The sequence below is a fragment of the Pseudomonas sivasensis genome, from assembly GCF_021391435.1.
GTDB lineage: Bacteria > Pseudomonadota > Gammaproteobacteria > Pseudomonadales > Pseudomonadaceae > Aquipseudomonas > Aquipseudomonas sivasensis.
The window spans coordinates 3,246,204-3,360,551 of record NZ_CP090029.1 but is presented as its reverse complement, the minus strand read 5'-3'; the positions used below and the strand labels follow the sequence as shown (position 1 = coordinate 3,360,551).

General features: G+C 59.1%; 105 protein-coding genes and 2 pseudogenes (2 of these 107 running past the window's edge). 54 read left to right on the top strand and 53 right to left on the bottom strand.

Annotation, left to right across the window (positions count from 1 at the left end; genetic code table 11):
* The 10 genes from LRO94_RS15090 to LRO94_RS15045 all read right to left on the bottom strand — a co-directional run.
* Positions 1–1,444, bottom strand: partial view of an ABC-F family ATP-binding cassette domain-containing protein gene (locus LRO94_RS15090; protein WP_179178945.1) — the 5' portion only. It extends 179 nt beyond the left edge of the window; 1,444 of the gene's 1,623 nt are visible here — the first part of the coding sequence; it begins with the start codon at positions 1,442–1,444; its stop codon lies beyond the left edge, outside the window.
* 124 nt (positions 1,445–1,568) lie between these two features.
* Positions 1,569–2,597, bottom strand: a complete 1,029-nt coding sequence (locus tag LRO94_RS15085) for a DNA topoisomerase IB (RefSeq protein ID WP_032885714.1) — start codon at positions 2,595–2,597, stop codon at positions 1,569–1,571.
* Positions 2,598–2,669: 72 nt separating this feature from the next.
* Positions 2,670–3,749, bottom strand: coding sequence for a molybdenum ABC transporter ATP-binding protein (gene modC, locus LRO94_RS15080; protein ID WP_179178946.1), 1,080 nt, complete (start codon positions 3,747–3,749; stop codon positions 2,670–2,672).
* Between the two features lie 5 nt (positions 3,750–3,754).
* Positions 3,755–4,435 (bottom strand): molybdate ABC transporter permease subunit, encoded by a 681-nt coding sequence (gene modB / locus LRO94_RS15075; RefSeq protein WP_179178947.1) that lies wholly within the window; start codon positions 4,433–4,435, stop codon positions 3,755–3,757.
* Positions 4,436–5,194 carry a molybdate ABC transporter substrate-binding protein gene (gene modA / locus LRO94_RS15070; RefSeq protein ID WP_179178948.1) on the bottom strand — a complete coding sequence of 253 codons (759 nt, stop codon included), beginning with the start codon at positions 5,192–5,194 and terminating at the stop codon, positions 4,436–4,438. It abuts the gene before it with no gap.
* A gap of 117 nt (positions 5,195–5,311) precedes the next feature.
* Complete coding sequence (locus LRO94_RS15065) at positions 5,312–6,370, bottom strand: NAD(P)H-dependent flavin oxidoreductase (RefSeq protein ID WP_179178949.1); 1,059 nt, start codon at positions 6,368–6,370, stop codon at positions 5,312–5,314.
* A 106-nt stretch (positions 6,371–6,476) separates the two neighbouring features.
* A complete protein-coding gene (gene ada, locus LRO94_RS15060) occupies positions 6,477–7,523 on the bottom strand; it encodes a bifunctional DNA-binding transcriptional regulator/O6-methylguanine-DNA methyltransferase Ada (protein ID WP_122753419.1) in 1,047 nt (348 codons plus the stop codon).
* A 75-nt stretch (positions 7,524–7,598) separates the two neighbouring features.
* Positions 7,599–8,264 carry a DNA oxidative demethylase AlkB gene (gene alkB / locus LRO94_RS15055; protein WP_122765182.1) on the bottom strand — a complete coding sequence of 222 codons (666 nt, stop codon included), beginning with the start codon at positions 8,262–8,264 and terminating at the stop codon, positions 7,599–7,601.
* A gap of 4 nt (positions 8,265–8,268) precedes the next feature.
* Positions 8,269–8,433, bottom strand: a complete 165-nt coding sequence (locus LRO94_RS15050) for a hypothetical protein (RefSeq protein WP_095184721.1) — start codon at positions 8,431–8,433, stop codon at positions 8,269–8,271.
* Between the two features lie 25 nt (positions 8,434–8,458).
* On the bottom strand, positions 8,459–8,761 hold the full coding sequence (locus LRO94_RS15045; RefSeq protein ID WP_003173824.1) for a DUF1883 domain-containing protein: 303 nt from the start codon (positions 8,759–8,761) through the stop codon (positions 8,459–8,461).
* A gap of 213 nt (positions 8,762–8,974) precedes the next feature.
* Between LRO94_RS15045 and LRO94_RS15040 the strand changes: the two genes are divergently transcribed.
* A complete protein-coding gene (locus tag LRO94_RS15040) occupies positions 8,975–9,328 on the top strand; it encodes a hypothetical protein (RefSeq protein WP_032885707.1) in 354 nt (117 codons plus the stop codon).
* A gap of 22 nt (positions 9,329–9,350) precedes the next feature.
* Positions 9,351–9,581 carry a hypothetical protein gene (locus LRO94_RS15035; RefSeq protein WP_095184722.1) on the top strand — a complete coding sequence of 77 codons (231 nt, stop codon included), beginning with the start codon at positions 9,351–9,353 and terminating at the stop codon, positions 9,579–9,581.
* Between the two features lie 7 nt (positions 9,582–9,588).
* On the opposite strand, the gene LRO94_RS15030 is transcribed toward LRO94_RS15035, so the two are convergent.
* Both LRO94_RS15030 and LRO94_RS15025 read right to left on the bottom strand, forming a co-directional pair.
* Positions 9,589–9,870, bottom strand: a complete 282-nt coding sequence (locus LRO94_RS15030) for a hypothetical protein (protein WP_032885705.1) — start codon at positions 9,868–9,870, stop codon at positions 9,589–9,591.
* 143 nt (positions 9,871–10,013) lie between these two features.
* Positions 10,014–10,199, bottom strand: a complete 186-nt coding sequence (locus LRO94_RS15025) for a hypothetical protein (protein ID WP_003191311.1) — start codon at positions 10,197–10,199, stop codon at positions 10,014–10,016.
* 310 nt (positions 10,200–10,509) lie between these two features.
* Between LRO94_RS15025 and galU the strand changes: the two genes are divergently transcribed.
* Entirely contained in the window at positions 10,510–11,349 is an 840-nt protein-coding gene (gene galU / locus LRO94_RS15020; RefSeq protein ID WP_003212579.1) for a UTP--glucose-1-phosphate uridylyltransferase GalU, read from the top strand.
* A gap of 99 nt (positions 11,350–11,448) precedes the next feature.
* Positions 11,449–12,807: a glutathione-disulfide reductase gene (gene gorA, locus LRO94_RS15015; protein WP_179178950.1), complete on the top strand. Its 1,359-nt coding sequence runs from the start codon at positions 11,449–11,451 to the stop codon at positions 12,805–12,807.
* On the opposite strand, the gene LRO94_RS15010 is transcribed toward gorA, so the two are convergent.
* Positions 12,808–13,815 (bottom strand): DNA-binding protein, encoded by a 1,008-nt coding sequence (locus LRO94_RS15010; protein WP_179178951.1) that lies wholly within the window; start codon positions 13,813–13,815, stop codon positions 12,808–12,810. It lies immediately after the preceding gene.
* Between the two features lie 170 nt (positions 13,816–13,985).
* Here LRO94_RS15010 and LRO94_RS15005 point away from each other — a divergent pair, with 170 nt between their 5' ends.
* The 3 genes from LRO94_RS15005 (at position 13,986) to ahpF (ending at position 17,304) form a co-directional block, all read left to right on the top strand.
* Positions 13,986–14,918, top strand: coding sequence for a site-specific integrase (locus LRO94_RS15005; RefSeq protein ID WP_179178952.1), 933 nt, complete (start codon positions 13,986–13,988; stop codon positions 14,916–14,918).
* 133 nt (positions 14,919–15,051) lie between these two features.
* Positions 15,052–15,615: an alkyl hydroperoxide reductase subunit C gene (gene ahpC, locus LRO94_RS15000; RefSeq protein WP_032885701.1), complete on the top strand. Its 564-nt coding sequence runs from the start codon at positions 15,052–15,054 to the stop codon at positions 15,613–15,615.
* Positions 15,616–15,738: 123 nt separating this feature from the next.
* Entirely contained in the window at positions 15,739–17,304 is a 1,566-nt protein-coding gene (gene ahpF / locus LRO94_RS14995) for an alkyl hydroperoxide reductase subunit F (protein ID WP_032885700.1), read from the top strand.
* A 50-nt stretch (positions 17,305–17,354) separates the two neighbouring features.
* Here ahpF and gloA read toward each other — a convergent pair whose 3' ends face one another.
* Positions 17,355–17,876, bottom strand: coding sequence for a lactoylglutathione lyase (gene gloA, locus LRO94_RS14990; protein ID WP_032885699.1), 522 nt, complete (start codon positions 17,874–17,876; stop codon positions 17,355–17,357).
* Between the two features lie 198 nt (positions 17,877–18,074).
* On the opposite strand from gloA, the gene LRO94_RS14985 reads away from it, so the two are divergent.
* Positions 18,075–18,611: a DUF4946 domain-containing protein gene (locus LRO94_RS14985; protein WP_179178953.1), complete on the top strand. Its 537-nt coding sequence runs from the start codon at positions 18,075–18,077 to the stop codon at positions 18,609–18,611.
* A 111-nt stretch (positions 18,612–18,722) separates the two neighbouring features.
* Here the strand turns inward: LRO94_RS14985 and LRO94_RS14980 are convergent, their stop codons facing one another.
* From LRO94_RS14980 to LRO94_RS14970, 3 genes are all read right to left on the bottom strand, one after another.
* On the bottom strand, positions 18,723–19,088 hold the full coding sequence (locus tag LRO94_RS14980) for a histone-like nucleoid-structuring protein, MvaT/MvaU family (protein ID WP_095184729.1): 366 nt from the start codon (positions 19,086–19,088) through the stop codon (positions 18,723–18,725).
* 198 nt (positions 19,089–19,286) lie between these two features.
* Complete coding sequence (locus tag LRO94_RS14975; protein ID WP_179178954.1) at positions 19,287–20,828, bottom strand: EAL domain-containing protein; 1,542 nt, start codon at positions 20,826–20,828, stop codon at positions 19,287–19,289.
* 52 nt (positions 20,829–20,880) lie between these two features.
* A complete protein-coding gene (locus LRO94_RS14970) occupies positions 20,881–21,786 on the bottom strand; it encodes a LysR family transcriptional regulator (protein WP_032885695.1) in 906 nt (301 codons plus the stop codon).
* Positions 21,787–21,862: 76 nt separating this feature from the next.
* Between LRO94_RS14970 and LRO94_RS14965 the strand changes: the two genes are divergently transcribed.
* The 7 genes from LRO94_RS14965 to LRO94_RS14935 all read left to right on the top strand — a co-directional run bounded on the left by LRO94_RS14965 (position 21,863) and on the right by LRO94_RS14935 (position 30,385).
* Positions 21,863–22,786 carry a DMT family transporter gene (locus LRO94_RS14965; RefSeq protein WP_122753411.1) on the top strand — a complete coding sequence of 308 codons (924 nt, stop codon included), beginning with the start codon at positions 21,863–21,865 and terminating at the stop codon, positions 22,784–22,786.
* A gap of 247 nt (positions 22,787–23,033) precedes the next feature.
* Positions 23,034–24,110, top strand: a complete 1,077-nt coding sequence (gene hppD, locus LRO94_RS14960; protein WP_032885693.1) for a 4-hydroxyphenylpyruvate dioxygenase — start codon at positions 23,034–23,036, stop codon at positions 24,108–24,110.
* Positions 24,111–24,343: 233 nt separating this feature from the next.
* Positions 24,344–24,907, top strand: coding sequence for a fimbrial protein (locus LRO94_RS14955; RefSeq protein WP_032885692.1), 564 nt, complete (start codon positions 24,344–24,346; stop codon positions 24,905–24,907).
* 93 nt (positions 24,908–25,000) lie between these two features.
* Positions 25,001–25,792, top strand: coding sequence for a fimbrial biogenesis chaperone (locus LRO94_RS14950; RefSeq protein ID WP_233896805.1), 792 nt, complete (start codon positions 25,001–25,003; stop codon positions 25,790–25,792).
* A gap of 152 nt (positions 25,793–25,944) precedes the next feature.
* Complete coding sequence (locus tag LRO94_RS14945) at positions 25,945–28,545, top strand: fimbria/pilus outer membrane usher protein (protein WP_233896803.1); 2,601 nt, start codon at positions 25,945–25,947, stop codon at positions 28,543–28,545.
* 44 nt (positions 28,546–28,589) lie between these two features.
* Positions 28,590–29,639, top strand: a complete 1,050-nt coding sequence (locus LRO94_RS14940) for a fimbrial protein (RefSeq protein ID WP_122680968.1) — start codon at positions 28,590–28,592, stop codon at positions 29,637–29,639.
* Positions 29,636–30,385 carry a fimbrial biogenesis chaperone gene (locus LRO94_RS14935; protein WP_179178956.1) on the top strand — a complete coding sequence of 250 codons (750 nt, stop codon included), beginning with the start codon at positions 29,636–29,638 and terminating at the stop codon, positions 30,383–30,385. The genes LRO94_RS14940 and LRO94_RS14935 overlap by 4 nt, the downstream gene beginning before the upstream one ends.
* 7 nt (positions 30,386–30,392) lie before the next feature.
* Here the strand turns inward: LRO94_RS14935 and rarD are convergent, their stop codons facing one another.
* The 3 genes from rarD to LRO94_RS14920 form a co-directional block, all read right to left on the bottom strand.
* Complete coding sequence (gene rarD / locus LRO94_RS14930; RefSeq protein WP_032885747.1) at positions 30,393–31,274, bottom strand: EamA family transporter RarD; 882 nt, start codon at positions 31,272–31,274, stop codon at positions 30,393–30,395.
* A gap of 220 nt (positions 31,275–31,494) precedes the next feature.
* Complete coding sequence (locus tag LRO94_RS14925) at positions 31,495–32,505, bottom strand: aldo/keto reductase (protein ID WP_099602512.1); 1,011 nt, start codon at positions 32,503–32,505, stop codon at positions 31,495–31,497.
* A gap of 81 nt (positions 32,506–32,586) precedes the next feature.
* Positions 32,587–33,489, bottom strand: a complete 903-nt coding sequence (locus LRO94_RS14920; protein ID WP_179178957.1) for a LysR family transcriptional regulator — start codon at positions 33,487–33,489, stop codon at positions 32,587–32,589.
* Positions 33,490–33,590: 101 nt separating this feature from the next.
* On the opposite strand from LRO94_RS14920, the gene LRO94_RS14915 reads away from it, so the two are divergent.
* Positions 33,591–34,295, top strand: coding sequence for an SDR family oxidoreductase (locus LRO94_RS14915; protein WP_032885689.1), 705 nt, complete (start codon positions 33,591–33,593; stop codon positions 34,293–34,295).
* Positions 34,296–34,343: 48 nt separating this feature from the next.
* Here the strand turns inward: LRO94_RS14915 and LRO94_RS14910 are convergent, their stop codons facing one another.
* Positions 34,344–35,654 (bottom strand): MFS transporter, encoded by a 1,311-nt coding sequence (locus LRO94_RS14910; RefSeq protein ID WP_032885688.1) that lies wholly within the window; start codon positions 35,652–35,654, stop codon positions 34,344–34,346.
* 161 nt (positions 35,655–35,815) lie between these two features.
* Between LRO94_RS14910 and LRO94_RS14905 the strand changes: the two genes are divergently transcribed.
* The 4 genes from LRO94_RS14905 to LRO94_RS14890 all read left to right on the top strand — a co-directional run bounded on the left by LRO94_RS14905 (position 35,816) and on the right by LRO94_RS14890 (position 39,853).
* Positions 35,816–36,922, top strand: coding sequence for a sugar diacid recognition domain-containing protein (locus LRO94_RS14905; protein ID WP_032885687.1), 1,107 nt, complete (start codon positions 35,816–35,818; stop codon positions 36,920–36,922).
* Between the two features lie 91 nt (positions 36,923–37,013).
* Entirely contained in the window at positions 37,014–38,153 is a 1,140-nt protein-coding gene (locus tag LRO94_RS14900; protein ID WP_179178958.1) for a glycerate kinase, read from the top strand.
* A gap of 55 nt (positions 38,154–38,208) precedes the next feature.
* A complete protein-coding gene (locus LRO94_RS14895) occupies positions 38,209–39,279 on the top strand; it encodes a DUF1176 domain-containing protein (protein WP_179178959.1) in 1,071 nt (356 codons plus the stop codon).
* A gap of 61 nt (positions 39,280–39,340) precedes the next feature.
* Entirely contained in the window at positions 39,341–39,853 is a 513-nt protein-coding gene (locus LRO94_RS14890) for a GNAT family N-acetyltransferase (RefSeq protein ID WP_032885684.1), read from the top strand.
* Here LRO94_RS14890 and LRO94_RS14885 read toward each other — a convergent pair.
* Positions 39,850–40,539: an aspartate/glutamate racemase family protein gene (locus tag LRO94_RS14885; protein WP_179178960.1), complete on the bottom strand. Its 690-nt coding sequence runs from the start codon at positions 40,537–40,539 to the stop codon at positions 39,850–39,852. The two genes, LRO94_RS14890 and LRO94_RS14885, sit on opposite strands and share 4 nt — an antisense overlap.
* 163 nt (positions 40,540–40,702) lie before the next feature.
* On the opposite strand from LRO94_RS14885, the gene LRO94_RS14880 reads away from it, so the two are divergent.
* Positions 40,703–41,197: a hypothetical protein gene (locus LRO94_RS14880; protein ID WP_122757450.1), complete on the top strand. Its 495-nt coding sequence runs from the start codon at positions 40,703–40,705 to the stop codon at positions 41,195–41,197.
* A 122-nt stretch (positions 41,198–41,319) separates the two neighbouring features.
* Positions 41,320–41,991, top strand: a complete 672-nt coding sequence (locus tag LRO94_RS14875) for a DUF3313 domain-containing protein (protein WP_179178961.1) — start codon at positions 41,320–41,322, stop codon at positions 41,989–41,991.
* Here LRO94_RS14875 and LRO94_RS14870 read toward each other — a convergent pair.
* The 4 genes from LRO94_RS14870 to LRO94_RS14855 all read right to left on the bottom strand — a co-directional run bounded on the left by LRO94_RS14870 (position 41,988) and on the right by LRO94_RS14855 (position 46,620).
* Positions 41,988–42,971 (bottom strand): DUF3829 domain-containing protein, encoded by a 984-nt coding sequence (locus tag LRO94_RS14870; RefSeq protein ID WP_179178962.1) that lies wholly within the window; start codon positions 42,969–42,971, stop codon positions 41,988–41,990. The genes LRO94_RS14875 and LRO94_RS14870 overlap by 4 nt on opposite strands.
* Positions 42,968–44,518 (bottom strand): J domain-containing protein, encoded by a 1,551-nt coding sequence (locus LRO94_RS14865; protein ID WP_179178963.1) that lies wholly within the window; start codon positions 44,516–44,518, stop codon positions 42,968–42,970. Before LRO94_RS14865 ends, LRO94_RS14870 begins: the two co-directional genes overlap by 4 nt.
* A 116-nt stretch (positions 44,519–44,634) precedes the next feature.
* Positions 44,635–46,035: a DUF1254 domain-containing protein gene (locus tag LRO94_RS14860; protein WP_179178964.1), complete on the bottom strand. Its 1,401-nt coding sequence runs from the start codon at positions 46,033–46,035 to the stop codon at positions 44,635–44,637.
* A 219-nt stretch (positions 46,036–46,254) separates the two neighbouring features.
* Positions 46,255–46,620 (bottom strand): response regulator, encoded by a 366-nt coding sequence (locus tag LRO94_RS14855; protein WP_032885677.1) that lies wholly within the window; start codon positions 46,618–46,620, stop codon positions 46,255–46,257.
* Positions 46,621–46,859: 239 nt separating this feature from the next.
* On the opposite strand from LRO94_RS14855, the gene LRO94_RS14850 reads away from it, so the two are divergent.
* The 5 genes from LRO94_RS14850 to LRO94_RS14830 all read left to right on the top strand — a co-directional run bounded on the left by LRO94_RS14850 (position 46,860) and on the right by LRO94_RS14830 (position 53,427).
* Entirely contained in the window at positions 46,860–50,357 is a 3,498-nt protein-coding gene (locus tag LRO94_RS14850; RefSeq protein WP_095185024.1) for a response regulator, read from the top strand.
* Positions 50,358–51,188: a CheR family methyltransferase gene (locus tag LRO94_RS14845; RefSeq protein WP_179178965.1), complete on the top strand. Its 831-nt coding sequence runs from the start codon at positions 50,358–50,360 to the stop codon at positions 51,186–51,188.
* Positions 51,185–51,784: a chemotaxis protein CheB gene (locus tag LRO94_RS14840; RefSeq protein ID WP_032885676.1), complete on the top strand. Its 600-nt coding sequence runs from the start codon at positions 51,185–51,187 to the stop codon at positions 51,782–51,784. The genes LRO94_RS14845 and LRO94_RS14840 overlap by 4 nt, the downstream gene beginning before the upstream one ends.
* Entirely contained in the window at positions 51,778–52,971 is a 1,194-nt protein-coding gene (locus tag LRO94_RS14835; protein ID WP_095184745.1) for a hybrid sensor histidine kinase/response regulator, read from the top strand. Before LRO94_RS14840 ends, LRO94_RS14835 begins: the two co-directional genes overlap by 7 nt.
* A gap of 78 nt (positions 52,972–53,049) precedes the next feature.
* Positions 53,050–53,427, top strand: a complete 378-nt coding sequence (locus tag LRO94_RS14830) for a response regulator (protein ID WP_032885674.1) — start codon at positions 53,050–53,052, stop codon at positions 53,425–53,427.
* A gap of 34 nt (positions 53,428–53,461) precedes the next feature.
* Here LRO94_RS14830 and LRO94_RS14825 read toward each other — a convergent pair whose 3' ends face one another.
* The 5 genes from LRO94_RS14825 to LRO94_RS14805 all read right to left on the bottom strand — a co-directional run bounded on the left by LRO94_RS14825 (position 53,462) and on the right by LRO94_RS14805 (position 63,676).
* Entirely contained in the window at positions 53,462–58,180 is a 4,719-nt protein-coding gene (locus LRO94_RS14825; protein ID WP_233896801.1) for a hypothetical protein, read from the bottom strand.
* A gap of 151 nt (positions 58,181–58,331) precedes the next feature.
* Positions 58,332–60,002 carry an ATP-binding protein gene (locus tag LRO94_RS14820; RefSeq protein ID WP_179178968.1) on the bottom strand — a complete coding sequence of 557 codons (1,671 nt, stop codon included), beginning with the start codon at positions 60,000–60,002 and terminating at the stop codon, positions 58,332–58,334.
* On the bottom strand, positions 60,002–61,501 hold the full coding sequence (locus LRO94_RS14815; protein WP_032885743.1) for an ATPase domain-containing protein: 1,500 nt from the start codon (positions 61,499–61,501) through the stop codon (positions 60,002–60,004). Before LRO94_RS14815 ends, LRO94_RS14820 begins: the two co-directional genes overlap by 1 nt.
* A 145-nt stretch (positions 61,502–61,646) precedes the next feature.
* Positions 61,647–62,705 carry a tetratricopeptide repeat protein gene (locus LRO94_RS14810; RefSeq protein ID WP_095184748.1) on the bottom strand — a complete coding sequence of 353 codons (1,059 nt, stop codon included), beginning with the start codon at positions 62,703–62,705 and terminating at the stop codon, positions 61,647–61,649.
* 77 nt (positions 62,706–62,782) lie between these two features.
* Positions 62,783–63,676, bottom strand: coding sequence for a bestrophin family protein (locus LRO94_RS14805; RefSeq protein ID WP_032885671.1), 894 nt, complete (start codon positions 63,674–63,676; stop codon positions 62,783–62,785).
* A gap of 290 nt (positions 63,677–63,966) precedes the next feature.
* On the opposite strand from LRO94_RS14805, the gene LRO94_RS14800 reads away from it, so the two are divergent.
* From LRO94_RS14800 to LRO94_RS14785, 4 genes are read left to right on the top strand one after another with little or no spacing between them, the layout of a single operon-like run.
* On the top strand, positions 63,967–64,734 hold the full coding sequence (locus LRO94_RS14800; RefSeq protein ID WP_179178969.1) for an SDR family NAD(P)-dependent oxidoreductase: 768 nt from the start codon (positions 63,967–63,969) through the stop codon (positions 64,732–64,734).
* 12 nt (positions 64,735–64,746) lie between these two features.
* Positions 64,747–65,931, top strand: a complete 1,185-nt coding sequence (locus LRO94_RS14795; protein WP_179178970.1) for an acetyl-CoA C-acyltransferase — start codon at positions 64,747–64,749, stop codon at positions 65,929–65,931.
* 9 nt (positions 65,932–65,940) lie between these two features.
* A complete protein-coding gene (locus LRO94_RS14790; protein ID WP_179178971.1) occupies positions 65,941–67,068 on the top strand; it encodes an acyl-CoA dehydrogenase in 1,128 nt (375 codons plus the stop codon).
* An 11-nt stretch (positions 67,069–67,079) separates the two neighbouring features.
* Positions 67,080–67,853 (top strand): enoyl-CoA hydratase, encoded by a 774-nt coding sequence (locus LRO94_RS14785; RefSeq protein WP_032885667.1) that lies wholly within the window; start codon positions 67,080–67,082, stop codon positions 67,851–67,853.
* A gap of 73 nt (positions 67,854–67,926) precedes the next feature.
* On the opposite strand, the gene LRO94_RS14780 is transcribed toward LRO94_RS14785, so the two are convergent.
* The 12 genes from LRO94_RS14780 to arnC all read right to left on the bottom strand — a co-directional run bounded on the left by LRO94_RS14780 (position 67,927) and on the right by arnC (position 80,957).
* The gene (locus tag LRO94_RS14780; protein WP_032885666.1) at positions 67,927–69,078 is read right to left on the bottom strand and encodes an acyl-CoA dehydrogenase family protein; all 1,152 of its coding nucleotides are present in this window, start codon (positions 69,076–69,078) and stop codon (positions 67,927–67,929) included.
* A gap of 3 nt (positions 69,079–69,081) precedes the next feature.
* Positions 69,082–70,185, bottom strand: a complete 1,104-nt coding sequence (locus tag LRO94_RS14775) for an enoyl-CoA hydratase/isomerase family protein (RefSeq protein WP_095184751.1) — start codon at positions 70,183–70,185, stop codon at positions 69,082–69,084.
* A 142-nt stretch (positions 70,186–70,327) separates the two neighbouring features.
* Entirely contained in the window at positions 70,328–71,038 is a 711-nt protein-coding gene (locus LRO94_RS14770; protein WP_122765160.1) for an HPP family protein, read from the bottom strand.
* Between the two features lie 178 nt (positions 71,039–71,216).
* The gene (locus LRO94_RS14765; protein ID WP_122757432.1) at positions 71,217–71,456 is read right to left on the bottom strand and encodes a type VI secretion system contractile sheath small subunit; all 240 of its coding nucleotides are present in this window, start codon (positions 71,454–71,456) and stop codon (positions 71,217–71,219) included.
* A gap of 189 nt (positions 71,457–71,645) precedes the next feature.
* Complete coding sequence (locus LRO94_RS14760; protein ID WP_233896799.1) at positions 71,646–73,268, bottom strand: ArnT family glycosyltransferase; 1,623 nt, start codon at positions 73,266–73,268, stop codon at positions 71,646–71,648.
* A gap of 3 nt (positions 73,269–73,271) precedes the next feature.
* Positions 73,272–74,651: a UDP-glucose dehydrogenase family protein gene (locus tag LRO94_RS14755; RefSeq protein WP_032885662.1), complete on the bottom strand. Its 1,380-nt coding sequence runs from the start codon at positions 74,649–74,651 to the stop codon at positions 73,272–73,274.
* Entirely contained in the window at positions 74,648–75,061 is a 414-nt protein-coding gene (gene arnF, locus LRO94_RS14750) for a 4-amino-4-deoxy-L-arabinose-phosphoundecaprenol flippase subunit ArnF (RefSeq protein WP_032885661.1), read from the bottom strand. The genes LRO94_RS14755 and arnF overlap by 4 nt, the downstream gene beginning before the upstream one ends.
* Complete coding sequence (gene arnE / locus LRO94_RS14745; protein WP_032885660.1) at positions 75,058–75,405, bottom strand: 4-amino-4-deoxy-L-arabinose-phosphoundecaprenol flippase subunit ArnE; 348 nt, start codon at positions 75,403–75,405, stop codon at positions 75,058–75,060. Before arnE ends, arnF begins: the two co-directional genes overlap by 4 nt.
* The gene (gene arnT / locus LRO94_RS14740; RefSeq protein ID WP_122765156.1) at positions 75,402–77,057 is read right to left on the bottom strand and encodes a lipid IV(A) 4-amino-4-deoxy-L-arabinosyltransferase; all 1,656 of its coding nucleotides are present in this window, start codon (positions 77,055–77,057) and stop codon (positions 75,402–75,404) included. The genes arnE and arnT overlap by 4 nt, the downstream gene beginning before the upstream one ends.
* Entirely contained in the window at positions 77,054–77,938 is an 885-nt protein-coding gene (arnD, locus tag LRO94_RS14735) for a 4-deoxy-4-formamido-L-arabinose-phosphoundecaprenol deformylase (protein WP_179178972.1), read from the bottom strand. The genes arnT and arnD overlap by 4 nt, the downstream gene beginning before the upstream one ends.
* The gene (gene arnA / locus LRO94_RS14730; RefSeq protein WP_032885657.1) at positions 77,938–79,929 is read right to left on the bottom strand and encodes a bifunctional UDP-4-amino-4-deoxy-L-arabinose formyltransferase/UDP-glucuronic acid oxidase ArnA; all 1,992 of its coding nucleotides are present in this window, start codon (positions 79,927–79,929) and stop codon (positions 77,938–77,940) included. Before arnA ends, arnD begins: the two co-directional genes overlap by 1 nt.
* Entirely contained in the window at positions 79,926–80,957 is a 1,032-nt protein-coding gene (gene arnC, locus LRO94_RS14725; RefSeq protein ID WP_032885656.1) for an undecaprenyl-phosphate 4-deoxy-4-formamido-L-arabinose transferase, read from the bottom strand. The genes arnA and arnC overlap by 4 nt, the downstream gene beginning before the upstream one ends.
* A 412-nt stretch (positions 80,958–81,369) precedes the next feature.
* On the opposite strand from arnC, the gene LRO94_RS14720 reads away from it, so the two are divergent.
* Positions 81,370–82,182: a M949_RS01915 family surface polysaccharide biosynthesis protein gene (locus tag LRO94_RS14720; protein WP_095184759.1), complete on the top strand. Its 813-nt coding sequence runs from the start codon at positions 81,370–81,372 to the stop codon at positions 82,180–82,182.
* A gap of 108 nt (positions 82,183–82,290) precedes the next feature.
* Positions 82,291–83,205 carry a site-specific integrase gene (locus LRO94_RS14715; protein WP_032885654.1) on the top strand — a complete coding sequence of 305 codons (915 nt, stop codon included), beginning with the start codon at positions 82,291–82,293 and terminating at the stop codon, positions 83,203–83,205.
* A gap of 225 nt (positions 83,206–83,430) precedes the next feature.
* Here the strand turns inward: LRO94_RS14715 and LRO94_RS14710 are convergent, their stop codons facing one another.
* Together LRO94_RS14710 and LRO94_RS14705 are read right to left on the bottom strand one after the other, a co-directional pair.
* On the bottom strand, positions 83,431–84,288 hold the full coding sequence (locus tag LRO94_RS14710) for an SDR family oxidoreductase (RefSeq protein WP_032885742.1): 858 nt from the start codon (positions 84,286–84,288) through the stop codon (positions 83,431–83,433).
* Positions 84,289–84,407: 119 nt separating this feature from the next.
* Positions 84,408–85,616 (bottom strand): multidrug effflux MFS transporter, encoded by a 1,209-nt coding sequence (locus LRO94_RS14705; RefSeq protein WP_179178973.1) that lies wholly within the window; start codon positions 85,614–85,616, stop codon positions 84,408–84,410.
* 146 nt (positions 85,617–85,762) lie between these two features.
* Here LRO94_RS14705 and LRO94_RS28090 point away from each other — a divergent pair.
* From LRO94_RS28090 to LRO94_RS14665, 9 genes and pseudogenes are all read left to right on the top strand, one after another.
* Positions 85,763–86,518 (top strand): annotated as a pseudogene (locus LRO94_RS28090) (MCP four helix bundle domain-containing protein); the annotation flags it as partial.
* A complete protein-coding gene (locus LRO94_RS28085) occupies positions 86,513–87,376 on the top strand; it encodes a methyl-accepting chemotaxis protein (RefSeq protein ID WP_407692698.1) in 864 nt (287 codons plus the stop codon). The pseudogene LRO94_RS28090 and the gene LRO94_RS28085, both read left to right, overlap by 6 nt.
* Positions 87,377–89,203: 1,827 nt before the next feature.
* Positions 89,204–90,019: a DUF1206 domain-containing protein gene (locus tag LRO94_RS14695; RefSeq protein WP_032887308.1), complete on the top strand. Its 816-nt coding sequence runs from the start codon at positions 89,204–89,206 to the stop codon at positions 90,017–90,019.
* Between the two features lie 108 nt (positions 90,020–90,127).
* Positions 90,128–90,259 carry a DUF2256 domain-containing protein gene (locus LRO94_RS14690; protein WP_081797726.1) on the top strand — a complete coding sequence of 44 codons (132 nt, stop codon included), beginning with the start codon at positions 90,128–90,130 and terminating at the stop codon, positions 90,257–90,259.
* 243 nt (positions 90,260–90,502) lie between these two features.
* On the top strand, positions 90,503–90,967 hold the full coding sequence (locus tag LRO94_RS14685) for a thiol-disulfide oxidoreductase DCC family protein (protein ID WP_032887311.1): 465 nt from the start codon (positions 90,503–90,505) through the stop codon (positions 90,965–90,967).
* 159 nt (positions 90,968–91,126) lie between these two features.
* Positions 91,127–91,687 (top strand): GTP cyclohydrolase I FolE, encoded by a 561-nt coding sequence (folE, locus tag LRO94_RS14680; RefSeq protein WP_032887313.1) that lies wholly within the window; start codon positions 91,127–91,129, stop codon positions 91,685–91,687.
* A gap of 36 nt (positions 91,688–91,723) precedes the next feature.
* A pseudogene (locus LRO94_RS14675) lies at positions 91,724–92,434 on the top strand (SDR family NAD(P)-dependent oxidoreductase).
* 470 nt (positions 92,435–92,904) lie between these two features.
* Positions 92,905–93,423: an isochorismatase family protein gene (locus tag LRO94_RS14670; RefSeq protein WP_179178975.1), complete on the top strand. Its 519-nt coding sequence runs from the start codon at positions 92,905–92,907 to the stop codon at positions 93,421–93,423.
* Positions 93,424–93,523: 100 nt separating this feature from the next.
* Positions 93,524–94,246 (top strand): hypothetical protein, encoded by a 723-nt coding sequence (locus LRO94_RS14665; RefSeq protein WP_179178976.1) that lies wholly within the window; start codon positions 93,524–93,526, stop codon positions 94,244–94,246.
* A gap of 98 nt (positions 94,247–94,344) precedes the next feature.
* Here LRO94_RS14665 and LRO94_RS14660 read toward each other — a convergent pair whose 3' ends face one another.
* Entirely contained in the window at positions 94,345–94,887 is a 543-nt protein-coding gene (locus LRO94_RS14660; protein WP_179178977.1) for a cytochrome b, read from the bottom strand.
* Between the two features lie 201 nt (positions 94,888–95,088).
* Here LRO94_RS14660 and LRO94_RS14655 point away from each other — a divergent pair, with 201 nt between their 5' ends.
* Genes LRO94_RS14655 through LRO94_RS14625 form a run of 7 tightly spaced genes read left to right on the top strand, consistent with a single transcriptional unit; the run spans position 95,089 to position 101,383 of the window.
* Entirely contained in the window at positions 95,089–95,766 is a 678-nt protein-coding gene (locus tag LRO94_RS14655) for a thermostable hemolysin (RefSeq protein ID WP_032887326.1), read from the top strand.
* Positions 95,756–97,237 carry an AMP-binding protein gene (locus LRO94_RS14650; RefSeq protein WP_179178978.1) on the top strand — a complete coding sequence of 494 codons (1,482 nt, stop codon included), beginning with the start codon at positions 95,756–95,758 and terminating at the stop codon, positions 97,235–97,237. The genes LRO94_RS14655 and LRO94_RS14650 overlap by 11 nt, the downstream gene beginning before the upstream one ends.
* Positions 97,234–97,908 (top strand): TenA family transcriptional regulator, encoded by a 675-nt coding sequence (locus LRO94_RS14645; RefSeq protein ID WP_032887331.1) that lies wholly within the window; start codon positions 97,234–97,236, stop codon positions 97,906–97,908. Before LRO94_RS14650 ends, LRO94_RS14645 begins: the two co-directional genes overlap by 4 nt.
* On the top strand, positions 97,895–98,704 hold the full coding sequence (locus tag LRO94_RS14640) for an SDR family oxidoreductase (RefSeq protein ID WP_032887333.1): 810 nt from the start codon (positions 97,895–97,897) through the stop codon (positions 98,702–98,704). The genes LRO94_RS14645 and LRO94_RS14640 overlap by 14 nt, the downstream gene beginning before the upstream one ends.
* Complete coding sequence (locus LRO94_RS14635; protein WP_122765144.1) at positions 98,701–99,345, top strand: tetratricopeptide repeat protein; 645 nt, start codon at positions 98,701–98,703, stop codon at positions 99,343–99,345. Before LRO94_RS14640 ends, LRO94_RS14635 begins: the two co-directional genes overlap by 4 nt.
* Positions 99,346–99,356: 11 nt before the next feature.
* Complete coding sequence (locus tag LRO94_RS14630; RefSeq protein WP_032887337.1) at positions 99,357–100,019, top strand: response regulator; 663 nt, start codon at positions 99,357–99,359, stop codon at positions 100,017–100,019.
* Entirely contained in the window at positions 100,016–101,383 is a 1,368-nt protein-coding gene (locus tag LRO94_RS14625) for a sensor histidine kinase (protein ID WP_095184774.1), read from the top strand. Before LRO94_RS14630 ends, LRO94_RS14625 begins: the two co-directional genes overlap by 4 nt.
* Before the next feature lie 104 nt (positions 101,384–101,487).
* Here the strand turns inward: LRO94_RS14625 and LRO94_RS14620 are convergent, their stop codons facing one another.
* Genes LRO94_RS14620 through LRO94_RS14610 form a run of 3 tightly spaced genes read right to left on the bottom strand, consistent with a single transcriptional unit; the run spans position 101,488 to position 104,496 of the window.
* Positions 101,488–102,126, bottom strand: coding sequence for a dTMP kinase (locus LRO94_RS14620; RefSeq protein ID WP_179178979.1), 639 nt, complete (start codon positions 102,124–102,126; stop codon positions 101,488–101,490).
* A gap of 10 nt (positions 102,127–102,136) precedes the next feature.
* A complete protein-coding gene (locus tag LRO94_RS14615; protein ID WP_179178980.1) occupies positions 102,137–103,516 on the bottom strand; it encodes an LLM class flavin-dependent oxidoreductase in 1,380 nt (459 codons plus the stop codon).
* Between the two features lie 23 nt (positions 103,517–103,539).
* Complete coding sequence (locus LRO94_RS14610; RefSeq protein ID WP_179178981.1) at positions 103,540–104,496, bottom strand: ABC transporter substrate-binding protein; 957 nt, start codon at positions 104,494–104,496, stop codon at positions 103,540–103,542.
* A 299-nt stretch (positions 104,497–104,795) separates the two neighbouring features.
* On the opposite strand from LRO94_RS14610, the gene LRO94_RS14605 reads away from it, so the two are divergent.
* Positions 104,796–105,665 (top strand): isocitrate lyase/PEP mutase family protein, encoded by an 870-nt coding sequence (locus LRO94_RS14605; RefSeq protein ID WP_032887345.1) that lies wholly within the window; start codon positions 104,796–104,798, stop codon positions 105,663–105,665.
* A gap of 10 nt (positions 105,666–105,675) precedes the next feature.
* Here the strand turns inward: LRO94_RS14605 and LRO94_RS14600 are convergent, their stop codons facing one another.
* A complete protein-coding gene (locus tag LRO94_RS14600; RefSeq protein ID WP_179178982.1) occupies positions 105,676–106,779 on the bottom strand; it encodes an aryl-sulfate sulfotransferase in 1,104 nt (367 codons plus the stop codon).
* Between the two features lie 63 nt (positions 106,780–106,842).
* Positions 106,843–107,817 (bottom strand): ABC transporter substrate-binding protein, encoded by a 975-nt coding sequence (locus LRO94_RS14595; RefSeq protein WP_179178983.1) that lies wholly within the window; start codon positions 107,815–107,817, stop codon positions 106,843–106,845.
* 32 nt (positions 107,818–107,849) lie between these two features.
* Here LRO94_RS14595 and LRO94_RS14590 point away from each other — a divergent pair, with 32 nt between their 5' ends.
* Positions 107,850–108,959: a GlxA family transcriptional regulator gene (locus tag LRO94_RS14590; RefSeq protein ID WP_122757309.1), complete on the top strand. Its 1,110-nt coding sequence runs from the start codon at positions 107,850–107,852 to the stop codon at positions 108,957–108,959.
* A 184-nt stretch (positions 108,960–109,143) separates the two neighbouring features.
* On the opposite strand, the gene LRO94_RS27935 is transcribed toward LRO94_RS14590, so the two are convergent.
* Entirely contained in the window at positions 109,144–110,499 is a 1,356-nt protein-coding gene (locus tag LRO94_RS27935; protein WP_095184780.1) for a methyl-accepting chemotaxis protein, read from the bottom strand.
* A 179-nt stretch (positions 110,500–110,678) separates the two neighbouring features.
* Between LRO94_RS27935 and LRO94_RS14575 the strand changes: the two genes are divergently transcribed.
* Positions 110,679–111,059 carry a RidA family protein gene (locus LRO94_RS14575; protein ID WP_032887358.1) on the top strand — a complete coding sequence of 127 codons (381 nt, stop codon included), beginning with the start codon at positions 110,679–110,681 and terminating at the stop codon, positions 111,057–111,059.
* A 70-nt stretch (positions 111,060–111,129) separates the two neighbouring features.
* Positions 111,130–113,109 (top strand): peptidase U32 family protein, encoded by a 1,980-nt coding sequence (locus LRO94_RS14570; RefSeq protein WP_032887361.1) that lies wholly within the window; start codon positions 111,130–111,132, stop codon positions 113,107–113,109.
* On the opposite strand, the gene LRO94_RS14565 is transcribed toward LRO94_RS14570, so the two are convergent.
* On the bottom strand, positions 113,087–113,992 hold the full coding sequence (locus LRO94_RS14565) for a DMT family transporter (protein ID WP_179178984.1): 906 nt from the start codon (positions 113,990–113,992) through the stop codon (positions 113,087–113,089). The genes LRO94_RS14570 and LRO94_RS14565 overlap by 23 nt on opposite strands.
* A gap of 109 nt (positions 113,993–114,101) precedes the next feature.
* Between LRO94_RS14565 and LRO94_RS14560 the strand changes: the two genes are divergently transcribed.
* Positions 114,102–114,348 carry the 5' portion of an Lrp/AsnC family transcriptional regulator gene (locus tag LRO94_RS14560; RefSeq protein WP_179178985.1) on the top strand. Its footprint extends 188 nt past the window's final position, so only the first 247 of its 435 coding nucleotides appear in the window; its start codon is at positions 114,102–114,104; the stop codon falls past the right edge of the window.

Sequence of the window (114,348 nt, the reverse complement as noted above, 5' to 3'; positions counted from 1 at the left end):
GCAACAGTTGCGCGGGCACGTGGCGCCACAGGGCAATCGCCATGGCGGCTTTCAAACGTTCGCCGCCGCTGAGTTGTACCGCGGGTTGTGTCACGCGCAGGGCGTCCAGTTGCAGCAAGGCTAGGCGCGCACGCAACTCGGCTTCGGTCAGCGGCGTACCGAGCAGGTTGAGCTGTTCGATGATCGAGCGCTGGTTGTCCAGCAGGGTGAGATGCTGATCAATGTAGGCACTGGGCACGTGCACGCTGCATTGCCCCGTGACCGTTTGCCATTGGCCAGCCAACAGCTTGAGCAGCGTGGACTTGCCGCAACCGTTCGGCCCATGCACCGCGACACGTACCGGGCCTGTGAGGTGCATGTTGACGCACCTCGCGGGCAGCCACGGCAGTTGGGCATCGATTAAGGTCGCGACTGTGCGCCCGCTGGGCACCGTCGACGCCGGTAATGCGAGCAACGTTGTCGACTCATCCTGTACCCGCTCGTAAGCCTGGCGCACCTGGCTGTCCAGATCTTCTTTGCGGTGCCGATGGGCGCTGCGTACGGTGCTGACGATTTGTGTGGCCGCGCCTTTCCAGCGTGCCTTGGTGAATCGGTCAATGTTGGCGACTTGCGCCTGCTTGCGGGAGTGGGCTGCGTTGCGTTGCAGGCTGTCGTGGTCCTTTTGCAGGCGCTTGCGTTCGCGGCTGCGCTCCAGGCGTGCGTGCTCCAATGCGGCGACAGCGGCCTGCTGTTGGTTGTCTCGTTGCACGCGATAGGCATCGTAATTACCGCCATACACCCGCACGCCGAGGGGCGACAGCTCGATGATGCGCCCCAGGCTATTGAGCAACTGCCGATCATGGCTGACCACCACCAGGCCGCCACGCCAATCAGCCAGAACCCGCAGCAGCCACGTGCGGCCTGCGCTGTCGAGGTGGTTGGTGGGCTCATCAAGCACCAGCAACTGCGGCGCAGACAACAGCGCACCGATCACCACAACCCGCGCCAGTTGGCCACCGCTGAGTTGCTCGGCAGGCGTGCTGGCACTCAGCTGTGACAACCCCGCTGTATCCAAAGCGCTGCGTAAGCGGTCGGCGAGGTCCCAGCGTTCATTGATCAATGCCAGATCTTCCACGCTGGCGGTGCCTTGGGCCATGCGCTCCAACGCCGCCAAGGCGTCTGCGACCCCTGTGAGTTGGGCGACGGTATCCCCCGGTTCGACGACAACCGCCTGTGGCACATATGCCACGTTTGGCGGGCGATCCAGCGCGCCGGAGGAGGGTGAAAGCAACCCGGCGATCAGCTTGGCGAGAACACTTTTGCCCCGGCCATTGCGCCCCACAATCCCGGTGGGCGTATGGTCAATGGACAGCGTGAGGTCTTCCAGCAGGGTTTCGCCGTTGGCGAATTGGAAAGACAGGTGTTGCAGGGAAACCAACGCGGGCAGCCGGTTGACGTGAGTCATCAGCACCTCCAAAGCAATGTCGAACAGGCCAACAAGCACGCCAGGCGGCTCGTTGCAGGTACATTCTGGAAGGCTTAGTGGTTCACGTCGGCGGTCATCCCATAGGGCAGAAAGGAGGCAGAGCCTAACTCGCCTTGGCGAGCTGTTCAAGGAACATGGCCAGTGCGACTTCCTCAGCCTTAAGCCCTTTGCGCACCCGAGGCTTGGGCAAGGTGTGCAGTTCGCCCAGGCTGAAATGCTCCAGCACTGCTGGATGGATATAGCACTTGCGGCACACTGCCGGTGTATTCCCCAACTGCCGGGCCACGTCCTTGACCATGGCCACCACATGCCGTTTGGCGTCGGATTCCGGCTGCCATTCCAACTCACGCAACACGGCGAGCGCCATGGCGGTGCCGGCCCAGGTGCGATAGTCCTTGGCGGTGAAGTCGGCGCCGGTGAGGCTGTGCAGGTACGCATTTACATCATGGGAACTGACGGTGCGCCGCTCGCCGTCTTCGTCCAGATACTGAAACAGATCCTGCCCGGGCAATTCCATGCAGCGCTTGACCACGTTCGCCAAGCGTCGATCCTTGACGCTGACCTGATGCTCCACGCCGCTTTTGCCGCGAAACTGGAACTGAATCTCGCTGCCCTTGACGTCCACATGGCGGTTACGCAGCGTGGTCAAACCGTAGGATTTGTTGTCGCGTGCGTACTGGGTATTGCCGACTCGAATCAAGGTGGCGTCCAGCAGCATCACCACCGTGGCCAGCACTTTTTCTCGGGTGAAACCGGGTTCGGCCAGTTGCGCTTCCAGCTGCTTGCGCAGCTTGGGCAGTGCGCTACCGAACGCTTGCAGGCGTGAGTATTTGTCGGTGTCGCGCACTTCGCGCCAGCGTGGGTGGTAGCGGTATTGCTTGCGTCCACGGGCGTCGCGTCCGGTGGCTTGCAGATGGCCACGCGGGTCGGCGCAGATCCACACGTCGGTGTAGGCGGGCGGGACGGCGAGGGCGTTCAGACGTTTGATTTCGTCCTTGTCTGTGATGCGCTCAGCCTTGGCATTGAAATACTGGAACTTGCCGCGCACATGTTTGCGGCGAATGCCGGGCTGGGTGTCGTCAACGTAATGCAGGTCGCGGGGCAGGTCGGCGGGGATCGCGGAGTCAGGCATAGCGGGTTCCTTGGCAACAAATCAGGCCGGTATGTCTGATTGACCACAGCGTTTTGCGGTCGTGCCAAATGGTTACGCCAGTACCGCGACTGCCTTGATTTGTGCCCACAGCGTCTGGCCCGGATGCAGGTGCAACTGGTCGCGGGAGAAGCGGGTGATGCGCGCCAGCAGGGGCGTGCCCTCGGCTTCCAGGCGTACAAGTACGTGGGCGCTGTTGTCTGCGGGTATTTCCTGGATGACCGTTACCGGCAAGCGGTTGAGGATGCTGCTCGGTTCCGATCCTTGCAGGCTGAGGCTGACGTCTCGCGCCTGCACCTTGACCCGCAGCGCTTTGCCCACGGCCAGCGGTGCATGGGCCACGCGCATGGACAGGGCGCTGTCGGGCAGATGCAGCGTCAGCAACTGATAGTCCGCGTCATAGGCACTGACGGTGCCGTTGATCACCACGCCGGCATCGTCGCCCCGCGCCAACGGCAGGTCGAGCCGCGCCAGGGTTTCGCCGATCGGGCCGCTGGCCAACGCCTTGCCGTCACTGAGCAGGACGATGTGGTCCGCCAGGCGCGCGACTTCATCCTGGGCATGGCTGACGTACAGCACCGGGATGTCCAGTTCGTCGTGCAGGCGTTCCAGGTACGGCAGGATTTCATTTTTTCGCTGGCTGTCGAGGGCGGCCAACGGTTCATCCATCAACAGCAGTTTCGGGCTGGTGAGCAAGGCGCGGGCGATGCCGATGCGCTGGTGTTCACCGCCGGACAAGTGCTGGGGGGTTCGCTCAAGTAGGTGACCGATCCCCAACAGCTCCGTGGCCTGGGCCATGTCCACCCGGCGCTGCTGGCGGGGAATGCGTTTGAGACCGAACTCCAGGTTGGCCCGCACCGACAAATGCGGGAACAGGCTGGCCTCCTGAAACACATAACCCAGCGCGCGCTTATGAGGCGGTACGAACAACCCGCTGCGGCTGTCTTGCCAGACGTCATCGTTCACCTGGATAAAACCGTCGGCGGCGCGCTCCAGCCCGGCGATGCAGCGCAGACAGGTGGTCTTGCCGGAGCCGGAATGCCCGTACAGCGCGGTGACACCACGCCCTGGAAGATGGAGGTCCACCTCCAGGGCAAAGCCGGAATAGTTGAGTTGCAGGCGTACATCAATCATCGACATCAGCTCCAGCCCATCTTGGTTTTACGGCTGGAGTAGAGCGCCAGCAACACGAGGAACGCGAACACCACCATGGCGCCGGCCAACCAATGGGCCTGGGCGTATTCCATGGCTTCAACATGGTCGTAGATCTGCACCGAGACCACGCGGGTCTTGTCCGGGATATTGCCGCCGATCATCAGCACCACGCCAAACTCACCGACAGTGTGGGCGAATCCGAGGATCGAGGCAGTGATAAACCCCGGGCGCGCCAGGGGCAGGATGACCGTAAAGAATGTATCCCATGGATTGGCGCGTAAGGTCGCGGCCACTTCCAATGGGCGAGTGCCGATGGCGGAGAAGGCGTTTTGCAACGGCTGCACCACGAACGGCATGGAATAGATCACAGAACCAATGACGAGCCCGGCGAAACTGAAGGTGAGGGTGCCCAGGCCGAGCCATTGGGTGAGCTGCCCGAAGTAGCCATGGGGGCCCATGGTCAGCAGCAGGTAAAAGCCGATTACCGTGGGTGGCAACACCAGCGGCAGGGCCACTATCGCGCCGATGGGACCGCGCCACCAGGAGCGGGTGCGCGACAGCCACAGGGCAATTGGAGTGCCGATGACCAGCAGGATCACGGTGGTCAGTGACGCCAGTTTGATGGTCAACCAGATAGCGGAAAAATCGGCACTCGATAGGGGCATTTATTTGGCCAGCTCGTAACCGTAGGACTTAATGACGGCAGCGGCTTTCGGCCCTTTGAGGTACTCGACCAGCGCTTTGGCAGCGGCGCTGTCTTTGCCTTTGTTGAGGATCACCGCGTCTTGTTTGATCGGGTCGTGCATGGCTGCGGGGACAATCCACGCCGAACCGCTGGTGACTTTGCCGTCTTTATAGATCTGCGACAAGGCGACAAAACCCAGCTCTGCGTTGCCGGTGGACACGAACTGGAATGCCTGGGTGATGTTCTGGCCTTCGACGAGCTTGTCCTTGACCTTCTCGGTCAGGCCTTCTTTCGCCAGTACTTGGGTCGCGGCCAGGCCGTAAGGTGCGGCTTTCGGGTTGGCGATGGACAGGTGCTTGAAGTCGTTTTTCTTCAGGACTTCACCCTTGGCGTCCACATAGCCGTCTTTGGCCGACCACAGCGCGAGGGTGCCCACGGCGTAGGTGAAGCGCGTGCCTTTGACGGTGTCGCCTTCGCTTTCGAGTTTTTGCGGGGTGGTGTCGTCGGCGCTGAAGAACACTTCAAACGGGGCACCGTTCTTGATCTGGGTGTAGAGCTGCCCGGTCGCGCCGTAGGCAGCGACCAGCTTGTGGCCGGTGTCTTTTTCGAAGTCGGCGGCAATAGCCTGGATCGGCGCGGTGAAGTTGGCGGCGACGGCCACTTGCACCTCATCAGCGTGGGCGGAGCCGAAAGAGAATGCAGCGACCAGCAAGGCAAGGCGTGAGGCGTGAATCATCATGAAGCAGCTCCTTGGGATGTACGGCTTGTTCTAGGGAGAAGGGCTAACCGCTATGTATTGGAATATATAGCGGTTAGCCATCGCCGGTACAGCGCAAAGTTGCCACCTATTTCTGGGCTATTTAAGTTTGGCCAGCGTTTGTTCGGCCAGTTCGCGGGTCAGGTCGTAGGTCGTCATGTCTTTGCCAAGGCGCAGTGCCTGGCCTGACCACAGGTTGCTGAAACCCGCTTCATCCTTGGCCTTGAGGGGCATCAAAGCGCCGCCAGCACGCGGAAACGCGGGTGCTGCCGGGTTGATTGCACCCAGTTCACGCATCAGCCGGTTGACGATGCCTCGCGCCGGACGGCCGGTGAACAGGTTGGTCAGCGCAGTTTCGCTGGCCTGTGCGTGACGCAGTGCGCGGTGATGGGACGCGCTGACCGTCGCTTCAGGCGTGAATAAATACGCGGTGCCGATTTGTACCGCGCTCGCCCCCAAGGCAAACGCCGCGACAATACCCCGTGCATCGCCAACACCACCGGCGGCAATCACTGGCACCTTCACGGCGTCGACGATCTGGGGTAAGAGGGCGAACAGACCTATCTGCGTGTTGAGGTCATCACTGAGGAATAATCCTCTATGCCCGCCGGCCTCGCTGCCCATGGCGATAATTGCGTCGCAACCGTGCTGTTCAAGCCAAACGGCCTCTTCCACGGTGGTGGCCGACGACAACACCCGGGCGCCGGTGGCTTTTACCCGGTCCAACAAGGATGTTTCCGGCAGGCCGAAGTGGAAACTGACGACTTCGGGTCGGAATTCTTCCACTACCCGGCAGGCAGCGTCATTGAACGGGGCGCGGTCACTGACAGGGGTAGGCGCCTCAAAGTCAGCGCCCAATTCACGGTAGTAAGGCTCCAGCAACGCCTTCCAGCGGCGATCCCGCGCTTCATCTGCTTCGGGCGGCTGGTGGCAGAAGAAGTTGACGTTGATAGGGCGGGCGCTGGCGTGGCGAATAGTGATCAGCGCCTCGCGCAATTGCTCGATACTCAGTGTCGCCGCAGGCATTGAGCCGAGTGCACCGGCTTGGCAGGCCGCAATGACCATTGCAGCGGTAGTGGCACCGGCCATGGGCGCCTGAATGATGGGCAGGTCGATGCCCAATAGGTCGAGAATGCGCGTGTCTGGCCAGTTGCTCATGGGGTGCGTCTCCAGCGATCGTCGGACTTTTCGCTGTTTTAGCAGGGCATCCGCCGTGCGGCCAGTCCGTTTTATTCACTGGACGACGTTGCGTTTTCGTGCGGGTTTAGTGGTCGCGTTCACGGTCGAGCAATTGCTGCTTGCGCTCAACGCCCCAGCGATAGCCGGACAGATCACCATTGCTGCGTACCACGCGGTGACACGGAATCGCGACCGCCAAACAGTTAGCGCCGCAGGCCTGGGCTACAGCCCGGAACGACTTGGGCGCGCCAATGCGCTCGGCAATTTGCCCATAGCTCGCGGTGTCGCCTACCGGTATATCGCGCAACGCCTGCCAGACCCGTTGCTGGAATGCGGTGCCGCGCAGGTCCAACGGCAAATCCAGTCCGAGGGCGGGTGCCTCGATGAAACCTACGACGTGTGCGATCAGCTGTTCGAAGTTGTGGTCGGCTCCCACCAGGTCAGCGTTGGGAAACTGGTCTTGCAGGTCACGCACCAGTTGGTCCGGCTCATCCCCTAGCAGGATCGCGCACACCCCGCGGCTGCTCTGGGCCACCAGAATCGAACCCAGTGAACATTCTCCGACAGCAAACAGGATTGCACTGTTGGTGCCGCCGGCCTTGTAGTCACTGGGTTTCATCCCCAGCAACTGGTCGGCTGATTCATAAAAGCGGCTATTAGAGTTGAAGCCAGCGTCGTACAAGGCATCGGTCACCGTCTGTTTTGCCTTGAGTCCATTGCGCACTTTTTGTGAGCGATGTGCGCTGGCGTAGCCCTTCGGCGTCAAGCCGGTGACGGCTTTGAAGATCCGATGGAAATGGAAAGGGCTCAGCCCGGCGAGGGTGGCGAGGGTGTTGAGGTTGGGTGGGATTTCTGCCTGCTCGATATGGCGGCAGGCGTCGGCCACCCGTTGTGCGTCTTGCGCGGCCCGTTGAGTCTGATCACCGGCGGCGCGTTTGCTGGGACGATAACCGGCTGCTTCGGCCTGCGCGGGTGTGTCGAAGAATTCGATATTTTCCGGGCGCGGCAAGCGCGAGACGCTGCTGGGACGGCAATACACGCCGGTGGTTTTCACACCGTAGACGAACAGCGTGTCGGCCTTGGAATCACGGGCGAGTATCGCCGCCCAGCGCGGATCTTGTTCGGTAGTCATGTTCGGCACTCTTGACGGATCCCGGCCAGATTAGCCGTGCCGCGCCGGTCAGGCACTCCGAAGCTTGCGCTCAAATTAGCCAGCGGTGCGAAAAGTCAGGTTGATGCGTTGCGGGCCCATGATCGGGTGCACGCCTTCCTTGATCGGCATCACACCATGGAAACGCAGGCGGTCAACGCCGCCCCAGACAACCACGTCGCCATGGAACAGCGAGACCTTTTGGGTTTTGTCACTGCGCTGGTGTCCACCAAAAAGGAAAATCGCCGGTAACCCCAGCGAAACCGACACCACGGGCGCGCTGTACTGACGTTCATTCTTGTCTTGATGCAGCGACATTTTGGCGCCTGGTACGTAGCGGTTGATCAGGCAAGCGTCGGGCGCGAAGTCGATAAACCCCGCGTCTGCCGCCGCCAGGACGGCAAGTTGTCGCAAAACATCGGGCAGTGCCGGCCACGGTTGTTGACTGCGCGGATCCAGCGGGCTGTAGCGGTAACCGCTGGTGTCGGTGGTCCAACCCAGGGCGCCGCAACTGCTCAGCGCCGCGGACATGGTGAAACCACCAGGGGTGACCATTTGCCGAAACGGGGATTGAGCCAGCACGCGCCGCAACTCGGGCAGAAGCCGCTCAATCCACGGCAGGGCGAAGCCCCGTAATACGTAGGACTGTTCACCAATTTGCTCGCGCCCTGCGGGTTGTTGCAAGGCGTCATCGGCGAAAAGGTCGGCTGTGGGGCCGGGCATGTTCTTACAGCGCCTTGCTCACGTTGATGTCGGTGATCACATCACTGGCATCATGGATTTTCGCCAAAGCCTGCAAGGCCTCTTCCACGCTGTTGGTCGTCAGTTGGGCGAACTCAAAGCGGCGTTCGCCGTTGAGTTTGTACTTGATTACGTATTTGGTGGTGGTCACGGTGATTTCCTGTGGCGTGTTCGAATCAGCTCAGCTTGGTGCTGGTGCGACGTACAATGCGAATCTTGTGGGACAGCGCGGGTTTGCGCGTAACGCTGATGGCGCGGCGGGTCACTACATCCAGGGTAATGTTCCAGAATCCGGTGCTGGGAGCAGTGATCTTGGCGGGAAACTTGTCGAACGCGCCGCCGTGGTAAGTGTGACGGCCGCCATTTTTAAAGCTGCGAAAATTCGCATCGCTCATCAGGCGGATATTGCAAGTCTGCGAGCATTCGATGACGACGATATCTCCCTCATTGAGGTGCTCGCGCTGGTGAATGAATTTCATGAGGGTGTCTCCAGAAGGGCTTTTTCTGAAAAATCAGAACGATACGTAGGTTAAGATGGAGTTTATCAGCCCCAGCGCGTTTATTATCGGCCTGTCTTCAACGTCGTCGACAATTTAAAACAGTTATTTACCGAGTAATCAGGGATAAATCCTACGTGGGCGGGAGAAAATTACCATCCCGGCTGTCGTAGGGTCTTTAAGTGGAGATTTTGTATGAAGTGGAGTGTGTTGGTTCTGGCCTTGGCGATAGGTGGGTGTGCTTCGGTTGCAGATATCAAGCAGACCCCACCGACGCTGGCGGTCATTTCGGGGAAGAAACCCCAGGAATACGCCGCGTGTGTGGTTCGGAAACTATCTACTACCCGCCGGCCGCCCCAGATCGAGCCGCATAAGGACGGTGGCGTGCAGGTGATCGTTCCACAGAAGTTCTCGGCCGATCCTTCGGCGATTTTCGAAATTGACGAGCGTTCCAGTGGTAGCAGCATCAAGCTGTACGAGAGCATGTCCAACGTGCCGATCCGCCCGGGCGACGTAAAGAAGGCCGGGGAAGAATGCATTTCTGGCTGATGCCGTTGTGGAAAAATCAGATATGAAGCGTGAACACGTCCAAGCCCGGCAGGCCGAGGGGCAAATCTCGGCGACCCATGTCATCCAGAATCCTGCCGACCTTGGCGAATGGATCGTGTTCTTCAAGAAAAGCGGGGGGCGCAGTTATTTCCTGGTCGATGATCAGGATGAGGTCGAATCCTTTGCCAGCCTTGATGAGCTGACCGAGATCCTAAGGGAGCTGGGCATCAAGTTTGCCGAGATCCACTTGTAGCCTGCAGTTACTTGCAGACCACCACCACACTGCGGTTTTTAAAATTGCCGACGTCCTGGCCCAAGGTCTTGTCGCTTTCCTTCAAGGATGGCGTGCCCTCTGTGCCGACGATGCGATAGCCGGTGCCTGCGCAGGAGGCGTCGGCTTTTTCGTAGCAGCTGGCCCAAGAGTTGGCTTCGCCGGAGCAGTCGATGGTCAGGCCTTGCTCGCCGTTTTTTAGGTAGACATCGGAAGTGGTGGTGCAGCCGGCAAGCGCCAGTACCGCAGTCAGTGCCAGAAGTTTGTTCATGAGTGTTCGTCGTCGAGGGTGTGGGAAGGGCGCTGACACTGTCGTGGGGCGTTTTCGGCAGATTATAGCGAACTGCCATCTAGGTACAGATAAACACAAAAAAAGCCCCTTAAATCGGGGGCTTTTTGCGTAGGCCTGTAGGCTTACTTGGTCTTCGGTCGTTTGCTCGACGCGTGGCCCGCTTCATCCACAAACACTTCGGCTACGGCAATCGCCATGCTCTCGGTCTCGAAAACGCCCGCGACGCTGTCGCCGTGGAAGTTGATCAGGTGCCAGCCGTCTGCTCGCTTGGTGATCAGGTAGCCGTTCACGCCTTTGGGTTCTGACATCTATTAACAATCTCGTGGTCTGGTTCAAGGTCATCATGATAGCGCCAAATGCCGAGCAGCCGCGCAAGTTATTCCAAGGCAGTGTTCCGGCCTTGAAAGCGTGCTAAAAGGGTTTACGCTCTTTTAAACAGGGGCGCGGGGGCATTTTTTGCCGTGGCGGTGCAAACGTTCTTCGTAAGATAAGTGGAACTTACGCCGACATTTTTTCTCTATGTTGACATCGCAACGCCAGCAGGACCCATTGTAAGGTGACTGCGGCGTGATTAGACTGCGCCGAATTCCGTACGCACAGCCCTTTGTAAGGACTTATATGATCAAGAAATGCTTGTTCCCAGCAGCCGGTTACGGCACTCGCTTCTTGCCAGCGACCAAGGCCATGCCTAAAGAGATGCTGCCGGTGGTAAACAAGCCACTGATTCAGTACGGCGTCGAAGAGGCATTGGATGCCGGTCTGAACGAAATCTCCATCGTTACCGGTCGTGGTAAACGCGCCCTGGAAGACCACTTCGACATCAGCTACGAGCTGGAAAACCAAATCAAGGGCACCGACAAGGAAAAATACCTGGTCGGTATCCGCAAGCTGCTGGACGAGTGCTCGTTCTCCTACACCCGTCAGACCCAGATGAAAGGCCTTGGCCACGCCATCCTGACCGGTCGCCCGCTGATCGGTGACGAACCGTTCGCCGTGGTGCTCGCGGACGACCTGTGTGTGAACCTGGAAGGCGACGGCGTACTGACCCAAATGGTCAAGCTGTACCAGAAATACCGTTGCACCATCGTTGCGGTTCAAGAAGTTGATCCTCAAGAGACCAACAAGTACGGCGTGATCGCCGGTGACGACATTGGTGATGGCCTGATCCGCGTACGCGACATGGTTGAGAAGCCGGCGCCTGAAGATGCACCGTCGAATCTGGCGATCATCGGTCGTTACATCCTGACTCCGGACATCTTCAAGCTGATCGAAGAAACCGAGCCAGGCAAGGGTGGTGAAATCCAAATCACCGACGCCCTGTTGAAGCAGGCCAAAGACGGTTGCGTGATCGCGTACAAGTTCAAGGGTCGTCGTTTTGACTGCGGTGGCGCCGAAGGCTACATCGAAGCAACCAACTTCTGCTACGAGCACTTCTACAAGACTGGCAAGGCTTACTGATTCACGCTTGCCCGCTGCTAAAAAGCCACCTCCGGGTGGCTTTTTCGTTTTTCAGCCCCATGTAAGTCGGTATGCTGATGTCCTGCCGAGGAGAGTGAAATGGCCTACGATTTTGATCTGTATGTAATTGGCGCCGGTTCCGGCGGTGTTCGTGCGGCGCGCTTTGCTGCGGGCTTTGGCGCCAAGGTAGCCGTGGCGGAAAGCCGCTATTTGGGCGGCACCTGCGTTAACGTGGGCTGCGTACCTAAGAAGCTGTTGGTGTACGGCGCGCATTTTGCCGAAGACTTCGAGCAGGCCAGTGGCTTTGGCTGGTCCCTTGGGGAGGCGAATTTTGATTGGGCGACGCTGATCGCCAACAAGGATCGCGAGATCAACCGCCTCAATGGCATCTACCGCAACTTGCTGGTCAACAGTGGCGTGACCCTGCATGAAGGGCATGCGCGCTTGGTTGATCCGCATCAAGTGGAGATCAATGGCGAGCGTTTCACCGCCAAACACATCCTGATCGCAACTGGCGGCTGGCCGCAGATTCCGGATATTCCAGGGCGTGAGCACGCCATCGGCTCCAACGAGGCGTTCTTCCTTAAAGAGCTGCCCAAGCGCGTGCTGGTCGTGGGTGGTGGTTATATCGCCGTTGAGTTCGCGGGTATTTTCCATGGGCTGGGTGCTAAGACGTCGCTGCTGTATCGCGGCGATCTGTTCCTGCGTGGTTTTGATGGTGCGGTGCGCAAGCACCTGCAGGAAGAGCTGACCAAGCGTGGCCTGGACCTGCAATTCAATGCCGATATCGAACGCATTGAAAAACAAGCCGACGGTAGCCTTAAGGCCACCCTGAAGGATGGTCGTGTACTGGAAGCCGATTGCGTCTTCTACGCCACGGGCCGGCGTCCGATGCTGGATAACCTGGGGCTGGAAAACACAGACGTCACGTTGGATGAGCGCGGCTTTGTTCAGGTCAATGACCTGTACGAAACCACCGAAGCATCAATTCTGGCTATCGGTGATGTGATCGGTCGCGTGCAGTTGACGCCGGTGGCGCTGGCCGAAGGCATGGCTGTGGCGCGTCGCCTCTTCAAGCCTGAGCAATATCGCCCGGTGGATTACGCAATGATCCCGACGGCGGTATTCAGCTTGCCGAATATCGGCACTGTCGGCTTGACGGAAGAAGAGGCGAAAAAGAACGGCCATAAGGTGCAGATCTTCGAAAGCCGTTTCCGGCCAATGAAGTTGACCCTGACGGATTGCCAGGAGAAAACCCTGATGAAATTGGTGGTTGATGCCGACACCGACAAGGTGCTGGGTTGCCATATGGTCGGTCCGGACGCCGGTGAGATCGTCCAGGGCCTTGCGATTGCGCTCAAGGCCGGCGCCACCAAGCGTCACTTCGATGAAACCATCGGCGTGCACCCTACGGCGGCGGAAGAGTTTGTCACCATGCGCACGCCTGTGGCGGACTGATCAGGCTTTAGGCGTTGCCTCTGGCGCCGTTGCAACGACGGCCGCCAGTCGCAATGCCTCGATACTGGCCTGAGCCTTGATAAGGTCCAGTTCCAGGGTCTTGTTGGCGTGCTGGTGTTCGGTCAGCGCTTCCTGGCGTGACTGGCTTTCCAGTACGGCTACCCGCAGACGCTCTTGAAGCAGGGCGCGCTCGCTATCTATCTGGCTCATCTGTTCGCTCAGCTTCGCCTGCTGCGCTTGATCTTTGCGGGCTTGCTCCTGCAGCGTCGTCAATTCCTTCGCCGTCACCCGATGTTCGATCAGTAGGCGCTCGTTGTCGCGATGCAGTTGAGTGATCTCATCCTGGCGCACCATAGCGCTTTGTTGGGCCTGGCGCAGTTCCGCCTGTACCTGCTGCAGCTGGCCTTCATGGCGCCGCTGCTCCTGCTCGCGTTGCTCCTTGATCGCATTGCGGTAGTGCTCCAGCGCGTCGCGGGCGTGAAGGTGCTTTTCTTCCAGTGAGCGAATCTGTTCGTCCTTATCGCTAATCCTCAGCTCGTAATCACTGCACGCCTGGCTAAGCCCTGCATTACGGGTTTGCTCGGTCTGAAGGCTGGTACTGGCTGTTTGCAGCGCAGCGCTTTCTTCTGCCAGCGCCGCGGCCTGAATATCGAATTGCTGCTTGAATTGGCCGTGGGCCTCTTGAAGCGCGTCGAGCTCGGCAAGCAGGGCAGCTTTCTGCTGTTCGAACTGCGCCAAGGCCAGGTCAATCGGCTCTTGAGCCTTCTCTTTTAAGCGCTGAGCCAGTCGCGAAACCAGTTCACCCAGCTCGTCGTCAATCGGCGCTTCGGTGATGGTTAGGCGACTTTCGCTGTCGTCCAGCTCCTTCAGGTAGCGATGGATCGTGGTTTTCGAACCGGTATTGCCCATTTCGATGCGTACTGCGTCGATGCTTGGGTTCTCGCCGCGGGCAAGGATCGCCAGGCGTGCCGTTTGAACTACTGCTTTGTTTATGCCGCCGCGAGCCATGGGATCTCCGTCGATTTAGTATTGTGGTACATGGTATGTATATACGTACTATATCACGAATATAAAGTCCTTAAAAATCAAGCTTTCTCAGATGGGATATTGGAGTATTATCCCGCGTCATAAGCGCTTCACGCGCAGAAACGCATACCCGCAGTACGAATAGGCCTCCCATGAGCGATCTTGATCGTTATCTCAACGCTGCCACCCGCGACAACACACGCCGTAGCTACCGCGCGGCGATTGAGCACTTTGAAGTCAGCTGGGGCGGGTTTCTGCCGGCCACCAGTGACAGCGTGGCACGCTATCTGGCGGCCCATGCGGGCGTGCTTGCGGTTAACACGCTGAAGCTGAGGCTGTCGGCGCTTGCGCAATGGCACACCAGCCAGGGGTTCCCCGACCCGACCAAAGCCCCGGTGGTGCGCAAAGTGCTCAAGGGGATTCGCGCCGTGCACCCTGTGCAGGAGAAGCAGGCCGAGCCATTGCAGCTCAAGCATTTGGAGCAGGTGGTTGCATCGCTTGACGCTGAAGCGCAAGAGGCAGCCCACGCACACGATCAGCCGCGCTTGCTGCGTGCCAAGCGCGACACCGCGTTAATCCTGCTCGGCTTCTGGCGTGGCTTTCGTAGCGATGAGTTGTGTCGACTGAGCATTGAACATGTTCAGGCCACACCCGGAACCGGCATCAGCCTGTACCTTCCGCGTAGCAAAAGTGACCGCGACAACCTCGGCAAGACCTATCACACGCCTGCGCTGCTACGCCTGTGCCCCGTTCAGGCCTACAGCGAATGGCTCAGCGCAGCAGCGCTGGTGCGTGGTCCGGTATTCCGGGGCATCGACCGTTGGGGCAACCTGGGCGAGGAGGGCTTGCACCCCAACAGCGTGATCCCGTTGTTGCGTCAGGCGCTGGAGCGCGCAGGCATCGCCGCCGAGCAGTACACCAGCCATTCCTTGCGTCGGGGCTTTGCCACCTGGGCGCATCGCAGCGGCTGGGATTTAAAGTCGTTGATGAGTTACGTCGGCTGGAACGACATGAAATCCGCCATGCGCTATGTTGAAGCGACGCCCTTTCTTGGCATGACATTGGCCACTCAACCGCTGCTTTGAGATTTCTTCTATTAATACAGTCTCCTGATAGGGAAAACCAATCGTCAGCATCAGGTTTGCCAATGAGCCAGCGTCGGAAAGAGTGGGTAGGATTCACCCCATCAACTTCTTAACCCCTGACGGAGAGTCAACGATGCCTATCATCAACAGCCAAGTAAAACCGTTCAAAGCTACCGCGTTCAAAAACGGCAACTTCGTAGACGTGTCTGATGCTGACCTGAAAGGTAAGTGGTCGGTGTTCTTCTTCTACCCAGCCGACTTCACCTTCGTTTGCCCAACCGAGCTGGAAGACCTGGCTGACAACCACGCCGAATTCCAGAAACTGGGCGTCGAAATCTACAGCGTTTCCACCGACACCCATTTTGCCCACGCTGCCTGGCACAACACCTCGCCAGCCATCGGCAAGATCCAATACACCATGATCGGCGACCCAACCCTGACCATCTCCCGCAACTTCGACGTGCTGATCGAAGAAGCTGGCCTGGCAGATCGCGGTACGTTCGTGATCAACCCAGAAGGTCAGATCAAGATCGTTGAACTGAACGACGGCGGTGTTGGCCGTGACGCTTCCGAGCTGCTGCGCAAAATCAAAGCTGCCCAGTACGTCGCTGCCCACCCAGGCGAAGTGTGCCCAGCCAAGTGGAAAGAAGGCGAGGCCACCTTGGCTCCGTCCCTGGACCTGGTCGGCAAGATCTAAGTCTATGAAGCATCAAGGGCGGGTTTCCGCACCTACCAAGTAAGCTGCAACCGCCCTCAAAAACGCCCGGGCGAGATTCGCTCGGGCGTTTTTTTATACCCAGAATTAAAGGAAATCGCCCGTATGTTGGACGCCAATCTTAAAGCTCAGTTGAAGTCATACCTGGAACGGGTCACCCAGCCGATCGAGATCGTCGCCTCCCTCGATGACGGCGCGAAATCCCAGGAAATGCTTGCCCTTCTGCAGGACGTAACCAGCCTCACCACGCTGATCGCCCTGAAAACCGATGGCGATGACGCGCGCAAACCGTCGTTCTCCATCAACCGCCCAGGTGCCGATATCAGCCTGCGTTTCGCCGGCATCCCTATGGGCCATGAATTTACTTCGCTGGTGCTGGCCCTGCTGCAAGTCGGTGGCCACCCGTCGAAGGCCAGTGTCGAAGTGATTGAACAGATTCGCGCCCTTAAAGGTGAGTTCAGCTTCGAGACATACTTCTCGCTGTCGTGCCAGAACTGCCCGGACGTGGTCCAGGCGCTGAACCTGATGGCCGTTCTCAACCCGAACATCCGTCACGTCGCCATCGACGGTGCGCTGTTCCAGGCTGAAGTCGACGAGCGCCAGATCATGGCGGTGCCAAGTGTGTACCTCAATGGCGTGAACTTCGGCCAGGGCCGAATGGGCCTGGAAGAAATTCTCGCCAAGCTCGACACCAGCGGTATTGAAAAAGCCGCCGAAAAAATCAGCGCTAAAGACGCCTTTGACGTACTCGTCGTCGGCGGTGGTCCTGCCGGTTCAGCGGCCGCGATCTATGCTGCGCGTAAAGGCATCCGCACCGGTGTTGCCGCCGAGCGTTTTGGTGGTCAGGTGCTGGACACCATGTCCATCGAGAACTTCATCTCGGTACAGGAAACCGAGGGGCCGAAACTGGCCAGCGCACTGGAGGCTCATGTGCGTCAGTACGACGTGGATATCATGAATCTGCAACGTGCCAGCAGCCTGGTCCCGGCGAAAAACCCTGGTGACTTGCACGAGATTCGTTTTGAAAGCGGCGCGACGCTCAAGTCCAAGACCGTGATTTTGGCCACTGGCGCCCGCTGGCGTGAAATGGGCGTGCCAGGCGAGCAGGAATACAAAGCCAAAGGCGTATGCTTCTGCCCGCATTGCGATGGTCCGTTGTTCAAAGGCAAGCGTGTGGCGGTGATCGGCGGCGGTAACTCCGGCGTGGAAGCAGCGATCGACTTGGCGGGCATCGTAAGCCACGTAACCTTGCTGGAGTTCGATAGCAAGCTGCGCGCCGATGCGGTGTTGCAGCGCAAGCTGTACAGCCTGCCGAATGTTGACGTGATCACCAGTGCGCTGACCAGTGAAGTCAAAGGCGATGGCCAGAAAGTCACGGGCTTGGCATACAAGGATCGTGACAGCGGCGAGTTCAAGACCATCGACTTGGAAGGTATCTTCGTGCAGATCGGCCTGCTGCCTAATACCGACTGGCTCAAAGGCACCGTAGAGTTGACCCCGCGTGGCGAAATCATCGTTGATGCGCGTGGCGAAACTTCACTGCCCGGTGTGTTTGCCGCGGGTGACGTGACGACGGTGCCGTACAAGCAGATCGTGATTGCAGTAGGCGAGGGCGCCAAGGCTTCCCTGAGTGCTTTTGATCACCTGATCCGCACCTCCGCGCCAGCGTAACTACTCGGCTGGAAATGAAAAACCCCATGATCACTCATGGGGTTTTTTCGTTACAGCGGCGTGGGCTGGATAATCTCAACCCAGTACGCATCCGGGTCCTTGATGAACGCCAGGCTCTTCATGCGGCCATCGGTCAGGCGCTTCTGGAAATCGCAGCCCAGGGCTTCGAAGCGTTCACACGCCGCGACGATATCCGGCACCGCGATGCAGATATGGCCAAAACCACGCGGGTCGGTGTTGCCATTGTGGTAGGCGAAGTCGGCGTCGTTTTCGGTGCCGTGGTTGTGGGTCAGCTCCAGAATGCCAGGGATCGACTTCATCCACTGGGTGCGCGCGGCGGCGTCGGCCGGGATCTGGGATTTGTCCACCAGGGCCAGGAAATAGAGGCTGAATTCAGCCTCGGGGAAATCACGCTTTTCAACCAGCGAAAAACCCAGTACGCGGGTGTAGAAGTCCAGGGACTTGGTGATGTCCTTGACCCGCAACATGGTGTGGTTGAACACGAAGTTCGTGGTGGCGGTGTCAGGTTGGGCGGTGACGCCCGGGAAAGTGTTCAGTTCGTGCAGGCTCATGGGCCCTCCAGAAAAAAATGGGGCAAACGCGGCTCCAGGTGAGAGGAGCGTTCCCTTGGCTTGCGGCTGGCATCCGTGCAGCCGGGCCATGATACGCAAGGCCCGCCTGCTGCGCCAAATGAAAAAGGTCACGCGGGTCTTGCGATCAGCGGGTAGCGGGCCTCACACTTTGTCGCTTGAACCTTGGGTATCTTTCGCATGATCGAACGTCGTAAACCGCTGTTGAGTGCTGTGTGCCTGCTGTTGGCCAGTCCTTTCGTTTCGGCGGCGGATCCGGAAATCCACTGGCCCAGCGGCTGGCAAGTCGAAGAGGTGGTGCGTGATGGTGAAACGCCGGCAACGCCACAGCCGGTTTCGCGTCAGCGTGCAATCAAGAACGATGAAAACGGCATCACACTGATGGTGATGGAGTTGACGGCAACGCCGACTGAGGCGGGCCATAACGTTAATCTTCAGGGTGTATTGCTGGAAATGCGCAAGTCCATCCAGAAAGATTTTGCCCAGAGCGGTTACCAAAGTGTCTGCAGCAAAATGCACTCGACAACATTGAGTCGGCTTGAGGCCATGGAAACTACCTGTGTGATTACCGAGAATGGACGGCACGTGCTTTCACAAACATTGGTGGGAGCTGTTGATACCGATAAAGCGTATGTTTTCTCATACGCGGGTCAAGCCGATGCTTACGAGGCGAGTAAGGATGAAGTCCGTTCGGTGCGCGACAGCCTAAAACTTTAAGTGCGTGTTGCGCGTCGAATTTGAACAAAATGAAATGTTATTTAAGTTCGGTTTCGAACCCTTGAATAAAAAAGCCCCGCTCACGCGGGGCTCTTTATTAGTGCGGTGTAATCAGCCGCGAAGCCAGGAATCTACAGTGGCGGCGCCGTACTGTTCTTTCCATGCTTTGAGGCCGCGGTGGTTGCCGCCTTTGGTTTCGATAAGCTCGCCGGTGTGCGGGTTGTGGTAGACCTTGACCACGCGCGCACGGCGTTGTTTTGGTGCGTTGGCAGCAGCAGCGCTGGTCTTGCCCGGGTTTGGATCAAGGATCAGGATGATGTCACGCAGGCCTTTGCCGTAGGTTTTCATCAGCCCTTGAAGTTTTTCTTCGAATTCGATTTCTTTCTTCAGGCCAGCATCGTTCTTCAGGGATTCCAGCTGGGCAAGCTGCTCTTGAAGGGCTTTTTCTGCTGCGCGAAATTCGGCGAGTCTGGACAAAATCTGTACTCCAATAGTGTTGTTGGCTGATATCAACTGCAGACAAAGCTATTAGCCAATAGCGTTAAGGCGACTCAAAGAGGACGTCGTCCTGCGAGTTCTGCACAGGCAAGAAAAATTGTAGTAGTTAATCCGCTACGAGTAAATCATGTCTTTTGTCTTACTAACATTATTTCAACGCCGCTAATACGTGGCTATTCAATGGCTGGTCAGGTTTTTAATGAATTCATCGCTGGGTAGTGGCTTTCCAAACAGATAGCCTTGCAGGAAATCCACGCCCTGAGCAGCCAGGTATTCGCATTGTTCGGCCGTTTCCACACCTTCAGCAACGACGCCCAGATCCAGTTTGCCGGACAACTCTATGATGCTGTCAAGGATATGCCTCGACAGTGCGTCTGCACCGATCATGGCGACAAAACTCTGGTCGATCTTCAAGTAGTCCACATTGAAGTTGCGCAAGTAACCCAGGCTTGAGTGGCCGGTACCAAAGTCATCGATGGCAATCATGACGCCCAGTTGGTGCAAGGCGTCGAACAGGCGACGGGTGATATCGGTGGGCTCGATCAGCTCGCGCTCGGTCAACTCCAGCACCAAGGTCACCTGGCCCGGTATGAAGGCGGCGAGAAACTCACGGCAATCGTCCACCAGCGTCAGGTCGAGGCAATGGCGGGCGGTGATATTCACGCCGATGTGGAACCCCGGGCAAAACCGTGCCGCATGGGGAGCCAGTTGTACGGCGGTCTGGCGCAGCAGGGCGCGGGTCATCGGCACGATCAGGCCGGAATGTTCGGCCAGCGGGATAAATAGATCAGGCCGTACCAAGCCTTCCTTGGGATGCTGCCAGCGCATGAGCACTTCACAGCCGGCCCATTCGCGGGTTTCGCCGCGTACCACCGGCTGAAAATACGGAATGAACTCATCGGCGCCCAACGCCCGTCGCAGTTCATGGGTCGGTGCCGAGGAGCGTTTTTGCAGCCAATGCGCGAGTAGGCCTGCCATTGCGCCAAAGAACACCACTAGGCTGAACATCGCACGATAGCGCGCCTGCATGTAACGCCAGACCTCGCCGTCCGGCATGCCGGCGTCGACGCTGTAACCATAGCGTTGCGAGGCCAAGTGATGATGGGCTACGGCAAATTTCGGCACTTCCGTGGTATGAACACTGCCGTCGGCAGCCAGCCAGTTGGGCCCCACTTGCAGGACCAACTGTGCATAGCGGCTGATCAGGCGCAAGGCGTTGGTCAGGTGATAGCCGTCAATTGAAGCAAACGCGCCTTGGTTACCGTCGACCAGTCGGTACACCAGCAGCGCAGTGTCCGGCGTCACCGGGTTGCCATTCATCAACCAAAGCCGACCGTCCACATAGTCGTCGGGGTTTACGGGCGACTCATAGTTGCTGCCGAACAGTGAGCTGCAATAGATATTCTTCTGCCAGGACAACGTCGTGGCGCGCACGAACGGGCGCCTTGTGACCTGCTCGCGCAACGCCAATTGCGTGCCGTTATCGCAGGGCTGGCCTGCCAGCGGCAGCAGGGCCTGGGCGGCGAGGGCGGTGTTATCGAGCATCAGGTCGAACTGGCGCACCGCTTCCTCGGCGGTTTGCGCCGTGCTTTGCTCAAGGGTTCTTTCTGCTTGCCAATACAGGATGGCCAAGCCGAGCAGGATCGGCAGCAGACCGCAGAGGGCGCTGATCGAGTAGCGGACGATTGGCTCTCGCGGGCCTTTGACGGTGAGGGGCATGAGTTGTGCGGCCTGTTGCGGAGTAGGGGATGCGCCGGCAGGCCGGTCAGTATTATTTCGATAATAGATGGCTCGGTGGACAATTGCTTGCCCTACCACCGCGTTGCGCAATCTCGATGAACGCCAGCGTCGCGGGTGATGACTGGCGCCGATCAAGCACTGCCAAGCCAATCTGGCGCGGTACACGAGGGGATAGGGGGCGTTTCACATAGCGCGGGTCGTCCAGCGGTGGCAACGACGCCTCGGCCACGATGCTCAACCCGTCCCCGCGACTGACGGCTTCCAGAGTGCTCAGCAGTTGGGCGCAGCGATACCGCACCTTGGGCCGTAATTGGGCCGCACCGAACAGTCGGGACACCAGTTCCGACGATCCTGCCTCGGTGAGAATAAAAGGGTCGTCACACAGCTCCTGAAGAGTCAGGGCATCGCGAGCGGCCAGTGGGTGCTCCGTGGGCAACAACGCGACCATTTGGTCCTCAAACAAGGCGAAGGTGTCGAAGCGCTCCTGCTCCAAGACCACAAAACCTACATCGATCCGCCGCTCATCCAGCCACTGCAACACTTGCCGGTCAGGGCCTTCATCCACGTGGACCTCAATGCCCGGGTAGGCTGCACGAAACTGGCTGAGGATACCGGGCAGCAGGCGAATCGACGCAGTTGGCCCAAACGAGCCGACGCGCAGGGTGCCGCGCTTCATGCCACGGGCATCTGCTGCTTCCTGTTGCAGCGTATTGGCCAGGCCGAGCATGGCACGGGCGCGTCCAAGCAATTGCTGGCCGATCTCGCTCGGCTCCACCAGGTTTTGATGGCGCCGGAACAGCTCGACACCGAGCTCCTGCTCCAACGCTTTGATCGCATGGGACACCGCCGACTGGCTGATGCCGAGCCGGTGCGCTGCGCTGGTAAAGCCTTGTAGTTCGGCCACCAGTGAGAAAATTTCCAGTTGGGTCAAGGTCATGAGCGAATACTCATTTTACGATGATTGATCATTAGCAGAAGGATACTCCAGATCTTCTGTCACTTGAGCCAACCCAATGAGCCCCGCTTCGGATCGCCTGACCTATTGCAAACTCGCCGCCGTCACCATGATCTGGGGCGGCACCTTTATCGCTGGTCGTTACCTGGCCGATCAGCTCAATCCGCTGCTGGCCGCGAGCCTGCGTTTTATCCTGGCGAGCCTGGCGTTGTTGCTGTTCATGGCCTTCGCACGCATCCCACTGGCTCGCCCGAGTCTTCGGCAACTTGCGCAATTGGCGGCGCTGGGGTTCTTCGGGATTTTCATCTACAACCTGTGCTTCTTTTATGGGCTGCAGTACATCAATGCGTCGCGGGCGTCATTGATCGTGGCGTTGAACCCGGCGGTGATTGGCCTGGCGTCGTGGTTGTTGTTCAAAGAGCACCTGAATCGCACCAAGGTAATAGGGATTGCATTGTGCGTGGCTGGCGCAGTCGCTGTGATTGTCAGTCGCAACCCTCAGCTGATGCAGGCAGGCGCCCATAGTTGGCGGGGTGACTTGCTGATCCTTGGTTGTGTGGCGGCGTGGGGCGTTTATTCGCTGGCTTCCCGCGGGCTGAACGCAAGCCTGGGGCCATTGCAGACCGTGACGTGGTCGGTATTGCTGGGAACCCTGATGTTGACCGCAACCACAGCGCTCTCAGGAAACTTCACGGTCAAAGAGGTCGCAAGCCTTGGGCTTTCACAGCTGCTGAGCCTGTTGTATTTGGGTGTGCTCGGCTCGGCGCTGGCTTATATCGGTTACTACGACGGCATCCGGCGGATCGGCACGACACGTTCCGGTGTATTTATCGCGCTTAACCCGCTGACCGCAGTGATCTGCGGCGCCTTATTGCTGGGTGAAGCGTTGACCTTGCCCATGCTGATAGGCGGTGCCTTCATTTTGGCTGGCATTTACCTGTGTAACAAACCCCTTGCACGGGCAAGGGCAATAGGGATTTGATGAAGAGTACGGACAAACATCTTTACGCTGTGTAGAATCGATTTACGCATACAAGAATATGGACTTGCGCTCACGCAAGCCTCAGCCGTCAGAGACTGATGTAACCATGAAGCGACTCGGCTCCCCCCTCATCTTTGGTGACTTCCTCGCCCGCAGCGTGCGAGGCCTGTCCTGCGCGCCTCCCTCCCACCTCATCCTTGCTTGCAAATAACCCCTTGCTACCTACAAGAATGATGAGGCACCGACCATGACCGTCCAACACGAAAACCCAATGGGCCTGATGGGCTTTGAATTTATTGAATTCGCATCGCCGACCCCGGGCACCCTGGAGCCGATCTTCGAGATCATGGGCTTCAGCAAAGTCGCGACCCACCGCTCCAAGAACGTGCACCTGTACCGCCAGGGCGAGATCAATCTGATCCTCAACAACGAACCCAACAGCATCGCCTCGTATTTCGCGGCGGAGCATGGCCCGTCAGTCTGCGGCATGGCGTTCCGCGTCAAGGACTCGCAACAAGCCTATACCCGCGCACTGGAGTTGGGCGCTCAACCAATCCATATCGAAACCGGGCCGATGGAGCTGAATCTGCCGGCAATCAAAGGCATCGGCGGCGCGCCGTTGTACTTGATCGACCGGTTCGGTGAAGGCAGCTCGATCTATGACATCGACTTCGTCTACCTCGACGGCGTGGAGCGCAACCCACAAGGCGCAGGCCTGAAGGTCATCGACCATCTGACTCATAACGTCTATCGCGGGCGCATGGCTTACTGGGCGAACTTCTACGAGAAGCTGTTCAACTTCCGTGAGGCGCGTTACTTCGATATCAAGGGCGAATACACCGGCTTGACCTCCAAGGCCATGAGCGCGCCGGACGGCATGATCCGCATCCCGCTGAACGAGGAGTCGTCCAAGGGCGCCGGGCAGATCGAAGAGTTCCTGATGCAGTTCAACGGCGAAGGCATCCAGCACGTTGCGTTCCTCACCGACGACCTGGTCAAAACCTGGGACGCGCTGAAGAAGATCGGCATGCGCTTCATGACCGCGCCGCCGGACACCTACTATGAAATGCTCGAAGGCCGCCTGCCGAATCACGGTGAACCGGTGGATCAGTTGCAGGCTCGTGGCATCCTGCTGGACGGCTCATCCATCGAAGGTGACAAGCGCCTGCTGCTGCAAATCTTCTCGGAAACCCTGATGGGCCCGGTGTTTTTCGAGTTCATCCAGCGCAAAGGCGATGATGGGTTTGGCGAGGGCAACTTCAAGGCGTTGTTTGAGTCGATCGAGCGCGATCAAGTCCGCCGTGGCGTATTGACCGCCGACTAGCCATCCAAAGCCTGTCAGGCTTTTCGGGCAACTCAAGAACATGCTCCGTATCGAAAGGTACGGAGCTTTTTTTTTGCCTGCCAAACACGTCAGAAAGGTTTTGCAACAGACAACTCCTTGGGGCTGTGGAACAAAATTTTACGAGACTCCACCCATGGACGTCGCAAGAGCTGATCCTCTCCTGCGTCATAAGTGTGCGTTTCGCGACCCCTAATTTTAAGGAAAGACTGATTATGACAAAACACACTCTGGCGGCTGCAGTGCTGGCTTTGTGCGGCTTCGCTGCCAGCTCCGCTTATGCAGCAGACGGTACCATCACGATCACCGGCTCGGTCAGTGGCACTACCTGCACCATCAGCGGCGGCACCGGAGCCTCGCCAGGTTCAGGTGCCAACTTCCCGGTCGTTCTTGATCGCGTGCAAACCTCGGCCCTCAAGGCGGCAGGCGATACGGCCGGCAGCAAGCGCTACTTTGTCTATGTGGGCGGCTCGGGCGGATGCCCGAACGGTACCAAGGTCGCCGTACGTTACGAGCCGACCAGCCCTGGCATCAACCCGGCAACCGGCAACCTGCGTAATACCGCCACTGCAACACCCGCCTCGCGGGTGGAGGTACAAATTCTCGATGGCGCTTCCAACACGCCAATGGACTTGCGCGTAGGTAATAACTCAACCGTTGCCACCGTGACCAATGGTCTGGCGACCTTACCGTTCTACGCACGCTACATCGCCAACGGCGGAGCGGCAGGCGCGGGCAATGTCACCAGCAGCGTGCAGTACTCGGTCACCTTTCCTTGATGCAGCCGCGCTGATAACCATTGCGTTTGTTGCCTGAGATCCTCGCTCGACCTTGCGGTCGGGCGCAGGACAACTGTTTTCAAGGATTACCCGATGCAGGATTTAATGATGTTCTTAAGTCATCGCGTGGTGTCCGTCGCGCTGAGTCTGGCCTTGTGCATAGCCTCGCATGCGGCGCACGCGGGGGTAGTTATCGACGGTACGCGACAGATTTACCCCGAGCAGCGACGCGAGGTCACCATACGAGTGACCAATGATGACAAACACGCACCCCGTCTGGTCCAGGCTTGGCTGGACGCAGGTGATGCCGAGGCAGCGCCGACACTGAGCGATGTGCCTTTCGTGCTGTCTCCCCCGGTATTTCGCCTGGACGCCGGCAAAAGCCAGTTCATGCGTTTGTCCTACACCAAGGCACCGCTGCCTGCGGATAGAGAGTCGCTGTTCTGGTTGAACGTACTTGAAGTGCCGGGCGCCACCAATGAGTTTGATCCTACCCTCGAAGACAGCCAGCGGAATCACTTCAAGTTTGCGTTCCGTATCCGCACCAAGGTGTTTTTTCGCCCGGCGCAGTTATCTGGAACACCCGAGGAGGCGCCAGGGCTGTTGCGCTGGTCCCTGGAGCAGGTCGCCCAAGACACCGTGATACAGGTGCACAACCCTTCGGCTTATCACGTCACCTTCAACGACATTTACCTGCTTATGGGCTCCCATCCCGACGCGAAAAAATTGTCACTGCCCGAAGCGATGGTGGAACCGGGAGGCACGTTGAAGTTGCCGGTGCCGAACGCCGCGAAGGTAATACCCGCCGATGCGCGGGTGAATTTCACCTACATCAACGATTTCGGCAGCTTTTCATCGGCGCAGCCTGCTGTATTGCATCGCTGAACGCGTCCCCGGAACGTTGCTGATCGCAAGCAAACGTACATTTCTCAGCGTCCACTGAAGTCATAACTATGCCTAGTCACATCCAAGTACGGGTGCATCGTTGCGCCCCGATTTTGCCATTCCAGCATCGAAAGATGATGTTGGGCGGTTTGATGAGTGCGGCCGTAATCGCAAGCGATTCCGCGCTTGCGTCTGAGTTGAGCTTTGATCTGAACGCATTCTCCAGCGGCCTGGCATCGTCGGTTGACATGTCACGGTTCAATACCGGCAACCAGATGAGTCCTGGCCTATACCGCATAGATATCGTGGTCAACGGCCAGGCTTTGGGGCGCAGGGAGGTGGAGTTCGTCGCGGCCCACGCAAAGACCGGTGCGCAGCCGTGTTTGAGTCGCGAAGTATTGGAAAAAATCGGTATCGCGATGGATAAAGTCGATACCGATACCCGTGGGCGCGAGCTCGCGAACCCTGCCGCAGCCGGCCAGTATTGCGGCGATCTGGGGCAGTGGATTCCGATGGCGTCCAGCTCGTTCGATCCGGGCGCCCTCGAGTTAGCCGCCAGCGTGCCGCAGGCCTACATGAACCGGTCCATGCGCGGCTACATTGACCCCGAGTTGTTGGATGAGGGCATTACCGCCGGGCTGCTCAATTACAACTTCAGTACCAATGCGGTCACTGCTGGTGAAGGCGACGGTCGCACTTACCTGGGCCTCAATGCGGGGATTAATCTGGGCGCCTGGCGCTTGCGACACCAAGGTGCCCAAGCCTGGAGCAACCGCACAGGGTTTGAGACTTATCAGAACACGTCTACTTATGTGCAGCGCAGCATCATCCCCTGGCAATCACAACTCACTATTGGAGACACCTTCAGCAACGGACAGATTGTCGACGGGGTACGCGTGCGAGGCGTAAGCCTGGCAACCGACGACCGCATGCGTCCGCAGACGCAGCAAGGTTATGCACCTCAGGTACGCGGTGTCGCCGACAGTAATGCAACGGTCACCGTCAGCCAGAACGGGTACACCATTTATGAGACGACAGTCGCGCCTGGCCCTTTTGTCATCAGTGATTTGCATGCCACGGGTTATGGCGGTGATTTGATCGTCAGCGTGACGGAAGTCGACGGGCGTCGAAACACCTTCGTCGTGCCGTACTCGGTGGCCCCGGAATTACTGCGGGTCGACACGACAAAATACAGCGCCACCTTGGGTGAGGTGCAGCAAAAGGGCATCGATGCCAAGGGCGCAAACGTCTTTCAAGGCACTCTCCAACACGGCTTGACCGATGACTTGACGGTGTATGGCGGCGGCAGTCTTTCCAACGGTTATGAGCAGGGCAAGGTCGGTATTGCATTGAATACGTCCATCGGTGCTTTCTCGCTGGACGGCGCCACCTCGCATACCAAGGTAGCTGATCATGGACGCCTGTCCGGCCAAAGCCTGGGCGTGGGCTACAACAAAAGTCTGCCCGCCTCGGGTACGCATTTTGCGCTGGGTGCATACCGGTTCTCTACAGAGGGTTACCTGAACCTTCCGGATGCACTGAATGTGCGTGAAATCGCTCGCCAGTCCGGTGATGTCAACGGTTATGCCCGGCAAAAAAGTCGGCTCGACCTGACCATCAGCCAGCAGTTGGGCATAGGCACCTTGAGCCTGTACGGCAGCTCTGTCGACTATTGGGGCGGGCAGGAAGGGCGCCAGGTCTCATTCACCGCCAGTTACGGCTCGACCTGGAACAAGGTCAACTGGAACCTCTCGGCGCAGCGCTCAAGGGTCCAGGACACGCGACAACTGACTCAAAGCGAGCTCAGTGACGATGTGTTTTTCGGGCGTATCGGCCAACCCGGGCGCATCGATAACCGCTACATGCTGACGTTATCGATGCCGCTGGGGAGCGAGCCGAGGTCGCCGACCATCAATACTTCGCTGTCTCGGGACAGTGGCGATACACGGGGCAGCCAGCAGCAGGTGGGCATCAACGGCTTCCTGGGCGAGAACGCCGAGTTCGACTACGGTTTTTCCGCCAGCCGCGCGACCAGTGATCAATCGAGTTCCAGGCAACTTAACACCCACGCAGGGTACCGCACCGGTTCTGCCAGCGTGCGTGCAGGCTATGGTCAGAGCCGCGATAGATCCCAGCTTTCATTTGGCGCCGATGGCGGCATCGTCGCTCACGCTGGCGGCGTGACGTTTTCGCAAAGCCTGGGAGAGGCCTCTGCGCTGGTTCATGTGCCGGATGCCGAAGTCGCATTGTTGGGCCACGACGGTGTTACACGCATCAATAGCAGCGGGTATGCCGTGGTTCCGTCACTCAGGGCATTCCAAAACAATACGGTGAGTGTTGATCCACAAGGCATGTCCATGGACGTGGAGCTTCAAGAGTCGAGCCTGGATATCGTTCCAACCCTCGGTGCAGTGCAATTGGTGGAGTTCAAGACCGTCAGCGGGCGGGCGGTGATCGTCCAGGCCAAACAGCAGAATGGCACGCCGCTGCCATTTGCGGCTCAGGTTCTGGACCAGCAAGGCCGGGAAGTCGGCGTAGTGGGCCAAGCCAGCAAAGCTTTTGTGCGCGATATCCCGGCTGCCGGCACGTTGATCGTCAAATGGGGTGAAAAAATTTCTGAACGATGCGACGTCCACTACCAGATGGCTGCGCATGCCGCGAACAGCCGCCAGCAAGACGTCGACTATCTCCAAGGGTTGTGCGTACCCAGCTCGGTTCGCCAAGTAGCCGGCAGTATTGAACGGCACCCGTGAATATTCGGTGCCACATCTGTAGGGCACCAGCAGAGGACTTTTGTATGAACTTATCTTGGCTTGCTGCCTCGACGTTGGGCGGCTGGATGCTAGCGATGCAAGCGCATGCTTTTTCAGGTGGGGATTGTTATCCGCAAGGGGCAACGGCGATCAACATTGCCCCCATCATCCCCCCGACCAACCCTCAGGTCGGGCAAGTGATCGGTTTGGCGGGAGGCTATCCCTTTAATGCACCGGCAAGTGTCATGCAGTGCCGTTACGACTTCTGGAGCGATTTCCACTGGGTAACTGCGACGATCAACGCGGTCAACTCCAGCTCCACTGGCAGGACATTCAACGCCAACGGTGTGTCCATGCCAGTGTTCGCCACAGGCGTGCCCGGGGTTGGGTTTGCAATGATGGCCCGCGACCCGAATCATGGCTTCGCCGCTGTCGGTCAATCGGCAGCATCACTGCTCAGGGTGAAGTATCCCAAGCCAGTTGTCTGGGGCCTGCAGGGACGGCTTTACCTGGTGGCCACGGGAGGGGCGATTTCTCCTGGGACTGTGCCCACACGCACTGTCGCGCATTACAGGGTGCAAAATACCAATACCTCAGCCCCTGGGTATCATCCGGTCAATATGCAGGCGCTGGTCATTAGCCCACCGCTAAAGCCGACATGCCGGGTTTCGACGCCCTCCATTGCGATGTCTTTGGGAAGCGTACCGGTTACGGCGTTCCGTGGCGTCGGCAGTCATGCCGGCAGCGTAACCCGCAATATCACGCTCTTGTGCGAAGGCGGCACCGGGGGCACGCGTGATGTGTTTATCACCGTCACTGACCATACCACCCGCTCGAATCGCAGCGATGTGCTGTCCCTGACCGCAAGTTCCCAGGCCAAGGGCGTGGCCCTGCAGTTGGTACGCGGCGGCAATATTCTGGTTCGTTACGGTGCGGACTCCTCAAGCGTGGGCAACCCTAATCAATGGCTGGTGGGGACGACGGGCAATGGCACGGTGCAAATTCCGCTGACTGCGCGCTATATCCAGACACAACAGACGATTGCGCCAGGCAGCGCAAATGGCGTGGCAACGTTCACGATGAGTTACCGATGAGCCGGACGTTCCTGCGACGGCTCAACGTGATAGGGCTGCTGATGGCGCTGCAGGCACCTCTGGTCCAAGGCGAAATCGTCATCGACCGTACCCGTGTGATCTATCCGGCTCAAGCCCGCGAAGTAACGGTCAACCTTGCCAATGAAACGGATGGCCCGCGGCTGGTCCAGGTATGGATCGACGCCAACGATAGCGAGGCGTCACCTGAAAACAGTGATGTGCCGTTCACTGTCACTCAACCGATTTTCCGCATGGAGGCCGGCAGTGGACGAGCGCTGCGCGTGCTCTATCAATCGGCTTCACACACGAACGAGGACCGGGAATCAGTGTATTGGCTCAACGTGCTTGCGATCAGGCCGACAGGCGAGCCCGCTGTGCAAAATAACCAAGTGAATCTGGCATTTCGTACGCGGGTTAAATTGTTCTTGCGGCCGAACCAACTAGCGGGGACGGCGGCAAGCTCGATTAATGACTTGAAATGGCAACTAGTTACCGGGGATGAGTCGACGCTACACGTGAATAACCCCGGCGATTACCACGTCACGCTGTCCGGCATCGTTGTGACACGCGAGGGCGTTGAATACCACAGCGAAGACCCGCCGATGATCGCACCACGATCCACCGCCGTCGTGACGATGCCAAGGCTGCCGCACGGCGCGGCGGGGAGCGCAACAGTGCGCTTCACTACACTTGACGATCAAGGTGCAACCCAAACGCATTCGGCGCTGTTGGGCAATACCAAGTAAAGACGGTTCAAGCCCTGCGCTGGCGTACCAGGTGCTTGAACCCTTCGAACACCAGCACCATGACTGCGATCCAAATCGGGATATAGGTCAGCCATTCGCCCGCCTTGATGCCTTCACCCAGCAGCAAGGCTACGAACAGCAAGAGCACCGGCTCGACATAGCTGAGCAGCCCGAACAGGCTGAACGACAGTAATCGGCTGGCAATGATGTAGCTCACCAATGCAGAGGCGCTGATCAGACCCAGCATGGGAATCAATGCGTAAAGCTTTGGGTGCACATCCATCACTGCAAAACCTTGCTCGCCGCTTTGCACGAACCACCAAGCCACCGGCAGCATCAGCGCCATATCCAGCCAGAGCCCACCCAAGTTATCGGTCTTAAGGTATTTGCGCACGATGAAGTAAAGCGGATAGCCAATGATCACCACCAGCGTTGCCCACGAAAACCCACCGGCTTGGTACAACTCGTTGAGTACCCCAAGGCCGGCAAAGAACACTGCGATCTTTTGCAGATAGGACAGCTGCTCACCCCATACCAGCCGTCCGGTGAGCACCATGGTCAATGGCAGCAGAAAGTAACCCACCGAAACATCCAGGCTGCGCCCGTTCAGTGGTGCCCACATGAACAACCACAGCTGCACGCCCAGCAAGGCCGAAGACAACACGACGCCTGCGATCAATCGAGGCTTTGCCGCCAGAACCTGCAGCAATTCCCAAACACGCCGCCATTCGCCGCTGACGATCATGAACACCGTCATGCACGGCACAGTCAGCAGCATGCGCCAGCCGAAAATCTCCAGACCGCTCAACGGCGTGAGCAACGATGTGAAGTAATACATCACGGCAAACAACACCGAGGCCGAGACCGATAACACAACACCTTTAGACACGCTGTCCTCGCGAAAACCGATTTGTACAAGAGAGGCGGGCATTATGGTGCTTGCGGCGTGAAACGGCTGCTCTGTTTTGGGGCGATTGGTGGGAAATTTTCTCACGCCATAAAATTTCTCCTATCCCGGTGGCGAGCGGGCTTGCCCGTGTTGGGCTGAGATGCAGCCCCGCAACCTCTTTCGGTCAACACCCGCTGCCGCTCGCCCCAACAGCACTCGACTACGAGCGAGCGACGCGCCCCGAGACATAGTGGCTAACATCATTGAACCCTGGGGTGGACGAGTGCCCCGATGTCACCAATGAATCGATAAACGCTTCATCCTCAGCCGTGATCTTCACGTCCAGCGCGCCGGTGTAGGCATCCCACTGGGCCTCGGTACGCGGTCCGACAATCGCCGAACTCACCGCTGAGTTGTTCAATACCCAGGCGATGGCAAACTCGACGATCCCCACACCACGTCCCTGGGTATATTGCTGAATTTGCTGGGCAATGCGCAGCGACTCCACGCGCCATTCGGTTTCCAGGATCCGTTTATCCTGGCGTGCGGCGCGGCTGCCCGGTTCTGGCGTGACATCCGGCGCGTATTTACCGCTGAGCACGCCTCGGGCCAGCGGGCTGTAAGGCACCACGCCCAGGCCGTAGGCGGCAGCGGCGGTAATCTGCTCCGCTTCAGCCTGACGGTTGACGATGTTGTACAGCGGTTGGCTGATCACCGGTCTGTCCACGCCCAAACGCTCGGCCACGCGGATCACCTCGGCAATGCGCCAACCGCGGTAGTTGGATAAGCCCCAGTAGCGGATCTTGCCCTGGCGGATCAAGTCGCCAATCGCAGAAATCGTGACCTCCAGAGGGGTAGCGTGGTCTTCGCGGTGCAGGTAGTAGATGTCGAGGTAATCGGTGTCGAGTCGGGTCAGGCTGGCGTCGAGCGCATTGAAAATCCGTTTGCGACTCAAGCCACTGCGGTTGGGCAAACCGTCCGGTGGACCGAAACCGACTTTGCTCGCCACCACCCAATCCTGGCGGTGTCGGGCAATGGCTTCGCCGACGAGTTCCTCGGAGCGTCCGCCGGTGTATACGTCGGCCGTGTCGATAAAATTGATGCCCTGATCCCAGGCCTTATCGATGATGCGCAGCGAGTCCTCGGTATTGGTCTGCTCGCCAAACATCATGGTGCCCAGCGTCAAGGCGCTGACCTTCAAACCGGACTGGCCCAATGTGCGGTAAATCATGCAAAGCTCCTTGCGGCTGTGAGACGTCATCCATGCAATACCAGACTCAGAGGCTCTGGAACAAGCCCTGAGCGTGTTTCTTCATTCGCTCAGCAACGCATGGCAGCGCACTTGGAGAAACCGATGCAGCACTTTTACCCGCTCCGACACTTGCAGGCGGTGCGGGCACATCAGGTTGAATGGCGTCGGTTCGCCTTGCCAATCCGGCAACACGTGCACCAGGCGGCCGGCCTTCAGATCCCGGGCGATATCCAGGTTGGCTTTATAGGCGATGCCGTGACCGGCCAAGGCCCAGCGCCGCACAATTTCACCGTCGTCGCTCAGGTAATCGCCTGTCACGTTGACTTCCTGCAGCTCGCTGCCCTGGCGAAAGAACCACGTACTGTTGGCGCGCCCCTGGCGCATGTACCGCAGTGTGTTGTGTTGCGCCAACTGCGCGGGCGTCGTGGGTGTGCCCTGACGCGCGAGGTACTCGGGGCTGGCACATGCAATGCGCTGGTGACCGGGCACGACCGGCAGTGCCACCAGACTGGAGTCACGGGGTACGCCGAAGCGCAGGGCGATATCGACGGTGTCGCGGAAAAGGTCAGCATTGCTGTCGTTGAGCAGCAATTGCAGGCGGATATTCGGGTGTTCTGCCTTGAATTCGTCGAGCCAGCCCAAAACGACATTGCGTCCAAAATCCGACGGCGCGGCCAATTGCAGCAATCCGGTCAACCCCTGGCTGTGCTGCTTGAGGGCTTGTTCACCTTCGGCCAATGCGGCCAGGGCTTCGCGCACGCTGTCCAGGTAGCGCTTGCCTTCCTCGGTCAGGCGCATGCTGCGGGTAGAGCGCGCGAGCAGGCGAATGCCCAGCCGTGTTTCCAGACGCTTGAGGGCGATGCTGGCCGCAGCAGGGGTCAACCCCAGGCCGCGCGCGGCGGCGGACAAACTGCCCGTGTCGGCGGTGCGCACAAAAACTTCAAGGTCCAGGATTGAGCTCATTTGTAAAAATCCTTTAAAGATCTTGTCGTTTTACCGGGATTTTTCGTCGATTGCCAAGCTGGGAAGATGAACGCTCACTTTCTGACCCAGGACATCTCCCCATGGCATCTTCCCTCAACGGTAAAACGGTCGTCGTGATCGGCGGCAGCAGTGGCATTGGCGCGGCGGTGGCCAAGGCCGCCGCTGCACGCGGTGCTCAGGTGGTGTTGGCGGGGCGGCGCCTATCGTCGGGCCGCGACAACGGCCTACGCAGCGAGCCAGTGGATGTCACCGACCCCGACTCACTGCAACGTCTGTTCGAAAACGTTGGGCGTTTTGACCATCTGGTGTACACCTCCGGCCCTTCGGTACGCGCCAAGACCTTGATCGAAACCGATCTGGACGAGGCCCAGGACAACTTCAACGTGAAACTCTGGGGCGCGTTGCGGGCGATCCAGCAGGCGCTGCCTTTCCTAGATGAGCGCGGGAGTATCAGTCTGACCTCCGGGCAACTGGGCCGTAAGTTGGCGCCGGGCCAGTTCATCAAAGTTGGTATCAACGCGGCCACTGAAGCCCTGGGCAAGCAGTTGGCAAAGGAGTTGGCGCCGCGACGCGTCAACGTGGTGAGTCCCGGTGTGATTGATACCCCGGCGTATGCAGGGTTGGCCGAGGACCAGCGCCTGGCGATGTTTGCCAAGGCTGGTGGCGCGTTGCCGGTGGGGCGCGTGGGGCAGGCAGAGGAAGTGGCGGCGGCGTATGTGCTGGCCATGGAAAATGGCTACATGACCGGTGCTGTCATTGATATCGACGGCGGCGGGCTGCTGTAAACGCGGACGAGATGTGGGAGGGGCTTGCCCCCTCCCACATGGACGCCGTCAAGCCTTGAGGGTGCGCGTCATCCGCAACGCCAACACACTACCGGCCACAATCACCGCCGCCAGTAGGTACAACGCAATATCGGTGGACCCCGTCGCATCCTTTACAAAGCCCACGATGTACGGGCTGAGAAAGCCCGCCATCTGGCCCATGGAGTTGATCAACGCCAAACCACCCGCCGCCGCGCCCGCGCTGAGCATCGCAGTCGGCACTGGCCAGAACATCGGCAGACCGGTGAGGGCACCCATGGTGGCGATCGTCAGGCCCAGAATCGCAATCGCCGGGGTCGTGGCGAAGTTCACCGCAATCACCAGACCAATCGCGCCCATCAACATAGGCACCACCAAGTGCCAGCGACGCTCTTTGCGCAAGTCTGCGGAGCGGCCCACCAGCAGCATAAAGACCGCCGCCAGCAAATACGGGATCGCACTGAGCCAGCCGATCACCAAGTTATCGCTGAACCCCAGGTTCTTGATGATCGACGGCAGCCAGAAGTTGATCGCGTACACACCGCTCTGGATGCAAAAGTAGATCAGGCCGAATGCCCAGATCGCCGGGTTCTTGAACACTTCGGCGAGGGAATCGGTGGTGGTTTTCGGCTTGTTGGCCAGGTCCGTCGCCTGGTCGGCTTCCAGTACCGCACGCTCGTGGGGTTTGAGCCACTTGGCGTGGGCAAACGTGTCACTGAGCAGGAAGTAGGCGAGGGCGCCGAGGATTACGGTGGGGATGCCTTGCAGCAGAAACATCCACTGCCAACCCGCCAAACCGCCTTGGCCGGCGGCGAAGTGGTTGAGGATCCAGCCGGAGAACGGGCTGCCGAGTAAGCCGGACACCGGAATCGCCGACATGAACAGCGCCATGATCCGTCCACGTCGGAACGTTGGGAACCACTGCGACAGGTACAGCACCACACCAGGGAAGAAGCCGGCTTCGGCGGCGCCCGTGAACAGGCGCAAGGTGTAGAAATGCGTCGGCGTGGTGACGAACAGCAGGCACGTGGACAAGGTGCCCCACACGATCATCATCAACGCGATCCAGCGCCGTGGACCGAACTTGGTCAGCGCCAGGTTGCTCGGTACGCCGCACAGCACGTAGCCAATGAAGAAAATCCCGGCCCCCAGGCCGTACACGGTTTCACTGAATTTCAGCGCATCAAGCATCTGCAACTTGGCAAAGCCAACGTTGACCCGGTCAAGGTAGTTGAACAGATAGCAGATGAAAATGAAGGGGATCAGGCGCAGGGTAATGCGCTTGTAGATGGCGTTTTTATCGTCATCGGTGGCCAGTGTGGCAGCGGCGCTCTGTGACATGGCGTTCTCTCTTTATTATGATTTTTCGCGATGCGAGGGTAACGTTGATCGCTCAACGAGTCTCGGCCACGGGGCGGGGTGCTGTCTTTGTGCTCGCGCACAGTGATGGAAACTTTGCGCTGTGCCGATGAACAACCATGCTTTTTTAGGAATTTAGACTCATGTTCGAGTTGGATCATGACTTGGCACAGGACATCGTCGATCGGACCATGGCGATTTTGCCCTACAACGTCAATGTCATGGACAGCCAGGGCCTGATTCTCGGCAGTGGTGAGTCCGAGCGCATCAACACCCGCCATGAAGGTGCGCAACTGGTGCTGGCCAATGGTCGCGTGGTGGAAATCGACGGCCAGACCGCCAAACACCTCAAGGGCGTACAGCCGGGTATCAACCTGCCGCTGATGCACGATCAGCGTCTGATCGGCGTGCTGGGTATCACCGGCGAACCTGAACTGCTGCGCACCTACGCGGAACTTGTGCGTATGACCGCAGAAATGTTGGTCAGCCATCGCCATCAGCAAGCCGAGCAGCAATGGCGACGCCAGCGTTGCGACGATCTATTGGCGTTGCTCCTCGCCGAAACCGGTGATTCGCCGCGCCTGGTCGACGAAGCTCAGCAACTGGGACTCAAGCCGCAGCTGGCGCGCACGCCGTACCTTTTCGAACTGGGGCCGGGCCAGTCGGCGGAGGCATTAAGCGCGTGGCTGACGTCGCGCTATCCGGACAGTTGGTGCGTCAGCTCGGCGCAGTTCTCGTTGTTATGGTGCCGGCCCGCGGCGGTGCAAGTGGATAATCCGCGCCTGCTGGAAAAGCTCGAAGGCCAAGGTTGGAATGTGCTGCGCGTAGCCGTCGGCGGGCAAGCGGAAGGACTGGCCGGGCTGCGCCGTTGCTATCGGCGCGTGGGTGACTTACTGGCCTACGGTCGCGATGTACTGCCGCACTCACGGCTGCTGACCCTCAACCGTTATCGCCTGCCGGTGATGCTCTGGCGCCATCGCAACGACGACGCCCTCGATGAACTGCTCAACCCCCTGCGCAAAGTGCTCGCCAAGGACAACAACGGCCAATTGCTGGCCACGCTGCGCAGTTGGTGCGAGCACGATGGCCAAAGCCAGGCCTGCGCCGACGCGCTGGGTATCCACCGCAACAGTCTGCGTTACCGCATGGAGCGCATCGCTGAACTCAGTGGCGTCGACCCGCTGACCCTGGACGGCATGCTCGCCCTGTACCTGGGCGTCCAGCTGTTGCCCCAGGCTTTGTCGGAATGAACAACAAACCTCACCCGCACTTGTGCATCGGACCGGCGTCATTCCCGGTGCCAACTGGCAGCATGGGCGTCATAAAAACCGGAGAAAGCCCATGAAAATCATCATCGCCCCCGACTCGTTCAAGGACAGCCTGAGTGCCGAAGGCGTTGCCCAGGCCATTGCCCAAGGCTTGGCCGAGGTCTGGCCGGACGCGCAGTTGATCCAGTGCCCGATGGCGGACGGCGGTGAAGGAACGGTGGACTCGGTACTCGCAGCCTGCAACGGCGAGCTGCGCCGCCAGGCGGTTCGCGGACCGTTGGGCGCGACGGTTGACGCGCGCTGGGGCTGGTTGGCCGACAGCCACACGGCGATCATCGAAATGGCCGAAGCCAGCGGCTTGCAATTGGTCCCACCAGGACAGCGCGATGCGTGTATCAGCAGCACTTACGGTACCGGCGAGCTGATCCGCGCCGCCCTGGATGCCGGCGCACAGCGCATCATCCTGGCGATTGGCGGCAGTGCCACCAACGATGGAGGCGCGGGGGCGATGGAGGCGCTTGGCGTGCACTTGTTTGATGCCCACTCCCAAGTGCTGGCGCCGGGCGGTTTGGCCTTAGCTGGCATGGCCCATATCAGCCTTGAGCGGCTTGATCCGCGCCTGTCTGAGGTGCGCTTTGAAATCGCGGCCGACGTCAACAATCCCCTGTGTGGCCCCCACGGTGCCTCAGCCATTTTTGGCCCACAGAAAGGCGCCAACCCCGCACACGTCCAACAACTGGACGCGGCCCTCAGCCACTTCGCCGATCACTGCGCCAAGGTCTTGCCCAAGGACGTGCGCGACGAACCCGGCAGCGGCGCCGCCGGCGGCCTGGGCTTCGCCGCCAAGGCCTTTCTCGGTGCGCAGTTTCGAGCCGGTGTGGAAGTCGTCGCCGAATTGGTTGGCCTGGACGCCGTCGTACGCGACGCTGACCTGGTCATCACCGGCGAGGGCCGCTTCGACGCCCAGACCCTGCGCGGCAAAACCCCTTTTGGCGTCGCTCGTATCGCCCAGCAGCACGGCGTGCCCGTGATCGTCATCGCAGGCACCCTGGGCGACGGCTACGAGCAAATGTACGCCCACGGCGTCGACGCCGCCTTCGCCTTGCCGAACGGGCCGATGAGCCTGGAGCAGGCATGCAGTGAGGCCCCGCGCTTATTGCGTGAGCGGGCGGCGGACATTGCGCGGGTGTGGCGGGTGGCGGCCAAGCACTGACGCCACCTCCCGAACATGGGACAATCCGCGCCTTTTTTCGACACGGAGAGTCCCCATGTTGCGCCCCGCACTCCTGGCCTTGCTGTTGACCAGCACTGCCACCTTCGCTCAAACCAACACTGAAACCGTTCCCTTGCTCCGGGAAATCAAGAATTGGGTCACGGGTTGCGACAACCTGCGTAATTGCCATGCCCTCAGCGCACCCAGTGGCGTCGACGAGGAGGACTACAGCTCGCTGACTTTGCATATCTGGCATCAGGCCGGGCCTGAAGGTTACCTGCGTTTGCGCTTCGACCACCGCGGTGAGGCGCTCGACCTGTCGACCCTGCTGTTGGACGGTCAGCCGCTGGGGCTGGAGCTGACGCAGGGTCTTCACGTAGAACTGGACGATCAGGGCGGTGATCCCGAGGTGCAGTCCTATGGCGTGATCGAGGAGGCAGTGGCGCGGCGTTGGTTGCAGCGTTTGCGTAACGGCCAGCGCCTGCAATTGCCGGGGGATGAGCAGGCGCATGTGTTGCTGAGTGGGCTGAGCGCTTCACTGCTGTTGATGGATGCGGTGCAGGGGCGGGTGGATAACGTCACGGCCTTGGCCCGCCCAGGTAAGGGCGCGGCCAGCGCCGTGCCTGCACGTTTGCCCACACCGGTGCTGCGCAAATTCCCAGGAGCACCGATGTTGACTGCGCAGGAGCAGGCCGGCCTGATAGCGGCCGCGTTGCACACCGTCACGCCCGAGGACAACGGCACCGGCAGCGCACCCGAGGCGAACGCTGGTGCCCTCACGGTGCAGCAGGCGATTACCGTGGTGCGTTATGACTGCGCGGCCTACAACTGTGAATACGATGTGGTCAGCCGCCAGCGCCAGGCGCCGTATGCCGAAACCCCGATGCAGCTTGAGCCCTTGCCATTAGGGATCGAACCACTGCAAGGCTCTGTGGGATATGACGCAGCCAGTGGCACCTTGAGTTATTTCTACAAGCTCCGGGGAATTGGCGATTGTGGCGCGGGCGCCGTCTGGGTGTTCGACGGCAAGGGTTTCCAGCTCAGTGAATTGCTGTCCATGCCGCGCTGCACTGGGGTGGGTTACGGTGATTGGCCGGCGTTGTGGTCGACGGCGCCAGCGCCCTAGCCATCGGGCGGGCAGGGCCTCTACACTGGCTGGCCACGTGTCTTTCAAAGGATGAAACGCCATGCACACACCTGAACCCCATATCGTGATCCAGCGCTTTACCGAGGCCCATCTTGAGGGCGTCGCAGCGCTCTATAACGAACCGGCGGTGTGTCGACAGGTGCTGCAAATGCCTTACCAATCGGTGGAGGCCTGGCGCAACAAGCTGGTGATGGACAACGAGCGTCGGCTGCAACTGGTGGCGGTGCACGGCGGCGAGGTGATCGGCCAACTGGGCTTGGAACAGTACCTGCGCGTGCGCCAGGCCCATGTGGGTTCGTTCGGCATGGGCGTTGCGCCGGCCTGGCAGGGCAAGGGGGTGGGGTCGCGTCTGTTGAGCGCTGCGCTGGACGTGGCTGACAACTGGATGAATCTTCACCGCGTGGAGTTAACGGTGTACGCCGACAACGAAGCCGCGCAACACCTGTACCGTAAATTCGGTTTCGAGGTGGAAGGGCTGCTGCGCGATTACGCCCTGCGTGACGGTGTGTTTGTCGACACCGTCAGCATGGCCCGTCTGCGCCAGCGGGGTTAACCCAGAGCAAACGCCACCGCAGCCTGCGCATGCAGCTCGGTGGTGTCCAGCAGCGGCAGGTCGCTGTGTTCGGGCTTGATCAACAGGCCTATTTCCGTGCAACCAAGAATGATTGCCTGGGCGCCACGGGCGGCCAGGGATTTGATCACCCGTTGATAGATCTGCCGTGAAGTGTCGCTGATCACGCCCACACACAACTCTTCGTAGATGATGCGGTGCACGTCCTTACGTTCATCCGTGTCCGGCACCAACACCGTCAGGCCGTGATCGGTCAGGCGGGACGTGAGAAAGTCCTGCTCCATGGTGAATGCGGTGCCCAACAAACCGACCGTCAGCGTGCCGGCCTCCACTGCGGCCAAACCGGCAGCATCGGCGATGTGCAGGAACGGAATCGACACCGCCGCTTCGATGCGCGGCGCCACTTTATGCATGGTGTTGGTACACAGCACCACACACTCGGCGCCGCCAGCCTGCAGGCGGCGTGCAGCATCTTCGAGGATCTGCGCGGTGTCATCCCAACGCCCCGCATGCTGGGCCTGTTCCACCGGGCCGAAATCCACGCTGTACATCAACAGTTGCGCCGAGCGTAGCGGGCCCAGCTGGTCGCGCACGCGCTGGTTGATGATGCGGTAATACTCGGCGCTGGACTCCCAGCTCATGCCGCCGATAAGGCCGATGGTGCGCATGTGATGTTCCTGACAATGGATGTGACTTCACCTTACCCACTGGCCAACCAATAGTCATACGCAGTTGCCAGCCAAATGACCGGTGCAGTTTTAAGGCGTACGGCGAAGCGTCGCATCTGCCATGATCAGTCTTCGCAACCTGGCTCACCCAAGGAAATCCGCAATGGACGATGTACAACAACTGGGCGAGATGCTTCGTCATTACGCCGACAGCGAAGCCCACAAAAAACAGCAATTCGACGTGCAGTCAGCCCGCTGGGCGCAAAAGCTCGGCGAGTTGTTCGGGCAGATTGAGCTGTGGCTGGAACCGGTCAAAACCGTCGGGCTGCTGGAAGTCAATCGTGAAGCCTATGTGGCCAGCGGCCCGAGCATGCCGGTGGAGACGTCGACCTTCAAGACTGAGAAGCTCATTGTGCAGATCACCGGCAAAACCGTGGAGTTCGTGCCGGATGTGATGGGGGCGGGCGGTTCGATTTCCGTCGCGGTGATGGGCTTGACCGCAGCCCGCCACGGCAGCGTCTCGCTGGTGCTGGCGGCCGACAAGAACGACTGGCTGTGGAAGAAAACCAATGGCCTGAAAGACCCCGACACCTTCGGCTTCGACGCCAACTTCCTGGCTTCGCAATTACAAAGCCTGATCCCGCGCGATCGCGCTTGAGCCTTCAGCTTTGACGCCGATCCCAGGCCTGGCAAATGCCCGAGGCTAAATAGGGCGTATTCCCCAGGATTGGCTATACCTACAGCTCACTGTTTCGATGATGACCGCCAAGGAGTTCGATGATGAAACTAAGGCTAATGATCGGCGCGCTGTGTATCGCCACGCTGGGGATGACCGGTTGCGCCAGCAAGGTCACGCAACCGGATGAGTATTCGGGCTTTCTGTCCGACTACAGCCAACTCAAACAAACCCAGTCGCCGTCGGGCGCCGTGGTGATGCGCTGGGTCGATCCCAAGCTGGACCTGAGCCGCTACAACGCGGCGTACATCGAACCGACTCAGTTCTACCCCAAACCCCACGCCACCGCGAAAATCCCCGAGAGCACCCTCAACGGCATCAACGCCTACTACAACCAAGCGCTCAAGCGTGAGCTGGCCAAGTCACTGCCCCTGGCCAGCGCGCCCGGCCCTGGCGTGATCGTGGTGCGCGCGGCAATCACCGCCGTCAGCAGCAAGACCGAGGGCCTGAAACCCTATGAATTCGTCCCGGTGGCCCTGGTGGCAGCGGCGGTGAGTACCGGTACCGGCATCCGTGACCAGGAAACCACTTTGGGGACCGAAGCGCAGTTCCTCGACGGGGCCACTGGCAAGGTGATCGCCCAGGTGGTGCGCAAAGGCACCGGCAAGCCGTTGGACAACGCTGCCCAGGTAATGAAAGCCGATGACGTCAAAAGCGTGATCGATGGCTGGGCGTCGGACCTGCATCAATCCTATGTAAAGCTCAGAAACCACTAGAACGCATTTCTGGCCAGGCGGTTGTAATAGCTGAGCAGGGCGTCGTAGCGGCGGGTGACGCGGTAATAGTCGTCACTCAACTGCTGCGGCGCGGCGTGGTCCTGCCAGTGCTGGTGCAGGGTGGTCAACGCCTTGAGGTATTCATCGGCAGGCGCCTTGATGTTGTACCAGAGGTAAATCGCCTCATCGTCCAGCCTTCTGCTGGGCATGGCATTGAGAAAGACTCTGCTGTCCTCGGCGGCCTTGCGTACCCCCTCGGTCAAGTCAGCCACGCGCTGCGGGGTCAGGTTGGCGTCGCGCACGCCTTGCTCGATCTGGTTCACCGCCTGGCGCGCCGCGATCATGTAGTTGAGCAAGTGCCACTGCATGTCTCGGCCAAAGCGCGCTTCCAGCAACGCCAGTTGGGCGGGACGCACACTCAGGTCTTCATCCGCCAACTGTTGGCGCAGAGAAGTGGACGCTGCTAGGTATTTTTCGACGACCTGATCGTAGGCCAGCAGCAATTGCTTGCCAGCGGCCTCTGACGCTATTTCCTGCGTTGTCGGCGCCAGGCTGCGCGCCTGCACGCGAGTAACCCCATCGGCCAGTGCCGTGACGTTGTACAACGCTTGCGCGTAGGCACCGGCGGCGGCGAGCAAGCTGCTGTCGGGCGCCTGGCGTTCCAGTTTCACCGTGTACTGCTGCGAACATACCGACCGCTGGATAAGGTACGGCTCGGGCTCATTGCGGTCGCCATAGGTATCGAGGGTGGGCTTGTCGGGCTCCACTTCGGGAATGGGGTAATACGCGAGGCGCGTATCCCGGTCGACGCGGTTCACGCAATCAATGATCGGTGCCAGGGCACTGGCTCTGGCAGTGTAGGGACTGTCGCGCTGGTCCAGCCACAGTTGCACTTTTTGCAACGGTCTGGTGGCGCTGGCCACCCCGAGCAGGCCAAGGCCCAATGCGATGCTTATGGGTAACAACCATTTTGGATTCATGGCTTGCCCTCCTGGCCGTACCACTGCACTTGGGTGGCGGGCGCCTGGCACTCAACCACGCTACGTGGCATGCGGCTGCACAGGCGTTCGGTCCACTGCTGCAGACCTTGGTTGCGGGTAACCAGGTGCTGGTTGTCGAGCATCTTCAGCCCGGCATAGAGCGCGACCGCGCCAACAAGACAGAGCGCGCCGCCCAGGACGGCCCAGCGTGGATGCCGGGCGGTCCAAGGGGTGTGGTGATTCATGAACGGCCGCTTGATCAAACCCACCAGCGCCAGTGCGACCGCCAGGGTCAAACTGGCGAACGGGCTGAACACATAACCCAACGCTGCGGCCAGAATGAGACCCGGTACCAGGTCACGTATCGGCAGCAACGGCAAGTGGGTCGGGCTGAGCCAGCGGGGCAAGCGTTGGCTGAGCTGTTCATCCAGCACGCGGTAATGGTGGGCCAGCGGTCGCCAGGCCTGCCAGGCTATGCCCGCACACACCACGGCGCCGATCGACCACAGAATGCCCTGGCCCAGGGTCGGTATTACTTTGCCGTCCAAGGCTTCGGCGTTTACCAGCACACCCACCAGGCAACTGAGCACCAGCGCAACGATCCACGGCCAGGTGTCCATGGAAGCCTCCCAGCCCTGCCAGAAATACACCGTGCCACCGGGCATATCTTCGGCAACGCTGACGTGGTCGGCATAAATATCGGCACTCAACGTCTTGCAGGCCTTCCAGTCGTCTTCGTCGAAGCGCTGGGCAAAGGCACGGCGCTGGCCAAGGCTCATGGGTGCCAGTAGCAAGCGCGCGGCACGCTGTTGCGGGCTGTCGGGCGGTTGTGCGGCCAATGCACGTTGGTGCGCCATAAAAGCAGGACCTTCTTGGCGCTTCAACATCTGCGCCCAGTCTCCAGCGGGGCACCCATGATCTGCGCCGCCGTGCCAGTTTTGTCCGGCGCAAACCGCTTCGAATACAGTGCTCGACCAGTAATGATGGTTGGCAAGCAGTCTGGCCAACCATTCGTTGAACCACTCGGCATGGGGATGATTGTTCACCCAGGCATGCGCGTTGGGTGTAGCGGCGTAGGCCGCCAGGAACGCAGCGTCGTCTTGCTGGCCAAGGGCTTGGTGCAAGGGGTTCTGCAATTGGGTCCGTTGCTGGAACTCCAGGGTGCTGATTAACGCGCTGGGCAGCTCCAGGCGTTGCCAGGCAGTCAGCCAGTTGAAGGTTTCGAAGGCCCACCGGGTGTCTTCGGCATTCAGATCGCCTTCGATGCAGCGCTGCAACAGGTGGACTTCCAGCAACAGCGCGGTGCCATCGGCCATGGCCGCTTCGTAATGCTGAGCGAGGGTTTGGTCGGGCGTCTCGACCAGCACGTCATCAGCGACCTGCTCGTCCGGGTTCCACGCCAGTGCAGCCTCGTAGGCTTCGCGCAGGCGCTGAAAGCCTTGCGGGTCATCGTCCGGGCGGTTCTGTTTCAGCAAGGCGGCGTATTGGCGCTTGATCGTACGGCTATCGGCATCCGGCGTCAGGCCGAGGACATTCCAGCAAGTCATGTGCGGTACAGCTCCCTAGACAATCGCAGGCGCCATGCCTGTTTTACGGCGTGATATTCCAGCGGTATGGGGCAGGGCGCGCCCGGTCCAGCGCTGTTGCGACCGGGCGCGAGGTGTCACTTAAGCGGCGTCAGTGGCGGTAGCTTCCATTGACCGGAACCTACCTCAGGCTTGGGCAGGTAAATGCGCAGCACAGCGAAGAATGGGCCGGGTGGAGCCGGCAACCAGTTGCTCTGTTCGGCTTTCGGTGGCTCATGGTGCTGTAGCGCCAGGGTCACGCCGCCATCGGCGTCGCGCTTGAGATCAGGCAACATGTGCGAGTTGATCAGGTAGCGTTTCTTGTGGTTGGGCACCAGCAACTTGGTCTTTGCGTCGTACAGGGTCAGGGACCAGAACGCATCGGCCGGTGGCAGTTGGTCCTTGGCGAAATGCACGGTGTAACTGTGGCGCGCACCGTTGGCAGGCTTGCCTTCGCTGTCGACGACGTACTCGAGGTAAGCGGCCTCGTCGCTGGAGTTGCCGAAGATCCCCATGTCCGCACCGGCGTAGCGGTACAGATAGTTGTTTTGCAGATGGTCGCGACTGCCGAACAAATCACCGCTGGGCACTTGATGCGTGTCGATCCTGTCTTTTTTGAACGCTGCAAATTCAGCGCGGGCATCGCTGATGCCATCTTCCAGGGCTTTGCGCTGCTCGGCGGTCAATTGGTTGAGCGTGAAGGGTGCGCCGGGGGCGATGCCGATCCTGGCAAAACGCGCGAGCAGCTCTTTTTCACTGTCCTGAGGGGCGGCGAAGGAGAGCATGAAGTTCAGGTAGCGGAACAGCTGCGGGCCTTCGACCATGGTCGCCGTGGGCTTGGGCCATTCGACCTTCGGCGCTTTGGCCGGCGCGGCTTGTTTCACATAGCTGCTCAGGGACTGGACTTTGTAGCCGTTCTGGATCTGCTTGACCTTGTTCAGGTCTTTTTCATCGAACAGCTGCGTGCGGTACAGGGCGTAGGCGATGTTGCTTTCGCTGTACACCACGCGGTCAACGTCCACCGGCTGCTGACCTTTCCAGTCCGGGCCGGCAATCATGTAGTGGCCGCCGTTGTTGCCGGTGCTACGGGTGCCCAGGTAGGCGAAGTTCTGTGTGTAAAGATCGATCAACTGCACCGAGTAGTAACGGTTGTCTTCGATCTTCGGCAACGTCAGCACCAGCGGTTCGCTGCGCAGGTCCATCCATACAAACGAGTAGGCCGTGTCGGAGCTCGGGGTCAAGGACGCCGTGTCTTTGGGCGTAAACACCTGGGCGGTGTTGCCTATCCGGTTGAACGGCGCCTTGAAGTTGGCACCGCCTTTATCAACGGCCTGGGTGTAAAGCGTCTTGTACATCTGCACGACCGGGTAGCCATACAGATACGCTTCCTTGGCGATAGCCCGCGCTTCGCTCGGGGTCGCGGTGAAATCGGCCAAGGCGCCGGTACTCATGAGTATCGAGAGGCTCGCCAACAGCAGGCGCGTCGGTTGTTTGATCATGTTGTTGCGTCTCTTAATGAGCAGGGGTGATGTCTTCCAGTTTTCAGCTTTTATCGACGTTGGCCTCGGTCGGCGCATACAACCGTAAAAAGCTGAACCCGTGTTTGCCGGACGAAGTTTGCACCCAGTTGCGCTCGAAGTCTTTTGGCGCGTGCGTTGAGGGGCACGATCGCGCTAGCGTCCTATTGAATGAGTAACGGGGCAGGGCGGCGACGAGTGTCAAACGTGAGGCAGCATCGCTTTGACTTTGTCACGCAGTTGATCGATGGAAAACGGCTTGGCAATCACCTGCATGCCGTCAGGCACATCGATGTTTTCGGCATAGCCGCTGGCGAACAGGATGGGCAGGGAGGGGCGCAGCTCACGCACTTTGGTTGCCAGTTGCTTGCCGTCCATATCGGGCAAGCCAACGTCGGTCATCATCAGGTCAATCACCTGGTCAGTATCTTTAACCTGCTCCAAGGCCTTTTCAGCGTCGCCTGCTTCAAGCACCTTGAACTCCAACTCCTCAAGCACATCGACGATCAGCATGCGCACGATGGCGTCGTCTTCAACGACAAGGATGGTGGAGATGACTGTGGACATAATATGGAATTCCCAAAAAAGGCGAGGTTTACCGGCTGCCGTTCTGACAGGCCTCTTCCTTGAGTAAGCGCGGCCTGTAGACAAGTTCCCGCAAGCGGTAAAAACAATGCAATACAAAAGGCTAGGGAGAATAGCTTGTTCCGCTGTAGGAATCTGTACAAAACAGCTTTAGAAAAATGGTCTTGCCCGCCAGTTTGGGGCAAACTCCCGGTTTTTCCGTATTTGGCCAAGGCATGCCCATGACTCCTGCGTCGTCCGTCGATGAAAAGAGCTTTCGTAACCTCCTGAGCCGGAACGTGGCATTGCCCCTGGGTGTGGGTGTGCTGAGCGCCGTGTTTTTCGTCTGCCTGATTACCTATTTGCTAACGGTGATCAAGTGGGTTGAGCACACCGATCGGGTAATCAATAACCTTAACGAGTCGTCCAAGCTCACCGTGGACTTGGAAACCGGCATGCGTGGTTTCCTGATTACCGGCGACGAGCATTTCCTCGACCCATACGAAGTGGCGAAGCCGCGCATCATTGCCGACCTGCGCAATTTGCAGGAACTGGTGGCCGATAACCCGCAACAGGTCGACCGCCTCAAACGCCTTGAGGCCATGCAGGACGAGTGGAATAAATACGCCCAGTCGATGATCGATATGCAGCGCCAAAGCGGTGATTACCGCGGCGCGGTCAAGGCTGGCCGCGGCAAGCGCCTCACCGATGAGATTCGCAAGGAGTACGACGATGCGGTGGCGATGGAGCAACAGCTTCGCCTCACTCGCAATGAGGACGTGACGCGCACCACGGTGATCAGTGTCACCTTGTACCTGGTGTTCGTACTCGGTTTGAGTGGCTTTCTGGCGTATATCGGCCGGAAGAATTTACTTGCTCTATCACAGAGTTACGCCGCAACCCTCGCGTCTCAGCAGAAGATTGCACGGCGCCTCGAACAGCAGGCTTGGTTGCGCAACGGGCAAACCGAGCTGGCCGAACAAGTGCTGGGCCAACTGACCCTGAACATGCTGGGGCGCAATATCCTGCAATTTTTCGCCCAGTACATGGGCTCGGCGGTTGCGGCGCTGTATGTACGCGAAGAGCACGGCGGCCTCAAGCGGGTCGCCACTTATGGCTTCTCCCGTGACCAGGAGCAACTGGAACAATCGATCTACAGTGACGAAGGCATCGTTGGGCAGGCTGCCCAGCTGGATCGCCTGATTCGCCTGGACGATGTGCCGGTGGACTACTTTAAAGTCAGTTCCGGCCTCGGCGAAGGCGCCACCCGCAGCGTGCTTGTGATGCCGACCAGCGATGATGACCGCGTCAACGGGGTAGTCGAACTCGGCTTCCTGCGCCCGCTGGAGGACCGTGACGTTGAGTTGCTGGAACTCATCGGCGGCAACATCGGCACCTCCATCGAAGCCGCGCGTTATCGTCAGCGTTTGCAGGAAGTGCTGGCCGAAACCCAGCAGCTCAACGAAGAGCTGCAAGTGCAGCAGGAAGAGCTCAAGACCGCCAACGAAGAGTTGGAAGAGCAGTCACGCATCCTCAAGGAATCCCAGGCCCACCTGGAGACCCAACAAGCAGAGCTGGAGCAGACTAACGAACAATTGGCCGAGCAGGCCCAGACCCTGGCCGAACAGCGCGACGCCATGGACCGCAAGAACATCCAGCTCAATCAGGCTCAGGTAGAACTGGAAGACCGCGCCGAAGAGTTGCAGCGGTCCAGCAAGTACAAGTCCGAATTCCTCGCCAACATGTCCCACGAACTGCGCACGCCGCTGAACAGCTCGTTGATTCTGGCCAAATTGCTGGCGGAAAACCCCCAGGACAACCTCAGTGCCGAACAGGTCAAGTTCGCCGAATCGATCTATTCGGCCGGTAATGACCTGCTCAACCTGATCAACGACATCCTGGATATTTCCAAGGTGGAAGCCGGCAAACTGGAAGTGCGCCCGGAAAACTCCAGCGTGACGCGTCTTGTGGACGGTCTGCGCGGGATGTTCGAGCCGCTGGCCGCCGACCGCAAGTTGGGGTTCCAGGTGGAGATCCAGCCAGGTGCGCCGATCATGCTGTACACCGACCGCCAGCGCCTGGAGCAGATCCTCAAGAACCTGCTGTCTAACGCGGTCAAGTTCACTGAACAGGGCCAGGTCAGCCTGTCGGTATCAAGCGCATCGGAAGGGGGCATTGCCTTTACCGTGCGCGATTCCGGGATCGGCATTGCTCCGGACCAGCAGGAAAGCATCTTCGAAGCCTTCCGCCAGGCCGATGGCACCACCAACCGGCGTTACGGCGGCACCGGCCTGGGCCTGTCGATCTCCCGGGACCTGGCGGCCTTGCTGGGTGGCTACATCAGCGTAACCAGTGAACCGGGCAAGGGCAGCGTTTTCACGCTGGTATTGCCGGAGCAGTACGTGGAGCGCGCCGAAGACGCGCCGCCGATCGAGCAGCCGCGCCAGGCCGTCGTAGTGCCGGCACCAACGCCGATCAAAGTGTCGCCGTTACCGGTGACCGACACTAAACTCATCCCGCGCTTTGCCGACGACCGCGACAAGGCACCGTTCACCACGCGCTGCATCCTGGTGGTAGAGGACGAGCCTAACTTCGCGCGCATCCTGTTCGACCTGGCCCACGAGCTGGGCTACCAATGCCTGGTCGCCCACGGTGCGGATGAGGGTTATAGCCTAGCTGAGGAATACATCCCCGATGCAATCCTGCTGGACATGCGCCTGCCGGACCATTCCGGGTTGACCGTGTTGCAACGCCTCAAGGAGCACGCCAGTACCCGACATATCCCGGTGCATGTGATATCCGTCGAAGACCGAGTCGAAGCTGCCATGCACATGGGCGCCATCGGGTATGCGGTGAAACCCACCACCCGCGAGGAGCTCAAGGACGTATTTGCGCGTCTGGAAGCCAAGCTGACCCAAAAGGTCAAGCGCGTATTGCTGGTGGAAGACGACGACCTGCAACGCGATAGCATTGCCCGCCTGATCGGCGACGATGACATCGAAATTACCGATGTCGGTTACGCCCAGGCCGCGTTGGAGCTGCTGCGCACCAACGTCTACGACTGCATGATCATCGACCTCAAGCTGCCTGACATGCTCGGCAACGAGCTGCTCAAGCGCATGGCCACCGAGGACATTTGCTCGTTCCCGCCAGTGATTGTCTACACCGGGCGTAACCTCACCCGTGATGAAGAGGCCGAGCTGCGCAAGTACTCGCGCTCAATCATCATCAAGGGCGCCCGTTCGCCGGAGCGCCTGCTGGACGAAGTCACACTCTTTCTGCACAAAGTCGAATCCCAGCTGTCCCATGACCGCCAGAAGATGCTCAAGACTGCCCGCAGCCGCGACAAGGTATTCGAGGGGCGCAAAATCCTGTTGGTGGACGACGATGTGCGCAACATCTTCGCCCTCACCAGCGCCCTGGAGCATAAAGGTGCCGTGGTGGTGATCGGGCGTAACGGCCGTGAAGCCATCGAGAAACTCAATGAAGTCGACGATATCGACCTGGTGCTGATGGACGTGATGATGCCGGAGATGGACGGTTACGAAGCCACCGCCCTGATCCGCCAGGACCCGCGTTGGAAGAAGCTGCCGATTATTGCGGTGACGGCCAAGGCCATGAAGGACGATCAGGAGCGCTGCCTCGCGGCGGGTTCCAACGATTACTTGGCAAAGCCGATCGATCTGGACCGTCTGTTCTCACTGATTCGCGTATGGCTACCCAAGATGGAACGCATTTAAGTGGAGCACGTTTTTTTGGACAAGAGCAGCGACATTGAGCTGCGCCTGCTGATTGAGGCGATATACCTCAAGTACAGCTATGACTTTCGCGACTACTCGGGCGCGTCGGTCAAACGCCGTGTGGCTCACGCCCTGCGCCAGTTCGACTGCGCGACCATTTCGGCGTTGCAGGAACGGGTGCTGCATGATCCAGCGGCATTCATGCAATTGCTGCAATTTCTCACGATCCCGGTGAGCGAGATGTTTCGCGACCCGTCGCACTTCCTGGCGATCCGCCAGGAAGTCGTACCGCTGCTCAAAACCTATCCGTCGATCAAGATCTGGATCGCCGGCTGCAGCACAGGGGAGGAGGTGTACTCCATGGCGATCCTGCTGCGCGAAGAAGGGCTGCTGGAGCGCACGATCATCTATGCCACGGACATCAATCCCGCCTCGCTCGATAAAGCCAAGCAGGGCATCTTTTCCCTGGAGAACGTGCGCGCCTACACCGCCAACTATCAGCAGGCGGGTGGGCAGCGTTCATTTGCCGACTACTACACGGCGGCTTACGATTACGCGATCTTCGACAAGACGCTGCGCGAGAACGTGACCTTCGCTGATCACAGCCTGGCGACCGATAGCGTATTCTCAGAAACTCAATTAATTTCATGCCGTAACGTACTGATTTATTTCAATAAAAAGTTGCAAGACAGGGCGTTTGGGTTGTTTCATGACTCGCTGTGCCATCGCGGCTTCCTGGTGCTGGGCAGTAAGGAAACCCTGGATTTTTCTGCCTACAGCAAGCAGTTCGAAGCCTTGGTCAAGCAAGAGCGGATCTACCGGAAATCATGAACGACGCGCAAGCCAGCCCGATTCGCGGGATTGAAGCCATCGTCGTCGGCGCGTCTGCCGGCGGTGTGGAGGCGTTGCTGCATATTTTTGGCGAGCTGCCTGCGGGCTTTGGATTGCCGATCATTGCCGTGCTGCACCTGCCAGATGAGCGCCGCAGCCAGCTGGCCGAGGTATTTGCGCGGCGCTTGCGTATCCCGGTCCTTGAAGCTCGGGACAAAGAAATTATTGCAGCGGGCTCCCTGTATTTCGCCGGTCCCGGCTATCACCTGTCGGTGGAGCATGACCGCAGCCTGTCCCTGAGCCAGGAGGATCGCGTGCATCATTCCCGGCCCGCCATCGATTACCTGTTCGCGTCCGCCGCTGATGCCTATGGCAAAAACTTGCTGGCTATTCTGCTGACCGGCGCCAACCAGGACGGCGCGAAAGGGTTGGCCCATGTCAAGCGCTCGGGGGGGATCACCGTCGTGCAAGACCCCGCCGAGGCGCGTATTTCGGTGATGCCGCTAGCGGCCCTGGCCTTGCATACACCTGACCATATTCTCACGCTGAGCCAAATTGGCTCGTTGCTGGCTTTGCTGGAATCCTCCCCATGTTAAGTACCTTCCAGGCCAAACTGCTGATCGTCGACGATCTGCCGGAGAACCTGCTGGCTCTCGAAGCGCTGATCAAACGCGAGGATCGCCAGGTCTTCAAAGCGTTGAGCGCCGACGAGGCCTTGTCCCTGTTACTGGAACACGAATTCGCCATGGCGATTCTCGACGTGCAGATGCCCGGCATGAACGGTTTTGAATTGGCCGAACTGATGCGAGGCACCGAAAAAACCAAGAACATCCCGATCGTGTTCGTCAGTGCCGCCGGCCGCGAACTCAACTACGCCTTCAAGGGCTACGAGAGCGGCGCGGTGGACTTCCTGCATAAACCGCTGGATATCCACGCGGTGAAGAGCAAGGTCAATGTCTTCGTCGACTTGTACCGCCAAAGCAAGGCCATGAAGCAACAGGTTGAAGCGTTGGAGCGCAGCCGCCGCGAGCAGGAGCAGTTGCTGAACCGCCTGCAGGCCACCCAGGCCGAGTTGGAACAGGCTGTGCGCATGCGTGATGACTTTATGTCGATTGTCGCCCATGAGGTGCGTACGCCCCTTAACGGGCTGATCCTGGAGACACAGCTACGCAAGATGCACCTGGCCCGGGATAACGCCGCCGCGTTCACCCTGGACAAGATGCACGCGATGGTTGACCGCGATGAGCGGCAGATCAAAAGCTTGATTCGCCTGATTGAAGACATGCTTGATGTGTCGCGCATTCGCACCGGCAAACTGTCGATCCGCCCCGCAAGGTTTGACCTCGCGCAACTGGTCAGCAACCTGGTGGAGAACTTCGCGCCGCAAGTGGCAGCCGCCGACTCGTCGATGCAACTGGTTGTGCAAGGGCCCGTCGAAGGGAACTGGGATGAGTTCCGCATTGAGCAGGTAGTCACCAACCTGCTGACCAATGCCTTGCGCTACGGAGCCAAAAGCCCGGTGGAGGTGCAGGTGTACAGCGAGCATGGCGAAGCTCGGGTCGAAGTGCGCGACCACGGTATCGGCATCAGTGCAGAGAACCAGAAGCGTATTTTCCAGCAGTTCGAGCGCGTGTCTGCCAGCCAAGTGGCGGCGGGCCTGGGCCTTGGGCTGTTTATTTCCGAGCAGATCGTTGCGGCCCATGGCGGCACCATAGAGGTCGAAAGCCAGATAGGCGAGGGCGCGCTGTTTCGGGTGTGTCTGCCCCTTGAAACGTCAGCGTGAAATCAATCGTCACTTCGACGCAACCTCTGCGTGACCCCATGGTCGTACTTGCAGCAATTGACCGAACGAAGGCTTCCCATGAGTGAAGATGCACAAGATGTCGTACTGATCGTCGAGGACGACGAATCCATTATGTTTGTGCTGGGTGAATACCTGGCAGGCCTGGGTTATCGGGTCCTGAAGGCGATCGACGGCAAGCAAGCGTTCGAGATTCTGGCGACCAAGCCGCACTTGGACCTGATGGTCACCGACTACCGTCTGCCGGGCGGGATTTCCGGGGTACAGATCGCAGAACCGGCGATCCAGTTGCGACCGGAATTGAAGGTCATTTTTATCAGCGGTTACCCGCAGGAAATTCTCGAATGCAACAGCCCGATCACGCGCAATGCGCCGATCCTGGCCAAGCCGTTTGACCTGGATACCCTGCACGAGCATATCCAACGCTTGCTGGCGTGAAAAAGTGGCGCGTGGGCGCCACTCAATTCAATCGTTAACGTTTTAACCTTTGAACATTGGCGTTGAGCGTACTGGCTGGCGTGTACGCGAACTGCCAACCGCGTTTTCCGTCAATACCATTGAGGAAGGCCTGCAGACCTTTGTCGTTGCTCAGTGGATAGACCGTCATACCGCCGCTAATTACCGGGAGGTTGCCATTTTTGATCATGGCCATATCCAGATCCGGACTATTAGTGTTGAAAAGGTACAACTGATTATCTTTGGTTTTTTGGATGTAGACGGTGTGCGCGAACGCTTCGCCCTCATTGGTATGCTTGAAATTCAATAGCCCGGACTCTGTAATGTCAGCGCTGTTGAACACCGTTTGGAGGTTATCTTTTTTGATTCCCATCAGGTCCAGGTAATGCGGCGAATAGTTTGTGCCGCCGCTGCGGTCTGTAGCCTTTATGACAGCATCGTACACTTCAGATGACAGGCTTTTTTCAGCCTGCCCCACCCGCATAGACGCCTCGTAACAAACCAGGCCCTGATTACCCGGCGCTTTGTGCAGTATTTCCAAGTTCTGTCTCAACTGAGTGTTAGACAGTTTTTGGGGGCCGGACGGAGTGAGGGGGGCGCTGTACAAGCTGTTGACGTCCAGATTGAAAACGCTGTTTTTTTGCTGCCAGTCATCCGTGTGATCAAAGACCTTGAATTCCAACTTTGTTGGGTCGGTGCTATGGGTTTTATAGGGGGGCTGAAGTTTCTTGTCACGCGTCAGTTTTTCTAAGCCTTTTTGCATCGCCTCTGCGCTTGAGAAGTTGGCGAGACCATGGTTGGGATCATAAAAGTAATACGTTTTATACCCGCCATTGACTTTCACTCCCGCGGCCATCGCATGGCCTGGAGAGTCGATCATTAATGATTTCGAAACCGTCGAATTGGACAGCTCCCTGACCATGTCTTGAATGGAAACCTGACGGGTGGGCTGTCCTGCGTGGAAGGCACTTTGGCCACCCGTTTTGCTTTGGATTTTACTGAGCTTGGCGACGAAATCCCTGGAGGCCGGATCTAAAGCAAAGGCCGCGGCGGTGTACATATTCTTGATTAACACTTGCTCCTTGCCTTGCGCCATCGCCGTTGCCATGGCACGTGCGAGAGCCGCGCACTGACCATCAGACAATTGCCCTGTTTGGGTGAGGTAAATGATTTGGGGCATAGGCGTAACGTCGCCGAAGCGCGGCTCAATGTTGCCTATAAATCGCGCCGATGTGTTTTTACCGAACTGATAGGCCATGTCGTCATATTTTTTGACCAACATGCCGACCTGTTCTGATGTCAGGGTTTTACTGGCGCCAAGCTTCATTAAGTCAGCCAATGACATCTTATTGGAGTAGCCACTGATCTTCCGCGGGTCTCCGTAAATATAGCCGCGGTCAAACGCCTCTTTATCTGGCCCTTCTCGATGCGTTCTAACGGATTTCTTCCAGTCGCCGACCACCGCGCCACTTATTCTTTTTGCAGGGTCCGTTGCTGTCGCAAAACTTCCCAAATCATTGCTGTGTACCGAAGGCAGGAAGTCTTTTATGGCAGGGCCGTAGGGGTGCCCGGTTGCCGGGTTGAAGGCGTACCACTTTCCATCGAGAAGGGTTGCCGGTGCTTCAATGAACTCGTTGTTGACCTTGAATGTTCCCACCGAGGCCGCGTCGAAACGTTTACTGGCGGACACCAGGTCATAACTGCCAGCAGAATGAGTCAGTGTTCTAAAACCCTTTAGTACTGATGTGGAACCAGTTTTCGCGAGGTAAAAGGCCCCCTTGGCGAGGTCCGTTGCGCCGTCGAAGGGATTAAGACTTCCTATGGCTGTGCGCCCGACAATCTTAGCGCCGTGGAGCAGCTTGCTGAGTGCGGAAGCGCCGGACATCATTGCTTTGGCGCCCTTTGCCGCCGCACCGGCCCCGACGATAAAACCAAACACATCCAATGTCAGATCCAAAACGCCTTCAGCGTAATCACCGTTTTGAAAGTTGAAAATCGCCGACCTTAATGGGATCAGATTCAACATGAACTCACGCACCTTTTTGTGAAAAGGCTCCTCAGTGTCAAAGGTCGTTTGTTGTTGGGCCTCCATTGTGAGTGCTTTGATATTGATGTGTTTGATAAACGCATCGGCAATATAAGAGGTGCGTTCACTGTTAAAGCTATCGGGCATGGCGGTTGCGCCACTTTTTTCATCCGTGAAGCCTGACACGGACGGTGTATCGGGAATCACCTGGACAAGTTTTCTATCAGGATGGGTGTGACCGGTTGGGAATCTTCCAGGTCGAAAATCGCCCAGGTCGGTACGTTCGGTAATTTTTGCGTGTTTTAGATCTATCTCGTAGGTATGAATCTGACCCATGCGTTCAGTTTTGACCAACAGGTTGTGATCGTCACGCTCGCGTATTTTCGGCATGAGAGAGAAGGGTGAATAGTCAATGTATTGCTCTTTAACAATAGTTAATTTTCCGAGTTCAAGATTATTTCGCGTGGAAATGGGTTGTTGCGATATCAAGTGTTTGACTTGCGTGCCCTGGCTTTTTTCCATGCCTGAGCAGTACGCCGAAAACGCACTTTTGAAGGCCGAGGAAAGATGAGGGAGTTGCTTTATCGTTTTCAGAACCTCGCTGATATTGACGCCAGAGGCTGACGAAACAAACCTGCTGGGCGAGTAGGGGGATCCGTCGGTGAAGAGCGCTCTATAAAAAGCATCGGGTTGGGCGGTGGGTGCGCCATGTGCACTTCTTCCATCCATGTACAAATCCAGGACCGAATAAGGTCCGGGGAAATCCGCAACAGAAGGCTCCAGCGTGATGCACTTTTCATCAAACAGTGCCGCAGCCATGTGCGGCAGCGCCTTCTGTAACTGTTCCCGCGCCATGTCCCTGGCTATCGGCATCGGTGCACGTTGCGCGTCGCTGGCAGTTTTCAATTCAGCGATCCGAGCATGAAACGCGTTGCGCACTTCGTTCATCTGCGTTTCGTTTTGAGGGTAAGGCAAGCCATTGGCGTGCCCCCAGTCCTTGAGCGCTTCCTGCTGGACAAGGAACTCAGTACGGCGCTCCTCTTCAGAGATCGGTGCGATCGCCGCTTGCAGCATCACCTCGCCGTAGGTCATCGCCGCCGTTGATCCCGCTGCCTTCGCCTCAAGGCGCCCGACGGCGGTGACAAAACTGACCCAACTGTGAGAGCCGAAGGTCAGGCTTTCGGGGATGTCCTTGACCAGCAACTCCGGCGTACGACTTGCCAACAGCAGGTGGGCTTGCAGCGAGGCTTTCTCGGGCGACGATGCTTGGCCTGAGGACACCAGGTAGTCGCTCAGGTCCTTGACGATGCCCGCTACAGGCTTCCCGTAAACATTAGGGCCCAAGGTAGAAATGCCCGCTACGTAGCCTCTGGGAGCGCCTGGTTGAACCTTACGGTCAATACTCAGCGCAGCCAGCAGCCAGTCGTTGGGACTGCCTTTCACAGACTTTGCATCGAAACTGCTCTGCAGTGCTTGGCCAAGTGCCTGCCCCTTGGGCGACTGGATCAACCTGTCGAGGACCCGTTGAGGATGACGTAACTCGGAAGGCTCGAATGTCGCGTCTTGCGCCAGGTACTCCAGCACGCTCTTGAAAGGCTTCAGGTCAATGTCGCCGATCTTGCCGTGACGTAGGTTTGCCCTCAGTTGCCACTGGCTGCGGGTGTCGAGTGGTATCGGCCATGCCAGTGCACCGCCATAGTTGCCATGGGGCGGGTGTTGGGGTTCTGGTCTGAGCAGGGCCGCGGCGAGATTCTCCGCTTCCTGGTGATTGGTGGGAATATCCCAACCGTTTGCCTGCAGGTAGTGCTCAAGTGTGGCTTCGCCCCATGTGTTCATCGCAGCTTCTGGATAGCTGCTGTCGGGGGCGATCTGGACGTTGTTTTTCTGCAGGTGATCAAGAATCAGCTCGGAGGGAAGATCGCCGCGCTTTAAAAGCATGGCGAGATGCGTGAACGCAAACGCGGCATCACGGCGGGTATTCTTATCTCCCAGGGCCTTCTTTTGCCCTGTGAGTGCCTCCTCACTGCGCGCCTCGTGAAGGCCGGCGGGTAGCTGCGCAAAGGATTTATCGTGCGCCAATTGCGCCGCTCTGTCCTGGCGCTCTGCGACTGACGATTTTTCGGGCTCTCGATAGAAGCGCTTCACCAGCCATAATGGCGCGCTGTTGCTGTGTTCGGACAACGGCGGGGAGAAAGTGGAAATTCCGTTGCCCGCCGCTATGACCTTCGCCGCCTCAACGACAGGGCCGCTTACCCCGGACCACTGCTTGTCTTCCTGGCCATGCGTCTGTGTCACTGGTGATGCGGTGATATAGCGCTGAACTTTGAAAGATACTTGACCCGATTCGGGCGTGATTTTCACTGTGCGGCTATCCACCCCGATGTGTCTCATCCACTCCTTGACATCATCGGACTGCATCGCTCGCCCTAATTGCGCCCACCACTGACCGAATGTGGAGTTGGGAGGAATGTTTTCTATCATCACCTCCCGATCCTGACTTTCAACATCAGTCAAGCGAAGGAGTGCCTTGCCATAAATCTCGGCCAGAAGGCTGTCGCCCTCGGAACGGGCGGTGTCATGGGAGGGGACGGGACCTTCAGTCCTGAGCCCAGGCTTATTGAACTGGGGTTGATCTACGGACGTCAGTGGCGCGTTGACGTTCATCGGGAGGTGATGACTGAGCACTACATCATTACGGGATGGGATCATTGGCTAGCTCGTCAGGTCGGCAGGGAGGAACACCCTAGGTGTCACTCTCAGTACCCAAAACCGTTCTGGCGATTCCGCTTATCCCGACGCCAATGATTTCCGAACTTTTCCCTCTTGACCTGGCTGTGCCGCAAGCAATACATGCATCACATCACGCCCGGATCATCTCCCGCACCTTCGCCGTCAACAAATCAAAGGTAAATGGCTTGGTAATCAACTGCATGCCAGGGTCGAGAAAACCACCGCGCACGGCGGCATGTTCGGCATAGCCGGTAATAAACAATACCTTCAGATCCGGCCGCATCTGCCGGCCGATCTCTGCCATTTGTCTGCCGTTCATGCCGGGCAAGCCGACATCGCTGATCAACAGGTCGATCCGCTGTTCAGATTCAATGATCGGTAATGCCGTATTGGCGTCCTCTGCCTCAACAAACCCATAACCCAGCTCTTTAAGTACTGCGCTGACCAGCACGCGTACGGCGGGGTCGTCCTCGACGATCAGCACGGTCTCCCCGGAGTTGGCAAATGGCAGCAACGCAGGGTCGACGGGTGCGGGCACGACGGTCTCACCCAGAAAACGTGGCAGGAACAAGCTGACGGTCGTCCCCAGGCCCACCTCGCTGTGCAGGGTGACGTGTCCGCGGGACTGACGGGCGAAGCCGTAGATCATCGATAAACCCAGGCCGGTGCCTTGGCCGATCGGCTTGGTGGTAAAGAAGGGATCGAACACACGGCCAATCACGCTTTGCGGGATGCCGCAGCCGTTATCACTGATGCTCAGCTCAACGTAATCGCCTGGAGGCAGGGTGCCAAAAGCAGCGGTGAAAACGCTGTCCAGGTGCCGATTCGACGTTTCCACCGTCAGCTTGCCGCCGTTGGGCATTGCATCGCGGGCATTGAGCACCAGGTTGAGCAGGGCGCTTTCCAGCTGATTGGGGTCGGCTTCAGCTGTCCAAGGCTGGTCGGTGAGTTGCATCTCAAGGGTAATGCTTTCATTGATGCTGCGTTCCAGCAGTTCACCCATGGAGCTGACCAGTTCATTGATATTGACCGGTTTGGAGTCCAAGGATTGCCGGCGGGAAAACGCCAGCAACCGATGGGTCAATCCGGCTGCGCGGTTAGCTGACGTGACGCCAAGATCGATGAGGCTATCGAGGTCGTCCAACTTGCCACGGGACACGCGCCTGCGCAGTAACTCGAGGCTGCCGATAATCCCGGTGAGCATATTGTTGAAGTCGTGGGCGATACCGCCCGTCAATTGGCCGACGGCTTCCATTTTCTGTGATTGGCGCAGCGCCTCTTCGTTGTGGCGCAGTTGCGCGGTGCGCTCTTCGACTTGTTGTTCAAGGGTTTCAAGTGTGCGTTGCAGGCGCAGTTCGCTTTCGCTCAAGTCGATCAGGCGGTCACGCGCCTCGTACTGGCGACGACGGCCGCGCAGAGCAGCGCTGACCAGGCTGATCAGGGTCACCGGGTGGAAGGGCCGCTCCAGGAAGGTCACATTGCCGAGCAGGCCACTGAGGTGGGACGAACCGTTCTGTTCGCTGCCGCCGTGATGGGTCATCAGCACGATGGGCATATCCGACCAAGCGGGCTGCTGGTGCAGTTTTTCCAGCAGCGGCTCCAGATCGATACCGCGCAAGCCTTCGGCGGCAATGATCAACAGACCTGCACCTTCTTCCATCGCGTCGCATAGCATCGGCAGGTGGGTCGCGACGATGCCGGAGTAACCGGCTTCGTTGAGCATCATCAACGCCAGTGAACTGTCGCGCCCCACTGGCGCCAGGATGATCGCGCGTTCGGAAACGCCAAGTAGATTCGGCACTATTGCTCATCCTTGAGCAAAGGGGAGCCTGCGCCCATGTAGGTCGGGATGCCGCGCAGTACGCCCTGGAAGTTGTCCAAGGGCTCGCCGACGGTCAAGCCACGGTTGCTGATGCGGTATTCACGAATGGTCGACTCGTGGGCGCCGGTACGTTTCTTGATGATCGAAATCGCCCGGCGGACTTTGCCCAGCGCTTCGAAGTAACGCAGCAGAATCACTGTGTCGGCCAGGTAGGTGATGTCGACCGGTGCTTGCATGTCACCCACCAACCCGTGTTGAGCGACGGTCATGAAGGTCGCCGCACCGCGACGGTTGAGGTACAGCAGCAACTCGTGCATGTGCAGGATCAGCGCATTTTCTTCAGGCATCGCCGCCTGGTAACCGTTGATGCTGTCGATCACCACGGTTTTGATACCCCCTTCGTCGATAGCGCGGCGCACCCGGTGGGAGAACTCGCCAGGGGACAGTTCGGCAGCGTCCACTTGTTCGATCATCAAGTTGCCGGTGGCCTGCAGCGCTTCAAGGTCGATACCCATGTTTTTCATGCGTTCAAACAACAACCCCAGCTCTTCGTCGAAGATAAACAGCGCTGCCTTTTCGCCGCGTAACACGGCAGCGGCAGCGAAGATCATCGAGATCAACGATTTGCCGGTACCGGCCGGGCCGAGAATCAGGCTGCTGGAGCCCGTCTCGATACCGCCGCCCAACAATGAGTCCATCTCGCTGATGCCGCTGGTGAGCGTCTGGCGGTTGTAACCACCGCGGTGTTCGGCGGCCACCAGGCGAGGGAATACATGCACCCCGTCCTGCATGATGGTGAAGTCGTGGAAACCGCCGCGATACTTCTGGCCACGGTACTTCACCACACGAACCCGGCGGCGTTCGGCACCGTAGTTCGGAGTCAATTCTTCCAGACGGATCACGCCGTGGGCCACGCTGTGCACGGTTTTATCCAGGGATTCAGTGGTCAGGTCGTCCAACAGCAGAACGGTGGCGTCATAACGCACGAAGTAGTGCTTGATGGCGAGGATCTGCCGGCGATAACGCAACGAACTCTGCGCCAGCAGGCGGATCTCAGAGAGGCTGTCGACGACCACGCGAGTTGGCTTGACCCGTTCCACCACCTCAAAGATCTGCCGCGTGGCTTCACCCAGCTCAAGGTCAGAGGAATACAGCAGGCTCTGTTGGTGCTCGGCATTGAGCAAGCTTTCCGGTGGGGTCAGCTCAAAAATATGGATGTTGTCATCCAGGTCCCAACCGTGGGACTTGGCGCCCTGGCGCAACTCGCGCTCAGTCTCCGACAAGGTGATGTACAAGGATCGCTCGCCGTTTTTTGCCCCGGCCTGAAGGAAATGCAGGGCCACGGTGGTTTTACCGGTACCAGGTTCACCTTCCAGCAAAAACAGGTGGCTGCGCGATAGCCCCCCGGCAAGAATGTCATCAAGACCTTCGATGCCGGTGGCCGCCTTTTCACTGAACAGCTCTTTGGATGTAGACAAGAAGTGCCCTCGGGTCACGTACAAGTGGAAGGGCATGTTCGTCACAACACGCCATGTTTACTTGACCGTGGCACTATGCAACCGTTCAACAAACGGCTCAATTTATCGGTACAGGCGAGCCGTCCCCGAGGTGTCGTGGCGTGTCTTAGAGCCCTTGCTGCAAGGCCGGATCGTCCGGATTCTGTTGCTCAAGCTGAGCCAGCAGCACTTGGACATTCTGCAACTGCCCACTCTCTTTCCAGTAGTTGACCAGCAGCACCCGAGCCTTGCGATTGGCCGGGTGGCGCTGGACGATTTCTTCCAATTGGCGCTGCGCTGCCTCTAGCTCCTGCTGGTCGTGCAGGGTGGTGGCCAGGTCGTAGCGGTAATCCTGATTATCCGGCTCAAGCTCTACCGCTTTGGACAGGCCGAGGAGGGCATAAGGCCGCTCGCCATGGTGCAGCAGCCACATGCCGAGGGCGTGTTGCAAGTAGGCGGATTCGGGGTGCGACGCCAACTGCCGCGCCAGCAATTGGCGGGACTCGTCGGTCTTGCCTTGCTTATCCAACAGCTCGATCTGCGCGACCACTGCTTGCAGGTTGTCCGGTTGCAAACGCATCGCCTGTTCCAGGGCCTGTTGCGCCTCCGGCAACAGCGCGCTGTGGATGTAGAGGCGTGCCAGCTGAATCCACCCCTCGGCGGTTTCGGGCTGGGCCTTGAGGTATTTCACGAATTCGTCCAACACCTGCTGCAGCGGCCCGAAATACAGGCCAAGGGTGTCCGGCGACAGGCCGAGCAAGGCATTGGCGGCGGCAAAGCGCACGCTTTGCTCGGGGTCATCCAGCGCCGGGCCCAGCAGCAGGGTGCGCTGGCCCGTGGGCACCAGGCCGACAATGCTGTGGATCGCCGCTTCGCGCACCACCGGCGATTCATTGATCAGGTCTTTATCCGCCAGCTTCAGGGCCTGGGGGCTTGGATAGTTGTGCAGTTCAGCATGCAGGGCGGCGCGGCGCTCATCGGTCAGGTCCGGGCGGCCCAATTGCTGATACAGCACTCGGGCGGCGCCAGGCTCGCCGTTACGCGCCTGTTTCAGCGCTTTGGCGTAGCCATGGGCAATCGCGGGAGCCACAGCCACCGGGGCGGAGCGGGAGAAATACCAGGTGAGCAGCACAATGAAGAACAGGGCGCACAGGCCGACGATGGCGTAACGGCGTGACTTTGACATGCAGGCGTCCGAAAGCTTGAGTAGCTATTACAAAGGCCGTCAGCTTCGGTCAGACCAGGGCAGGTGTCAAACCGGCGTCAGGTGAGCACGTACTCCACTGGCTCCAAGGGCGCCGGCAGTTCGGTTTCGCCCAGCGCCGCGAGAATCTCACGCTCCAAGGTGCGTAGGAGCGCATTGCAGGGCAGGTCATTTTCATCAAAGCCGAACGGGTCTTCCAGGTCATCGCCGATTTCATCCAGGCCAAAAAAGGTGTAGCTGACAATGGCGGTGAACACCGGTGTCAGCCAGCCCAGAGGTTCGGCCATGGCGAAGGGCAGCAGAATACAGAACAGGTAGATGGTGCGGTGCAAAAGCAGCGTGTAAGGGAAGGGCAGTGGCGTGGTCTTTATCCGCTCGCACGAGGCCTGAACCTGACTCAGGCTGACCAAGCGGGTTTCCAGCTGGGTGTAGCGCCATTCGCTGATGACGCCCTGCTGAGCCAGTACCGAAAACCGCCCGCCGAGCTGTTGCAGCACACGGTCCGGCAGGTTGGGATGGTCCGCTTCCACGCTGGCCCAGGGCTGTATCGCCTGGGCTTCATTTTCATGGCGCAGTCGTGCGATCAACCCATGGGCAAAGCCCCCCAGCCCGCGCAACACGCGCGCACGTTCAGCGGCATCGGCGAGTACTTGTGTTTCACGGATCAGCGAGCGCACCTCGATGATCATCTGCCCCAACTGCTTGCGGCCCTCCCACCAACGGTCATAGCAGGCATTGTTGCGAAAGCTCATGAAGATCGACAACGAGAGCCCGAGCAAGGTGAAGGGCGTGGCGTTGACCTTGGAGAAGTACGCGGGGTGCAGGGTTTCCACGAGCACGATCACTGACGCCAGCAACGTGACCAGTAGGCTGCGCAAGGCGATGCGCTTGGCAATCGAACCTTTGAGGGAAAACAGGATACCCAGGAGATTGGGTTTAGGACGCACGATCATGGGGGGCTTCTTTGGTGGAGCAGTCCATAAGGTTAGAAGCTGATAGGGAGGGCGTCCAATCGCTTGGGCCTACCGGCTGATCGGTGGGGTCTATGATCGGAGGTGCGCCAGCTTCTGTGTCAAGCAGGCCTCTGTGGTGGGCGGGGCAAGTCCACTCACCACCAGTGCCTTGCCCCCTTGGCCAAACCAGTCAGCCATGTTGAAAGCTTTGACCATTGTCGCTGTGCAGCACCCAAGCGACTATCTGGGCCATACGCTCGTTACCCGGTCCATCGTTCAAGGAAACAATGATGCAGATTGAAAACAAGGTTTTTCTGGTCAGCGGCGGCGCTTCGGGCCTCGGCGCGGCCACCGCTGAGATGCTGATCGCCGCTGGTGCCAAGGTGATGCTGGTGGATTTGAACGCCGAAGCGGTCGCCGCCAAGGCCAAGCAATTGGGTAAAAACGCCCGCAGTGCGGTGGCCGACATCAGCCAGGAAGCTGCCGCTGAAGCCGCCGTGCAAGCCACGGTCTCGGCATTTGGCGGCTTGCACGGGTTGGTCAATTGCGCAGGCGTGGTGCGCGGCGAGAAAATTCTCGGCAAGAACGGCCCTCACGTGCTGGCGAACTTCGCCCAGGTGATCAACGTCAACCTGATCGGCAGCTTCAACCTGTTACGCCTGGCCGCTGCGGCCATTGCGGAAACCGAAGCGAATGCCGACGGTGAACGCGGCGTGATCATCAATACCGCTTCCGTGGCCGCCTTCGATGGGCAAATCGGTCAGGCTGCGTATGCGGCCTCCAAAGGTGCCATCGCCAGCCTCACACTGCCCGCGGCTCGTGAATTGGCGCGTTTCGGTATTCGCGTAATGACCATCGCTCCCGGTATCTTCGAGACGCCCATGATGGCCGGCATGACGCCGCAAGTGCGCGACTCCCTGGCCGCCGGCGTGCCATTCCCGCCACGCCTGGGCAAGCCTGCCGAATACGCCGCACTGGTGCGGCACATCATTGAAAACAGCATGCTCAATGGCGAGGTGATCCGTCTTGACGGCGCCTTGCGCATGGCAGCCAAGTAAGGAGAGTGACCCATGACTGATCCCATCGTGATTGTCAGCGCCGTGCGCACGCCCATGGGCGGGTTCCAGGGTGACCTCAAGGGACTGACCGCGCCTCAACTCGGTGCCGCCGCTATTCGTGCAGCGGTTGAGCGCGCCGGTATCGCCACCGACGCCGTGGATGAAGTGCTGTTTGGCTGCGTACTCCCTGCTGGCCTGGGCCAGGCGCCAGCGCGGCAAGCGGCATTGGGCGCCGGGTTGGACAAGTCCACCCGTTGCACCACCCTCAACAAGATGTGCGGCTCAGGTATGGAAGCCGCCATCCTGGCCCATGATTCACTGCTGGCGGGCAGTGTCGATGTGGTGATTGCTGGCGGTATGGAGAGCATGTCCAACGCACCGTATTTGCTGGACCGCGCCCGCAGTGGCTACCGCATGGGTCATGGCCGCGTCCTCGACCACATGTTCCTCGACGGCCTGGAAGACGCTTACGACAAGGGCCGCCTGATGGGCACCTTCGCCGAAGACTGCGCCCTGCATAACGGCTTTACCCGTGAAGCCCAGGATGCCTTCGCCATTGCCTCCCTGACCCGCGCTCAGGAGGCGATCACCCACGGCAACTTCGCTGCCGAAATCGTCCCGGTACAGGTCACTGTCGGCAAAGAGCAAAAAACCATTCTGCACGACGAACAACCCCCCAAAGGCAAGCTGGACAAGATTGCCAGCCTCAAACCGGCGTTTCGCGAAGGCGGCACGGTGACAGCGGCCAACTCCAGCTCGATTTCCGACGGTGCTGCGGCGCTGCTGCTGATGCGCGAGTCCGAGGCGCACAAGCGTGGGCTCAAGCCGTTGGCGGTGATCCATGGGCATGCTGCATTTGCCGATGAGCCGGGGCTGTTTCCCGTGGCGCCAGTGGGTGCGATTCGCAAATTGATGAGCAAGACCGGCTGGAACCTTGATGAAGTGGATCTGTTCGAGATCAACGAAGCCTTCGCGGTGGTCAGCCTGGTGACCATGAGCAAGCTGCAAATCCCCCATTCCAAGGTCAACGTGCACGGCGGTGCCTGCGCCCTCGGCCACCCGATTGGTGCCTCGGGTGCCCGCATCCTGGTGACCTTGCTCTCGGCCCTTCGCCAGAAGGGCCTCAAGCGTGGCGTTGCCGCGATCTGCATCGGCGGTGGTGAAGCCACAGCCATGGCCGTCGAATGCCTGTATTAAGGAGCCACGATGCTGCCCAATGACGAACAACTGCAAATCAGCGACGCGGCCCGGCAATTCGCCCAGGAACGTCTCAAACCTTTCGCCGCCGAATGGGATCGCGAGCACCGCTTTCCCAAGGAGGCCATCGGCGAGATGGCCGAACTGGGTTTTTTCGGCATGCTGGTGCCGGAGCAATGGGGCGGTTGCGATACCGGCTACCTGGCTTACGCCATGGCCCTGGAAGAAATTGCCGCCGGTGATGGAGCCTGCTCCACCATCATGAGCGTGCACAACTCGGTGGGTTGCATGCCCATCCTCAAGTTCGGCAACGACCAGCAAAAAACGCAGTTCCTCACGCCTCTGGCCAGCGGCGCCATGCTGGGGGCCTTTGCCCTGACCGAACCGCAGGCCGGTTCCGACGCCAGCAGCCTGAAAACCCGCGCGCGTCTGGACGGTGACCACTACGTGCTCAACGGTTGTAAACAGTTCATCACCTCCGGGCAAAACGCTGGGGTGGTGATTGTGTTTGCCGTTACCGACCCAGCGGCAGGCAAACGCGGGATCAGCGCGTTTATCGTGCCCACCGATTCGCCGGGCTACAGCGTCGCGCGGGTCGAGGACAAGTTGGGGCAGCATGCGTCCGACACGTGCCAGATTCTGTTTGAAGACGTGAAGGTCCCGGTGGCCAACCGTTTGGGTGAGGAGGGTGAAGGCTACAAGATTGCCCTGGCCAACCTCGAAGGCGGCCGCGTGGGCATCGCCTCGCAAGCAGTGGGCATGGCCCGTGCCGCGTTTGAAGCAGCGCGCGACTACGCCCGCGAGCGCGAGAGTTTCGGCAAATCGCTGATCGAACACCAGGCGGTAGCCTTCCGACTTGCCGACATGGCCACGCAAATCGCCGTGGCACGGCAGATGGTGCATTACGCCGCCGCCTTGCGCGACAGTGGCAAGCCGGCGCTGGTGGAAGCGTCGATGGCCAAGCTGTTTGCCTCGGAAATGGCCGAAAAAGTCTGTTCGGCTGCCTTGCAAACCTTGGGCGGTTACGGTTACCTGAGCGACTTTCCCCTGGAGCGGATCTACCGCGATGTGCGGGTCTGCCAGATCTACGAAGGCACCAGCGATATTCAACGCATGGTCATCTCACGCAATCTCTAAGGAGCCGATACATGAGTTACGAAACCATTTTGCTCGACGTCCAGGGCCGCGTCGGGCTGATTACCCTGAATCGTCCGCAAGCCCTGAATGCGCTGAATGCGCAGTTGGTCAGTGAGTTGAACCATGCGCTGGATGATCTGGAAGCCAATCCGCACATCGGCTGTATCGTGCTGACCGGTTCGAAGAAAGCCTTTGCGGCCGGCGCCGATATCAAGGAAATGGCCGAGCTGACCTACCCGCAGATTTACCTCGATGACCTGTTCAGCGACAGCGACCGCGTGGCCAACCGCCGCAAGCCGATCATTGCCGCCGTCAACGGTTTTGCTTTGGGCGGCGGCTGCGAACTGGCGCTGATGTGCGACTTCATCCTGGCGGGTGATGGCGCCAAATTCGGCCAGCCAGAGATCAACCTCGGCGTCCTGCCCGGCATGGGCGGCACCCAGCGCCTGACCCGCGCGGTAGGCAAGGCCAAGGCCATGGAAATGTGCCTGACCGGGCGTTTTATCGATGCGGTGGAGGCTGAGCGTTGCGGGATTGTCGCGCGCATTGTGCCGGCCGATGAGCTGCTGGATGAAGCGCTGAAGGTCGCCACGCTGATTGCTGGCAAGTCGGTGCCAATCAGCATGATGGTCAAGGAAAGCGTGAACCGTGCGTTTGAAGTGAGCCTGTCCGAAGGCGTGCGCTTTGAGCGCCGTGTGTTCCATGCGGCGTTTGCGACGCTGGATCAGAAGGAAGGTATGGCGGCGTTTGTGGCCAAGCGCGCGCCAGAGTTCAAGGATAAGTAAGCCAATCTTCATGTACTGAAGTGCAAATGTGGGAGGGGGCTTGCCTCCTCCCACAGTAGTTCGTTGGTGTCTGTCAGAGCTGGTAGTTCTTGAGTTCCCTGGCAATCACCATCCGCTGAATCTCGCTGGTCCCCTCGTAAATCTGCGTGATCCGCGCATCCCGGTAGTAACGCTCCACCGGGTAATCCTCCAGGTAGCCGTAGCCGCCATGTATCTGCATCGCTGACGAGCAGACCTTCTCCGCCATTTCCGAGGCAAACAGTTTGGCTTGTGACGCTTCCGACAGGCACGGCTTGCCGGCACTGCGCAGGCGCGCTGCGTGCAGGATCAGCAGGCGGGCCGCGTTCAAGCGGGTCTGCATGTCCGCCAGCAAATTAGCCACGCTCTGATGCTCGATGATCGCCTTGTCGAACTGCACCCGGTCCCGGGCGTAGGCCAGCGCCGCTTCAAACGCTGCTCGCGCGATACCCAGGGCTTGGGCGGCGATACCGATGCGGCCACCTTCCAGGTTCGACAGCGCAATCGCCAAGCCTTTGCCGCGCTCGCCCAGTAAGTTGGCTTCGGGAACTGTGCATTGGTTGAGGGTGACGGCACAGGTGTCAGAAGCGCGTATGCCCATCTTGTGTTCGGTGCGGTCCACCACAAAGCCAGGGGTGTCGGTGGGCACTAGGAAAGCGGAAATGCCTTTCTTGCCCAAGTTCGGATCAGTCACGGCAAACACGATAGCCAACTTGGCGCGCTTGCCGTTGCTGACGAATTGCTTGGCGCCGTTGATCACCCACTGGCCGTCACGCAGCTCAGCGCGAGTGCGCAGATTGTGGGCTTCGGAACCGGCCTGGGGTTCGGTCAGGCAGAAGCAGCCAATCGCCTGGCCACTGGCAAGTTCTGCCAACCAGGTTTCTTTCTGCGCCGTTGTGCCGTAGTTGAGGATCGGCCCGCAACCCACTGAATTGTGGATACTCATCAGTGCGCCGGTGGCGCCATCGCCGGCAGAAATCTCTTCCACCGCCAGGGCATAAGCCACGTAGTCGACGTAGGTGCCGCCCCATTCTTCCGGGACCACCATACCCAGCAGGCCGAGTTCGCCCATTTTGGCTACCAGATTGTCGTCAATCCAGCCGGCTTTTTCCCAGGCTTGGGCGGATGGGGCGATTTCACGCCGGGCGAAGTCACGCGCCATGTCGCGGATCATCACTTGTTCTTCAGTGTATTCAATGTCTTGCATGGCTTATCTCGCAATTTGCTCGAACTGTTGGAAGAAGCTTTCGACGTGGGCAACTGATAGCCCATGCAACGTTGGCGGGTTCCAGCGCGGGGTTTTGTCCTTGTCGATGATCAGGGCGCGCACGCCTTCGATCAGGTCGCCGCGCTTGAACCATTGCCGGTCCAAGTGCAGTTCCAGGGCGAAACACTGTTCCAACGACAGGCGGCGGCCTTTGCGCAACATTTGCAAAGTCACGGCCATGGCCAGGGGCGAGCGGGTCTGCATCAGGTGAGCTGTGTTGAGCGCCCATTCATGGCTGTCGGCAACGGTGACGGCCTGTAATTGCTCAACGATGCTCGGCACATCCGGCAACCCGAAGAAATGGTCGATCGCCGGGCGCAAGGCTGCCAAAGGCGCATCGGGCAGCTGCTGCACCGCAAGCTTTGCCAGCACACCTTGCAAGTCTTTGAGCGCAGAGTCGTGCCATTGCAGGTGGTCGAGTTTCTGGTCCAGGTCGGCGAGCTTGTTGCTGTCGAGGTACCAGTCCGCCAAACCGCAATACAGTGCATCGGCGGCGCGGATCTGCACGCCGGTGACGCCGAGGTAAATCCCCAGTTCGCCCGGAATGCGCGGCAGGAAATAGCTGCCACCCACGTCGGGAAAATAACCAATGGCCACTTCCGGCATGCCCAGGCGGCTGCGCTCGGTAACGACGCGTAAATCGGCACCTTGCACCAGGCCCATGCCACCGCCGAGGACAAACCCGTCCATCAACGCCAGCACGGGCTTACGGTAGTGGTGGATGGCGAGGTCGAGGGCGTATTCCTCGACGAAGAAATCTTCGTGAAGGGTGTCGCCATTCTTGAAGCTGTCGTACAGGGAACGGATATCGCCGCCGGCACAGAAGGCTTTGTCGCCGGTGCCGCGCAGGACCACGGCGTAGACCGATGGATCGTCGGACCAGGCCTCCAGGTGCCGGGTCAGGCTGCGAACCATGTCGAGGGTGATGGCGTTTAAACCCGCAGGGCGGTTAAGGGTGAGGTGGCCGATATGGTTGCGGACGTCGGCCAGTACCTCTTCCTGAGGTGAATCGGCGCGGCTTGCTTCGGATGAAACCTGAGCAGTCATCTCTAACTCCCTGCTTTTATTGTTCTTTATCAAGATGTTCGCGGACGAACCATCTCGCGATCGTACCAGTGCAAATTTGCGCAGTACAACCCGGAATCATGCAGGTGGTTGTTGCATTTATGCAGGGCGCCCGGGCCTCTGCTCAGGGCGCGCGGTTGGCCAGTACTTCGCCGATGCTGCGACGGCGCGCGTGGGTTTCGGCCGCGTGAATCAGTTGTTCAAGCTCTGCGGGCGCCACGTCGTAGAACTGCTCCATCTCGGCAAGCGCCAGCTTCAAATCGGCGGCGGTCACGGCAGGGTTTCGCGCTGCATCGGGGGTATTCAATACGGCCGAAGGGGACTCGACAGCCCCCTTGGGATAACGCGTGCGAGTGGCGTTGTTGTAGGCCAGCGCACATGCCAGCAGGGCGCTGGCGCCGAGCAGCACAGCGCCCAACTCATGCCAGCCCAGTGCGGCGGAAGCCGGGTCGGCCAGCACCAGGGTCATGGCCAGGCCACCTGCGGGTGGGTGCAGGCAACGCAGCCAGCACATCAACACCACTGCCATGCCGGCCGCCAGGCAAGCGCCGCCCAAGGTGCGTCCGAGAACCCGCGCGACCAGCAATGCCACGACACCGGCGCACAGGTAGCTGCCGATGATCGACCAGGGTTGCGCCAGCGCACCGGATGAGACGGCAAACAACAACACCGCCGAGGCCCCCAGCGGGCCGAGCAGGTGCAGCGCCACCTCCATGCCAAATACCTGGGCACAGAGCCAGACACTGAACAATGTACCCAGTGCCATGCCAATGGCGGCCCGGCTCCATTCGGTAGGACGAGTATTGATTGCAGCGGGAAACCAGCGAGCGAGCATTGAAAAGAAATCCATAAACGGCGGGCAAAAAAAAGGCTTGTCTGGTTTCCCGGAAAAGCCCTTTGAACGTTCCTGCATTTGGGGGAGGAACCTGCGCAGTGTGCCGCGCCTCGATTATCGGCGCCAATGCATATTAATGAGGTTTTAATGCATAAATATTGAATTAAAACCCGTTTCATCAAAGGGGAATGTACGCGGTGTTCAGTTTGCCCAATACGCGGATATCGGTCTCTTCGTTGAACATATGCTTTTGCAGGTTTTCCAGGAGCCCTGGCTCGCCAGAGAGGGGACCTTTGAGTGCCACCAGAGCGTTGCGTAGCGACATCAGTCGATCCAACGGCGGAATGGGCAGGTAGCCGATATGCACTTCATCCCGGGTCAAGGCAGCAGGAGTATCAGGTAAACGATCATTTGGCACGGCATTGTCCTCTCGCGAAGTGAGCCGCAGTGATGGCTGCCGCTCTTAACGTCCTTGTTGTGTTCCATGGCCTGTGGCGGTAAAGACCTACCCCACATGGCCATCGAGTTTACAGTTGGGTTTCAACCCCCGGAAAGTCAAATGACACCAGCCATTACGCATAGCTGCGTAGGATTCTTCCGGGTCGACTCAAGGCTGTGGGGGTTTGGCCAGGTACAGCAGGACAAAGGTGTTGCGATCGAACTCACCCGTTAAGGTCGGCGTGAGCGTGGCAAAGCGCGGATCTTTAAGCGCGCGGAAATCCTCTTCGCTCATCACCAGCCAGGCTGGCCCTTGCAGCGGCGTCAGGTCAGCAGCTTGCTGGGTAAACAACGGCACCTGATCGCAGTCGAGGTTGACCATGTATTTGATGGCCTTGGCGTCTTTGCCCAAACCGTGCAAGACCACGGGGGCACGCTGCTGCATCACCTGCTCATGAACGTTCAAGGTAAATGTGCGGGTGTCATAGACACTGCGCTCCAGCGGTTCCACCACCAGGATATAGGTAGCCCACACCGCCAACACCGCAGTGAAGGCCGGCCCGACCGGCCGTAGACGAGAGACGAACAACGTCAACAGCGCCAATGCCTGCAGCGCACCAAGCACACCCAGCACCAAGCCCAGATGGCTCAGTTGTTCCGGATAACGTGGGCGCACGAACAGCAACCCGGCGATCAGCAGCGTAGGCAGCAGCGTCCATAGACCCAGCATCAGGGCGCGCAGCCCGGCGAAAAGCCGCCCGCGTGCACCGTAAAAGGGATACGCCGCAATAATCGCCGCCATGGGCAGCATCGGCAGTACATAGCGCGCCTTTTTCGCCTGGGGAATCGACAGGCCAACCATCACCAGCAAGCCGGCAGCGGCGCAGTACAGCACCAATTGCAAGGCCGGCTCCGGCGTGCGCCGCCCACCGGTCGCCACTGCCAGCAGCACCAGCAACGCCAGGGGATAGGCCAAGGCGTAATTACCCAGGGAGCTGGTGAAGTAATACAGCACACCGCTGCTGCCTTCGCTGCCATCCATGCGCCCGAGGAACTGCATGCGGATAACGTCCTGCATGAAACGCTCACCGCCACTGAGTTTGGCCATCAGCAACAGCAGGCCGACACAGGCCAGCAGCAGCGCCAGCGCCAGGAGGCCGAAGCTGAGCAGTTGGCGCCATTGCCGGTTGATCAGGTAATAGCTGCACAGCACACCGGTGGGCACGACCAGGCCAATTGGCCCGCGTATCGCAAACCCCAGGATCAAGAGCAGAAACAGCCAGTGCAGACGTTTACCCGCAGAGAAATGATCATGGGCGTAACCCAGATAAAACACCGTCAAGGTGATCGCGGCGAGCATCTGGTCCAGGGACACGGCGCGGGTTTCGCTGATAAAGGTGGTGCTCAACAGCAGCACCGCAATGCTCAACAAGCCCCAGCGCTGGGAGTAGGGCGCCGTGAGGCGATACACCAGGATGACGATCAGTGCCGAGGCCATCGAAGTGGGCAGCCAGGCCGTGAGGCTGGTGACCTGGCCCAGGGGCAGCGACAACAGCCAGGTCATCAGGGTCGAGGTGGCCAGATAATCAGCATACGGCTGGCCGTAAGTGGTGGGAAAAAAGCCCGGCCCATGGCGCAGCATTTCCTGGGCGAACAGCACGAAGCGTGAGTCGAAACCGATAATCGCCTGGTGCCAACTGCCGGCGATAAACAGCAACAGCGCCAGCAATCCCAGGCAGAGGGATTGGCGGCGGATCGTGGCACTCAGCAAAGGCGGTCGGGCTGTGTTCACGTATCAGGCTTCCACGACCTGTGGCACCCACTGCTGCTGCGGAATCGGCAACTGACATGAGTCGCCTCGCCCTATCGGGAAGTATTGGAAGCCCTTGCGCGACAGGCGCTCGCCGTCATACAGGTTGCGGCCATCGAAGATCACCGGGGTTTTCAGGCGCTGGTGGATCAGGTCGAAATCGGGGGCTTTGAACTGCTGCCACTCGGTGCACACGATCAGCGCATCGGCGCCAACCAGAGTGGACTCCGGCGTGCCCATCAGCATCAGCCGTTCTTCGTCGCCGTAGAGGCGCTGGGTTTCCTGCATGGCTTCCGGGTCGAACGCGCGCACGTTGGCGCCGGCAGCCCACAGCGCTTCCATCAGCACGCGGCTGGGTGCATCGCGCATGTCGTCGGTGTTGGGCTTGAACGCAAGGCCCCACAGGGCGAAGGTCTTGCCGCGCAGATTGCCTTGGAAGAACGCGTTGACGCGCTCGAACAGCTTGCTCTTCTGGCGTTGGTTGATGGCTTCTACGGCTTCCAATAGATCGCTTGAGCAGTTGGCCTGTTTGGCGCTGTGGATCAAGGCGCGCATGTCTTTGGGAAAACATGAACCGCCGTAACCGCAACCGGGGTAGATAAAGTGATAGCCGATGCGCGAGTCGGCACCGATGCCCAGGCGCACGGCTTCGATATCCGCCCCCAGGTGCTCGGCCAGCTCGGCGATCTGGTTGATAAAGCTGATCTTGGTGGCCAGCATGCAGTTGGCGGCGTACTTGGTCAGCTCGGCGCTGCGCAGGTCCATGAAGATGATGCGGTCGTGGTTGCGGTTGAACGGCGCGTACAGATCGCGCATCACCTCGCGCACTTCTTCGCGCTCACAGCCGATGATGATGCGATCCGGACGGCGACAGTCGGCAACCGCCGAGCCTTCCTTGAGGAATTCCGGGTTGGAGACGATATCGAACTCCAGGTGCCGGCCAGCGACGTGCAGGGCTTTTTCGATATGGGCGCGCAGGGTGTCGCCGGTGCCCACGGGGACCGTGGACTTCTCCACCAGGATTACCGGGGCCACTCGATGACGGGCCACGGCGTCGCCCACCGACAGCACGTACTTCAAGTCGGCCGAGCCATCTTCATCCGACGGCGTGCCGACGGCGATGAACAGCACTTCACCGTGTTCGACGGCGAGCTTCTCATCGAAAGTGAAATTCAGGCGGCCGCTTTCCAGGTTCTCCTTGACCATGGCGGCCAGTCCCGGTTCGAAGATACTCACATGGCCTTGCTGCAGCAGCTTGACCTTGTTTTGATCGACGTCCATGCAGATCACATCGTGACCGACTTCCGCTAATACGGTGGCCTGTACCAGGCCGACGTAACCACTACCAAATACACTGATTTTCATGGGGCATTCCTGGGACGAGTAGCACTGGCACGACGAGAGTTGATGATCAGCACACCGAGGATGACAAGCGCCACCCCCAGGGTTTTTGAAACGGAAAAATGTTCGTTGAACACCGGGAGGCTGGCGGCCAACAGGTACACCAGCGCATAGCTGATGCTGAGCAATGAATAGGCGCGGCCAAGGGGCAGGTGCTTGAGCGCGCCGAGCCAGCAGAGCATCGACAGCGCGTAGGCGAAGATCGCCAGGCTCACCACGCCCAACGCAGCGAAGTCGATGGCGTTGCTGTTCAACGCCGCCAGCCATTCGGTGGGCAAGGGCAGGCGCGTCATGCTCCAGCGCATGCCCAATTGGGCGGCGCTGACCAGGCCAACGCTGCCCAGGGCCAGGGCAAAACCACGCACGCGGCTCATACCTGGCGCCCCAACAGCACCACACCGGCAATCACCAGCACGACACCCAGCCAATGCCGTGTGTCGATGTGTTCCTTGAACACAAAGCGCGCCACCAGCGTGACCAGGACAAAATTGAGGCTGAGCATCGGGTAGGCGATACCGACTTCCAGGCGCTGCAATACCAGCAACCACACCAGCAAACCAAAACCCAGGCACAGCAGGGCCGACCACAGCCACGGCGAGCGCAGCTTCAGCGCCCAACCGTCGGGCTGGTCGCGCCAGCTTTCCACGGCGAATTTTTGCGAAACCTGGCCCATGCATGTCAGCAGGCAAGCGGCCAATAACAGGCATAGCGTGATCATGGCGCAACCTGCGGGAACACCAGGATCACGATATTGCCTTGCTCGTAGCGCTTGCCGTCTTTGGGCAGCAAGTCCACCTCGGCGATTTCGTCGTCACCCTTCACGCGCATGACCACCCCGACGGCGCCGTGTTTACGTGCGTCGCTCATCCACTGCCGGACCTGTGTGGTGTCGACCTTGTGATGGGCCGCATCGTCGAAGGCCAAGCCATATTTCACTTCGCCGACGGTGTTATAGAGGGTCACGTCCGGGCGCTTGACGCGCCAGGCCAAGGCGGAGGCTGCGCCCAGGTCATTGCTCAGCAACGCGCTGGTCTGGCTCAGCTCCTGGAGGTGATCGATGATGAACTGGTCCGGAGTCTTGTTGTAAACCACCGAATGGGGCAGTGCGGCCGGGACCAACGCCACCAGCAACCAACTGCCAACTACCGGCGCTGCCCACAAGCGCAGCGGGCGTGACGCTTGCAGCAGGTTGGCGATGATCCAGCCGAACAGGAAGACAAACACCAGCACCAGGCTGAGGGTTTCCTGACCGTGTTCGTAGACGGGCTTCTTCAGTTGAAACCACGTCAGCGCCAGTAACGCCGCGACGCCAATCACCAGGTTCAGCCAACCGTTGATACGCACGACACGGCCGCGGCCTGCGGCGAGTTTGTCCGCCAGTGTCGAGCCCATCAGCAGCGCCAGCGGCAACAGGCACGGCATGATGTAGGAGGGCAACTTGCCCTTGGCCAGGCTGAAAAACGCCAGCGGCATCAGCAGCCACAGCAGCAGGAAGGCAGTTTTCGCTGCACGTTTTTCCTGCCACGCCTGTTTCAGGGTGGACGGCAGCAGTGCGACCCACGGCAGGCTGAACGCGACCAGCAGCGGTAGGTAATACCAGAAAGGCTCGGCGTGCTGGGCATCCTCGCCGGCAAAACGCTGGATATGCTCGTGCCAGAAGAAGAAATTCCAATAGTCCGGTTCTTGCAGATGCACGGCCAGTGCCCACGGCAGGCTCACTGCAATGGCGACAACCACGGCCACCAGCCCATAACCGAGCAGTTCGCGAAAGCGCTTCTGCCAGATCGCGTAGGGCAGGGCGATCAACACCGGCAACAGCCACGCCAGGAATCCCTTGGTCATAAAGCCCATGCCACAGGCGAAACCCAGCAGCGCCCAGGATCCCAGGCGGCCGTTGCGGGAGGTGCTGTCGAAGCAGAACCACAGGGCAACGCCGGTCAGGTTGACCCAGAAGGTGAACTGCGGATCGAGGTTGGCATAACCGCCCAAGGCCGCCACGCTGACAAAGCTCATGTACAGCACGGTGCTGACCAGGCTCTTTTGCGGGTCATTCCACAGCCGACGTGACACCAGGTACACCAGCAGGATGCTCAAACCGGTGCTCAACGCCGAGGCGAAGCGCACACCAAACAGGTTTTGCCCGAAGATCGCCTGGCCGAGCGCGATCATCCAGTAACCGGCAGCCGGCTTTTCGAAATAGCGAATCCCCATGAAGTGCGGCGAAGCCCACTTGCCGGTCAGCAGCATTTCCTGGCTGATCTGTGCGTAGCGGGTTTCATCAGGAATCCACAGGCCATGGGTGGCCAGCGGCAGCAGGTAAAACACGCCAAACGCTAACAGGAGCAGGGGCAAGGCCCAACGCCGAATCATGCCTGCTGCACTCCAAGCCAACCCTCACGGCCGCTCAATGCGCCGCGCACCAACTGTTGCTGGGGCAGGGTGGTCAGGTCCGCAGGCAACAAGTCACCCAGCGGTTTGAAATCGATGCCGCGCTGCCCTGCCTGGGCAAGCAACTGGCGAAAATCGTTGGACATCAGAATCCCTTCTACTTCTGCGTGGATCGTGTAGACGTTGAGCTTCGACTCGGCAAACCGGTCAAGAATGAAGCTATTGAAGTCTTTGGCGGCCACCACCGGCCCGACGACTTCGTCGAAGGTCGGCAGGTCCACCGGAATTTGTGGCGTACCTGCGCTGCCATCGGCCAATGTCGGCCGAAACAGGCTGGTACCCCGGCAATCGCTGTTGTAGCGAAAGTTGAAACCTTGCTTGGCTTGCACCACACGCTCGTCGGCACGCCAACCGGCGGCCGCCGAACAGTCGATACGTTCGCCCAGGATGTCGCTCAGGGTCTCCACGCCGCGTCGAATTTGCTCGACCAGTTGTGCATCGCTCCACCGTCCGGTGTTGGCCTGCCAGCCGTGGTGATCCCAGGCGTGCAGGCCGACTTCGTGACCGGCGGCCTTGGCCTGGCGCATCAAGTGCCCCAAGTCACGGCCGATCGGCTTGCCCGGCCAGGCAGTGCCGGCGAGCAGGATGTCCCAACCGTACAGGCCGGCAGCGTTGGAACGCAGCATCTTCCACAGGAATTGCGGGCGGATCAGGCGCCACAAGTGGCGCCCCATGTTGTCCGGCCCGACACTGAAGAAGAACGTCGCTTTTACCCCGGCCTCGTCCAGGGATTCGAGCAACCGTGGCACACCTTCACGGGTGCCCCGATAGGTATCGACGTCAATGCGAAGACCTGCCTGCATTAGCGCTTATCCGCGATTTCGAGCATGGCCTCGCGCAGGAAGAAGTCCAGCGTGTTGCCGATGGTTTCGCTCATCTCCACGGTCGGCTCCCAGTTCAGCAGGCGCTTGGCGTTTTCGATGCTTGGCTTGCGGTGTGCCACGTCTTGGTAACCGGTGCCGTAGAACGCCTTGCTCTCCACATCGCGGAAACCGGCGAACGGCGGGAAGTTGCTGCGCAGCGGGTGCGCTTCGAACTGACGCAGCAGCTCTTCGCCCAACTGGCGGATGCTGGCTTCGTTTTCCGGGTTACCGATGTTGATGATCTGGCCGTTGCAGGCATCGTTGTCGTTATCAATGATGCGGGCCAGGGCTTCGATACCGTCGGCGATGTCGGTGAAGCAGCGTTTCTGCTCGCCACCATCGAACAGGCGGATCGGCGTGCCTTCCACCAGGTTCAGGATCAGTTGGGTGATTGCACGGGAGCTGCCGATACGGGCCGAATCCAGGCGGTCGAGGCGTGGGCCCATCCAGTTGAACGGACGGAACAGCGTGAAGTTCAGGCCCTTGGCGCCGTAGGCCCAGATCACGCGGTCCAGCAGTTGCTTGGAGACCGAGTAGATCCAGCGTTGTTTGTTGACCGGGCCAACCACCAGGTTGGAAGTGTCTTCGTCGAAATACTGGTCCTGGCACATGCCATAGACTTCAGAGGTCGACGGGAAGATCACGCGCTTGTTGTACTTGACGCAGTAGCGCACCAGCTTGAGGTTTTCTTCGAAGTCCAACTCGAACACGCGCAGTGGGTTGCGGGTGTATTCGATCGGCGTGGCGATGGCCACCAGCGGCAGGACCACGTCGCACTTCTTGATGTGGTACTCGATCCACTCGGTGTGGATGCTGATATCGCCTTCGACGTAATGGAAGTTCGGGTGGCTGCGCAGGCGCTCAATGGCGTCGGAGCCAATGTCCAGGCCGTAGACTTCATAACGGTCGTCACGCAGCAGGCGCTCGGACAGATGGTTACCGATAAAACCGTTCACGCCCAGGATCAGCACGCGGGTACGGCGTGGCTTGCGGCCGGACTCGGCACCGCGCAGCACGGAGCCGTCGACCAGGCCCAGTTCGTTGGCCAGGGAAGGGCCGGCCAGGTACAGGCCGTTGTCGTTGCGCTGGCCGAACTTGACCACCAGGGAGTCTTCGCCGCAGGCGATGCGCAGCGGGTTGACGCTGATCACCCGGCCCGGTGCCAGGCCTTCGTTGCCCTTGACCACCTCGGCTTGCCACACGATCAGCTTGTGTTCGCCCACTGCACAGAATGCGCCTGGATACGGTTGAGTCACGGCGCGAACCAGGTTGAACAGGGTTTCAGCCGGGTGTTTCCAGTCCAGCTTGCCGTCTGCGGCCGTGCGGCGACCGAAGTAAGTGGCTTGGCTTTCATCTTGTGCGGTTTCAGTCAGCTTGCCTTCGGCCAGTTGCGGCAGGACATCACGCAGCAGGTTGCTGGCGGCTTCACGCAGCTTGGCATGCAGGGTCAGGCCGGTGTCGCTACGCTCGATGGTGACTTTTTGCTGAGCGAGGATCGCGCCGGCATCCGCACGCTTGACCATGCGGTGCAGGGTCACGCCGGTTTCGGTTTCGCCGTTGACCAGCACCCAGTTGGCCGGGGCGCGGCCACGGTACTTGGGCAGCAACGAACCGTGCAGGTTGAACGCACCTTTACGGGCGGTGGCCAGCAGCGGCTCGCTCAGCAGGTTGCGGTAGTAGAAAGAGAAAATGTAATCCGGGTTCAGCTTGGCGATGCGCTCAATCCACAAAGGGTGGTTGGCGTCCTCTGGCGCATGCACCGGGATACCGTTGCGGGCGCACAGTTGGGCAACGGAGCCGTAGAAGTTGTTTTCCTTGGGGTCGTCGGCATGGGTAAACACAGCAGCAATTTCGTAGCCGGTATTGAGCAGCGCTTCAATGCCTGCACAACCAATATCGTGGTACGCGAATACAACAGCTTTTGAACTCATGACTGAACCTGATCGGCGGAAGTGGAAGTATGGGAAGACACCAGGCCGTCAACGACGACCACAGGAGCCGGTGCTGCCGGTTGGTTGCGCAGCACTTTTTCGATAAAGAAGCGTGGGCGGGCGCGCACATCGCTGTACATGCGGCCCAGGTATTCACCCAAGAGGCCCATGCCGATGAACTGGCCACCGGTGAAGACGAACAGCACCGCGAACAGCACGAACAGGCCGTCGCCCGCCCAGTCGGCACCGAAGGCCAGGCGCAGAACGATCAGCGCGAAGGCAAACAGCATGCCCAGGGCCGCCAGGCTGAAGCCGACAATAGACAGCAGGCGCAGCGGCGTGGTGGTCATGCAGGTCAGCAGGTCGAACATCAGGCTGATCAGGCGCATGGCGCTGTATTTGGACTCACCGTGTTCGCGCTCGGCGTGGTGCACCAGGATTTCCGTGGTGTGGCGGGCGAAGCCGTTGGCGAGGATCGGGATAAAGGTGCTGCGCTCGCGGCAGGCGAGCATGGCGTCGACGATGGTGCGGCGGTAAGCGCGCAGCATGCAGCCGTAGTCGGTCATGGCCACGCCGGTAGAGCGCTGCACGGCAAGGTTGATCAGGCGTGACGGCCAGCGGCGAAACGCCGAGTCCTGGCGATTGTTGCGCACGGTGGCGACAACGTCGTAGCCGAGGGCGGCTTGCTCCACCAGGCGCGGGATTTCTTCGGGTGGGTTCTGCAGGTCGGCATCGAGGGTAATCACCACTTCGCCCTGGCACTGTTCGAAACCCGCCATGATCGCGGCATGCTGGCCGTAGTTGCGGTTGAGGATCACAGCCACCACGTTGCTGCCGTCTTCTGCGGCAGCGTCTTCCAGCAGTTGGGCCGAGTTGTCACGGCTACCGTCATCCACCAGGATGATTTCGTATTCGTAGGCCAGTTGCCTGCACGCCGCGGTGGTGCGACGCAGCAATTCAGGCAGGCTTTCTTCTTCGTTGTAGACCGGGATAACGATCGACACGCGATGAATAGGGTAGGGTTTCAAAGATTTATGACCTCGGGGTTAGAGCAGCGTGGCGCGTGAAAACGCCCGCAATCATTGGATACAAACGCCGTGCAACGGTTGGGAACCGCTAAAAATCGAATTCTAATCAAGAGGTTAGTTCAAAAATGTGAATATCACCTTGAGCTTCCGTATTTAAGATTAAGCTCAAAAATGTAGGAAAGGTATGAAGCGGAAGTCGAAAATTCGTTTATTTGACAGCCAGACAGCCAGGGTTCAGCTAAACGTGAGGGCGCTAAGGGGGGGGCTGGATCGCGGTGAAACAGGAACGGCATGCAACGCATTTGCTACAGCGTGGGCGAACACAAACAGGCTTCGACCACGATTGAAGAATCTTCTCTGCAATGCCTCTCAAGTGCCGGTAAAGTAACGCGTCTCTTGGCAGGGTAATCGGATGAATAGCGTGCAGCTTTTACGCGGCCAGTTGCGGCCAGTATTGATGGGGTTGTTGATGAGCGTGGCGTGTGTCACGACCGTTCGCGCCGATGAAAGCGTGGCGTTGACCAGCCTCGATCAGGTGCCGGATGGGGTGGAAGTACGTGGCAAGCAGATCGCCGCTTACACCTGGGACGACCGCCAGGGCAAGAATCTGCTGGTGCTGGCTGAACAAGTCAGCGAGCGGGATGACGACGGCACCCAGTCGTCCTTTGTGTATGCCGCTCAGTACCTGATCGACGGTAACCGCCCCAAGCGCGTGTGGATGCTCTACGACGATGTGCAGCATTGCGAATTTGACGCGGCGTTGCGTTTTGACCAAGCCGCGACCAAGGTCACCGACCTGTCTGGCGATGGCATCACCCAGGCCACTGTGGGCTATTCGCGCACCTGCACCAGCGACGTCAGCCCCAATGAGTTCAAGCTAATCATGCATGTGGGCAAGTCGCAGAAGTACCGTTTGCGCGGTGTCGACCGCTACGGCGCCGCCTGGTGGGATGAAGAGGCCGGGGCGTTGCGCGGGATGCCGCTGCCCAAGGATTGCAGCACCGCCGGGCAACAGGCGCTCGTCAGCCAGTACAAGGAGCAGGGCACCGAATTGCCGTTACCCGGCTGCTATGGCGATGAGAAGGATTTCGCCAATGCGCCCGAGGCGTATCTCACGTTCATGCGTCAGCATTGGTTCGCACTGATGCAAAAGCAGGACGCCGAATGGAGCCAGGCCCAGACCCAGCCCCAGGAACCCACGGAGGACGAAGAAACCGCCCCATGATTTGGTAAGAGGGCCTGTGCTGCGCTAGACTCGGCCCTCGCCAATTCACTAAATACCTTGATTTAACAATGGCTTGTTCGAGGTATTTAATCCAAAGGCTGATCTATTTTGACTGAGCATATCCGCAACCCGCTGACCCTCTACCTCACCCGCCTGGCCCCCTCCAGCCAACTCACCATGCGCTACGTGCTGCAGGACGCCGCCGACCGCCTGGGCTTCGAGGATATCAACCTTGAAGACATCGACTGGCACCTGCTGCAACCCGAACACGTCATCGCCCTGGTAGCCGCCCTGCGCGAAGACGGCTACGCGCCCAACACCTCATCGTTATATGTAAATGCGGTGCGCGGGGTGATGAATGAAGCGTGGCGCATGAGCCTGATCAGTCAGGAACACTTGTTGAGAATGCGCACGGTCAAGCCAGCGCCCGGTACGCGTCTTGGCCAGGGCCGTAACCTGCGGCGCACGCTGATCCGCGAAATGATGGAAGTCTGTGCCGCCGACCCCAGGCCACAAGGCCTGCGTGATGCAGCGGTCATCGGCATCCTCTACGGCTCGGGCATGCGTAAGTCGGAGTCGGTCAACCTGGATCTCGCGCAGATCAACGTTGAGGAGCGCAGCTTGCGGGTCATTGGCAAAGGCAACAAAGAGTTGATCAAGTACGCGCCGCAATGGGCATTTGCCAAGTTGCAGGCCTGGTTGGCGTTTCGGCGCGAGCAGTTAAAAGAGGGCGAGCAGGACGACAGCTTCCTGTTCAATCGCATCCGCCGGGGTAGCCATATCACCCGGGAACGCATTACTAAACACGCGATTTACTACATTGCCCGGCAGCGAGGGGAACAGGTTGGGGTGAAGATCATGCCCCATGACTTCCGTCGCTCGTTTATCACGCGGGTGATCGAGGAGCATGACCTATCGATCGCGCAGAAGCTGGCGCATCACACCAACATCCAGACCACCGCCAGCTATGACGTGCGTGACGATAACGAACGCCGCCGAGCCGTAGATCGATTCGACCTGTAGTGAGCGGGCTGCCCCTCGCCGGCTTGCATAGCAGCCCCCAAGTTTATTGGGTCTGCTTCGCAGCCCAGCGCGGGGCGAGCCCGCTCACCACAAAAGCCTGATCATCACAAAAGCCCGATCACCACAAAAAGCCCGGTCACCGCGAAAAGAGAGGTCACCACAGGCGCTCAGTTCATCAAGGCGCTCGCCACAGGGAGGATGTTCAGCCTTCGAGCGCCTTCAAGGCTAGAGGATGGGCTTCCCCCCGGTAACCGCATAGCGTGAACCGGAGATGTAGCTGGCTTCATCCGAGGCAAGCAGCACATAAATCGGCGCCACTTCCACCGGCTGGCCAGGTCGGCCCAGTGGTGTTTCGCTGCCGAAGCTCTTCACGTCTTCATCGGTCATGGTCGCCACGATCAGCGGCGTCCAGATCGGTCCGGGGGCCACACTGTTGACGCGAATGCCCTTGCTGCCCAGCAACTGCGCCAAACCGCCGGTGAAGTTGGCAATCGCGCCCTTGGTGGCGGCGTAGGCCAGCAGGGTCGGTTTGGGCATGTCAGAGTTGACCGAACTGGTGTTGATGATCGAACTGCCAGCCTTCATATGGGGCAGGGCGGCCTTGCAGATGCGAAACATCGCCGTGATGTTGATATCGAAGGTCTTCACCCATTCCTCGTCCTCGATCTCTTCGAGGGTTTCGTGGGTCATTTGGAACGCGGCGTTATTGACCAGCACATCGATGCGACCGAACTGTTCGACGGTGCTGTCGACCAGTGCCTGGCACTGGGCTTTCTGCGCAAGGTCGCCGGGCAGTAACAGGCATTGGCGACCGGCTTCTTCCACCCAGCGTGCGGTTTCCTTGGCGTCTTCGTGCTCGTCCAGGTAGGCGATGGCAACGTCTGCACCTTCACGGGCAAACGCAATGGCAACCGCGCGACCGATGCCGCTGTCGGCCCCCGTGATCAGCGCGATTTTGTTGGCCAGCCGACCAGAGCCTTTATAGCTTTGCTCGCCACAATCGGGATACGGGTCCATTTTTCTCTGGGAGCCTGGGACCGATTGGGCTTGAGGGGCGAAAGGCGGGCGTGGGTAGTCAGTCATCTCAATCTCCATAGGTTCCTAAGGGTGCTGTGGAGTTAGTAATTCCTTGGCCGGCGATAGTTGTGCTGGATCCTGCCCAGGGCCGACGAGTGGTTAACGCCGAGCCCTGTTGTTACCCCTCAGGAGGAGGGCGGGGCACTCGCCAAGTGGGCGGGCAAACGGCGTAATGTCCAGATCACCGTGAGCATCGCCGCAACGGCACACATCGCAATACCGATGATCATTGGCGCTGGGGTGTGGTCGGCAAAGACACCAACAAGGGTCATGGACACCGCCCCTGTGATCATTTGAATCGCGCCAAGCAAAGCGGATGCAGAACCCGCCACCGCGCCATGGTCCTCCAGGGCCAACACACCCGAGGCAGGCAACAGCAAGCCAAGGAAGCCGAAGCCGATAAACAGCAACGTCATCATCAGGACCAAGCTATCAACCCACCGCGTGGTGACCGCCAGCAGGAGCATCACTGCAGCCACCGCCGTAACTGACCAAAGTATCAACGGCACCAGACCGAAGCGTGCGCTCAGTCGCGCCGTCAGCTGGCTCATAGCGAAAAATGACGCCGCATTCAGGGCAAAACACAGGCTGAATTGCGTGGGTGTCAGGCCGAAATACTCGATGTACACAAAGGGCGCGCTGCCAATAAAAACAAAGAACGTTGCCAACCCAAAGCCGCAGACCACCGACAATCCGATAAACACAGGATCGCGCAGCAGAGCCCCATAACTGCTGAATGCAGTGCCCAGGGTTTTACCCATACGACGCTCGGGCGGGTGGGTTTCGGGCAATTGCACGGCCGTCATCACCAGGCACAACACGGCCACCACCGCCAGCACGGCGAACACTTCGCGCCAACTCCAGAGCGCAATCACCACACTGCCAGCCAGCGGGGCAAGAATTGGCGAGACACTCATCACCAGCATCAGCAATGACATCAGCCGCGCGGCTTCATGGCCGGTGTACAGATCGCGAACGATAGCCCGAGGGATCACCATGCCGGCGCACGCACCAAATGCTTGCAGGGCACGAAATCCAATCAGCACTTCAATGGTCGGCGCCAGGGCGCAGCCGATACTGCCGATGGCAAAAATCAGCAGTCCGGCATAAATCGGCGGTTTGCGTCCGAATACATCGCTGATGGGGCCGTAGAACAGCTGGCATACCCCCACGATCACAAAGAACACGGTCAGGCTCATCTGTACGGCGGCCGGCGAGGCGTGCAGGCTCGCGCCAAGGGTTGGCAGCGCAGGCAGATAAATGTCGATGGCGAACGGGCCAACGGCCGTGATCAAGCCCAGGAGCAGGGCCAAGTGGGCAATACTTCGAGACATGGGCATTTCCGGGCGGAGCAAAGGATGGCCAGCTTAAGGGATCCTCGCAGATCCGCAAACTTAGGCTTCACTAACCAGTGACTGCTGCCGATAACGTTAATAGAGGTTGGGTTCCCAACCCGCGGCCAAGGTATGGGGATACCCGCATGACGATCAAACTACGCTTGATGCTGTTGATAGCGACCGGGTTGCTTACCGCCCTGGTCATGAGCCTGGCCAGTTACCTGGGCAACACGCGGATGGGCGAGGCTGTGCAGGCCAACGAGGTCGCCATGACGGTACTGCGCAACCACATGGAAGCCGACATGATGCACGACGCCCTGCGCGCCGACGTGTTGTCGGCCATGTTGGTGGGCTTGGGGAAAAGCGCCAGTACCAAGGCCGAGGTGACGAGTTCGATCAAGGAACATTCAGAGCACTTCCGGGAGGTGCTGGGGGACAACCTCAAGTTGCCCCTGGATGACAGCCTCAAAGCCAGTCTGGAAAAAATCAAACCCAGCCTCGATACCTATATAAGCGCCGGCGAACGTATCGTCGCGCTGGCGTTGGAAAATCCCGAAGCCGCTCGCGCAGAACTGGAGAGTTTCAACACTGCGTTCAGCCGTCTGGAAGACCAAATGGCGGCGCTGAGTGAGCTGATCGAAACCAATACCCAGCAGACCGGCGCAAGCACTCAGCACGCAATCAGTAATGCGAACCTCACACTGGGCACGGTTTTGATTGCCAGCGTATTGCTGCTGTTGGCTCAGGGCCGCTGGGTCATCCTGAGCATCATGGGGCCGCTGCAGACCGCCAGCCGCATTGCGGCGAGTATCGCCAGGGGCAACTTGAGCGAGCCGATTGTCGAACCTAAGCGCAATGATGAAGCCGGCGCGCTGATTCTCAGCCTTGCCACCATGCAGCGCGACTTGCGCGGCATGATCGAAGTGGTGCGCAGCAACGCTCATGGCGTCAATGGCATGAGCGAGCAACTGAGCCACGGCTGCCATGAAGTCGCCGGCAGCAGCCAGCAGCAAAGCGCTGCCGCCAGCACCATGGCCGCTGCTGCGAGTGAAATGACGGCGAGCATCGAAGAAATCACCCGGCACGCCGGCCGCGCCCTGGACATGGCCAATCAGGCTGAAGCCTTGGCCAAGGACGGCGGTCGCGTCATTCACCAAGTGGTCAAGGACATGGACGGTATTGCCCGTTCAGCCCAGCAATCGGCTCAGGTGATCCGCACGCTGGACAAGGAGTCCGAGGCGATTTTCAGCATTATCCAAGTCATCAAAGGCATCGCCGACCAGACCAACTTATTGGCCCTCAACGCCGCGATTGAGGCTGCCCGCGCGGGAGAACAAGGCAGGGGATTTGCGGTGGTCGCCGATGAAGTGCGCAGCCTGGCGGGTCGCACCAGCGCTTCGACCCAGGAAATTGCCAGCATGGTCGGACGCATCCAGCAAAATACTCGGGAGGCGGTGACCAGCATGGAGGAGGGCGTCACTCAAGTGGATAAAGGCATGGCGGTGACCGCAGAAGTAGAACGGGCAATCCGCGAGATTCTGCAGGCCACGTTGAACACTACGGAGTTGGTGAACGACATTTCGCGCACCATCGGGGAACAAAGCCTGGCCAGCAATGAAATCTCCCATCAGGTGGAGATGATCGCTGGCATGTCGGAAAACAACAGCCGCGTGATCGGGCAAACTGCCTCAACTACGGATGAACTGGCCAATCTAGCAGGCAAACTGTCGCAATCTGTGGACCGTTTTCAGCTCTAACAGGGGTAGCAACAGGGGTAGCGTAGGAACGACTCATATATAACTCAACTAAATAGATATTTAGTTGAATTGCACTCAGACCAAGAACGTTACACCTCCAAAACGAATGTACTACGAGAAAACAGCAGTCAAACAGTCCGCTAATGAAAAGCAGCCGTGAATAATCGGAACGGGTGAAGTCGGCAATCCCCAATTGCGTTATTGCCAGCTCGGGATACGCTGCGACGCCTTTGAAACGGGCGTTCGCTAATCTAGTCGACATTTCCAAACACGTTTAGACCGCTTAAATAGTTGTATGTTTTCACAATGGCAAAACCGTACTTCATCGTGTTTATCACATACATGTTGGCCCGCATTTCGAGCGTACAGCATGAGCTCCAGGCATTCTGTTTACTGTGTCAAGAATGCACCGAAAACCGCTTGAAGTGCTTCCCGGCGACTTCCCGATCCAGGAATGCTCAAGCCGTCAGATGAAGCCGCGCCGCTAGCCGGAAAAGGCGCCTGCATTTGCCACCTGACTCATACTTAAATGGTGTTTCAGAACAATGCTTGGTGCATGGCTCGCGAGGAGCGTAATTATCGACGGCGTCACCAGGCATTGGCCAATACCGGTATGGCTGTCCTTGAAATCCGCGCACTGACACCATGCCGAAAGCCTCAGATTTCACACAGCGTCATGATTGCTGACATTCTTGGAAGCGTTGTTAATGCAGACCGATCAGGTGCGACGGATGCGGCAAGATCGGCGCTAGACCTTTGAGAAGTCAAACGACTACTGGGCAGGCGATCTGCAACCACTCCGGCAACGAAGGACACCAGGCTCGATTCACCACGCTGACGTTTTAAGGATTTCCGATCCGGTACGAAAGCTGATGCGCATATTTAAATAATACTTTCTGGACGATGCAGTGAGCGGATGTCACTAAGGGGCTGATTTTTCGGCCGTTTCATATTTAGCTGTTTATTCGCATATTTAAAAAATCTCGACAGAATTCTGCAGGCCTACGGCTGGCATCCAGAAATATATAGTTACGCATAATGTATATTATGTTAAACAGGATATTACGTAGAGATGCTCATCGGCCATATATCCCTCAACGTCTACTGTCCCTTTCCCAATTGTTGAATGGCGTCCATCAGGCATCAGTCAATTTCCAAATAATGCTGATGTGATCGCCAAGCTGCAGGCTGTCACCGCTTCCAGCCGTCCATTTGTCAGCGTCTGGTACTGCCAACGATATTTTGCCTGGTTGGCACGTAGCTAGAATCTTGAGCAAAGCTTCTGGGGCTTGCTACGTCAAAACCACACACCTCGGGCGCCTTCTAAACTCACCAGGGTATTCGGCGTTCTGAACTGGGCACACGTACAAGGAACCAGAAAGTCAGGGCTGTCGGCCAACAGTTGATCAAAGCGCCGTAAGTGCTCGGTTTTTTTCATTCTGCAACTGACGCTTGGGCTCTTGTATCAATGGGGCAACGGCCATGCGATTTCGAAGAATCCCGGCCATGCGCAACAAGGTAGCCTGGCCGATGGACGCTGCCGCCAATGGCGTGCAGGAAAACCGATCGAAGCACCCTTCCCATCCCTTGCCCCAGCTTTCGTTGAGGGATGCACATTGCCGGAAGTCAACAGCAAATGCCGGACGTATGTATTCCTTACAGTGAGTGACTCTCAAAACTGTAGGCCCAAAAGACCCGCGTGGGCGAGGCAATCTCGACTGCGGCCGGCGTTGGGGATTTTTAAATCACTTCACCCTTCGACTTGGTAATAGAACCCCACCCAGCGATAGGGGTCTGCTCTTGTATCAGATCTCAGGAATACATCGAATGTCCGCGCAACATAGCCTGGTAATACTCGCTCGGGGAGGCTACGCCGCTCGGGGATTGCTTTATTTGATCATCGGTATCTTCGCACTGCTGGCAGCACAAGATTCGACGAAACCGAAGGACAGCCACAAAAGCCTGGAAGCACTGCTAAGCCAACCCTTTGGCTATTTTCTAGTTGGCCTTGTGGTGGCTGGCCTCCTCGCATTTGCGGCGTGGCGCATCCTGCAAGCTACACGCGATGTCGATCATCATGGCAAGAAATTCAAAGGGTTGGTGATTCGCGCTGGTCTGTTCGCGGGAGGTATGTTCAACGGCGCTCTAGCGTTTTTTGCGTTGGGCCTACTCATTAGCGGTATTAAAAGCTCGGGCGATTCTGGAGGGCAAACCAAAGACTGGTTAGCGCATCTCTTGTCATGGGATCACTCGAATGTGTTGGTATACCTGATCGCACTCGTTCCGCTTGGGGTTGGTATTGCTCACATCATCAAGGGATGGAAAGCGTCATTCGAGAGATATTTTGAGGCCGATGAAGACGTCATGCGATACGTCCGACCGGTATCACGATTCGGACTAATCGCCCGTGGAGTTGTGTTTTTAGAAATTGCGTTGTTACTGGCCATCAGTGGTTCCACTTATCAAGCCATGGATCCACCTGGTATGAAGGAATCGCTGGATGCGCTCCAAAATCTACCTGCTGGTTGGTTGATTTTGATGGTGATGGCCTTGGGGCTGATTGCCTTCTCGGTGTACAGCTTCTCTGAAGCCTTTTGGCGCAAGATCAACATGGATGTGCCGGGAGTACCGAGCAAGGATTGATGAGAAACGGAAGTCTCACGGCCATAGGGAGCCTTACTCGCACCAGGGCCACGATCTTGGCGGGTTATCCACGAGATCTATTGATCGCACCAGCCGGTAGTAATATCCGTGAAAAAGAGTGAGCTTCCCGTAAAAACCTGCGTGATCTGTGGTCTTCCCTTCACTTGGAGGAAGAAATGGGCGCGCTGCTGGGACGAAGTCCGTTATTGCTCGGAGCGCTGCCGGCGCAGCAAACGTTGACCAAAAAAGGGCCGTCACAGGCCCTCTTGTACTCAAGCTACATGAAACAATTTACGCCTGCCCCCTCCTCCCTTCTCCGCAACGACACTTAGCTGTGGCCCTCCCTCTGGAAGCTTGATGCCGAAGGGGCGGACGATCCCTTCACAACACTGGGCGTGCCCATCACGCAGCTACAACACAGTGCCCATTGTCAGCCCGTTTCTTTCAGCCTATCTTGTATAAACCTATACAAGGTCCATTACGATGTACAAGAAAATGAAGTGGCCGTTGACGCTGTATTTTGACGGTGAATGCCCTCTGTGCGCGCGAGAAATCAAGTTCCTGCGAGGACGCGCCGTAACGGATCGACTGCTTTTTGTGGACATCAGCAGCGGTGCATTCGATGCCGAGGCACTCGGGTTGACGTTCGCGCACATGCAGTCCTCGCTGCACGCTCGTTTCGCTGATGGCCGCTGGGTTACCGGCCTGGATGCCACTCTGTGGAGTTGGCGAGCGGCTGGCTTAGGTTTTTGGGCCACGCCACTGACGTGGCGTGCATTGCGCCCGCTGTTTGAATTCGGTTATCGCCTTTTCTGCCGTTTACGCCCCCATTTGGCGTGGTTACCTCATCCAGAGGGTGGCCGCCGCTGTGTCGATCAGCAGTGCGCGGTGCCGGCGTCAAAACCCGCATCAGACAAGCAGGCCATTTTGAAAAAAAAGCAGACCTAGAACGCTTTGCGTTGTCATGGTCCCGACGAAGAAGGTGGGGCATGGCTGATCTGATCTGTCGAACCCCGTGCCATCTGCGTCAGATCGTGCGCAGCAGATACGTTCCTACCGCCATGGATTGCCGACACTTAAACCGCAGCATGGCTGCGAGGAATCAAGATGAGCCCATCATTAGCCGAACACTACCGTGAAATTCTCGTCGGCGTAGGCGAGAACCCTGAGCGTGAAGGACTGCTGGACACCCCCAAGCGCGCAGCCAAAGCAATGCAGTACCTGTGCAATGGCTACACAATGAGCCTGGAAGAAGTGATCAATGGCGCATTGTTCGAATCGCAAAACGACGAAATGGTCATCGTGCGCGACATCGAACTGTATTCATTGTGTGAGCATCACATGCTGCCCTTCATCGGCAAGGCTCATGTGGCATACATCCCTACTGGAAGGGTATTGGGCCTGTCGAAGGTGGCCCGAGTGGTCGATATGTTCGCCCGCCGCTTACAGATCCAGGAAAACCTCACAAAACAAATTGCTGACGCCATTCAGCACATCACCGATGCGGCCGGCGTGGCAGTGGTCATTGAGGCTAAGCACATGTGCATGATGATGCGAGGCGTGGAGAAGCAAAACTCGGTGATGACATCTTCGGTGATGCTGGGAGCCTTTCGCGAGTCGTCCGCGTCGCGTCAGGAGTTTCTGCAGCTGATTGGACGAATGGGTTAACACCAACAAAGCGAACCAGACCGCGGGAGCGCCTAGATGAACAGTCCCTTCAAGATGAACTCGCTTGGTGAGGGCTATCGTGCCCTCGTGATAGGTGCCAGTGGAGCGATCGGCTCGGCTTTTTGTGAGTTGCTCAATCAGGATCCAAGTTGCGCATATGTCCGTGAACTGGGGCGCAACAGTGTTCCATGCCTCGATCTGGAAGAGGCCGACAGTATTGCCAGCGCGGCCTCCGAATTAGCTCAAGAAGCCCCCTACCAATTAATTTTGCATGCTGCCGGTTTGCTCCATCGCGACGAAATCAAACCTGAAAAAAGCTACTCCGCTATTGAAGCGGATACGCTCCAGGCGATATTCCAGGTCAACACCATCGGGCCTGCGCTGGTTTTGCGTCACTTTTTGCCCTTGCTTGACCCACGAGGCGCGATGGCGATGCTCTCTGCCAAGGTGGGTAGCATCGGTGATAACCGTTTGGGCGGCTGGTACGCCTATCGCGCTTCCAAGGCGGCACTGAACATGATGATTAAAACGGCCGCCATCGAGCTGGCACGAACCCGGCCTCAGACGCGCTTGTTAAGTCTTCATCCCGGCACGGTTATTTCAGGCCTGTGACACCCCTTTCGAGGTGCCTCTGAAGCCAGGCCGGCAAACATTGCGGCGCATGAGCTGTTATCTCTGATTGACCGCTTAGGGCCTGCTGACAGCGGTAATTTCTTTGCCTATAACGGAGAACGCCTTCCTTGGTAGACAGGAAGTGAACCTTGAATCTCCAGGGGCCGACCGACAGGGCCGCGCACAGGGACGTATGCGAATCAGAGCAGCTGCTGCAATTTCGCGTTCCTTTAGCGGCAGGTGACTGCCCTCCTCCTTAGCTCCAATTTCCGCCTTTGAACTGAACCGTGCTTCCTGCACGTGGTTGTCGGCCTGTGGGTAACGACCATGGCACGTCAGGCATCAGATGGCCGCAGACTTGCACTGTCTAGTCGGCCAAACGCACTCAGCCTGGGATCCTGGCTTGTCAGCTCGCCGCGAGATTGTTAGTGTCGATCCATGACTCACTATTGCCTCACCTCGACTACCACCACCACGACCGCTGTATGCGGAGCGTGCGAGGTGTCGTGAGCCAATAGCCTACGAACTTCAAAGGCCCGCCAGCGATGGACAGGGCCTTTTTTTATGCCCTTGTGTCGCTGGTTCAAACGCAAGGAGATGCACCCATGTACGCCCTATTGATACTCGATATCCAAGTCGGGCTTGTTCACGGCCCGGAAAAACCATGGCGCTGCGAAGCGTTATTTGAAACAGTGAATAGCCTGATGGACAAAGCCCGCAGCGCTGGCGCTCCGATTTTTCTCGCGCGCCACGTCGGGCCCGCTGGATCGCCCATCGGCCCCGACAGTCCGTTGACGATGCTTGCGCAGGAACTCAACCTGGTGGGTACAGAGGTGGTATTCGAAAAGCGGCGGCCCAACGCCTTTGAAATGACTGAGCTGGCAGACAATTTGCGGTCTCGCGGAGCTACTGGTGTGGTCATCACCGGCATGAAAACTCAATACTGCGTCGACAGCACCTGCCGTGCTGCTCGTGATCTTGGCTTCGATGCGGTACTCGTTGCCGAAGGTCATACCTGTTCAGACACGCCAGTGATGAGCGCTAAGGACATCGTTGCTCATCACAATGCAACCCTTGATGGGCCGTTCTGCCGGCTGGTTCGGGCCGAAGAGTGGCGCTTCTAGCAGAGCCTCAATAACGGGAATGTGCGTGACTTGGGAGAATGGTTTCTTCTTGTCACGCTCTGCTACATTCATCGGAGGCCACAATCAGGGATAGAAACAAGTGACCATTCGCCTAAACGTTCGCCTTCTTTTATTCGTGCGATTCGCGAGCATCGCAATCGCGCTCACTGCAGCGACTGCTGCCCACTCTGAGCAATACACAGTGGGCGGCAGATCGATTGAGCTGCCTTCGCCTCAAGGCTACTGCAAGATTGGCGAAACGCCCGGAGAGCGAAAGTTCGTTGAACTGACAGCCAAGGCCACTGGGCCGTCGAGCCGCATTTTGGCGTTGTTTTTGAGGTGCGAAGAGGTGGCAGAGTGGAGAAAAAACGCACCGTCCGAGTTAGTGAGCTCTTCCGACTGGGTGGTGTTGGGCGTCATCCTGGACCGTGATGGTCAACTGCGGCCCATGGAGGGCGTGAGCCGTAAGGAGTTTGTCCGCACACTTGGAAGTGCAATGTCTAAAGATCCAACCCTCTTCTCGCGCACGAATGCTGACGCCCAGATTCGACTCAATAGCTTAGTAACCGGAGCGGACTTCAGGATGATGGGCACCCAGGTTCTAAAGGCGGACGACGAAGCCATCTATTTCATTCTGGGAAGTGAAATACTCGCCGACAATGGTGAGCACCGCCGCGTAATCGCTGTATCAGCGATCACCCTACTTAAGGGCGTGCGCATCGTTTATGGCAACTATCGTCAAGTGAACCCATCACAGAATGGCAACGCGCTCTTTGGCAAGACGGACGCGCTGGTTCATGCCGCTGTGCAAGCCAATCCCTGAAACGGACCTCAGCGCCCACGACGGAAATTAAAGACTGACTCAACCCTTTTGAGTAGTGCGGCAACCGTTAAGTCGATAAGCGCTCAAGCCCCAGATCACTAACGTTTCGGTAGCATCCGCGTCAGGGTGTTGTCCCGCACCCAGTAGTGATGAAACAGCCCTGCAGCCGCATGCAAACCGATCAGCCAATAGCCGCTGCTACCGAGCAGCTCATGCCAATGTTTGAACTGCCTGGCCAAGTCTGGATCGGGCTGGACCAGCGCGGGTAAAAAAAACCCGAAGTAAGGCATCGGTTTACCTGCTGCAGACAACATTAACCATGCAAACACGGGCGTAGCGATCATCAGGCCATACAGGGCCAGATGCATCAGGTGCGATATCCCAGTCTGCCACGCCGGTAAGTTTGGCGTTATGGGTGGACGAGGAGTCAGGCGACCCAGCAGGCGTATCCAGACCAGAGCAAAAATGCTCAATCCGAAGACCCCATGCAACCCAAGGAACATCGCTTTCCACGGATTACCCCGTGGCAAAAGCCCTTTGATTTCGATACAGGCATACACGCCGACAAACAGTCCCAGCATCAACCAGTGCAAGGTGATCGACAGTTTTCCGTAACGATGGTCAGTTGAGTCTGGGGTCATGATGCGCCTCTTGAATAATTAACGCGGGCAAGTCATTCGCCCGGCCACGATCCGACGTGTCACCTAATCGAATGCCAGCACAGTGCCCATCAAGCCTTAAGGTAATCTGAAGGTGCGTTTGCATCGGCTTTTGCCACATTCAGACTTCGTTAAGAAATGCCCTCGATACTCTTCCCAAACCTACCGGGGAGACGTTGTCCAATGGCCGATTTCGACTGGCACATCGCATTACCACTCCACTTCGGCCAAGCCGGCTCTCCACCGCTGAGTATGGCTCGGGCCCTGCCCAGCGATGCGGCAAGGCCTCACTTCGAAACCTTTGTGCAGCAACGCTTTCGTCAGGCACACGGTGCTGACATTCGTCATTTCATGCCGCAACTGTTTGGCATGAGCGATGCGGCCGGAGAATTGTGCGCGGTCGCTGGCGTACGCCTGGCCAGCGAAGAACCCCTCTTTCTCGAACGCTATCTAGACGATTCGATTGATCCACTGATCGCCGCCGCTGCCGGCCGGCCGGTTGACCGCGCCTGCATCGTCGAGGTGGGCAACCTGGCTGCCAGTGACAACGGCAGCGCGCGTCTGAGCATCATCACCCTCACTTACATGCTGGCCCTGGGGGGGCTTGAGTGGGTGGCGTTCACGGGGAATATCGGGTTGGTCAACAGCTTCCATCGCCTCGGTTTAAAACCCGTGACGCTGTGCGCCGCCGACCCGGCGCGGCTCGGCGATGACCGCCACAGCTGGGGCAGTTATTACGAAAGCAAGCCCTGGGTGCATGTCGGCAATATCCGCGCGGGCTTTATCCATTTGCGCAACATCGGGTTATTCAATCGCCTGGGCTTGCCCACGTCACTCCTGGAGGCCACTCATGTCGCCTGAAGTCGAGCATTTCAAGAGAACCCTGCGCAGCCATGCTGAGCGCAACACAAACACCATTTCTTTATGGGGCGATGAGCTGAAGCTGGACTACGCCACGTTGTATGCCGAGATCGTGTATCGCCAGGAACGCCTGCGTGACGAGAGCGTCAAGGTGGTCGCGCTGGCTTTGGATAACGGCGTCGAGGCGCTGATATGGGATCTGGCCGCGCTGTTCGAAGGGCTGACGTGCCTAACGCTGCCACCGTTCTTCACGCCCTCCCAGCGCAAGCATTGCCTGGACCAAAGCCAAGCAGAACTGTTAATCGCAGAAGTCGAGTTGGAGTCTGAACTGCAAACAGCGGGTTTCGAGAAAACCGGCGAATTCTGGCGTAAGGCTGTTCACGGCCCATCGCTGATGCCTGAGGGCACCGCGAAACTGACGTTTACGTCGGGCACTACCGGCACCCCCAAAGGCGTGTGCCTCAGCGCCGAGAGCATTGTGTGCGTCGCGCGTGAGTTGTATGAGGCGAGCCGGCCCAACGATCCGCAGCACCACCTTGCGGTTCTACCCCTTGCGATCCTGTTGGAAAACATCGGCTGTTATGCCGCGCTGTACTCGGGCGCAACCCTGAGCCTGCCCAGTCAGGCAACCTTGGGTATTCAGGGCGCCAGCGGCGTTGATGTACCGCGACTGCTCGGCTGCCTGGCCTCTCGCGCCCCCGACAGCCTGATTCTCGTGCCACAGCTGCTGTTACTGCTGGTGGGTGCTGCCGAACAGAACGCCTTCAATCCAAAGACGCTGCATTTTGCAGCCGTGGGCGGCGCGCGCGTTTCACACGAACTTCTGGACCGTGCGCAACGCGTTGGTATGCCGGTTTACGAAGGTTACGGGCTGTCGGAATGCGCATCGGTGGTGTGCCTCAATCGCCCAGAGGCACGCCGCGCAGGCAGTGTCGGAAAACCGCTGCCGCACGTTGAGGTGCGTCTGGCCGAGGACGGCGAAGTACTGATTAAGGGCGCTACTTTGCTGGGTTATCTGGGCGAGCCGCCTCACACCCATGAATGGTGGTCCAGTGGCGACATCGGCGAATTTGACGATGAAGGTTTCCTCTACCTGAAGGGGCGCAAGAAACATCAATTCGTGACCAGTTTCGGGCGCAACGTGAACCCTGAATGGGTTGAGGCCGAACTGACACAGCGCCGCCACATCGCCCAAGCATTCGTGTATGGCGAAGCCATGCCAAGCAACCATGCATTGTTGTGGCCTCATCGACCCGATTGCACCGATGAGGCGTTGGCGGCGGCGGTTGCCGAGGCCAACGAGGCGTTGCCCCATTACGCCCAAGTCCATCACTGGACCCGCCTGCCCCACCCATTCACGCCCGCCAATGGCCTGCTGACCGCCAACGGCAGACCCCGCCGCGACGCCATTGTCGAGCTTTACCAGACACAACTGACTGCTCCCCTACGCACCGAGGAATCTGAATCATGAGTTTTTTTGACACGCTGCAACTGGCCACGCAAAAAGAACGGGCGGAATTGTTCAACCTTCCGGTCATTCGTGATGCCCTTGAGGGAAGGGTCAGCCTGGAAAGCTATCGGGCCTTTCTGACTCAGGCTTACTACCACGTACGCCACACCGTACCGTTGATGATGGCCTGTGGTGCACGCCTCCCGTCGCGCCTGGAGTGGCTGCGCAAAGCGGTCTGCGAATACATCGAAGACGAATACGGCCATGAACAATGGGTACTCAACGACATCCATGCCTGCGGCGGCGACAAGGACGCAGTGCGTGACGGGCGTCCGTCCTTGCCCATTGAGCTGATGATCAGCTTCCTCTATGACCTCATCGCCCGGGATAACCCAGTAGGCCTGTTCGGTATGGTCAACGTGCTTGAAGGTACCAGTATCGCTTTGGCGACCCATGCTGCAGGCGCTATTCGCGAACGCCTTGAGTTACCGGAAACGGCGTTCAGCTATCTCAGTTCCCATGGCTCGCTCGATATTGAACATATGCAAACTTATCGCCGATTGATGGACACACTGGACGACCCGAGCGATCAGGCTGCGGTTATACACGCCTCCAAGGTCGTCTACACCCTCTACACCGACATGTTTCGTGGCTTGCCGCGTGACGGGGAGCGTTTGCATGCGCCTGTCTGAGGCCCGTGCGGTATTGACCGGCGCCAGCGGCGGTATCGGTCTGGCGATCGCTCATGCCCTGTGCGCCAGCGGCGCCTCTGTGTTGGTGGTATCGAGGAACCGAGAGTCATTGGTGCCGTTGCTTGATCAGTATCCGAACCAGGTGTTGTGGGTGGGTGCCGACCTCACGTTTCTAGCAGATCGTCGTAAGGTGCTGGCGGCGGCCGAGGCCATGGGCGGGGTCAACTTGCTGATAAACGCTGCCGGGATCAACCACTTCGCCATGCTTGAGCAACTGGCGGACAGCGACATCAATGCAATGCTGGCGGTAAACATCAGCGCACCGATCTGCCTGACCAAAATCCTGCTGCCGCTGCTCAAGCAAGCCCCAAGCGCGATGGTCGTCAACGTTGGCTCCACGTATGGCTCTATCGGCTATCCCGGATATGCCAGCTATTGCGCGAGCAAGTTTGCGTTGCGTGGTTTTTCCGAAGCCTTGCGCCGAGAACTGGCAGACACCCGTGTTGGCGTTTTATACGTCGCGCCCCGGGCCACCCGCACCCCCATGAATAGTCCGGCTGCGCAGGCGTTGAATGATGCCCTCAAATCCAATGTCGACGACCCGGAAACCGTCGCATCCGCAGTGATCCGCGCAATTGCCGGCGACCACCGCGACTTGTACCTCGGATGGCAAGAGCGATTTTTTGTGCGCCTCAACAGCCTGCTGCCCAACTTGGTGGACCGAGGCTTGCGCAAACAGTTACCTCTGGTCCGTCGCCTCAGTGAAAAAAACGACAGTGAGCACCCTAAACCATGAAAAAAATTCTCTGTGGCCTGTTGCTCGGCGTTATGAGCCATAACGTCTGGGCCCTTGACGCTGCTGACCAGCAGCGCCTCGCTAATATTCAGCAAAGCTGGGCACATATCCAATACGAACTGCCCGCAGACCAGCGTACTGCTGCGTTTGAACAGCTCGCCACGCAGGCCGACGCCTTTACTCAGGAACGCCAGTCAGTCGCCGAGGCATGGATATGGTCCGGCATTGTCACCAGCAGTTGGGCCGGCGCCCAGGGTGGGCTCGGTGCCCTGAGCAAGGTCAAGCTGGCAAAGGCCGATCTTGAAAAAGCCATCGCCCTGGACCCCAAAGCCTTGCAAGGCTCGGCTTATACCAGCCTTGCTGCGTTGTACGATCGCGTGCCGGGCTGGCCCATTGGGTTCGGCGACTCGGACAAAGCAGAGGTGTTACTCAAGCAAGCCTTGCAACTGAACCCGAACGGCATCGATAGTCTGTACTTCTGGGGTGATCACCTCTACCGTCAAAAGCGCTATACCGACGCCCACGCAGCACTGCAAAAAGCACTGCTGGCCGCCCCAAGGCCAGGCCGCGAAACCGCTGACGCTGGACGGCGCAAGGAAATCGAAGCGTTGCTGCAGGATATAACCAAGAAACTCGGCTGACAGGAGTCCGTGTGCGCATATTATTGATCGAGGATGACGTCGCTCTGGGCGAGGGTATTCACCAGGCGCTGGTACGAGAAAGCTATACCGTCGACTGGTTACAGGATGGCAGTAGCGCCTTGCATGCTCTGCTCAGTGAAACGTTTGATCTGGCCGTACTCGACCTTGGCTTGCCGCGCATGGATGGACTCGAAGTGCTGCGTCGCTTGCGTGACAGTGGCTCCAATCTGCCGGTGTTGATCCTGACCGCTCGGGACGCCACAGAGGACCGCATCGCAGGGCTCGACGCCGGTGCCGACGACTATTTGATCAAACCGTTCGACCTGGCAGAACTCAAGGCACGCCTCAGGGCGTTGCTGCGACGCAGTGCGGGCCGCGCCCAGGTGTTGATTGAGCACGCAGGCATCAGCCTGAACCCGGGAACTCAACAAGTCAGCTATCAGGGCGAAGCGGTCGCCCTGACCCCCAAGGAGTATCAGTTACTCCATGAGTTGCTTTCCCCGCCGGGTCGGGTGATGACGCGCGACCAACTGATGCAGTTACTCTACGGCTGGAACGAAGAGGCAGAAAGCAACACGCTGGAGGTGCATATCCATCACTTGCGCAAGAAGTTTTCGAGCCAGCTGATCCGTACGATCCGTGGGGTCGGTTACCTGGTGGAAGAACGCCCATGACGTCTATTCGGCGACGCACGCTCAGGTTGATTCTGGGTCTGTTGTTCCTCGGGCTGTTGCTCATGACCGTTGTCAATCTCCACGACAGCAATCATGAAATCGACGAGGTATACGATGCTCAGCTGGCACAGAACGCACGTCTGCTGCAGGGCGTGATGCGCATGCCAATGGCGAGCAACGAGCACGCAAAGCTGTATGAGGCGTTCAACCAGGCATTGGGGCTCGCCGCGCCCAGAGTGGATGGCCACCCGTATGAAAGCAAAATCGCTTTTCAGGTGTGGAACGCGGATGGCACGTTGCTGGTGCACACCTCCAGTGCGCCGTCCTTTAGTTCGCCTCCGGTCAAACCGGGTTTCAGTGACATCACGGATATCAACAACCGAACCTGGCGCGCATTTGTGTTGGATGATGCCCAATACAATCTGAAAATTTGGGTGGGAGAGCGTGACGATGTGCGTGCCGACCTGGTGGATCGCATCGTCCGCCATACGGTTTTACCTAACTTGATAGGTAGCCTGCTGCTTGCCGCAGTGATCTGGTTGGCCATTGGCTGGGGGCTCAAACCGTTGAGCAATATGGCTGAAACCTTGCGAGCGAGGCATTCAGGTTCTCTCGAACCCTTGCAGTTGAATCCGCTGCCTACTGAGCTGGAGCCCATGCAGGCCGCCCTGAATCGTGTGCTGGCACAGATCCAAGAGGTGATGGGCCGTGAGCGACGCTTTATCGCGGATGCCGCCCATGAAATGCGCACACCGCTCGCCGTGCTCAAGGTCCACGCAGAAAACCTCGTGGAGGCCGTCAGTGAGGAAGATCGGCGCGAATCCCTCAATTACCTGATCGTAGGTGTGGACCGCACCACGCGCCTGGTCAATCAACTCCTGACCATGGCCCGTATCGAGCCGCAACCCCAAACCCATGAGGCGCAGAGCATCGATCTAGTGGCGACGATTCGGGGCGGTCTGGTGCAAATGACACCCTGGCTGCTGAGCAAGGGGCTTGAACTCGTGTTCGAACCCATGGAAGAGGTCTGCCTTGTTAAGGTCGATGCAGCCGTCATACATATTGCCTTGAACAACTTGGTCACCAATGCCGCCAACTTTTCCCCTCCCCAGGGAGTGATTACCGTGCGGTTGATGAAAAACCAGGATCACTACGAATTATGTGTTGAGGACGAGGGGCCAGGCATCGATGAAGCAGAATGTGATCGACTTTTTGAGCGGTTCTACAGTCGTGGAAATGATCAAGGCGCTGGGCTGGGGCTGACCATCGTCCGGTCCATCGCAAGTCGTTTGGGAGGGAGCGTGCGTTTAGAAAACCGTGAATGCGGAGGATTGCGCGCAACATTCGAGATCTTGAGGTTCTAAAAATCCATGGCATTCGAAGTAGCCGGACAGCGCATTTTTTAAAGGCTGTTGCTGGATGCCTGAGGGAATCGTCACTGTCTGGCTGATATCCGATAGCGAGTGCCTTAACCCTGATTTGTTAGAGGCGAAACATCACGAAGGACTCTTTGGATATGAGCAACCACCTGCATGGTTGCCTCTTCGATCGTTCCTTCATTGCGGCAGAGCACCCAGCCATGATCGGCAGCCGCCTGCTCAAACGCCTCGGTGCTAGCAACATGTTCTTCCAGCGCATGCATGACCGTACTGCTCAACCCGCGCGTTCGTGCTGCCGCTCGCGCCCATGAAATCTCAGGCGCGGTGACAACCCCAACGTGCAGGTCTGGCACTTGCACGTTGCGGTCACGGTTCAGCTGGAGAATCTCTGCAAACGGCACCAGCCGGCGAAACGCCGCTTCTGACGGGTACCAGCGATCCATCAGGATGATGCTGCCCGGCGGCTGTTCCGGCAGCACCTGTTGGGAAATCCACCGGCGGCTATCAGCAAAGCGCTCGCACACCGTCAGCTCCAACTCCCTGCTGGGGTTTCTGACGAATTGATTAACCAGGGCCATGGTTTCAGCCCTGTAGGGATCGCTTTTTTTCTCGCTCAGTCGGATCACTGTGTGGTTGTCGACCCTCAGGGCTTTCGTCACGGCCTCCAACAGTGTGGTCTTGCCGACGCCCTTGGGACCATCCAGAGAAACAAACAACGCACGCTTCATTTTTCACATATCAACGGGTAACGGATGACCACTCTAACCCGGTTGCTGGGTCCACCGTAAACGTCGACCCGCGACGCTCAAACCGGGGGATCTCCAATCCCAGGCTTTCACGCAAGGTTGTCCCTTCATACGCGGTGCGGTAGACACCACGCGCCTGCAACAACGGTATGACTTCCTGGGTGAAACGATGGAATTGCTCGGGGTGCCCGATGTAGATATTGAACCCATCCACGGCCCGCGCCTCGAACCATTCGGTCATTTTCTGCGCGACGGTTTCAGCCGTACCCACAAATGCACCGGGACGCACTTGTCGGCCGAACTCTACGGCCTGGCGCAGCGTGAAGCCTTTCTCGCGCGCTTGGTCTGCAATGCGTTTGGCAGCGGTAAAGAAGCTGCTGCGCGCAGCCTCCAGGCTTTGCTGGGGAAACGGTGCATCGAGGTCGTACTGGCTGAAATCATGCCAGCCGAAATTGCGCCCGAACTCCTTCAGGGCGAGCTCAAAGCTGTGATCGGTCTGATGATAGTGCTGCTCGATTTCCCGAGCGTGCTCGTCAGTGTCGCCAACATAAATTTCAGCGCCCGGCATGACCAGCAATTGCTCCGGGTCGCGCCCCTGTTGCGCCGCCCTACCCTTTATATCCTGATAAAAAGCCTGGCCCTGCTCGATACTGGCGGCATGGGTGAAGATCACATCCGCCGTCGCAGCCCCCAGGTCGCGCCCCTGCTGCGAATCACCGGCCTGGAAGATCACCGGTTGGCCTTGCGCTGAACGTTGGATATTCAACGGGCCGACCACCGAAAAGTGTTCGCCCTGGTGATTCAGGCTATGCAGTTTGCTCGGATCGAGAAACTGGCCGGTCGCCCGGTCCCGCACGAATGCATCGTCCTCGTAGGAGTTCCACAACCCCTGCACCACCTGGACGTGTTCAGCCGCGCGGCCGTAGCGTGTGTCGTAGTCGTAATGTTCGTCGCGGCTGTAATTGCCCGCCGTGCCGGCGTCGCCGCTGGTGACCACATTCCAACCCGCACGGCCTTTGCTGATCAGGTCCAGTGACGCCAGGCGCCGCGCGACGTTATACGGCGAGTTATAAGAGGTAGTCAGCGTGCCCACCAGGCCAATGTGTCGAGTGCTCACGGCGAGCGCCGATAACAGCGTCAGCGGTTCCAGTCGATTCAGGTAATGGGACGGTGAGCCCGGCGTAATGAACTGGCTGTCGACGATAAATATCAAGTCGAACAGCGCCGCCTCGGCTTGGCGCGCGATGTCGATATACCAGTCGACGTTGACGCTCGCATCGACCGGCAATTGAGGGTCGAGCCACAGGTTGTGTCGGCCTGGACCGCCGCTGCCCATGGTCAAGGCACCCAGTTTGAGCTGTCGTTTGGTCATTTGCAGAGGATTCCTTGAGGCGTTCACGGCTGTTTAGTAGCGACGGCGGGCTGTAAAGACGCCGCGAACGAGTCATCAAACAAGCTGGCAGCCGGAAAAGACTTGACCAGCCCCTGGCCGGCAAAAAAGTCCACGGTCTTTTGCGCTTCGACGGGAGATTGGACCGTTACGGGCTCGACGGTGGTGCGCGCGCGGGCAAACCAGGCACGGGCGATTTCAGCATCCGCGCGGGTACGTTTGGCCCACGCGTCGGCATAGGCGTCTGTGTTGGCCGGCGCCTGGCGAGCCCAGTCGCGTGCTTTCTTCAGGCGCTGGAGAAAATCACTGATGGGCGCCCGTTTGGCGTCCACAGCACTGGCGTTGGCGGCAATGAAACTCTGGGCTGGAATCAGCCCTTGCGCCGTGGCCAGCACCCGCGCGCCTTGACGTTCCTGCTGTGTCACATAGGGTTCCCAGGTCGCGATGACGTCAACCGAGCCGCCTTCCAGCGCATGGGAGGCATCCAACGCGCTCAGGTAACGCAACTCCAGGGCGTCGCGCTGCACGCCGGCTTTGTCCAGCGCCGTCAGCAACAACTGCTGACTCCAGGAGCCTTTCCAGATGGCCGCGCGCTTGCCTGCAAGGTCCGCGAGACTCTTGATCGGCGAATCCTTCGCAACCAGAATCGCCACGCCATCGAGATTTTGCCGACTGACGGCAATCACCTTGATCGGCGCGCCCAATGCGCCCAGGAACAACACAGGCGCATCCCCCAGCAGGCCGATGTCGAGGCTGCCGACGTTGAGCGCTTCGGCAACCGGAGACCCGGCGGTGAATTGCTTCCATTCAAGGGTATAGGGAAGATCGTCCAGCACCCCCGCCGCTTCCATGACGGCTTGGGCGTTGTAGCTTTGGTCGCCGACCACCAGCGTTTGCGCGTTCGCGGTCAGGCTCAGCAGTGCGGCGGCTAACCCGGCCGCCAGTTTTGAAAGGTAACGCACGTTCGTCTCCAGATGCCTTGTCAGGCAGATCAAGTCGATCCGCGCGTGCGGTCTCGGTAGTGTTCACAGGAATAATCTGCCTCATACGATGAGGCCCATCCAGCCACCTGTAAAATACTGATAACGCATAACGTAATTCTATAATAATGCCACCTACGCATTTTAATGCCAGCGTGCAACATCTGTTTGGCGCATACCCCATGCTCAAACGTCATAATCCCCGGCCTGCCTGCATGGTAATCTCGCGCGACCACGAATAGACATATGTCGTCACATGACGATCAGAGCCAGGAAAGAACATGCCCAAAAAATCTCACTCGACGCTGCGCCGTGACTTCCGCGAATTGCTTGCCAAGCCGAGCTGCGTTGAAACTGCTTCCGTATTTGACCCCATGTCCGCCCGTATCGCGGCGGACCTGGGGTTTGAGGTGGGTATCCTGGGAGGGTCAGTCGCGTCGTTGCAGGTATTGGCGGCGCCCGATTTTGCGTTGATCACGCTGAGTGAGTTCGTTGAGCAGGCCACGCGCATTGGGCGTGTCGCTCAACTGCCGTTTATCGCCGACGCCGACCACGGTTACGGCAATGCCCTCAACGTGATGCGCACCGTCGAAGAGCTTGAGCGCGCCGGCGTGGCCGCATTAACGATTGAAGACACCCTGCTGCCGGCGCAATTCGGGCGCAAATCCACCGACCTGATTTCCATCGAGGAAGGCATTGGCAAAGTCCGCGCCGCCCTGGAAGCCCGTGTCGATCCTGAACTCTCAATCATCGCTCGGACCAATGCGGGTGTGTTGCCCACCGAAGCGGTGATCGAGCGCACCCTGGCCTATCAAAAAGCCGGTGCGGATGGGATCTGCATGGTGGGCGTGAGTGACTTCGAGCATCTGGAAAAAATCGCAGAAAACCTCACCGTTCCACTGATGCTGGTGACCTACGGCAATCCCAAGCTCAACGACGCCCAGCGCCTCGCGAGCCTGGGCGTGCGCGTGGTGGTTGCCGGGCATGGCGCCTATTTCGCGGCGATCAAAGCCACTTACGACAGCTTGCGTGCCCAGCGCCAATTAACCCATAGCACCTCTAATCTCAGCGCGACCGAACTGACGCACACTTACACGCTCCCGGAAAACTACGTGGCGTGGGCTGAAGAGTTCATGGACGTCAAAGAGTAATCCTCTCCCCTCACAGCCAGGCAATGTCCTCGCGCTGGTAACGGTGCGCACGGAAGATCGCGTTGTTTTCTCCCGGCAGGTAACGCCGGGAGGCTGCATCGGGATAGGCGGCGAAGTGCGGATTGATGTACTCCCACACCACTTCGCCGGCTGGCGTGACTTCGAACAGACGGCCAAAGTTGGCTTCGGTCACCAGCGTGTTGCCATTGTGCAGACGCTGGGCGCCGCCCATGAATGGCGTGAAGAAGGCATAACCCGGCGTGTCCGCGTACTGCCATTCGATACGCTGTGTGTGCGGGTCGATCTCCAGGATGCGCGAGTGCGGCATGCTCACATGTGGGCGTGAAATGCCGTTGTCGAACACCAGCACATTGCCGTTTTCCAGCTCAGTCGAGCAATGCTGTTGCGCGACCAGATCGTGCCCCAGGCGCCACAACACTTCGCCACTGCCACGCTGGATTGCAATCACCGAAGAGACACTGCGCAAACTGAGAATGACCTTACCGTCACTGCCCGGCGAGACCGCGTTGGTCATCGGCCAGTGGTAACGCTCGAATGTGTCGTGCAGCGGGTAATCCTCGGGCCGCAAATGCTCCCAACTGCGCCACTCCCAGACCACCTGCCCTTGGCGGTCAACCTCCTTGACCACGTCCGCATAAATCACGCCACCCGCCGCCTCGCTGCCGGGAATGCCGCCGACCACTCGGCTGGCCAACTCCGCACTCAAGGGCTCCACCGTGGTGTACAGCAGGTGGCCGTTGTCCAGCCATTGAGCGTCGTGATGGTGCAGCAAATCGGTGTATTCCCACACCACCTCGCCTTGGGGGGTGACCTCGCTGAAGGCACCGCCGTGCCACACCGACCAACCGGGAAACAGCTCCGGGGAATCCGGGTGATTGCCGTTGTAGCCCAGGTTGCCGTTGCCCAGGATCACAGCGTCGCGGCCGGGGCGCTGAGGGAGCTTCCAGCGGTGCACGACCTCGCCGTCGATGTCGATCAGGAACACATTGCCCTCGGCGGTTTGCGGTGCGAACAAGGTGTAGCCACCCGCGCTGCGGGCGTGGTCGACAGTGATAAGGCCGGTCTTCTGGCGTTTGAGGGTGGTGCTGTGCATGAGATTTCTCCGGGTGCAGGAATCCCTGCCGAGGCTACGTCGACAAGGTCAGAAATAAGCGAATCAGTGGGGGGGCGGTAAAAGGCTGTTGAAGCGCGGGTCGAAGATTTGCCCGACGTCCAGCGCACGGGGGATCACCCGCTCGGCGGCGAACAGGTCCGCCAGACGCTGTTGCAAGGCGATGACGGCAGGATCAATCGGCACGTACTGCAAGGTTTGATGGGCGAGCATGTCGCGCACCAGAGCGATTGGCAGCCGCGTGGTCTGGGCAAACACCTCGGCCCAGGCATCCGGATGCGCCGTGGCCCAGGCTTGGGCGCGGGCGAGCCTGGCCAGCAAGTCACCGGCCTGCGCCGTACGCTCAGGGTCGGCCAGAGCCTTGAGGCTGGCCACCGTAAAATTCTGCCCGGTTTCCGGCCATTCGCTGCCGTCCAGCAGTACCCGCGCGCCTCGCGAAGTGGCTTGGCCAACAAAGGGATACCACACTGCCCAGGCATCGAGCCGGCCACTGGCAAAGGCGTTTTGTGCATCGACGGGGCTGGCATAGATCATGTTCAGGTCCCGCGTTGTGAGCCCGGCCTGATGCAGCGCTGCCAGGAGCAGGTAATGCCCGCTGGTGCCTTTGGCGACGGCGACCCGTTTGCCCTTGAGATCGGCGACTCGCTGGACAGTGGTCCCCTCAGGTAACACCAGCGCGTTATTGTTCTGCGCCCCGCTCGCCACGCCAATGATGCGGACATCAAAACCGCCAGCCTGGGCAAAAACCGGCGGCGCGTTGCCGACCACACCCAGGTCGATGGCTCCGGCGCTCAGGGCTTCCAGCAGCGTGGTACCTGCGGTGAATGGATGCCACACCAACGTTCCCGACAGCCCCGCATCCTCCCCCGCCGCGTGCAGCATGGCTTGGGTCAAACCGCTTTGGTCACCCACATGCAGCGCAGCCGACACCGGTTGCGCGATCAACAACGCAGCCCAGCACACCAGCCCGACCAAGCGTTGTCGTACAGCGTACTTGGCAGCACCCGGTTTTAACGTCATTGTCTTTCCCTCATTTTTGCGTTGAATCCAGTATGTCGAGGCTCGCCGTGCCGCTCCATGCCAAACACCCCTCCTTTACTGCCACGTCGGGCATCGCTGTGCGTACGGTGGTGGTGCTAGCGTTCGATGACTTGCTGCTGCTCAACGCCGCTGGACCGCTGGAGGTGTTTGCCGCGATTCCACGCCTGCTGGGCGGCGCGTTTGCCACACAGGCGCCGTATCGGTTGCTGCTTGCCTCACCGTTTGGAGGCCAGGTCAGCTCGGTGTCGGGGATCAGCGCCAGCACCCAGTCACTGGAACAAATTGATCAACAAGCGCCCGACATTGATACGCTGATCGTCGCGGGCGGCCCCGGCATGGACGCCCTGGAAGCCAACGAGCATGCCTGCGCCTGGCTGCGCGGCCGCGCCCCGGCGATCCGTCGCCTCTGTTCAATCGGCACCGGCGCCTTCGCATTGGCCGCCGCCGGTTTGCTCGATGGGCGCAACGTAGTGACCCACTGGAAGTTCGCCGAAGCATTGCAGGCGCGTTACCCCAAGGTCATCTGCCAGACCGACGCGTTGTACCTGCATGACCGCAACCTGTGGACGTGCGGCGGCGCCACCGCAGGCATCGACTTGGCGTTGGGACTGGTCGAGCAGGATCTGGGGGCCGACGCGGCGCTGTCATTGGCGCGCTATTTCACCGTGTTCCTGTGGCGCTCGGCCGAGCAACCGCAGTTGAGCGCTTCGCTCAAAGCCCAGTCCACCGCTCTGCGCACTGATCCCGATGTACGCCTGGCGCGCTTGCATGCGTGGATTGCGGGCAACTTGAACGGTGATCTACGCGTGGAGCGCTTGGCCGAGCAATTCGGCATGAGCCCGCGTCACTTTGCGCGAGCCTATGTCGCCGCCACGGGCGATACGCCCGCACAGGCGGTGGAGAGTTTGCGCTTGGAAGCCGCCTGCCGGGTGTTGGCCACCACGAGTGAACCCATCAAGCGGATCGCGCAAACGGTTGGTTTCGGCCGTGAAGAGCGCATGCGGCGTGCCTTCCAAAAACAACTGGGCACCAGCCCGCTGGGTTATCGCAACCAAATGAAGGCAGCAACCCGCCAGGCACCGTTTCCGATGGGGATCGCGCTGCAGGGTTTGGCGCATTGAGTTCAGCTAAGCCCAGCGCTCAAGGACGCCCCCACAAAAAAATCCGCCGTAAAACGTGAGCGCTGGCTTGCCCGCGATAGCGGCCGTTCGGTGTACCTATCCACTATCTAGGTAACGGCGGCTCACTTTTGGAAAAGAGCCCCCAAAAGCAAGCCTGATACCAAGATCAACAGCAAGCCAGCGATTAGCCAACCCAACCTATGGCAGTCTTGGGAATCACCTCCGACTCATCCAGCTTCGACGCAAACATACTCACCGCCTGCACCGCATCGCTGGTGCTGGTGCGAATCTGCAAGATCACCGAACCCGCCTGGTCCGCCAACTGGACGCCGCGTTGTGCGCCTTCCTGGGTGGCGTTCATGCTGGTCACCGCGTCGCGGGTTTCCGAGAGGATCATGCCGATCATCTCGGCGATTTCCGCTGTGGAGCGACTGGTACGCCCGGCCAGTTGCCTGACCTCATCGGCCACCACCGCAAAGCCACGGCCTTGGTCGCCGGCCCTTGCGGCCTCGATGGCGGCGTTGAGCGCCAGCAGGTTGGTCTGGTCGGCGATGCCGCGAATGGTGTTGACGATGGCGGTAATTTGCTCGGAACGATCGCCCAACTGCCCGACCAGGCGCGCGGATGAGCCGATGTTTTCGGCAATCCGGCGCATCTCCGTGGCGGTTTCCTGGATAACCTGGGTGCCGTGCTCGGCAAACCGTTCGGTCTCGGACGAGATGTGGTAAGCACGGGAGGCGCCACGGGAGTCTTCTTCGAACTTCTCTACACGTTCGGTGATGTCGCTGGCGAACTTGACGATCTTGATCAGCTTGCCGTCGCCGTCGTAGACCGGGTTGTAACTCGCTTCGAGCCACACGACCCGGCCATGTTTACCAAGGCGTTTGAATTGCCCGGTGAAGAATTCGCCATTGTTCAAGCGCCGCCAAAAGTCCGCGTACTCATGGCTGTTGATCAGGGCCGGTTCGCAAAACAGGCGGTGGTGTTTGCCTTTAAGCTCGGCCAACGAATACCCCATGACGTTCTGGAAGTTGTCGTTGGCGTCCAGTACCTGCCCGTTCAAATCGAATTCGATAACGGCCATTGCCCGGTCCAACGCCGTCAGTTTGCTGCGCGTAGCGGCTTCCTGTTCAACCTTGGCAGTGACGTCCAACGCGTACTTGACCACTTTCAACACCTGGCCACGCTCATCCAGCACCGGGTTGTAGCTGGCCTCAAGCCAGATAGTCCTGCCTTGGGAGTCCACCCGCTTAAACGTACCTGACACGAACTTTCCGGCCTTGAGGTCAGCCCAGAACTGGCCATAGGCCGAGCTGCTGGTCAGCGCTGGCAAGCAGAAATCACGATGGGATTTGCCGAGCAGTTGCTCACGGCTGTAACCCAGCGTCCTCAGGAAGTTGTCGTTAGCACTCAACACCTTGCCATTGAGGTCAAATTCGACCACGGCCATGGAGCGTTCGAGTGCAGTAAACAGTCCTTTGTATTCGGTGACTTCGGCCGTCCTGGCCGCCAGTTCTGTTTTAACTGCTTTATTGAACATGACGTACCCTCAACCGTGCGAAGAAGCTGTCTGTAACTGGCTATCGGCGGCTGAATACGCGACTTTACGCGGTTTTAATGTTTATTTTCTGGCGTCAAAAAGCCGCGCATTGCGGTTTGCCCGCGCGGCTGTTTTCGGGGACCATGGGCGCCTTTGCAACCTGCCAACGAGAGGCGCCCATGGCCAACCACGACCTGTCCTACACCCCCGATCCTGATGCTGACTCCATCTCATCCGACGTAATTGGCTTCAACGGTATCCTGGTCTCCACCCAGATCCCGACCCGCGCCGACGGCAGCCTGGAGCTGGGCGATATCTCCCTGCAATGCGAATGCACCCTGCAAGCGCTGAAAGTCGCGCTGGAAAAGGCCGGCAGCTCCATGGATCGGGTAATGCACCTGACCATTTATCTGACGGATATGGCCGATCGTGCGGCCTTTAATGAAGTCTACAAACGCTTCTTTGCCAAGCCCTGGCCCGTGCGTGCGGCGGTTGGCGTTGCTGCATTGGCGGTAGAAGGCATGCGCGTGGAAGTGACCGCGATGGCCGCCCAGGCCTGAGTTGATGCCGGTCAGGCATTTCACAGCTACAATGCGCGCCTCAACCGTGACAAGCCTGACTAAAAAAACTATGTCCATGCCCAAGCATCACCTGGAATTGCTCAGCCCTGCCCGCGATGTCGCCATCGCGCGGGAGGCGATCCTGCATGGCGCCGACGCCATCTACATCGGCGGCCCAAGTTTCGGCGCCCGTCATAACGCGTGTAATGACGTGAGCGATATCGCTCAGTTGGTAGAGTTCGCCCACCGTTACCATGCGCGTGTCTTCACCACGATCAACACGATCTTGCATGACAACGAACTGGAACCCGCGCGCAAGCTGATCCATCAGCTCTACGACGCCGGTGTTGACGCGTTGATCGTGCAAGACCTGGGTGTGATGGAGCTGGATATTCCGCCCATCGAGCTGCACGCCAGCACCCAAACCGATATCCGCACCCTGGCCCGCGCGAAGTTTCTCGACCAGGCCGGTTTCTCGCAGTTGGTCTTGGCCCGTGAGCTGAACCTGCAAGAAATCCGCGCCATCGCCGACGAGACTGATGCCGCCATCGAGTTCTTTATCCATGGCGCCCTGTGCGTGGCGTTCTCCGGGCAGTGCAACATCTCCCACGCGCAAAATGGCCGCAGCGCCAACCGTGGCGATTGCTCCCAGGCTTGCCGCCTGCCGTACACCTTGAAAGACGATCAGGGCCGCGTCGTGGCCTTTGAAAAGCACCTGCTGTCGATGAAAGACAACAACCAGAGCGCCAACATCCGCGCCCTCGTCGAAGCCGGTGTGCGTTCGTTCAAGATCGAAGGCCGCTACAAGGACATGGGCTATGTGAAGAACATCACCGCCTATTACCGCCAGCGCCTCGACGACGTGCTTGAAGACCGCACAGACCTGGCCCGCGCTTCCAGCGGCCGCACCGTGCACTTTTTCCTGCCTGACCCGGAAAAAACCTTCCACCGTGGCAGCACCGACTATTTCGTCAGCGACCGCAAGATCGACATCGGCGCCTTCGACACGCCGACCTTCACCGGCCTGCCGGTCGGTACGGTGGAAAAAGCCGGCAAGCGCGATCTGCAAGTGGTCACCCATGAGCCGTTGTCCAACGGTGACGGGCTGAACGTGCTGGTCAAACGCGAAGTGGTGGGTTTTCGCGCCAACATCGCCGAACCCAAGGGCGAGTTCGAGGAAGACGGCCAGAAGCGCTATCGCTACCGCGTCGAGCCGAACGAAATGCCGGCCGGTCTGCACCAGTTGCGCCCGCACCATCCGCTGAACCGCAACCTGGACCATAACTGGCAACAAGCGCTGCTCAAGACCTCGGCGGAGCGCCGTATCGGCCTGTCGTGGGTCGCGCGCCTGCGTGAAGACCAGCTGGAAATCACAGCTACCAGTGAAGAAGGCATCAGCGCCAGCGTCACCCTGCCCGGCCCGTTCGGCGCGGCCAACAAGCCGGAGCAGGCGCTGGATACCCTGCGCGACCTGCTTGGCCAACTCGGGACTACCGAGTATCACGCGACGAATATCGAGCTGGACGCGCCACAGGCGTTCTTCGTCCCCAACTCGCAGCTCAAGGCATTGCGCCGCGAAGTGATCGAAACGCTGACTGCGGCCCGTGTCGCGGCTCACCCCCGTGGTGGACGCAAGGCCGAGACCACGCCGCCGCCGGTTTACCCGGAAGCGCACCTGTCGTTCCTGGCTAACGTCTACAACCAAAAGGCCCGCGACTTCTATCATCGTCACGGCGTCCAGATGATCGACGCTGCCTTTGAAGCCCATGAAGAAACCGGCGAAGTACCGGTGATGATCACCAAGCACTGCCTGCGCTTCTCGTTCAACCTCTGCCCTAAACAGGCCAAGGGTGTGACGGGCGTGAAAACCAAGGTCGCGCCGATGCAATTGATCCATGGCGACGAAGTGCTGACGCTGAAGTTCGACTGCAAACCGTGCGAGATGCATGTGGTGGGCAAGATCAAGGGGCATATCCTTGGCTTGCCGCAGCCGGGCAGCGTGGTGGAGCATTTCAACCCGGATAAGATCATCTTTCAGGGCACGCACTAACCCTGCGGGAGCGGGGCCACCACCAGCCCCGCTGCAACCCGGCAGCCGCCAGCAGAATAGCCGCCACCCCCAGCCATTGCAGCCAACCCAGGCGGTGGCCAAAGGCAATCCAATCGACGACGATCGCCGCTATCGGGTAGATAAACGACAGCGCGCCGGTGATGGCCGTCGGCAGTTTCTGGATCGCCCCGTACAGCAACACATACATCAACCCGGTATGCACAACGCCCAGGGCCACCAATGCCGACCAGGCATTACTCGCCTGCGGCAGGCTATTCCAAGGCACCAGCGGCGCCAGTAGTAGCGCACCGGTAATCACTTGGATCAACGCCATCAAATGCGGCGGTACGTCCTTCAAGCGCTTGATGATCAATGCCGCTATGGCATACAAAAACGCTGCGCCCAACGCCAGGACGATTCCCGTCAAATAGTCCCCGCCACCGCTCTGCTGCTCGCCATGGGCAGTGACAATCGCCAGCATCCCCATAAACGCCACACTCAGCCAGGCCAGTTTCTGTAAGGTGATTTTTTCACCGAGAAACAGCGCCGCCAGCATGACCAACAGAAACGGCTGAACGTTGTACACCGCCGTACTGATGGCGATGGATGCGCGGGAATAGGATTCAAATAACAGTAACCAATTACCGACGATGGCCACGCCGCTGAGCATCGCCAGCCCGAGCCGGGCCCAACTGAGCAGGTCCAGGCGCAGATAACCCAGCACCGCGCAGACCAGCAGTAACGTGAGCCCACCGATCACACAGCGCCAGAACACCACCTCAATCACCGACACGCCCGACACCAGCACAAACCAGCCAATGGTGCCCGAGATGAGCATGGCGGCGACCATTTCCCAAGAACCGCGACGGATCGATGTATCCATGATTGGAGCTCCTCAAGTGAGGCTCAATTATGGCAATCTGCGCGTGATCGGCTCCAGCGACTAAAAAAGGCAAACACCGGAAATCACCTTTTCTTATTAGGCGAACACCATGATTGACACCATCGACCAGCAACTGATCGCCGCCTTGATGGACGACTCGCGTTTGTCGCTCAAGGCCCTGGCGGGTATTACCGGGCTGTCCTCGCCCAGCGTTGGCGAACGCTTGCGTCGCCTGGAAGAACGCGGCGTGCTGACCCACTACACCGTGGACATTGACCCCAAGCATTTTGGCTATTTGCTACAAGCCATCGTGCGCATCCGTCCTCTGCCCGGCCAGTTGCAGGAAGTGGAACGCC

What these genes read in the sequence shown, in the direction of transcription:
- LRO94_RS14865 (WP_179178963.1), bottom strand. Translation starts at nt 44,518, where the DNA reads ATGACTTGCTGGAATGTCCTCGGCCTGACGCCGGATGCCGATAGCCGT.
- LRO94_RS14885 (WP_179178960.1), bottom strand. Translation starts at nt 40,539, where the DNA reads ATGCGCACCATCGGCCTTATCGGCGGCATGAGCTGGGAGTCCAGCGCC.
- LRO94_RS14590 (WP_122757309.1), top strand. Translation starts at nt 107,850, where the DNA reads ATGTCGAGGCTCGCCGTGCCGCTCCATGCCAAACACCCCTCCTTTACT.
- LRO94_RS14795 (WP_179178970.1), top strand. Translation starts at nt 64,747, where the DNA reads ATGACTGATCCCATCGTGATTGTCAGCGCCGTGCGCACGCCCATGGGC.
- LRO94_RS14645 (WP_032887331.1), top strand. Translation starts at nt 97,234, where the DNA reads ATGAGTTTTTTTGACACGCTGCAACTGGCCACGCAAAAAGAACGGGCG.
- LRO94_RS14695 (WP_032887308.1), top strand. Translation starts at nt 89,204, where the DNA reads ATGTCCGCGCAACATAGCCTGGTAATACTCGCTCGGGGAGGCTACGCC.
- modC (WP_179178946.1), bottom strand. Translation starts at nt 3,749, where the DNA reads ATGATTGATGTACGCCTGCAACTCAACTATTCCGGCTTTGCCCTGGAG.
- hppD (WP_032885693.1), top strand. Translation starts at nt 23,034, where the DNA reads ATGACCGTCCAACACGAAAACCCAATGGGCCTGATGGGCTTTGAATTT.
- gorA (WP_179178950.1), top strand. Translation starts at nt 11,449, where the DNA reads ATGGCCTACGATTTTGATCTGTATGTAATTGGCGCCGGTTCCGGCGGT.
- arnE (WP_032885660.1), bottom strand. Translation starts at nt 75,405, where the DNA reads ATGATCACGCTATGCCTGTTATTGGCCGCTTGCCTGCTGACATGCATG.
- LRO94_RS14920 (WP_179178957.1), bottom strand. Translation starts at nt 33,489, where the DNA reads ATGAGCTCAATCCTGGACCTTGAAGTTTTTGTGCGCACCGCCGACACG.
- modB (WP_179178947.1), bottom strand. Translation starts at nt 4,435, where the DNA reads ATGCCCCTATCGAGTGCCGATTTTTCCGCTATCTGGTTGACCATCAAA.
- alkB (WP_122765182.1), bottom strand. Translation starts at nt 8,264, where the DNA reads ATGCCCGGCCCCACAGCCGACCTTTTCGCCGATGACGCCTTGCAACAA.
- LRO94_RS14965 (WP_122753411.1), top strand. Translation starts at nt 21,863, where the DNA reads ATGAGCCCCGCTTCGGATCGCCTGACCTATTGCAAACTCGCCGCCGTC.
- ahpC (WP_032885701.1), top strand. Translation starts at nt 15,052, where the DNA reads ATGCCTATCATCAACAGCCAAGTAAAACCGTTCAAAGCTACCGCGTTC.
- LRO94_RS14970 (WP_032885695.1), bottom strand. Translation starts at nt 21,786, where the DNA reads ATGACCTTGACCCAACTGGAAATTTTCTCACTGGTGGCCGAACTACAA.
- LRO94_RS14985 (WP_179178953.1), top strand. Translation starts at nt 18,075, where the DNA reads ATGATCGAACGTCGTAAACCGCTGTTGAGTGCTGTGTGCCTGCTGTTG.
- LRO94_RS14860 (WP_179178964.1), bottom strand. Translation starts at nt 46,035, where the DNA reads ATGATCAAACAACCGACGCGCCTGCTGTTGGCGAGCCTCTCGATACTC.
- LRO94_RS14620 (WP_179178979.1), bottom strand. Translation starts at nt 102,126, where the DNA reads ATGAAGCGTGCGTTGTTTGTTTCTCTGGATGGTCCCAAGGGCGTCGGC.
- LRO94_RS14625 (WP_095184774.1), top strand. Translation starts at nt 100,016, where the DNA reads ATGACGTCTATTCGGCGACGCACGCTCAGGTTGATTCTGGGTCTGTTG.
- LRO94_RS14800 (WP_179178969.1), top strand. Translation starts at nt 63,967, where the DNA reads ATGCAGATTGAAAACAAGGTTTTTCTGGTCAGCGGCGGCGCTTCGGGC.
- ahpF (WP_032885700.1), top strand. Translation starts at nt 15,739, where the DNA reads ATGTTGGACGCCAATCTTAAAGCTCAGTTGAAGTCATACCTGGAACGG.
- arnA (WP_032885657.1), bottom strand. Translation starts at nt 79,929, where the DNA reads ATGAGTTCAAAAGCTGTTGTATTCGCGTACCACGATATTGGTTGTGCA.
- LRO94_RS14890 (WP_032885684.1), top strand. Translation starts at nt 39,341, where the DNA reads ATGCACACACCTGAACCCCATATCGTGATCCAGCGCTTTACCGAGGCC.
- LRO94_RS14810 (WP_095184748.1), bottom strand. Translation starts at nt 62,705, where the DNA reads ATGTCAAAGTCACGCCGTTACGCCATCGTCGGCCTGTGCGCCCTGTTC.
- LRO94_RS14950 (WP_233896805.1), top strand. Translation starts at nt 25,001, where the DNA reads ATGCAGGATTTAATGATGTTCTTAAGTCATCGCGTGGTGTCCGTCGCG.
- LRO94_RS14880 (WP_122757450.1), top strand. Translation starts at nt 40,703, where the DNA reads ATGGACGATGTACAACAACTGGGCGAGATGCTTCGTCATTACGCCGAC.
- arnD (WP_179178972.1), bottom strand. Translation starts at nt 77,938, where the DNA reads ATGCAGGCAGGTCTTCGCATTGACGTCGATACCTATCGGGGCACCCGT.
- LRO94_RS14835 (WP_095184745.1), top strand. Translation starts at nt 51,778, where the DNA reads ATGTTAAGTACCTTCCAGGCCAAACTGCTGATCGTCGACGATCTGCCG.
- folE (WP_032887313.1), top strand. Translation starts at nt 91,127, where the DNA reads ATGAGCCCATCATTAGCCGAACACTACCGTGAAATTCTCGTCGGCGTA.
- LRO94_RS14850 (WP_095185024.1), top strand. Translation starts at nt 46,860, where the DNA reads ATGACTCCTGCGTCGTCCGTCGATGAAAAGAGCTTTCGTAACCTCCTG.
- ada (WP_122753419.1), bottom strand. Translation starts at nt 7,523, where the DNA reads ATGACTACCGAACAAGATCCGCGCTGGGCGGCGATACTCGCCCGTGAT.
- arnT (WP_122765156.1), bottom strand. Translation starts at nt 77,057, where the DNA reads ATGATTCGGCGTTGGGCCTTGCCCCTGCTCCTGTTAGCGTTTGGCGTG.
- LRO94_RS14670 (WP_179178975.1), top strand. Translation starts at nt 92,905, where the DNA reads ATGTACGCCCTATTGATACTCGATATCCAAGTCGGGCTTGTTCACGGC.
- LRO94_RS14940 (WP_122680968.1), top strand. Translation starts at nt 28,590, where the DNA reads ATGAACTTATCTTGGCTTGCTGCCTCGACGTTGGGCGGCTGGATGCTA.
- LRO94_RS14910 (WP_032885688.1), bottom strand. Translation starts at nt 35,654, where the DNA reads ATGTCACAGAGCGCCGCTGCCACACTGGCCACCGATGACGATAAAAAC.
- LRO94_RS14565 (WP_179178984.1), bottom strand. Translation starts at nt 113,992, where the DNA reads ATGGATACATCGATCCGTCGCGGTTCTTGGGAAATGGTCGCCGCCATG.
- LRO94_RS14650 (WP_179178978.1), top strand. Translation starts at nt 95,756, where the DNA reads ATGTCGCCTGAAGTCGAGCATTTCAAGAGAACCCTGCGCAGCCATGCT.
- LRO94_RS14605 (WP_032887345.1), top strand. Translation starts at nt 104,796, where the DNA reads ATGCCCAAAAAATCTCACTCGACGCTGCGCCGTGACTTCCGCGAATTG.
- LRO94_RS14685 (WP_032887311.1), top strand. Translation starts at nt 90,503, where the DNA reads ATGTACAAGAAAATGAAGTGGCCGTTGACGCTGTATTTTGACGGTGAA.
- arnF (WP_032885661.1), bottom strand. Translation starts at nt 75,061, where the DNA reads ATGAGCCGCGTGCGTGGTTTTGCCCTGGCCCTGGGCAGCGTTGGCCTG.
- LRO94_RS14925 (WP_099602512.1), bottom strand. Translation starts at nt 32,505, where the DNA reads ATGATTTACCGCACATTGGGCCAGTCCGGTTTGAAGGTCAGCGCCTTG.
- LRO94_RS14895 (WP_179178959.1), top strand. Translation starts at nt 38,209, where the DNA reads ATGTTGCGCCCCGCACTCCTGGCCTTGCTGTTGACCAGCACTGCCACC.
- LRO94_RS14600 (WP_179178982.1), bottom strand. Translation starts at nt 106,779, where the DNA reads ATGCACAGCACCACCCTCAAACGCCAGAAGACCGGCCTTATCACTGTC.
- LRO94_RS14945 (WP_233896803.1), top strand. Translation starts at nt 25,945, where the DNA reads ATGAGTGCGGCCGTAATCGCAAGCGATTCCGCGCTTGCGTCTGAGTTG.
- LRO94_RS14570 (WP_032887361.1), top strand. Translation starts at nt 111,130, where the DNA reads ATGTCCATGCCCAAGCATCACCTGGAATTGCTCAGCCCTGCCCGCGAT.
- LRO94_RS14870 (WP_179178962.1), bottom strand. Translation starts at nt 42,971, where the DNA reads ATGAATCCAAAATGGTTGTTACCCATAAGCATCGCATTGGGCCTTGGC.
- LRO94_RS14875 (WP_179178961.1), top strand. Translation starts at nt 41,320, where the DNA reads ATGAAACTAAGGCTAATGATCGGCGCGCTGTGTATCGCCACGCTGGGG.
- gloA (WP_032885699.1), bottom strand. Translation starts at nt 17,876, where the DNA reads ATGAGCCTGCACGAACTGAACACTTTCCCGGGCGTCACCGCCCAACCT.
- galU (WP_003212579.1), top strand. Translation starts at nt 10,510, where the DNA reads ATGATCAAGAAATGCTTGTTCCCAGCAGCCGGTTACGGCACTCGCTTC.
- LRO94_RS15010 (WP_179178951.1), bottom strand. Translation starts at nt 13,815, where the DNA reads ATGGCTCGCGGCGGCATAAACAAAGCAGTAGTTCAAACGGCACGCCTG.
- LRO94_RS14900 (WP_179178958.1), top strand. Translation starts at nt 37,014, where the DNA reads ATGAAAATCATCATCGCCCCCGACTCGTTCAAGGACAGCCTGAGTGCC.
- LRO94_RS14755 (WP_032885662.1), bottom strand. Translation starts at nt 74,651, where the DNA reads ATGAAAATCAGTGTATTTGGTAGTGGTTACGTCGGCCTGGTACAGGCC.
- LRO94_RS15045 (WP_003173824.1), bottom strand. Translation starts at nt 8,761, where the DNA reads ATGAAATTCATTCACCAGCGCGAGCACCTCAATGAGGGAGATATCGTC.
- LRO94_RS14640 (WP_032887333.1), top strand. Translation starts at nt 97,895, where the DNA reads ATGCGCCTGTCTGAGGCCCGTGCGGTATTGACCGGCGCCAGCGGCGGT.
- LRO94_RS14780 (WP_032885666.1), bottom strand. Translation starts at nt 69,078, where the DNA reads ATGCAAGACATTGAATACACTGAAGAACAAGTGATGATCCGCGACATG.
- LRO94_RS14935 (WP_179178956.1), top strand. Translation starts at nt 29,636, where the DNA reads ATGAGCCGGACGTTCCTGCGACGGCTCAACGTGATAGGGCTGCTGATG.
- LRO94_RS14770 (WP_122765160.1), bottom strand. Translation starts at nt 71,038, where the DNA reads ATGCTCGCTCGCTGGTTTCCCGCTGCAATCAATACTCGTCCTACCGAA.
- LRO94_RS14615 (WP_179178980.1), bottom strand. Translation starts at nt 103,516, where the DNA reads ATGACCAAACGACAGCTCAAACTGGGTGCCTTGACCATGGGCAGCGGC.
- LRO94_RS14635 (WP_122765144.1), top strand. Translation starts at nt 98,701, where the DNA reads ATGAAAAAAATTCTCTGTGGCCTGTTGCTCGGCGTTATGAGCCATAAC.
- LRO94_RS14785 (WP_032885667.1), top strand. Translation starts at nt 67,080, where the DNA reads ATGAGTTACGAAACCATTTTGCTCGACGTCCAGGGCCGCGTCGGGCTG.
- LRO94_RS14805 (WP_032885671.1), bottom strand. Translation starts at nt 63,676, where the DNA reads ATGATCGTGCGTCCTAAACCCAATCTCCTGGGTATCCTGTTTTCCCTC.
- LRO94_RS14720 (WP_095184759.1), top strand. Translation starts at nt 81,370, where the DNA reads ATGAATAGCGTGCAGCTTTTACGCGGCCAGTTGCGGCCAGTATTGATG.
- LRO94_RS14830 (WP_032885674.1), top strand. Translation starts at nt 53,050, where the DNA reads ATGAGTGAAGATGCACAAGATGTCGTACTGATCGTCGAGGACGACGAA.
- LRO94_RS15040 (WP_032885707.1), top strand. Translation starts at nt 8,975, where the DNA reads ATGAAGTGGAGTGTGTTGGTTCTGGCCTTGGCGATAGGTGGGTGTGCT.
- LRO94_RS14975 (WP_179178954.1), bottom strand. Translation starts at nt 20,828, where the DNA reads ATGCCCCTCACCGTCAAAGGCCCGCGAGAGCCAATCGTCCGCTACTCG.
- LRO94_RS14840 (WP_032885676.1), top strand. Translation starts at nt 51,185, where the DNA reads ATGAACGACGCGCAAGCCAGCCCGATTCGCGGGATTGAAGCCATCGTC.
- LRO94_RS27935 (WP_095184780.1), bottom strand. Translation starts at nt 110,499, where the DNA reads ATGTTCAATAAAGCAGTTAAAACAGAACTGGCGGCCAGGACGGCCGAA.
- LRO94_RS15005 (WP_179178952.1), top strand. Translation starts at nt 13,986, where the DNA reads ATGAGCGATCTTGATCGTTATCTCAACGCTGCCACCCGCGACAACACA.
- LRO94_RS14905 (WP_032885687.1), top strand. Translation starts at nt 35,816, where the DNA reads ATGTTCGAGTTGGATCATGACTTGGCACAGGACATCGTCGATCGGACC.
- LRO94_RS15030 (WP_032885705.1), bottom strand. Translation starts at nt 9,870, where the DNA reads ATGAACAAACTTCTGGCACTGACTGCGGTACTGGCGCTTGCCGGCTGC.
- LRO94_RS14955 (WP_032885692.1), top strand. Translation starts at nt 24,344, where the DNA reads ATGACAAAACACACTCTGGCGGCTGCAGTGCTGGCTTTGTGCGGCTTC.
- LRO94_RS14595 (WP_179178983.1), bottom strand. Translation starts at nt 107,817, where the DNA reads ATGACGTTAAAACCGGGTGCTGCCAAGTACGCTGTACGACAACGCTTG.
- LRO94_RS14710 (WP_032885742.1), bottom strand. Translation starts at nt 84,288, where the DNA reads ATGACTGACTACCCACGCCCGCCTTTCGCCCCTCAAGCCCAATCGGTC.
- LRO94_RS14660 (WP_179178977.1), bottom strand. Translation starts at nt 94,887, where the DNA reads ATGACCCCAGACTCAACTGACCATCGTTACGGAAAACTGTCGATCACC.
- LRO94_RS28085 (WP_407692698.1), top strand. Translation starts at nt 86,513, where the DNA reads ATGCAGCGCGACTTGCGCGGCATGATCGAAGTGGTGCGCAGCAACGCT.
- modA (WP_179178948.1), bottom strand. Translation starts at nt 5,194, where the DNA reads ATGATGATTCACGCCTCACGCCTTGCCTTGCTGGTCGCTGCATTCTCT.
- LRO94_RS14825 (WP_233896801.1), bottom strand. Translation starts at nt 58,180, where the DNA reads ATGATCCCATCCCGTAATGATGTAGTGCTCAGTCATCACCTCCCGATG.
- LRO94_RS14915 (WP_032885689.1), top strand. Translation starts at nt 33,591, where the DNA reads ATGGCATCTTCCCTCAACGGTAAAACGGTCGTCGTGATCGGCGGCAGC.
- LRO94_RS15065 (WP_179178949.1), bottom strand. Translation starts at nt 6,370, where the DNA reads ATGAGCAACTGGCCAGACACGCGCATTCTCGACCTATTGGGCATCGAC.
- LRO94_RS14790 (WP_179178971.1), top strand. Translation starts at nt 65,941, where the DNA reads ATGCTGCCCAATGACGAACAACTGCAAATCAGCGACGCGGCCCGGCAA.
- LRO94_RS15035 (WP_095184722.1), top strand. Translation starts at nt 9,351, where the DNA reads ATGAAGCGTGAACACGTCCAAGCCCGGCAGGCCGAGGGGCAAATCTCG.
- LRO94_RS14575 (WP_032887358.1), top strand. Translation starts at nt 110,679, where the DNA reads ATGGCCAACCACGACCTGTCCTACACCCCCGATCCTGATGCTGACTCC.
- LRO94_RS15025 (WP_003191311.1), bottom strand. Translation starts at nt 10,199, where the DNA reads ATGTCAGAACCCAAAGGCGTGAACGGCTACCTGATCACCAAGCGAGCA.
- LRO94_RS14705 (WP_179178973.1), bottom strand. Translation starts at nt 85,616, where the DNA reads ATGTCTCGAAGTATTGCCCACTTGGCCCTGCTCCTGGGCTTGATCACG.
- LRO94_RS14655 (WP_032887326.1), top strand. Translation starts at nt 95,089, where the DNA reads ATGGCCGATTTCGACTGGCACATCGCATTACCACTCCACTTCGGCCAA.
- LRO94_RS15085 (WP_032885714.1), bottom strand. Translation starts at nt 2,597, where the DNA reads ATGCCTGACTCCGCGATCCCCGCCGACCTGCCCCGCGACCTGCATTAC.
- LRO94_RS14775 (WP_095184751.1), bottom strand. Translation starts at nt 70,185, where the DNA reads ATGACTGCTCAGGTTTCATCCGAAGCAAGCCGCGCCGATTCACCTCAG.
- LRO94_RS14855 (WP_032885677.1), bottom strand. Translation starts at nt 46,620, where the DNA reads ATGTCCACAGTCATCTCCACCATCCTTGTCGTTGAAGACGACGCCATC.